General features: G+C 65.0%; 93 protein-coding genes and 5 pseudogenes. 68 read left to right on the top strand and 30 right to left on the bottom strand.

Annotated features, from left to right (window positions below; all coding sequences use genetic code 11):
• Together DNJ95_RS10820 and DNJ95_RS10815 are read left to right on the top strand one after the other, a co-directional pair.
• Nucleotides 1-266 (top strand): hypothetical protein (locus DNJ95_RS10820; protein ID WP_131184736.1); only part of this gene is annotated, 266 nt, incomplete at its 5' end.
• A 4-nt stretch (nt 267-270) separates the two neighbouring features.
• The gene (locus tag DNJ95_RS10815) at nt 271-795 is read left to right on the top strand and encodes a helix-turn-helix transcriptional regulator (RefSeq protein ID WP_131184735.1); all 525 of its coding nucleotides are present in this window, start codon (nt 271-273) and stop codon (nt 793-795) included.
• 16 nt (nt 796-811) lie between these two features.
• Here DNJ95_RS10815 and DNJ95_RS10810 read toward each other — a convergent pair whose 3' ends face one another.
• The 7 genes from DNJ95_RS10810 to DNJ95_RS10780 form a co-directional block, all read right to left on the bottom strand.
• Nucleotides 812-1,183: a helix-turn-helix transcriptional regulator gene (locus DNJ95_RS10810; protein WP_242671902.1), complete on the bottom strand. Its 372-nt coding sequence runs from the start codon at nt 1,181-1,183 to the stop codon at nt 812-814.
• 131 nt (nt 1,184-1,314) lie between these two features.
• Nucleotides 1,315-2,055, bottom strand: a complete 741-nt coding sequence (locus tag DNJ95_RS10805; RefSeq protein WP_131184733.1) for a DUF6602 domain-containing protein — start codon at nt 2,053-2,055, stop codon at nt 1,315-1,317.
• A gap of 35 nt (nt 2,056-2,090) precedes the next feature.
• Entirely contained in the window at nt 2,091-2,993 is a 903-nt protein-coding gene (locus DNJ95_RS10800; protein WP_131184732.1) for a CBASS oligonucleotide cyclase, read from the bottom strand.
• A complete protein-coding gene (locus DNJ95_RS10795) occupies nt 2,993-3,493 on the bottom strand; it encodes an HORMA domain containing protein (protein WP_131184731.1) in 501 nt (166 codons plus the stop codon). Before DNJ95_RS10795 ends, DNJ95_RS10800 begins: the two co-directional genes overlap by 1 nt.
• Complete coding sequence (locus tag DNJ95_RS10790) at nt 3,490-3,963, bottom strand: hypothetical protein (protein ID WP_131184730.1); 474 nt, start codon at nt 3,961-3,963, stop codon at nt 3,490-3,492. Before DNJ95_RS10790 ends, DNJ95_RS10795 begins: the two co-directional genes overlap by 4 nt.
• Nucleotides 3,960-4,877, bottom strand: coding sequence for an AAA family ATPase (locus DNJ95_RS10785; RefSeq protein ID WP_131184729.1), 918 nt, complete (start codon nt 4,875-4,877; stop codon nt 3,960-3,962). Before DNJ95_RS10785 ends, DNJ95_RS10790 begins: the two co-directional genes overlap by 4 nt.
• Before the next feature lie 102 nt (nt 4,878-4,979).
• Nucleotides 4,980-5,204, bottom strand: a complete 225-nt coding sequence (locus DNJ95_RS10780) for a DUF2188 domain-containing protein (RefSeq protein ID WP_131184728.1) — start codon at nt 5,202-5,204, stop codon at nt 4,980-4,982.
• A 170-nt stretch (nt 5,205-5,374) separates the two neighbouring features.
• Between DNJ95_RS10780 and DNJ95_RS10775 the strand changes: the two genes are divergently transcribed.
• Nucleotides 5,375-6,205: a helix-turn-helix transcriptional regulator gene (locus tag DNJ95_RS10775; protein WP_242671901.1), complete on the top strand. Its 831-nt coding sequence runs from the start codon at nt 5,375-5,377 to the stop codon at nt 6,203-6,205.
• A gap of 135 nt (nt 6,206-6,340) precedes the next feature.
• Here the strand turns inward: DNJ95_RS10775 and DNJ95_RS10770 are convergent, their stop codons facing one another.
• Nucleotides 6,341-7,900 carry an LA2681 family HEPN domain-containing protein gene (locus tag DNJ95_RS10770; RefSeq protein ID WP_131184727.1) on the bottom strand — a complete coding sequence of 520 codons (1,560 nt, stop codon included), beginning with the start codon at nt 7,898-7,900 and terminating at the stop codon, nt 6,341-6,343.
• Nucleotides 7,901-8,536: 636 nt separating this feature from the next.
• Between DNJ95_RS10770 and DNJ95_RS10765 the strand changes: the two genes are divergently transcribed.
• The 3 genes from DNJ95_RS10765 to DNJ95_RS10750 all read left to right on the top strand — a co-directional run bounded on the left by DNJ95_RS10765 (nt 8,537) and on the right by DNJ95_RS10750 (nt 12,553).
• Nucleotides 8,537-9,364 carry a DUF932 domain-containing protein gene (locus DNJ95_RS10765; RefSeq protein ID WP_131184726.1) on the top strand — a complete coding sequence of 276 codons (828 nt, stop codon included), beginning with the start codon at nt 8,537-8,539 and terminating at the stop codon, nt 9,362-9,364.
• Between the two features lie 78 nt (nt 9,365-9,442).
• Complete coding sequence (locus DNJ95_RS10760) at nt 9,443-11,485, top strand: ParB/RepB/Spo0J family partition protein (protein ID WP_131184725.1); 2,043 nt, start codon at nt 9,443-9,445, stop codon at nt 11,483-11,485.
• 753 nt (nt 11,486-12,238) lie between these two features.
• Nucleotides 12,239-12,553 carry a DUF736 domain-containing protein gene (locus tag DNJ95_RS10750; RefSeq protein ID WP_131184723.1) on the top strand — a complete coding sequence of 105 codons (315 nt, stop codon included), beginning with the start codon at nt 12,239-12,241 and terminating at the stop codon, nt 12,551-12,553.
• Nucleotides 12,554-12,623: 70 nt separating this feature from the next.
• Here DNJ95_RS10750 and DNJ95_RS10745 read toward each other — a convergent pair whose 3' ends face one another.
• Nucleotides 12,624-12,860 (bottom strand): XRE family transcriptional regulator, encoded by a 237-nt coding sequence (locus DNJ95_RS10745; protein ID WP_476718334.1) that lies wholly within the window; start codon nt 12,858-12,860, stop codon nt 12,624-12,626.
• A 375-nt stretch (nt 12,861-13,235) separates the two neighbouring features.
• Here DNJ95_RS10745 and DNJ95_RS10735 point away from each other — a divergent pair, with 375 nt between their 5' ends.
• From DNJ95_RS10735 to DNJ95_RS10720, 4 genes are all read left to right on the top strand, one after another.
• Nucleotides 13,236-13,586: a DUF2958 domain-containing protein gene (locus DNJ95_RS10735; RefSeq protein WP_131184720.1), complete on the top strand. Its 351-nt coding sequence runs from the start codon at nt 13,236-13,238 to the stop codon at nt 13,584-13,586.
• Between the two features lie 336 nt (nt 13,587-13,922).
• Entirely contained in the window at nt 13,923-14,720 is a 798-nt protein-coding gene (locus tag DNJ95_RS10730) for a DUF2285 domain-containing protein (RefSeq protein ID WP_131184719.1), read from the top strand.
• 75 nt (nt 14,721-14,795) lie between these two features.
• The gene (locus DNJ95_RS10725; RefSeq protein WP_131184718.1) at nt 14,796-15,080 is read left to right on the top strand and encodes a helix-turn-helix transcriptional regulator; all 285 of its coding nucleotides are present in this window, start codon (nt 14,796-14,798) and stop codon (nt 15,078-15,080) included.
• 26 nt (nt 15,081-15,106) lie between these two features.
• The gene (locus tag DNJ95_RS10720; RefSeq protein ID WP_131184717.1) at nt 15,107-15,964 is read left to right on the top strand and encodes a replication initiator protein A; all 858 of its coding nucleotides are present in this window, start codon (nt 15,107-15,109) and stop codon (nt 15,962-15,964) included.
• Nucleotides 15,965-16,105: 141 nt separating this feature from the next.
• Here DNJ95_RS10720 and DNJ95_RS19210 read toward each other — a convergent pair whose 3' ends face one another.
• The gene (locus DNJ95_RS19210; RefSeq protein WP_165491570.1) at nt 16,106-16,267 is read right to left on the bottom strand and encodes a hypothetical protein; all 162 of its coding nucleotides are present in this window, start codon (nt 16,265-16,267) and stop codon (nt 16,106-16,108) included.
• On the opposite strand from DNJ95_RS19210, the gene parA reads away from it, so the two are divergent.
• The 5 genes from parA to DNJ95_RS10685 all read left to right on the top strand — a co-directional run bounded on the left by parA (nt 16,266) and on the right by DNJ95_RS10685 (nt 20,760).
• Complete coding sequence (parA, locus tag DNJ95_RS10710; RefSeq protein WP_131184716.1) at nt 16,266-16,904, top strand: ParA family partition ATPase; 639 nt, start codon at nt 16,266-16,268, stop codon at nt 16,902-16,904. The two genes, DNJ95_RS19210 and parA, sit on opposite strands and share 2 nt — an antisense overlap.
• The gene (locus DNJ95_RS10705; protein WP_131184715.1) at nt 16,901-17,164 is read left to right on the top strand and encodes a chromosome partitioning protein ParB; all 264 of its coding nucleotides are present in this window, start codon (nt 16,901-16,903) and stop codon (nt 17,162-17,164) included. The genes parA and DNJ95_RS10705 overlap by 4 nt, the downstream gene beginning before the upstream one ends.
• Nucleotides 17,161-17,718 carry a DUF2840 domain-containing protein gene (locus DNJ95_RS10700; RefSeq protein WP_131184714.1) on the top strand — a complete coding sequence of 186 codons (558 nt, stop codon included), beginning with the start codon at nt 17,161-17,163 and terminating at the stop codon, nt 17,716-17,718. The genes DNJ95_RS10705 and DNJ95_RS10700 overlap by 4 nt, the downstream gene beginning before the upstream one ends.
• A complete protein-coding gene (locus tag DNJ95_RS10695; RefSeq protein WP_131184713.1) occupies nt 17,715-18,302 on the top strand; it encodes a S26 family signal peptidase in 588 nt (195 codons plus the stop codon). Before DNJ95_RS10700 ends, DNJ95_RS10695 begins: the two co-directional genes overlap by 4 nt.
• 460 nt (nt 18,303-18,762) lie before the next feature.
• Nucleotides 18,763-20,760: a relaxase/mobilization nuclease domain-containing protein gene (locus tag DNJ95_RS10685; protein WP_131184711.1), complete on the top strand. Its 1,998-nt coding sequence runs from the start codon at nt 18,763-18,765 to the stop codon at nt 20,758-20,760.
• A gap of 30 nt (nt 20,761-20,790) precedes the next feature.
• Here DNJ95_RS10685 and DNJ95_RS10680 read toward each other — a convergent pair whose 3' ends face one another.
• Nucleotides 20,791-21,759 (bottom strand): AraC family transcriptional regulator, encoded by a 969-nt coding sequence (locus DNJ95_RS10680; RefSeq protein WP_131184710.1) that lies wholly within the window; start codon nt 21,757-21,759, stop codon nt 20,791-20,793.
• A 97-nt stretch (nt 21,760-21,856) separates the two neighbouring features.
• On the opposite strand from DNJ95_RS10680, the gene DNJ95_RS10675 reads away from it, so the two are divergent.
• The 32 genes and pseudogenes from DNJ95_RS10675 to DNJ95_RS10520 form a co-directional block, all read left to right on the top strand.
• Nucleotides 21,857-22,858 (top strand): SDR family NAD(P)-dependent oxidoreductase, encoded by a 1,002-nt coding sequence (locus DNJ95_RS10675; RefSeq protein ID WP_131184709.1) that lies wholly within the window; start codon nt 21,857-21,859, stop codon nt 22,856-22,858.
• A 31-nt stretch (nt 22,859-22,889) separates the two neighbouring features.
• Nucleotides 22,890-23,558: an NAD-dependent epimerase/dehydratase family protein gene (locus DNJ95_RS10670; protein WP_131184708.1), complete on the top strand. Its 669-nt coding sequence runs from the start codon at nt 22,890-22,892 to the stop codon at nt 23,556-23,558.
• Nucleotides 23,559-23,570: 12 nt separating this feature from the next.
• A complete protein-coding gene (locus tag DNJ95_RS10665; protein WP_131184707.1) occupies nt 23,571-24,662 on the top strand; it encodes an aldo/keto reductase in 1,092 nt (363 codons plus the stop codon).
• Entirely contained in the window at nt 24,659-25,366 is a 708-nt protein-coding gene (locus DNJ95_RS10660; protein ID WP_131184706.1) for a DUF998 domain-containing protein, read from the top strand. The genes DNJ95_RS10665 and DNJ95_RS10660 overlap by 4 nt, the downstream gene beginning before the upstream one ends.
• The gene (locus DNJ95_RS10655) at nt 25,363-26,712 is read left to right on the top strand and encodes an MFS transporter (RefSeq protein WP_131184705.1); all 1,350 of its coding nucleotides are present in this window, start codon (nt 25,363-25,365) and stop codon (nt 26,710-26,712) included. The genes DNJ95_RS10660 and DNJ95_RS10655 overlap by 4 nt, the downstream gene beginning before the upstream one ends.
• On the top strand, nt 26,709-28,133 hold the full coding sequence (locus DNJ95_RS10650; RefSeq protein WP_131184704.1) for an aldehyde dehydrogenase family protein: 1,425 nt from the start codon (nt 26,709-26,711) through the stop codon (nt 28,131-28,133). Before DNJ95_RS10655 ends, DNJ95_RS10650 begins: the two co-directional genes overlap by 4 nt.
• Nucleotides 28,130-29,422, top strand: a complete 1,293-nt coding sequence (locus DNJ95_RS10645; RefSeq protein ID WP_131184703.1) for an MBL fold metallo-hydrolase — start codon at nt 28,130-28,132, stop codon at nt 29,420-29,422. Before DNJ95_RS10650 ends, DNJ95_RS10645 begins: the two co-directional genes overlap by 4 nt.
• Nucleotides 29,423-29,453: 31 nt before the next feature.
• Entirely contained in the window at nt 29,454-30,341 is an 888-nt protein-coding gene (locus DNJ95_RS10640; protein WP_131184702.1) for an NmrA/HSCARG family protein, read from the top strand.
• 90 nt (nt 30,342-30,431) lie between these two features.
• Complete coding sequence (locus DNJ95_RS10635; protein ID WP_131184701.1) at nt 30,432-31,376, top strand: LysR family transcriptional regulator; 945 nt, start codon at nt 30,432-30,434, stop codon at nt 31,374-31,376.
• Nucleotides 31,373-31,636, top strand: coding sequence for an EexN family lipoprotein (locus DNJ95_RS10630; protein ID WP_131184700.1), 264 nt, complete (start codon nt 31,373-31,375; stop codon nt 31,634-31,636). The genes DNJ95_RS10635 and DNJ95_RS10630 overlap by 4 nt, the downstream gene beginning before the upstream one ends.
• Before the next feature lie 235 nt (nt 31,637-31,871).
• Nucleotides 31,872-33,869 (top strand): conjugal transfer protein TraG, encoded by a 1,998-nt coding sequence (locus DNJ95_RS10625; protein ID WP_131184699.1) that lies wholly within the window; start codon nt 31,872-31,874, stop codon nt 33,867-33,869.
• The gene (locus DNJ95_RS10620; protein ID WP_131184698.1) at nt 33,866-34,330 is read left to right on the top strand and encodes a ribbon-helix-helix protein, CopG family; all 465 of its coding nucleotides are present in this window, start codon (nt 33,866-33,868) and stop codon (nt 34,328-34,330) included. Before DNJ95_RS10625 ends, DNJ95_RS10620 begins: the two co-directional genes overlap by 4 nt.
• Nucleotides 34,327-35,373 (top strand): P-type conjugative transfer ATPase TrbB, encoded by a 1,047-nt coding sequence (gene trbB, locus DNJ95_RS10615; protein ID WP_131184697.1) that lies wholly within the window; start codon nt 34,327-34,329, stop codon nt 35,371-35,373. The genes DNJ95_RS10620 and trbB overlap by 4 nt, the downstream gene beginning before the upstream one ends.
• Nucleotides 35,370-35,753: a TrbC/VirB2 family type IV secretion system protein gene (locus DNJ95_RS10610; protein ID WP_131184696.1), complete on the top strand. Its 384-nt coding sequence runs from the start codon at nt 35,370-35,372 to the stop codon at nt 35,751-35,753. Before trbB ends, DNJ95_RS10610 begins: the two co-directional genes overlap by 4 nt.
• Nucleotides 35,750-36,022, top strand: a complete 273-nt coding sequence (locus DNJ95_RS10605; RefSeq protein WP_031692077.1) for a VirB3 family type IV secretion system protein — start codon at nt 35,750-35,752, stop codon at nt 36,020-36,022. Before DNJ95_RS10610 ends, DNJ95_RS10605 begins: the two co-directional genes overlap by 4 nt.
• Before the next feature lie 12 nt (nt 36,023-36,034).
• The gene (gene trbE, locus DNJ95_RS10600) at nt 36,035-38,485 is read left to right on the top strand and encodes a conjugal transfer protein TrbE (RefSeq protein WP_131184695.1); all 2,451 of its coding nucleotides are present in this window, start codon (nt 36,035-36,037) and stop codon (nt 38,483-38,485) included.
• Complete coding sequence (gene trbJ, locus DNJ95_RS10595) at nt 38,482-39,222, top strand: P-type conjugative transfer protein TrbJ (protein WP_131184694.1); 741 nt, start codon at nt 38,482-38,484, stop codon at nt 39,220-39,222. Before trbE ends, trbJ begins: the two co-directional genes overlap by 4 nt.
• Nucleotides 39,223-39,233: 11 nt before the next feature.
• Nucleotides 39,234-39,560 carry a hypothetical protein gene (locus tag DNJ95_RS10590; RefSeq protein WP_131184693.1) on the top strand — a complete coding sequence of 109 codons (327 nt, stop codon included), beginning with the start codon at nt 39,234-39,236 and terminating at the stop codon, nt 39,558-39,560.
• On the top strand, nt 39,557-40,942 hold the full coding sequence (gene trbL / locus DNJ95_RS10585) for a P-type conjugative transfer protein TrbL (RefSeq protein WP_131184692.1): 1,386 nt from the start codon (nt 39,557-39,559) through the stop codon (nt 40,940-40,942). The genes DNJ95_RS10590 and trbL overlap by 4 nt, the downstream gene beginning before the upstream one ends.
• Before the next feature lie 12 nt (nt 40,943-40,954).
• A complete protein-coding gene (trbF, locus tag DNJ95_RS10580; protein WP_131184691.1) occupies nt 40,955-41,659 on the top strand; it encodes a conjugal transfer protein TrbF in 705 nt (234 codons plus the stop codon).
• A complete protein-coding gene (trbG, locus tag DNJ95_RS10575; protein ID WP_131184690.1) occupies nt 41,656-42,651 on the top strand; it encodes a P-type conjugative transfer protein TrbG in 996 nt (331 codons plus the stop codon). Before trbF ends, trbG begins: the two co-directional genes overlap by 4 nt.
• Before the next feature lie 2 nt (nt 42,652-42,653).
• Nucleotides 42,654-43,946: a TraB/TrbI/VirB10 family type IV secretion system protein gene (locus DNJ95_RS10570; RefSeq protein ID WP_131184689.1), complete on the top strand. Its 1,293-nt coding sequence runs from the start codon at nt 42,654-42,656 to the stop codon at nt 43,944-43,946.
• Nucleotides 43,943-44,158, top strand: a complete 216-nt coding sequence (locus DNJ95_RS10565) for a DUF2274 domain-containing protein (RefSeq protein WP_131184688.1) — start codon at nt 43,943-43,945, stop codon at nt 44,156-44,158. The genes DNJ95_RS10570 and DNJ95_RS10565 overlap by 4 nt, the downstream gene beginning before the upstream one ends.
• Before the next feature lie 578 nt (nt 44,159-44,736).
• Complete coding sequence (locus DNJ95_RS10560) at nt 44,737-45,033, top strand: helix-turn-helix domain-containing protein (RefSeq protein WP_131184687.1); 297 nt, start codon at nt 44,737-44,739, stop codon at nt 45,031-45,033.
• Nucleotides 45,030-45,956 (top strand): reverse transcriptase family protein, encoded by a 927-nt coding sequence (locus tag DNJ95_RS10555; protein WP_131184686.1) that lies wholly within the window; start codon nt 45,030-45,032, stop codon nt 45,954-45,956. The genes DNJ95_RS10560 and DNJ95_RS10555 overlap by 4 nt, the downstream gene beginning before the upstream one ends.
• Before the next feature lie 331 nt (nt 45,957-46,287).
• Nucleotides 46,288-47,025 carry a type IV toxin-antitoxin system AbiEi family antitoxin gene (locus tag DNJ95_RS10550; protein ID WP_131184685.1) on the top strand — a complete coding sequence of 246 codons (738 nt, stop codon included), beginning with the start codon at nt 46,288-46,290 and terminating at the stop codon, nt 47,023-47,025.
• Nucleotides 47,022-47,942: a nucleotidyl transferase AbiEii/AbiGii toxin family protein gene (locus DNJ95_RS10545; RefSeq protein ID WP_131184684.1), complete on the top strand. Its 921-nt coding sequence runs from the start codon at nt 47,022-47,024 to the stop codon at nt 47,940-47,942. The genes DNJ95_RS10550 and DNJ95_RS10545 overlap by 4 nt, the downstream gene beginning before the upstream one ends.
• Before the next feature lie 458 nt (nt 47,943-48,400).
• Nucleotides 48,401-49,661: pseudogene (locus DNJ95_RS10540) on the top strand (tyrosine-type recombinase/integrase).
• Nucleotides 49,662-49,923: 262 nt separating this feature from the next.
• The gene (fic, locus tag DNJ95_RS10535; protein WP_131184683.1) at nt 49,924-51,051 is read left to right on the top strand and encodes a protein adenylyltransferase Fic; all 1,128 of its coding nucleotides are present in this window, start codon (nt 49,924-49,926) and stop codon (nt 51,049-51,051) included.
• A gap of 142 nt (nt 51,052-51,193) precedes the next feature.
• Nucleotides 51,194-52,015 (top strand): type IV toxin-antitoxin system AbiEi family antitoxin domain-containing protein, encoded by an 822-nt coding sequence (locus DNJ95_RS10530; protein WP_131184682.1) that lies wholly within the window; start codon nt 51,194-51,196, stop codon nt 52,013-52,015.
• A 22-nt stretch (nt 52,016-52,037) separates the two neighbouring features.
• Nucleotides 52,038-52,292, top strand: a pseudogene (tnpA, locus tag DNJ95_RS10525) (IS200/IS605 family transposase); the annotation flags it as partial.
• 93 nt (nt 52,293-52,385) lie between these two features.
• Nucleotides 52,386-52,508: pseudogene (locus DNJ95_RS10520) on the top strand (DUF3363 domain-containing protein); the annotation flags it as partial.
• Nucleotides 52,509-52,525: 17 nt separating this feature from the next.
• Here DNJ95_RS10520 and soxR read toward each other — a convergent pair.
• Nucleotides 52,526-52,987 carry a redox-sensitive transcriptional activator SoxR gene (gene soxR, locus DNJ95_RS10515; protein WP_131184681.1) on the bottom strand — a complete coding sequence of 154 codons (462 nt, stop codon included), beginning with the start codon at nt 52,985-52,987 and terminating at the stop codon, nt 52,526-52,528.
• Nucleotides 52,988-53,121: 134 nt separating this feature from the next.
• Here soxR and DNJ95_RS10510 point away from each other — a divergent pair, with 134 nt between their 5' ends.
• The 4 genes from DNJ95_RS10510 to DNJ95_RS10495 are packed head-to-tail and all read left to right on the top strand — an operon-like array spanning nt 53,122 to nt 59,124.
• Nucleotides 53,122-53,541: a DoxX family protein gene (locus DNJ95_RS10510; protein ID WP_131184680.1), complete on the top strand. Its 420-nt coding sequence runs from the start codon at nt 53,122-53,124 to the stop codon at nt 53,539-53,541.
• The gene (locus tag DNJ95_RS10505) at nt 53,538-54,647 is read left to right on the top strand and encodes an efflux RND transporter periplasmic adaptor subunit (RefSeq protein WP_131184679.1); all 1,110 of its coding nucleotides are present in this window, start codon (nt 53,538-53,540) and stop codon (nt 54,645-54,647) included. Before DNJ95_RS10510 ends, DNJ95_RS10505 begins: the two co-directional genes overlap by 4 nt.
• Nucleotides 54,644-57,727, top strand: coding sequence for a MexW/MexI family multidrug efflux RND transporter permease subunit (locus DNJ95_RS10500; protein WP_131184678.1), 3,084 nt, complete (start codon nt 54,644-54,646; stop codon nt 57,725-57,727). Before DNJ95_RS10505 ends, DNJ95_RS10500 begins: the two co-directional genes overlap by 4 nt.
• On the top strand, nt 57,724-59,124 hold the full coding sequence (locus DNJ95_RS10495; protein ID WP_131184677.1) for an efflux transporter outer membrane subunit: 1,401 nt from the start codon (nt 57,724-57,726) through the stop codon (nt 59,122-59,124). Before DNJ95_RS10500 ends, DNJ95_RS10495 begins: the two co-directional genes overlap by 4 nt.
• 132 nt (nt 59,125-59,256) lie before the next feature.
• On the opposite strand, the gene DNJ95_RS10490 is transcribed toward DNJ95_RS10495, so the two are convergent.
• Nucleotides 59,257-59,802: a carboxymuconolactone decarboxylase family protein gene (locus DNJ95_RS10490; RefSeq protein ID WP_131184676.1), complete on the bottom strand. Its 546-nt coding sequence runs from the start codon at nt 59,800-59,802 to the stop codon at nt 59,257-59,259.
• A gap of 117 nt (nt 59,803-59,919) precedes the next feature.
• Here DNJ95_RS10490 and DNJ95_RS10485 point away from each other — a divergent pair, with 117 nt between their 5' ends.
• Nucleotides 59,920-60,807 (top strand): AraC family transcriptional regulator, encoded by an 888-nt coding sequence (locus DNJ95_RS10485; RefSeq protein ID WP_131184675.1) that lies wholly within the window; start codon nt 59,920-59,922, stop codon nt 60,805-60,807.
• 133 nt (nt 60,808-60,940) lie between these two features.
• Nucleotides 60,941-61,345 (top strand): VOC family protein, encoded by a 405-nt coding sequence (locus DNJ95_RS10480; protein WP_131184674.1) that lies wholly within the window; start codon nt 60,941-60,943, stop codon nt 61,343-61,345.
• Between the two features lie 26 nt (nt 61,346-61,371).
• On the opposite strand, the gene DNJ95_RS10475 is transcribed toward DNJ95_RS10480, so the two are convergent.
• Together DNJ95_RS10475 and pdxR are read right to left on the bottom strand one after the other, a co-directional pair.
• Complete coding sequence (locus tag DNJ95_RS10475) at nt 61,372-62,301, bottom strand: pyridoxal-phosphate dependent enzyme (RefSeq protein WP_131184673.1); 930 nt, start codon at nt 62,299-62,301, stop codon at nt 61,372-61,374.
• A 92-nt stretch (nt 62,302-62,393) separates the two neighbouring features.
• Complete coding sequence (gene pdxR / locus DNJ95_RS10470) at nt 62,394-63,893, bottom strand: MocR-like pyridoxine biosynthesis transcription factor PdxR (RefSeq protein WP_131184737.1); 1,500 nt, start codon at nt 63,891-63,893, stop codon at nt 62,394-62,396.
• Between the two features lie 108 nt (nt 63,894-64,001).
• Between pdxR and DNJ95_RS10465 the strand changes: the two genes are divergently transcribed.
• From DNJ95_RS10465 to DNJ95_RS19675, 8 genes and pseudogenes are all read left to right on the top strand, one after another.
• Complete coding sequence (locus tag DNJ95_RS10465) at nt 64,002-64,811, top strand: YggS family pyridoxal phosphate-dependent enzyme (RefSeq protein ID WP_131184672.1); 810 nt, start codon at nt 64,002-64,004, stop codon at nt 64,809-64,811.
• Nucleotides 64,808-65,527 (top strand): glutamine amidotransferase, encoded by a 720-nt coding sequence (locus DNJ95_RS10460; RefSeq protein WP_131184671.1) that lies wholly within the window; start codon nt 64,808-64,810, stop codon nt 65,525-65,527. The genes DNJ95_RS10465 and DNJ95_RS10460 overlap by 4 nt, the downstream gene beginning before the upstream one ends.
• Entirely contained in the window at nt 65,524-66,456 is a 933-nt protein-coding gene (pdxK, locus tag DNJ95_RS10455; RefSeq protein ID WP_131184670.1) for a pyridoxine/pyridoxal/pyridoxamine kinase, read from the top strand. The genes DNJ95_RS10460 and pdxK overlap by 4 nt, the downstream gene beginning before the upstream one ends.
• Complete coding sequence (locus DNJ95_RS10450) at nt 66,432-67,664, top strand: aspartate aminotransferase family protein (protein ID WP_131184669.1); 1,233 nt, start codon at nt 66,432-66,434, stop codon at nt 67,662-67,664. Before pdxK ends, DNJ95_RS10450 begins: the two co-directional genes overlap by 25 nt.
• A 64-nt stretch (nt 67,665-67,728) precedes the next feature.
• Nucleotides 67,729-67,863: a hypothetical protein gene (locus tag DNJ95_RS19680; RefSeq protein WP_276330883.1), complete on the top strand. Its 135-nt coding sequence runs from the start codon at nt 67,729-67,731 to the stop codon at nt 67,861-67,863.
• On the top strand, nt 67,845-68,015 hold the full coding sequence (locus DNJ95_RS19205; protein WP_165491569.1) for a hypothetical protein: 171 nt from the start codon (nt 67,845-67,847) through the stop codon (nt 68,013-68,015). Before DNJ95_RS19680 ends, DNJ95_RS19205 begins: the two co-directional genes overlap by 19 nt.
• Nucleotides 68,016-68,024: 9 nt before the next feature.
• Nucleotides 68,025-69,296: a serine hydroxymethyltransferase gene (glyA, locus tag DNJ95_RS10440; protein ID WP_131184668.1), complete on the top strand. Its 1,272-nt coding sequence runs from the start codon at nt 68,025-68,027 to the stop codon at nt 69,294-69,296.
• Between the two features lie 14 nt (nt 69,297-69,310).
• Nucleotides 69,311-69,741 (top strand): annotated as a pseudogene (locus DNJ95_RS19675) (LysR family transcriptional regulator); the annotation flags it as partial.
• Between the two features lie 225 nt (nt 69,742-69,966).
• Here the strand turns inward: DNJ95_RS19675 and DNJ95_RS10430 are convergent.
• The 3 genes from DNJ95_RS10430 to DNJ95_RS10420 all read right to left on the bottom strand — a co-directional run bounded on the left by DNJ95_RS10430 (nt 69,967) and on the right by DNJ95_RS10420 (nt 73,582).
• Complete coding sequence (locus DNJ95_RS10430; RefSeq protein WP_165491568.1) at nt 69,967-71,433, bottom strand: tyrosinase family protein; 1,467 nt, start codon at nt 71,431-71,433, stop codon at nt 69,967-69,969.
• A 200-nt stretch (nt 71,434-71,633) separates the two neighbouring features.
• Nucleotides 71,634-72,491: an alpha/beta hydrolase family protein gene (locus DNJ95_RS10425; protein WP_131184666.1), complete on the bottom strand. Its 858-nt coding sequence runs from the start codon at nt 72,489-72,491 to the stop codon at nt 71,634-71,636.
• 56 nt (nt 72,492-72,547) lie between these two features.
• Nucleotides 72,548-73,582 (bottom strand): DUF2157 domain-containing protein, encoded by a 1,035-nt coding sequence (locus DNJ95_RS10420; protein WP_131184665.1) that lies wholly within the window; start codon nt 73,580-73,582, stop codon nt 72,548-72,550.
• A 150-nt stretch (nt 73,583-73,732) separates the two neighbouring features.
• Here DNJ95_RS10420 and DNJ95_RS10415 point away from each other — a divergent pair, with 150 nt between their 5' ends.
• The 3 genes from DNJ95_RS10415 to DNJ95_RS10405 are packed head-to-tail and all read left to right on the top strand — an operon-like array spanning nt 73,733 to nt 78,247.
• Nucleotides 73,733-74,917, top strand: a complete 1,185-nt coding sequence (locus DNJ95_RS10415) for an efflux RND transporter periplasmic adaptor subunit (protein WP_131184664.1) — start codon at nt 73,733-73,735, stop codon at nt 74,915-74,917.
• A 1-nt stretch (nt 74,918) separates the two neighbouring features.
• Entirely contained in the window at nt 74,919-76,880 is a 1,962-nt protein-coding gene (locus DNJ95_RS10410) for a MacB family efflux pump subunit (RefSeq protein ID WP_131184663.1), read from the top strand.
• 5 nt (nt 76,881-76,885) lie between these two features.
• On the top strand, nt 76,886-78,247 hold the full coding sequence (locus DNJ95_RS10405; protein WP_242671898.1) for an efflux transporter outer membrane subunit: 1,362 nt from the start codon (nt 76,886-76,888) through the stop codon (nt 78,245-78,247).
• Between the two features lie 60 nt (nt 78,248-78,307).
• Here DNJ95_RS10405 and DNJ95_RS10400 read toward each other — a convergent pair whose 3' ends face one another.
• The 3 genes from DNJ95_RS10400 to glnT are packed head-to-tail and all read right to left on the bottom strand — an operon-like array spanning nt 78,308 to nt 81,423.
• A complete protein-coding gene (locus DNJ95_RS10400; RefSeq protein WP_131184661.1) occupies nt 78,308-78,922 on the bottom strand; it encodes a TetR family transcriptional regulator in 615 nt (204 codons plus the stop codon).
• Between the two features lie 54 nt (nt 78,923-78,976).
• The gene (locus tag DNJ95_RS10395) at nt 78,977-80,044 is read right to left on the bottom strand and encodes a putative urea ABC transporter substrate-binding protein (protein WP_165491567.1); all 1,068 of its coding nucleotides are present in this window, start codon (nt 80,042-80,044) and stop codon (nt 78,977-78,979) included.
• A gap of 20 nt (nt 80,045-80,064) precedes the next feature.
• Nucleotides 80,065-81,423 (bottom strand): type III glutamate--ammonia ligase, encoded by a 1,359-nt coding sequence (gene glnT, locus DNJ95_RS10390; RefSeq protein WP_131184659.1) that lies wholly within the window; start codon nt 81,421-81,423, stop codon nt 80,065-80,067.
• A gap of 151 nt (nt 81,424-81,574) precedes the next feature.
• Between glnT and DNJ95_RS10385 the strand changes: the two genes are divergently transcribed.
• A complete protein-coding gene (locus DNJ95_RS10385; RefSeq protein ID WP_131184658.1) occupies nt 81,575-82,579 on the top strand; it encodes an alpha/beta fold hydrolase in 1,005 nt (334 codons plus the stop codon).
• 179 nt (nt 82,580-82,758) lie between these two features.
• On the opposite strand, the gene DNJ95_RS10380 is transcribed toward DNJ95_RS10385, so the two are convergent.
• The 6 genes from DNJ95_RS10380 to cysP all read right to left on the bottom strand — a co-directional run bounded on the left by DNJ95_RS10380 (nt 82,759) and on the right by cysP (nt 89,539).
• On the bottom strand, nt 82,759-83,985 hold the full coding sequence (locus DNJ95_RS10380; RefSeq protein ID WP_131184657.1) for a c-type cytochrome: 1,227 nt from the start codon (nt 83,983-83,985) through the stop codon (nt 82,759-82,761).
• Nucleotides 83,982-85,745, bottom strand: coding sequence for a GMC family oxidoreductase (locus DNJ95_RS10375; RefSeq protein ID WP_131184656.1), 1,764 nt, complete (start codon nt 85,743-85,745; stop codon nt 83,982-83,984). Before DNJ95_RS10375 ends, DNJ95_RS10380 begins: the two co-directional genes overlap by 4 nt.
• 6 nt (nt 85,746-85,751) lie before the next feature.
• On the bottom strand, nt 85,752-86,501 hold the full coding sequence (locus DNJ95_RS10370) for a gluconate 2-dehydrogenase subunit 3 family protein (protein WP_131184655.1): 750 nt from the start codon (nt 86,499-86,501) through the stop codon (nt 85,752-85,754).
• A 286-nt stretch (nt 86,502-86,787) separates the two neighbouring features.
• Nucleotides 86,788-87,618: a sulfate ABC transporter permease subunit CysW gene (gene cysW, locus DNJ95_RS10365; RefSeq protein WP_131184654.1), complete on the bottom strand. Its 831-nt coding sequence runs from the start codon at nt 87,616-87,618 to the stop codon at nt 86,788-86,790.
• Nucleotides 87,615-88,463 carry a sulfate ABC transporter permease subunit CysT gene (cysT, locus tag DNJ95_RS10360; protein ID WP_131184653.1) on the bottom strand — a complete coding sequence of 283 codons (849 nt, stop codon included), beginning with the start codon at nt 88,461-88,463 and terminating at the stop codon, nt 87,615-87,617. The genes cysW and cysT overlap by 4 nt, the downstream gene beginning before the upstream one ends.
• Nucleotides 88,464-88,525: 62 nt before the next feature.
• On the bottom strand, nt 88,526-89,539 hold the full coding sequence (gene cysP, locus DNJ95_RS10355) for a thiosulfate ABC transporter substrate-binding protein CysP (RefSeq protein ID WP_131184652.1): 1,014 nt from the start codon (nt 89,537-89,539) through the stop codon (nt 88,526-88,528).
• A gap of 214 nt (nt 89,540-89,753) precedes the next feature.
• On the opposite strand from cysP, the gene DNJ95_RS10350 reads away from it, so the two are divergent.
• A complete protein-coding gene (locus DNJ95_RS10350; protein WP_131184651.1) occupies nt 89,754-90,161 on the top strand; it encodes a DUF6491 family protein in 408 nt (135 codons plus the stop codon).
• 4 nt (nt 90,162-90,165) lie between these two features.
• Here the strand turns inward: DNJ95_RS10350 and DNJ95_RS10345 are convergent, their stop codons facing one another.
• Together DNJ95_RS10345 and DNJ95_RS10340 are read right to left on the bottom strand one after the other, a co-directional pair.
• Nucleotides 90,166-90,660 carry a SprT family zinc-dependent metalloprotease gene (locus DNJ95_RS10345; RefSeq protein WP_131184650.1) on the bottom strand — a complete coding sequence of 165 codons (495 nt, stop codon included), beginning with the start codon at nt 90,658-90,660 and terminating at the stop codon, nt 90,166-90,168.
• Between the two features lie 615 nt (nt 90,661-91,275).
• Nucleotides 91,276-91,875: a Yip1 family protein gene (locus tag DNJ95_RS10340; protein ID WP_131184649.1), complete on the bottom strand. Its 600-nt coding sequence runs from the start codon at nt 91,873-91,875 to the stop codon at nt 91,276-91,278.
• Nucleotides 91,876-92,253: 378 nt separating this feature from the next.
• Here DNJ95_RS10340 and ttcA point away from each other — a divergent pair, with 378 nt between their 5' ends.
• Both ttcA and DNJ95_RS10330 read left to right on the top strand, forming a co-directional pair.
• A complete protein-coding gene (gene ttcA / locus DNJ95_RS10335) occupies nt 92,254-93,078 on the top strand; it encodes a tRNA 2-thiocytidine(32) synthetase TtcA (protein WP_131184648.1) in 825 nt (274 codons plus the stop codon).
• A gap of 56 nt (nt 93,079-93,134) precedes the next feature.
• Nucleotides 93,135-93,806 (top strand): DNA-3-methyladenine glycosylase I, encoded by a 672-nt coding sequence (locus DNJ95_RS10330; protein ID WP_131184647.1) that lies wholly within the window; start codon nt 93,135-93,137, stop codon nt 93,804-93,806.
• A gap of 114 nt (nt 93,807-93,920) precedes the next feature.
• Here the strand turns inward: DNJ95_RS10330 and DNJ95_RS10325 are convergent.
• Nucleotides 93,921-94,631, bottom strand: a pseudogene (locus tag DNJ95_RS10325) (metal ABC transporter solute-binding protein, Zn/Mn family); the annotation flags it as partial.
• Nucleotides 94,632-94,640 lie beyond the last annotated feature (9 nt).

Genomic DNA, 94,640 nt, shown 5'->3' with positions numbered 1-94,640 from the left:
GTCCCTTCAACCCGAAGAAAGAGGTCGAGGAAGCTGTCAGGCACGCCGAAGGGCATGGCTGGCGTGTCGAAGTCGGCGGCAGTCACGCATGGGGGCGGATTTACTGCCCATACAACGACGAGGAATGCCGCTGCGGCGAGTTCTGCATCACCAGCGTCTGGAGCACGCCGAGGAGCCCCGGCAACCACGCCCGCGCCTTGCGGCGCGTCGTGGACAACTGCACCACGCATCGGAAGCAGCAAGAGGCTGACGATGCCAAGGAATAGCGCGATGGAATACACCTTCACCTTGAAGTACCAGCTCGCCGACGATGAGGGCGACCCGGATGCGCTGATCGAACGCCTGGGCGAAGCCGGCTGCGACGATGCCCTGGTGGGCATCGGCCAGCCGGGGCGCTTGGCGCTGGAGTTCACCCGCGAGGCGGCAGATGCCGGCATCGCCGTGCGCAGTGCGTTGGCGGACGTGCGCAATGCCGTGCCGTCGGCCAAGCTGATCGAAGTCGCGCCGGATCTGGTCGGTCTGACCGACGTGGCCGACATCGTGGGCGTGTCGCGGCAGAACATGCGCAAGCTGATGCTGGCACATCCGGGCAGCTTCCCAGCACCGGTACATGAGGGGAGTGCGTCGATCTGGCACTTGGCGGACGTGCTGGCGTGGTTGCAGGCCAGGGGCAGCTATTCGCTGGCCAAGGGCGTGCTGGACGTTGCGCGGGTGGCCTTGCAAGTCAACGTGGCGAAGGAGGGGAGGCGGTTACCGCATTCTGCATCCAAGGAGCTCGAAGCCTTGGTTGGATGAGAGCGGTTGCCTGGCGTCATGCTTTGCTCGAACCCGCCCGAACAGGGCGGGTTTTTCGTAGGTGAACATCTGGCTTCGAGACGCCGCCGCGAGACGCTTGTTTGCGCTGCTCGATCCACGCTTCCACTTCGGCCAAGTCCCACACGACGCAGCGCGGTGTCAGGCTGAAGCGGCGTGGGAACTCGCCGCGGCGCTCCATTTCGTAGATCGTTGTTTCGGCCAGGGGGACGATCTGCCGCAATTCCTGGCGGCGAATGGTGCGCCGGAAGGGAAGGGGGCTGCCCTTCGGAAACTGCGGCAGCGCTTCATAGGCTTCCGTCCCCGGCAACGGGAAGGATTGCTTGGCGACGATGCCGGTCGCGCTGGATGTTTGCGATAGCTGTTCCACCTGAGACTCCATGAGTAAGCTGCATGGAGACATGGTGAACCTCGGTAGCTATCGGGACAACTTGCTGGGGCGTAGCATAGCGAACTGGGAATAGAGTATCGACAGCTCTCTATCCCATCTCTCAACGAGCGCTATCGATTTATCGTCGCAGCGTACGCGGCCCAATCAATGGCGGGTACTGTACCAAGCGATTGCAACTTGGATAAGAGCCTAAAAAGGAAGTAAATCAAAGCACCTTCCGGTGGAACGATCTTAAGTTGACCATCGAAAGTATCGAAGGCGCCATGTTCTAGCGCGCATCCGCAATCCAATTTCTCGTGATCATCGGACGGCAGATTCTTTTGGAATGAATCGCCCAATCCATCAGCCCAACTCGACTTCGGCGCGACGATGCCTGCAATGATTGGGAAGAGTTCCTTGGGCTTGAATGTTCCACCAGCATGTGAAATCGACACCGACGTCCTAAGCAGTTTTCGCACTGATGCTGCCTTTTTTCCTGCATATTCAAGGTAACTCTTATCGAAATGTGGCTTCGACTCGAATACGCCGTACACAGCTTCCGCAGGAATGTATCGATGCTTCTGCTGGTCAAGCAGCGTCGGTGTGAAGTGACGGTCGAAGATCACCACGTCAATTTGCTCACTCCGATTTCCGAGGCTGTCAATGACGAACCCTGTCGCCACCTCGTAGCGATTGGGCAGGTAGGAGCGGAACACTTCAATCCAGTGGTCTTCATTAACTGCGCCGTGCGTCCCAGCATGTTCAATTGACTGTGCAGCACGCTTGAGCTTCAAAGCCAATTCGGATTGGACATCAATGAACGCCTCCTTCATCCATGCCGTATCAGCGGCCTTGTCTTTCTTGGTGGCCATTCATTTCTCCCTGTTCGCGATAAGCGAATAATGGTTCAGGATAAAGGGAATTTTGGACCAAAAAGTTCTCGCCAGGCACGCAGTGCTTCTCCATTGCGGCCACGTCGGACGTGGTCAATGGCGACGGATGCCTCGCGACTGGCGGCTAGCAGAAGCCGCTGGGCTCGATCTTTCCTTGCCGCATCCATATCGTTGCTGATGGCGGGACCAAGGCCGGCAGGGTCGGCCCATTCGTCATGGATGCGATCTGCCAATGTTGAGAAGAAGGCCTGAATCTCTCGATCAAAGGAGCCACCCCAGCCACCGTGCAGGCACTCAAGTGCCATGACCTCAATCAAAAACGATGGCTTGATTGGCTTGTCACTGCCATGCTTGGGGTTGTTGTTCCAATACTTCACCATGCGAACGAGGCCCTTCCATTCGCTTGAATAAGCTTGATGTGCCTCGGTTGCTTTCTTTTTATGAATCTCAGGGTCAGTCTTGATCCATTTGCCCGTGGCCAAGTCGGGGATCTCATATTCGGTCACCGTATCGAAGGCCGGGACGGCATCGACGCTCACGATGCGGTAATCGGTGTTGTCCTCTGCATCGATATGAATGCCAAAATCCACATTAATGGAGCGGGACTGTTTGCGCACTGAATCCTTGCCATACTTGTCCACCAGTGCCGTGTGAAAATCATCTAGTACGACAGAAGCCGCTTTCGAGTGATAGTGTTTCTCCGACTCCTTGAGGACGAAAAAGATGTCGATATCTTTCAGTGGTTTGGTTTTGGTGTGGCGCGCGTAGGAACCTGTCAGAAAACTGCGCGCGATACCGAACTTGGTTTCCAAATATTCGCGCACTTCGGTCTGGCGCTGAGAGGCATTCTTCTGTTCGCGTTCGTTCAATTCCAGTCGTGATTTGAACTTGCGAAAGGCTTCATCGGTTGTCAGCATCAGCGTTGTCTCCAATATCCGGCCTGTGCGCCCAAGCCACTGTGTTCGACGGTTGACCCTAAGCTTTGCTTTACCATGCCGTCCGTAGACCGATAGCTGCCTTTAGACCAACCTGGAACGTCCGGCCGCCCGGGTTTTGTTTTCAGCAGCAACGTGTACTTGGCTTGGCTGGGGAGTACACCTGCTTTAAGGATGGCGTACTTCAATTGCTCGGTGTCGGTCCAGAAGCTTCCATCACCCGAACTCCAGCTATAGATAACGTCAATGTCCCAACGAGTGATTAGGTTATTGGAGCTGGGGTTGTAGATTTCGAGGATGACCTTCTCCAAATCCTCTGAGTCGAGCCATGTCTTGACCGCAAGCAGATTGGTCGCCCAGTCGTTGACAAATCCTGATGGATCTAGACCGCTAAGCCGAATGATGTCTTTTAGGCTTTTCAGGATGTTGTCTGCCACATAGGTGACTGAGTGGGTATATGAGTAGGTTGCAACTGAACTCATGATTTCAGGAACCCCGCTACATCTAGCGTCATCGATTGGGCCGTCGCGGTATTCGATGCGTCGGTGGCGAGGCCCGTATCGAGATCGCGTGCTGTGATCCGGCTACTGTGCTTCTTGAGAGCGGCTTGAACCCAGTCCAGTTCATCCTTGGGGCAGGGAAGGGATAGCGTCCAATCGCCTTTCAAGGGATCGAAACCCAGGCCGTCTTCGCTTGCATCACTGCCGTCGACGGCGTCTTCGTCATACGTGCAATAGATGCGCGTGCGAGGCCCCTCGCAGGTAGCAACGATGGGCGCATCCTTAGGCGCTTGGTCAGCAATCAGGCTCGATGCAACGCCGGCGACGGCTCGCAATTCGCGGCGGGCCTCACTGTCTTTGCCTTGAGTCAGCAGTTCTACGATTGCCTCCCAGGTCTCGGATGCATCGCGATGCGGCGAACTGCGCAGGGTGCGGCTGGCAACGGTGTTCATTTAGAGTTTCCTCCGCGGACTCGGTTTTCCTTTGCATATTTAGCTGCTGCGATGAGGTCCCCAATGGTCACCTCATTGGGATTCATTGCTGTCTTGGGGGTCGCCGCCAAAGCGTTTGCGACCATCTTTCGGATCGCGCGACCATCAAGACCGACGCACTCGCTCGCACATTGGTCGAAGCGCGATGAGGATGCGAGTTTTGCGATTGCGGGGAAGGTCTTTCCCAAGCCTGTCAGGCAGTCCTGAAGGATCAGCTTGCAGGCATCGCGCCCAGGCAGCGGGACTTCCATAATGAGGTCACAGCGCGACATGAAAGCGGTATCGACCGCTTCTGGAAAATTGCTTGTCGCCACGAATAGCAGATTGGGATGCTGTTCGGCCAACAAGTCGAGTTGAACCAGTACGGCGTCGGTGGCGCGATGGATGTCGATTGGATTGGCTTCCAAGCTGAGCTTGGATCGATCAACGGCCAGTGTTTCCACCTCATCGAGCAAAACAATCGTGGGACCGGCACTTGCAGACTCCGCGATGGACTGGGCGAACAAGTCGGATACCGCACGCTGTGTCTTTCCCATGGCCGAACTAGATAGCGAATGTGGTTCGACCTCTAGAAGCCTGATCGTTGATCCCTTGAAGGACTCAGCTACACGGTTGGCCAAGCCGCGAGCGAGCGAGGTTTTCCCCGTTCCAGGGGGACCTACCAAGAGAATGACTCCATGCAAAGGGAGCACACTACGGTCCACTTTTGGCCGCACCGTGAAGTTGACTACAGCCTGTGAGAGCAACTGTGTTTTACGTGCTTCATCAAGGATTATGGAGTTCCACAGCGCTCCGAGCGTGGGATCAGGCAGATGCCAACTCCGATGAATTCCCTTCGGGAGGTTAGCGGCTGTATTGGATTGGGATTTCGTCATCGTGGCTGAACCTGATTCCTTGTGTGCATTTCTGCGAAAATACCCAGTCAATAGCCTGAACAGAGCACTGATAGCAGGCTCGCGATAGATAGGACCCCTTGTCTAGCCTTTCGGGGGGAAGGGGTCGTTGCCGTAGCTGTCTTTGGCGCGGATCTGCCCATTTCGGCCATGGATGACGACCTCCGCCTGATGGTGCTTGGCAATGGTTCTTGCTGCATCAATCGCCTTCTGTTGGGTCGGTTGAACAGTGGTTGCACGGCTATTGCCGGCACCCTTGACGGCCCAGCCGTTCTGGTGGGGCACGACGTGCTGGGATTTGCTTGTCATTGCGTTCTCCTGAGTGTTCGCGTAGTCTTACTATACGCATAAAAAATATGCGCGTCTAGTTTTTGTACGCATGAGAGAGTGGTGGTATGACCAGTGACCGTGACATGGGGGGTAGCCTTCCCCTGACTACTACCCCAAGGCCCGGGACCCGCTGGGGGCAGGAACGCCGGTTGGAGTTCATTGACTACCGGCTTCGATGGGACGGACACATCAACCGGAGTGATCTGACGGCTTTCTTTGGCATCTCTATACCGCAGGCATCGCTGGACTTGTCTGAGTACACGAAGCGCGCGCCTGGCAATTTGGAGTACGACACCAGCACCAAGGTCTACCGAGCATCGCTATCCTTCGAGGCCGCGTTCGCAACTAGCGCCTTGGAGCGCTACCTAGATGATCTGCTGAGAGTCGCAATCAATCCTGAGATCCCCTATGGAAGCTTTCTTGGCTGGCATCCATCTGTGGCTACGGTTCCTCGTCCTTGGCGAAGATTGGATGCGGAGACGGTGATTGAAGTCGTGCGTGCAATCAGGGATGGCCGTGCCTTGAATGTGCGCTATCAGTCATTTTCCGGACCAGAGCCTTCTGCTAGAGCGTTGACGCCGCATGCGCTTGTCAGTGATGGCTACCGGTGGCATATGCGGGCTTACTGTCATAAACGAGAAGAGTTTCGAGATTTTTTGCTTTCCCGAATTCTTGAAATTGAAGGAAGCGAAGCTGATCAGGATCGGAGTAGGGATGATGTTGAATGGCACAACATGGTACGACTGGTCCTGGCACCCCACCCGAAATTGGAGGGCACCCATCGAGCGGTGATTGAATTGGATTACGGTATGAATGACGGCGAATGTGCTCTCGAATGCCGCCAGGCGCTCCTATTCTATGTTTTACAACAACTAGGTTTGTCCGATGAAGACTCCAGCAAGTCGGCCCAGGCGCAGCAAATTACGTTGAAAAACCGGGGGGAGCTGGCTGAGTTTCTTCCCAAAACCAAACACCGGTAAATGACGTTACCGCGTTCACACGTTCTGCCGCCAGTTACACTGCCGTTCCCCTGGGCGGTCGTGAATGGGTGCTATCCGTGCAGGCCCCGCTGGCGATGATTGATCGGCCCATTCTGAAATTTGAGGAGTGGCGGTTTAGGTCCCCTCGTCTCGTCCACGAATCCAGTCATGATCGGGGACTACCAACGATCCGACGAGGCCCGTTGTCCGCTGTCCTGAGAGCTTTTCGTGCTGCGCAATAGAAAGTGTAAGCATTTGGATGGCCGACCTGGCGACGCGCAAGGCACGCAATACCTCTTGAGTAAATTGCTCCCGCCGATGATGTTCGATTTCAGGTGCTTTTCTGCAGTGAGCTGGGTTCCCCAGGTCATGCAGCACGACAAATCGGTGCGTGCCTGCATTGCGGAGATCTTTCTGAGGACGCAAGATTCCCGCACTGCTGTCATAGTCCTCGGCAAGCTCTACGAGGCCATAAAGTGCACTGGCACCCGCACGAATCGCTTTCTCAACCTTTTCGCTAAGCGGGCGCACGCCAGTTGCTTTGTCAGGGACTCCTCGCCATAACTTGCCAAAGTAAACCTTATCTGGTGGTTCCCCAAGTTCGAAGTAATGGTTCGCTGTCACGGCGATCTTGTCGAGCAGATCGAGAGCCGTCCGGTGTGCCAAGATTAGCGCAGACGCATCTGGGCCATATGTAGCGTAATCGAGAGTGTCAGCAAATCGCCCCGTCGCCGGCCACACTTCTTCGTCGGTAGAACGCCATAACAGGTCACGTGCGAGGATGAAGTCGCTTTTCAGTACGTTAAACATCGCAAACACCGGCGGTGGCGCTCCGCCTGCACCCGATTCCCGCTCCAGAATTCCGGGAAGCATGAGCCAGTCCAGCTTTCCTAAGGTGGGATCGACAAGCTCCACAACTGGCGCAAGCGTCAGGCGTTCACGCTCGACCCAACTGATGAATGGATCTTTGTGTGGCGATCGCGGTGGCGGATCTCCCAGCTCACTGGCGAACGCAGAGATATGTCTCGCGGCCTGCGCACCAGCGTATTGGATAACTCGGTCTCGATGCCGATGCGCGATCTTGGCCAACATGATCGCTTCGATACGCGTAAGGTCGGAACACCCTCCTTGCTCGTAAAGCCATAGCAAGTTATGAGCCGCGGAACTAGCAGCAACTCCGTTTTCGGGGTCGACTTCTAGCGCGGCAAGCCAGGCATCATGAGCTTCACCTAGCCGATAACCGTTGCTGAATTGGTTGGCAAGGTTTGTCCAGGCTTGAGTTCTCAAGGATGAGCTGGCGTCCGAGTCCTGGGCTACTTTCCAGAAGCATCTTCTTGCTTCAGCACGCCGTTCCCTACTGCGCTCTTGGTGGTCCAACCAGTTGGAGTCACGCGGTGGGGTGCCGGTTGTAGCAACCAACCCGTTCGCCAGATTGTAGGTGATGTCGGCAGTTGGGAATAGATCATGAAGTTCACGAAATAGTGCGAGCCCTTCTTCAATCGCGTCCTGCTGTTGAGTCAATGTGCCGCCATCTACCAGAGTCGCCGCGCGCAGGATCATCAGATTGAAGCGCTCGGATGTATCGAGATCAAAATCAATCTCCCGGGCCTGTTTCACGGCCTCAGCAGGGTCGTTGTCCAACAATGCACTCAGATGCCCAGATTGTTCGTAGAACTTTTCCAGCTTTTTGGACATAAATGGTCTCCTTAGTCGCATGTCTTCATTGATTGCCGAAAGTTTAGGCGCTGCACGGCATATTGAACCAAGATAGATTTTTAGGGACTCGAGCGATCATTGCCGCGCCGGCTCTCAGGTAATCGCGGGCCACGCTGTGAGCGTCCCGGCCAAGAAGCATGGCCGGTCGCGCTGTCGTGCTCCGCATCGAGCCCCCTGCAGGGTCTCGTCCCTGACGGGCTTCCATCGTTCCCTCGCTGCGCTCGGCTGACGCCTACGGCCCGGCTTCTAGCTTCGGGCCTGCGCGCTTCGCTTGCGTGCGGTCTGCGCATCAAGGCGGCCGTTGCCTTGTCCAGCCGTCTCCCCTGACTTCATCACCTTACCCGCGACCGTAGCCCGCTCCCGTGTGCCGTCAAGGCGCGCAGGGCCGTGTCCTCGGCTGCGCCTGCGGGCCGCACCAACCCTGCGCTTGTCTCCTTGACGGCCCCCGTCCGCGCGCTCCTTTGGCCGCGGGCGATGAACTCAGGAAAGACGGTGGCAACAGGGCCAACCGGGTTCCTCGTGCCGACCGCACCGAACAGCCGAAAGGCTGGGCTCCGAATCTAGGAATCCGGTGTGCGGTTTGAACAGCAAACCTTTTTCGTCAGGAGAAATGCCATGCAACTCGCATCCCGATTCGCTTCCCGTTCCCCGTCGCTGCGCAGCGATTACCCGCTGTCCGACGATCAAATCCGCAAGGTCGCGCCGTCAATCTTCGCGGACGCCCCGCACGAAAGCCGTTCCGAGCGGTACGCCTATATCCCCACCGCCGCCGTGTTGGCGGAACTGCGCAAGGAAGGGTTTGAACCCTTCATGGCAGCACAGACCCGCGTGCGCCACGACGACCGCCGCGACTACACCAAACACATGCTGCGCCTGCGCCACGCCAGCCAGATCAACGGTGCGGAAGCCAATGAAATCGTCCTGCTGAACTCGCACGACGGCACGAGCAGCTATCAGATGCTGGCCGGGATGTTCCGGTTCGTCTGCAGCAATGGCCTTGTCTGCGGCGACACGGTGGCGGACGTGCGCGTGCCGCACAAAGGCGACGTGGCCGGTTCCGTCATCGAAGGCGCTTACGAAGTGTTGAGCGGCTTCGACCGGGTGAAGGAATCCCGCGATGCCATGCGCGTCATCACCTTGAACGATGGCGAATCCGAAGTGTTCGCCCGCGCCGCGCTGGCCCTCAAGTACGACGACCCCGACAAGCCCGCGCCCATCACCGAATCGCAAATCCTGATGCCGCGCCGCTTCGACGACCGCCGCCCGGACTTGTGGAGCGTGTTCAACCGCACGCAAGAGAACCTGACCCAAGGCGGCCTGCGCGGGCGCAGCGCCAACGGACGCCGCCAGCAAACCCGCCCGGTGCAGGGCATCGACCAAAGCATCCGCCTCAACCGTGCGCTTTGGCTGCTGGCCGATGGCATGCGCCAGTTGAAAGCCTGACCCCCCACGCGGCAGGGGCAGGCAGTAGCCCTTGCCGCTTCTCTCGCTGCTGCATCCCAACCGCTAGGAGTTATCACCATGAACGCCGTTACCCAAACCGAAGCCCGCGCCATCGAAACCGCCGCGCCGCTGGAAGTGGCCGACCCGAGCAAGAACCTGATTTTGGTTCCGCTCTCGCAGTTGCTGCCGCGCCGCTCCAAGCGCAACGCGCGGACGACCTCGCGCATGTCCATCCCCGAACTGGCCGCGAGCATTGCCCGCGTCGGTCCGCTGCAAAACCTCGTCGTCATCCTTGCCGTTGATGGCGAGCATTACGAAGTGGTGGCGGGCGACCGCCGCCTCACCGCCCTGAAGCTGCTGGCGAAGAAGAAGCGCATCGCCGCCGACTTTGAGGTGCCTTGCTTGCTGGTGCCCGACGCTTCGGCCCGTACCGTCAGCCTCGCGGAAAACCTGCTGCGCGAGCAGATGCACCCAGCCGACCAGTTCGAGGCGTTCGCTGCGCTGGTCAAGGAAGGCCGTCCCATCGAAGACATTGCCGCCGACTTCGGCGTGTCCCCGCTGGTGGTGCAGCGCCGCTTGAAGCTGGCGAACGTCTCGCCGCGCCTGCTGGCCGACTACCGGGCCGGAGCCGTCACGCTGGAACAGTTGATGGCCCTGACCATCACCGACGACCACGCCGCGCAGGAAGCCGCGTTCTACGGAGCGCCCGAATGGCAGCGCGGCGCATCCGCGCTACGCGAACGCCTGACCGAGCGTGAAATCGACGCCACGCATCCGCTGGTGCACTTCGCCGGGCTGGATGCCTACACGGCGGCGGGCGGCGGCATCCGCCGTGACCTGTTCGCGGAAGGCGATGCCGGAACCTACCTGACCGACGCCGCGCTGCTGGAAACGCTGGTGCGCGGCAAGCTGGATGCGCTGGCCGGGGATGTGCGCGCCGAGGGGTGGGCGTGGGTGGAAGCCGTGCCGCACATGAGCTACGCCGAGTGGCAGGCGTTCCAGAACGCGCCGCGCCAGCGCCGCGAACCGAGCGCCCGCGAAGCCCGCCGCATCGCATCGCTGCAAACCCGCCTCGACAAGATCGACGCCGAACTGGAAGAAGCCTACGACGCCGAGGACGAGGACAAGACCGAAGCGCTGGAGCCGCGCCGCGAACAGGTTGTCGGGGAACTGCAAGCCGTGGAGGAAGCCTTGCAGGGATACACCCCGGACGTGCGCGCCGTGGCCGGTGCCATCGTCACCCTCGACCGCAGCGGCGAAGCCGTGATTCATCGCGGGCTGCTGCGCGAAGCCGAAGCCAAGGCGCTGCGCACGCTGGAACGCTTGCGGCAGGGGTTCGGCAGCGCGGAAAGCGAAGCCGGGAACGATGACGAAGGCGAGGACGCCGAGCAGCCTAAGGCCGCGAGCCTGTCCGACCGGCTGGCGCAGCGCCTGAGCGCGCACCGTACCGCCGCGCTGCAAATCGAAGTCGCCCGGCATCCGCAAGTCGCGCTGGCCGGGCTGGTGCATGGCATGGTGCAGACCGTCTTGCAGGACAGCCACTACGGCCACGACCTGCCGCTAGGTGTGAGCCTGAAAGTGCAAGACCGCCTGGAAGGCATGGCCCCCGACTGGCCCGAGTCACCCGCCGCCGTGGCCCTGCGCGAATCGCAGCAGGTTTCGGGCGAAGCGCTGCCGCAGGACAGCGCCGAACTGTTCGCCGCGCTGCTGGCGACGGAGCAAGGCGAACTGGTGCGGCTGCTGGCGGTATGCGTGGCGGCGACCGTGGACGTGGTGACGCCCCGCGCCACGGCACACCAGCCGGGCGCGGAACTGGCGCAGGCCGTGGGACTGGAAATGGCGGCATGGTGGCAGCCCACCGCCGAAGGCTACTTCAAGCACGTTTCCAAGGCGGTGATTCTGGAAGCCGTGGGCGAGTTTGCGCCGTCGCACGCTACCCGGTTGGCGAAGTTGAAGAAGGCCGACATTGCCAGCGAGGCGGAACGGCTGGCGGACGGCACGGGCTGGATGCCCGCAGTGTTCAAGAGCGGACACGACACGGAGCCGCAGGAAGATGCGCAGGACGTGGATGCGTCGGAAGATGCCGCCGACGAAGTGGAGGCCCACGCACTCGCCGCGTGAGGGTGCAGCATGGCCCCGGCGTGATGCGCCGGGGCCTCAACCAAAACCGGGCGCGGCAGGTCTGCCGCGCCCGGTTTCAACGTTCACAGCAAAATCGCGCCGTCGCCGCCTTCGGCCAGGCGGCGACGGCGCTCGCGCAAGTGTATTGCACGCGGTACGGCGATCGGTGCCCGCTGACGCGGGTAAGGTTTCGATGGCGCCCCAGCCAATGGGCGGGGCTTGTGGGGCTACCCCCTGGCTTGCTGCGGCAGGTTGTGGCAAAGCGTGCCGTCCTCGACGCTGGCGGTTCGCGCTTGTACGTCACGAGGAGCGGTTCACCGACACGCCACTCGGCCTCGCTATGGAGCATCCACGCCACGCCTCAAGCCCGTCGCCGCAATCTGGGGCAAGGAGCGTTCTCGCTTGTCGTTGGGGTGTTGGCCTTGCCAGTGTCAGGGCGCAAGCCGGTGAAGCCGTCACGCGGGGATGCCGAGTCGGCCACGTCTCCATTCGGCAGCGGGCGGCCCGTGCGTCCTTGGCTTGTCGTGAATCCTGGCGAGGGAACGGCTGCGCCTTGGGCTTCATGGCCGCAACCTTCCAGCGAAAACAATTTCCCCTGCGCTGCGCGCATTCCTCGCGGGACAAATTCTTTTCGCTTCCAGGTTCTCCACGTTGTTGCGACCGCTGCGCGGTGCGGCCAGCCCATCCCCCGCCGGCCGGATCACAACAAGGACGCACTGGCGCGACCTTGTTCAACCCGAAAGGAGAAACATCATGGCTAACATCGGCACCTTCACCGCAGAGAAAGACGGCTTCACCGGCCAGCTCCGCACCCTGACCCTGAACGTCAAGGTCAAGCTGATTCCCAACGACAAGGGCGACACCGAGAACGCCCCCGACTTCCGCCTTCAGGCGGCCGGCCACGACATTGGCGCGGCGTGGAAGAAGACCAGCGAAGCCGGGCGGCCCTACGTGTCCGTATCCCTCGACGATCCTTCGTTCCCGGCGACGGTCTATGCCCGCCTGATCGAAGGCGAGGACGGCACGCACGACCTGATCTGGTCGCGCAACAAGCCCAAGGCGGCCTGACGGCCACCCGCCGCGCCCCGCCCATTGCGGCGGGGCGCGGTGCTGCTGGCGCGGCACGTCACGCATGCGCCTACGGCGTGTCGCGTTCCTTCAACACCGCCTCAAGCTCCTGGCGCACCTGCGCCAGGAGCTGATCGGTCCTGCGCGTGCTGTCGCCGGCATAGGCCAGCGTCAGCAACGTGAGCGGATGCACGTCCATGACCTCGCACAGCTCGGTCAGCTTGTGCATGGTCGGGCTTTTCAGGTCGCGCTCCAGCAAACTCAGATAGGTACGGCTGGACACGTCGGAGAACGCTTCCTGGCTCAAGCCGCGCGCTTTCCTGACCGTCCGTATTGCCGTCGCCAATGAGTTTTTCGCCGCCACCTATGGTTTTCCTTAGAAAACCAAGATGACAGCCGATTGCGCACTATAGGGCTACAAACTATAGTGCGCATTTTGTGTCGTTGATTTCCGTATTCGTGCCTTTACGGCAATCCGCATGGGCGGATTCCGACAGAATCGGGGAACCGCATCCGTGTCTTTCCTGGCCTGCGCAATTCCGCTTCGTCGTTTCCGTGCATGTGCGGATTCGATGGCTTGTGCCTTCGTGCTTTCCCGCCAAAGCAGGCATCCGCTTCAGCGGTTCCGCGCTTCGGTGGAAAAGCGTATCCGTGCATCCTCGGATGCGGGGGGATTCGGGCCATGACCCAGCCGCTTGTGACCGCTGAACAGCGGGCGCAACTGCTCGCCGTCGGCGCGGCACGCGCCGCTGGCCGAAGCATCGACCCGATGCCGGTGGTGCGGCTGTTCACCCCTGACGCGCACGCCGCCTGGCTGCTGGCCGCGCTCGATCCGGCCGATGGCGATACGGCCTGGGGGCTGATCGACCTCGGAATAGGCATGCCCGGCCTGGGCCATGTGAAGCTGTCCGATCTGGCGTCCATCGTCGGGCCGCGCAAGCAGCCTGTGATGCGCGATCGCTATTTCCAGCCGGTGTGGCTGCTGTCGGAGTACCTTCGACTGGCAGAGGAAAACGGCTCGATCACCGACTAAGTAGCACCAGCCAACGACGGCGCATTCTGACTATTTCAGTCATAACCAAGACTTGGGCGGTCTGAATCCGCACTCTTGCACCGAAGCGTTGCGCTTCTGATGCAAACAGTCATGATCTTTGGTGCGGGCTGCGGCACGGTGCTCCATGCTGCGCTCCATTTTGCGGCGGCGCAGTCGTCGCATTGAGATGATTTCCGCAATGCCTCGGAGCGAATCAGTCTTGACTACAGCAGTTGCAGGTTACCCCGATTTTGATGACGACTTGATGGCGATTCGATAGCTCCCGCGCACTGGAATCCGTGGCGACGTTCCTGCTGATCGACAGGAGATCGCGTCATGGCTGACCCGAGTGCCGAACACTGGTATCCGACCGCTGCGTATCTCTACGCGCTGCATCTCGACGGCCCCGCGCTGGCGTGGGAATACTTGCGCCGCCACCCCGACTACCGCCGCGACTGGCTGCGCCGACGCCGTCGGCCGGAGGCGGCGCACGCCTGGGGGCTTCGCCTGCTGGAAGATCCCGCCCTGGATGCGCGCGACGCACACCCGGCCTGGTTCCCTGACCACGATGCTGTCGTGCAGCTCTACCCGGACGCCGACCCGCCGCCAGACGCGATGGCCTTCGCGCTCTGGCGCATTCCCGGCCAGAAGCATCTGATCCACGATGGCAAGCGCCTGGTGCTGCTGACACGCTGGCCGGGCTGCTGCCTGCGCTTCGCGCTGGCACCCGACCTGAGCGATGGCGTGGCCTACGCCTATGCCATCCGCGCCTGCGCTACACCTTGCGTCCGCTATCAGGCACTGGCGACCGAGCTGGACAAGCTGGCCACCGCTGGCGACGCCTTACCCGCGGGAATGGCACGGCCAAGACCGACACTCGCCACATTGCTGGAGTTGAACACGCTCCAGGCGCTCGACGGCACCCTGGCGGGCGCGTCCTTGCGCGAAGTGGCCGAAGGGCTGTTCGGCGTCGATGCTGTCGCCGCCGACTGGCACGCGGACAGCGCCTTGCGCGCCCGCGTTCGCCGGCTGGTGCGCCGGGGCGATGCGCTGATGCGTGGCGGCTATCGCCGCCTGGCACAGCTTCCGCCCGTTGCACAGGGACGCGCTGCATCCCTTGCAAAACGTCCCTGAGCAGGAAGCCTTGCTTTCTTGAAAGTGCCTCTATCCGGCTGCGTGGTGTGGCCGGGCTTGATGGAGGTACATCCCATGCGACCCGCTCCCTTGCGGCCTGCCGCCGCTCCCGTTGCCACGCCCGCGCAGCCCCAGCGCTACCTGACCAACGACGAAGCCGCCGATTACCTGCGGCTGTCGCCGCGTACGCTGGAGAAACAGCGCGTGATCGGCGGCGGGCCGAAGTTCCGCAAGTTCGGCCGCCGCGTCATGTATGCGGTAGCCGACCTGGATGCCTGGGCCGATGCGCGCAGTTTCGATGCCACGTCCGACCCGGAGTACGCCGAGCGCCATGCGGGTGACTACCGTGATCGCCGCTGATCGTCGGTTCACGGGTGGTTGCCGTCATGTCCAGTCCCGCGCTGCCGTCCCGGCAGCGGCCGGTGCAGGAGCGCGAACAGCTCGACCTGTTCCGCGCCTTGCCCGGCGACATGGCGCCGCGCGACAGCCAGGACTTGATGGCCTATCCGTTCTTCTCGCTGGCGAAGTCGCGGCGCACGGCACCGATCGACTTCCGAGCGGGCAACGTGACGATTCGCGTGGAAGGCACGCAGGAACACGGCATCGCCACCATCTGGGATGCCGACATCCTGATCTGGGCGGCCTCGCAGATCGTGGAGGCGAAGGACGCGGGCCTGCGGCCCTCGCGGCTGATGCAGGCTACACCCTACGAGATCCTGCGCTTCATCGGGCGCGGCAAGTCGCTGCGCGACTACCAGCGCCTCAAGGCCGCGCTCGACCGGCTGCAATCGACCACGGTGGCCACGTCCATCCGCGAGACGACCGGGCGGCGCCTGCATCGCTTCTCATGGATCAACGAATGGAAGGAACTGGCCGATGCCAGCGGCACGCCGCTGGGCATCGAACTGATCCTGCCGGACTGGTTCTATGCCGGCGTGCTCGACGCCGCCCTGGTGCTGACCATCGACCCGGCGTACTTCCGGCTCACCGGCGGTATCGAGCGCTGGCTGTACCGCTTGGTGCGCAAGCACGGCGGCAGGCAGGCGCACGGCTGGCAGTTCGACTTCCGCTACCTGCACCAGAAATCCGGCAGCACCACCAAGCCCTACGACTTCGCCTGCGACCTGCGCGCACTGGTGGCGCGGCAGTCGCTGCCCGGCTACGTCCTGGGCATCGAGCGGATGCCGGACAACGGCATGGAGCTGCTGACCTTCCGGCCCGTGCCGCCCACGGCACGGGGATAACTCCGGGAAAGCCTGTGAATGGTGTCGTGCTATCAGGCGTGCCGGGTATCGTGCTATCAGGCGTGGGACTATCGTGCTATCAGGCGTGCCGATCGCCCGCAAACCCGCGCCAGCATTGGGTTTTCTCGCCCTCTAACATTCCTAACTTAAATTCTCTAACTTTTGGTAAAGCAGCGCCGTTTCGGTGGACAACTGCCGAAAGGCAAAAAGCGCCGCAGTACCGAAGGCAAAAACAACCCCAAAACCAACCCCGTTCGGCAAGGCAAAACCACGCTGGTTTTCCAGCTTGGAGGCCCGCGCCATGATCGTCGCCTTGCTCAACCAGAAAGGCGGCGTCGGCAAGACCACGCTCGCCACGCACATCGCCGGCGAACTGGCGCTGCGCGGCCAGCACGTCGTCCTGCTGGATGCCGACCCGCAGGGCTCGTCGCTGGACTGGACACAGCGCAGAAGCCAGCAGGGCTTGCCCCGCCTGTTCAGCGCCGTGGGCCTTGCCCGCGAGACGCTGCATCAGGAAGCGCCGGAGCTGGCCCGCCGCGCCGATCACATCATCATCGACGGCCCGCCGCGCATCGCCGCCTTGGCGCGTTCCGCGCTGCTGGCGGCCGAGCGCGTGCTGATTCCCGTGCAGCCCAGCCCGTATGACCTTTGGGCCAGCGCCGAGATGGTGGCGCTGATCCGCGAGGCACAGGTGTTCCGGCCTGCGCTGCGCGCGGCCTTCGTCATCAACCAGCGCGTCAGTACCACCATCATCGGCCGTGAGGCGCGGCAGTCGCTGGCCGAACAGCCGCTGCCGGCGCTGCGCAGCGAAGTGCGCCAGCGCATCGTTTTCGCCGACAGCGTGGCCGCTGGCCGGCTCGCCCGCGAGACGGCGCCCGACAGCGCCGCCGCACGCGAGATCGCCGCGCTCACCGATGAACTTCTGCGGTGGCCGACATGAGCGGCCCGCGCAGCAAGCGCGTCGGCATCGGCGCACGTCCACCCGCGAATCCGCACGCCGAGGCGTGGATTCGCCAGGGCGATGCCGATGCGCTGAACAAGGGCGACCTCTACACCGCACGCCTGACCCTCGACGTGACGCCTGCGCTACGCGCACGCATCAAGATCGCAGCCTTCGGCCAGGGCGTGACCGTGGCCGACCTGCTGCGCGGCCTGCTGGAACGGGAGTTTCCCGAAAAACGCACGGAGAACCTGCCATGAACGCATCCATCGCGCCGGCCGTGAACGTGGCCACGGCTGCTGCATCGACCACGCCAACGCCTTTGCTTTCGACACTCGCCAGCCAGGCTGGCAACGTGCCGCTGACCCGCGTGTCGCTCGCCTACATCGAGCCGCGCTTCAATCTCTACCTGCGTTTCGGCGAACCGGCGCGCACGCTGCGGCTCGACCGCTGGCGGCGCGTTGCGGTGTTCCTGCCCCGTGCAATGTTCTGCCGCGTGCGCTGGGAAGCAAGCGACTACGGCACGATCCGCTGGCAGCTCATGGTGATGCAAGCCGCCACTCCGCTGGATGACGTGCAGCGCATTCCCGGCGTGCGGCCCGGTGCGCGCCTGCTGCTGCACGCCGAAGGCGAGAACGCGGTGCGTGCCGTGCTGGAACGCATCGACGGCATCGACGCGCAGGGCATCGCCGCCATCGACGTGTCGCCTGCGTACTGGCGCACGCTGGGCAACCGTCTGGCGGCCCGCCTGACGCTGCCCGAATACACCGCCGAACGGCACGCCGCCTGGCTGGCCGGAAGGACATTCCCATGACCAGCATTTCTACGACTGGCCCCTCGCCGCGTCCTCGCTCGCGCCTGCGCGCTCGCATCGTGCTCGCGGGCCTGACCGCCTGCGGCCTCGCTGCGCTGGCCTGGGCGGCTTTCGTGTCGCCGCTTCCGCGCCTGACGTACAACCCATCCGACAGCGTGGCGGTCGGCTGGTATCGCATCGAACCGTTCGACCCGCGCACCGCCTCGCTGCCACGTCCGTTGTCCGTGGACAGCATCGTGCTGGTGCCGCTGCCAGCCGAGGCTGCCGCACTGGCTGCGCAGCGCGGCTACCTGCCGACGCGCATTCCGTTGCTCAAACGTGTGGGCGCAGTCGCGCCGCAACACGTCTGCATCATCGCCGGTCAGGTACGCATCGACGACGTGCCTACGGCCGCCGTGCTGCGGGCTGACCGGCTGGGCCGGCCGCTGCCATCCTTGCAGCTTTGCCGCCGCCTCGAACCGGGCGAGCTGTTCCTGTTGAGCGTGACGAATCCGGCGTCGTTCGACAGCCGTTATTTCGGGCCGGTCAGCGCATCCGCCGTGATCGGCGCCGCGCATCCGCTCTGGCTGGAGGCACGCCCATGATGGCCGCCGAATCGCTGCACGTTGCCGTGCATCTCATCGTGCCATCGGGCGTGTCGTTCCGGCTGCTGTTGCGGTGTCGTCGCGCGCGCAGTGCGAGCGCATCCGCGCCGCACTTCGCGCAACATCCGGCGCAGTCGTCCAACGTGCAGGCGTCTTGCCTCGAACGCACCCGGCCTACGGCCTTCATCGTGCTTGTTTGCGTGTTAGCCGGCGGGCGGGCTGCCAGCAGCGCAGCGCCGCCGGGCCGCCGACGCCCGGAGCGACAGCGAAGGGCAAAGGCGGAAGGCAAGACAAAAGGACGCGGCACCGGGCCGCGTCGAAAGCCTGTCTGCACATGGGGGTGGCGCGGCACGCAGCGGCTTCGCCGCCGTGCCGCGTGGGGCACGAGGCCCGCGCCAATGCAGGCATGTCCGCGTGCTTCGCACGACCGGACACGCCGGAGCTTGCAGGGAGTGCAGCCATGAGCGACCGCCGCGACGACGATTTCCGGGTGCATCCCAGCGCCCCGAAGAACCGGGGCAAGGGCCAGGGCCAGAGCTTCGTTTCCAAGGTACTCAAGCAGGCTGGCAAGGCCAGCGGCGGCAAGTCCTCGATGCGCCATTCCGCCGCGTCCGGCGGCCAGGGCCAGCGCGCAGGCCAGCGGCCCGGCTCGCGCCTGGGGCGCGGCCATACGGCGGCGCGCTTCGCCGGGGCGAAGCTGACGCCGATGTCGCGGCGCGTGACCATCAAGACCCTGCTGGTAAATCAGCAACGGGCCAGCCCGCAGTCGCTCGCCAAGCACCTGCGCTACATCGAGCGCGACGGCGCCGGCCGCGATGGCGAACCGGGCCGGGCCTACGGGCCGCGGACCGACGAAGCCGACCTGGATGCCTTCAAGGAGCGGGCCGCCGACGACCGGCACCATTTCCGCTTCATCGTCTCGCCCGAGGACGGCGCCGAGCTGGACGACCTGCGCACCTACACCCGGCATCTGGTGAACCGGATGGAAGCCGACCTGGGGACACGGCTGGATTGGGTGGCGGTCGATCACTGGAACACCGACAACCCACACACGCATTTGATTGTGCGCGGACGCGACGACACCGGCAAAGACCTCATCATCGCGGGCGACTACATCGCCCACGGTTTCCGCCATCGCGCCGCCGAGCTGGCGACGGAATGGTTGGGGCCGCGCACCGAACTGGAGATCCAGCAGACCTTGCAGCGCGAGGTGGAGCAAGAGCGGTGGACGAGCTTGGATCGCACTCTGCAACGCGAGGCCGGCGAGGATGGCCGGGTGCAGATCGAACGCTTCAACGAACCCCGGCTGCAACGCCAGCGCCTGCTGCTGATCGGCCGCCTGCAACGCTTGCAGCGCCTGGGCCTGGCCGACGAGGTGCAGCCCGGCACCTGGGCCGTCCATGCGGACGCGGAGAAGACCTTGCGCGCCCTGGGCGAGCGTGGCGACATCATCCGCACCATGCAGCGGGCCATGAGCGGCCAGCCGCGCGAGCTGGCGGTGTTCGAGCCGGGCGAGGATGGCCGAACCATCCTCGGCCGTGTGGCCGCGAAGGGGCTGGCCGACGAGCTGCGCGACCGGGGCTATCTGGTCATCGACGGCGTGGACGGCAAAGCCCACTACGTCGCGTTGAACGCCCGTGACGAGCTGGCGAACTATCCCACCGGAGCCGTGGTGGAGGTACGCGGTTCCGCCGAGGTGCGGGCGGCCGACAAGAACATCGCCGCGCTGGCGAGCGACGGCCTGTACCGCACCGATCATCACCTGGTGATCGAGCAAAGCCGGGCCAAGGCCGACCGCGACCCGCAGGAGGTCGTCGCAGCCCACGTCCGCCGGCTGGAAGCCCTGCGCCGGGCCGGCATCGTGGAGCGTGTGGCCGATGGACTATGGAAGGTGCCGGACGACCTGGCCGAGCGTGGCCGCCAGTACGACGCGCAGCGCCTCGGTGGCGTAGCCGTGGAGCTGAAATCGCACCTGCCCATCGAGCGGCAGGCCCGCGTGATCGGCGCCACCTGGCTGGATCAGCAGTTGATCGGCGGCGGCAAGGGGCTGGGCGACCTGGGCTTTGGCAGCGAGACCAAGCAGGCGATGCAGCAGCGCGCCGATTTCCTCGAAGATCAGGGACTGGCCCAGCGGCGCGGCCAGCGCGTGATCCTCGCCCGGAACCTGCTGGGCACGCTGCGTAATCGGGAATTGGCGCAGGCCGCGCAGGACATTGCCGCCGAAACCGGTCTGGAGCATCGACCTGTGGCCGATGGGCAGCGCGTGGCGGGCATCTACCGGCGCAGCGTGATGCTGGCCAGCGGGCGCTACGCGATGCTCGACGATGGCATGGGGTTCAGCCTGGTGCCGTGGCGGCCGGTGATCGAACAGCGGCTGGGACAGCAGCTCGCCGCGACGGTGCGCGGTGGCGGGGTGTCGTGGGAGATTGGAAGGCAGCGCGGCCCTTCCGTCGGTTGATCGGGAACCCGGCACCGCCGCCCGGCAGGCTCAATGCGCAAGCGCCGCTTCGGGCGCCGTCGGTTTCGGCGTCTCACCAAGTGAGGTTCTCGATTGCCCCCGGTAGCGGGCCGGCGAAACCCCGGTCACGCGCTTGAAGGCATTGCTGAAGGCGCTCTCGGAGCCGTAGCCCAGGTGGTCGGCCAACTGCGACAGTGTCGTGCCCTCGGTGCGCAGCGCACGCTGCGCCAGCAGCATGCGCCACTGCGTCAGGTACGCCAGCGGCGCGACGCCAGCGACCGACTTGAAATGCACTGCGAAACTCGTGCGCGACATCGCCGCGGCCTTGGCCAGTTCACCAAGTTGCCAGGAGCGTCCGGGATCGTCATGCATCAGGGCCATCGCCGGGCCCAGCCGCTTGTCGCTGGCGGCTCGCAGCCAGCCGCAGGGCTGGGTCTCGCAGGTCTCAAGATAGACCCGCAGGATCTGGACGAAGAGCAGCTGCGCGAGCTGGCCCGACACCAGCGTCGCCCCGGGCTGGCCGTCCACGCGTTCGCGGACCAGTTGGTCGAGCAGCCACTTCATCACCGTTGCCTGTTTCGAAGCCGCCTGGACATGGATCAAGGGCGGCAGCATGCCGGCCAGGAGTTCGCCGTTGGCCGGGTCCAGGCGGACATGGCCGCCGATCTGGATGCAGTCCTCTCCTTCGCCCAGGGTGGCGGTCTTGTTGAGCTTGCCGGCGAACAGGCGCGTGGCGTCCAGCGGAACGGCCTCCAGGTCTCCCGCCAGCACGAACGGCCGTTGTATCGAGAGCAGGAAGACGTCGCCTTCTTCCACCCGAACAGGTGTTTCCTCGTCCTCGATGCACAGCCAGCATTGGCCCTTTACCAGTGCGAAGAACTTGAGGTACTCGGGCCGGGGAAAGCGGATGGCCCAGGAACCGCCAGCGGTGAAGCCGCCGGAGATGGTGGGTTGTGCATCGGCCAGCCGGAGGAAGTCGGAGAACGGGTCGCCTTCCATATTTGAATTCCTGCGCATGTTTTTCGAATCATAGCGCATTAGAAGTTCGATGATGCACGCCTAGACTGGGTACGCCCCCCAACTCTTGGTAGCCGTCATGCCCAGCCCGCAACACCCCATCGACTCCGGCTTCAATGCCGCCTCCACGACCCAGGACGTCATTGCCGGCATCGACCTGCGCGGCAAGACCGCCATCGTCACCGGGGGCTACGCCGGCCTGGGGCTGGAGACCACGCGAACGCTCGCGGCCGCCGGCGCCGCGGTCGTCGTGCCGGCGCGCGACCGGCTAAAGGCCGAGCAGGCCTTGAGAGGCATCGATGGCGTCGGGATCGAGGCGATGGACCTGATCGACCCGGTATCCATCGATGCCTTCGCCGATCGCTTCCTGGCCGCTGGCCGCCCGTTGCACATCCTGGTCAACAGTGCCGGGATCATGGCGCTGCCCACGCTGACGCTCGACGTGCGGGGTTTCGAATACCACTTCGCGACCAATCACCTTGGGCACTTCCAATTGACGACACGCCTGCTGCCGGCGCTGCGCCAGGCGGAGGGCGCGCGGGTCGTTTCGGTATCGGCCTGGGCGCATCGGCAGTCGGACGTGGTGTTCGACGATCCCTTCTTCCAGCACCGCGAGTACCAGCCCATGCTGGGCTACGGGCAGTCGAAGACGGCCAACATCCTGTTCGCGGTCGGGCTGGACGCACGCGAGGCCGGCCATGGGGTGCGCGCCTTCTCGCTGCATCCGGGCAGCATCGTCAGCACCGATCTCGGTCGCAACTTTTCCAGGGAGCAGTTGCTCGCCTTCGGCGTCATCGACGCGGCAGGCAACCCCATCCTCGATCCCCAGCGCCAGCTCAAGACCGTCGAGCAGGGCGCGGCCACCCAGGTCTGGTGCGCGACGCATCCCAGGCTCGCCGGTATCGGCGGCGTGTATTGCGAGAACGTCGAGGTGGCCCGCTTGGTGCCGCCCGAAGACAGTCGCGAATGGGGCAGCGACGATTCGACCCGGAAGCTTGGTGTGATGCCCTATGCCGTCGATCCAGCAGCGGCCGACCGCCTGTGGGCGTTGAGCGAAAATCTGCTGGGTGACGGCCGATGAACGCAATGCCGGGCAACGGCACGGGCGCGGCATGCGGATCATCCTGACCGGCGCGACCGGACTCGTCGGCGGCGAGGTGTTGCGCCAGGCGCTGGCAGATCCACGGGTCGGGCAAGTCACCGTATTGACCCGGCGGACGCTGGGCATCCGCGACCCCAGGCTGCGCGAGCTGATCCTCGCGGACTTCCTCGATTACGCGCCGGTCGGGGATGCGCTGGACGCCGATGCCTGCATCTGGTGCCTAGGAGTTTCGCAGACCGCGGTCGGTCCGCAGGACTACCTGCGTATCACGCTCGACTACCCCGTGGCCGCGGCACAGGCCCTGTTCGCGCGCAACCCCGGCATGCGCTTCTGCTTCGTCAGCGGCGCCGGTGCCGATCCGCAGGAGCGAACCGCAGTGCTGTATCGGCGGATCAAGGGCCGCGCCGAAAATCGCTTGCGCGCGATCAGCCCGAACGCCTTCAGCTTCCGGCCCGCCTTCATCCGCCCACCCGCCGGCCGCAGGCGGCCCCTGGTGGTGAAGCTGTACACGCCGCTGGCCGACGTGATGGATCGGTTCACCGACGGCTTCAGCGTCGAGTGCGCGCAGCTCGCCCGCTGCCTGCTGGATGTCGCGGGCCACGGCACCGACCAGCCGATGCTGGACAACCGGACGATCAAGAACTGGGCCACCCCGGCCTTTCGATCACCCCATTTCTAGAAGGAGCGCCGCATGCGCTACATCAAACTCGGCAAGACCGGTCTCGACGTGTCTCCCATCGCCATCGGCGCAATGACCTATGGCGAGCCGGAACGGGGGCATCCCGTCTGGTCGCTCGGCGAGGCGGAGAGCCGCCCGCTCATCAAGCACGCGCTGGAGGCCGGCATCAACTTCTTCGATACCGCGAACATGTACTCGCAGGGATCGAGCGAGGAAATCCTGGGCCGCGCGCTGAAGGACTTCGCCAACCGCGACGACATCGTGATCGCCACCAAGGTGCGCCACCCGATGCGTCCGGGGCCAAACGGCAAGGGCTTGTCGCGCAAGGCGATCCTGACCGAGATCGACCACAGCCTGCGGCGCCTGGGCACCGACTATGTCGATCTGTACCAGATCCACCGCCTGGACAACAGCACGCCGCTGGAAGAAACGCTCGAAGCGCTGCACGACGTGGTCAAGGCCGGCAAGGCGCGCTACATCGGCGCCTCGTCGATGCACGCCTGGGAGTTCAGCAAGGCGCTGCACCTGCAAAAAGCCAATGGCTGGACACGCTTCGTCTCCATGCAGGACCACTACAACCTGCTGGCGCGCGAGGAGGAGCGCGAGATGCTGCCGCTGTGCGCTGACGAAGGCGTCGGCACGGTCGTCTGGAGTCCGCTGGCCCGCGGCCGCCTCGCGCGTCCGTGGCAGGACGCCAAGGCCACCGCGCGCTCGGGCAACGATGGCTTCGCCGACATGCTCTACACCGGGCTGACGGCCGGAAGCGACCGCGCGATCGTCGATGCCGTGGGAACGATCGCGCAAGCCCGTGGCGTTTCGCGTGCGCAGATCGCGCTGGCCTGGCTGCGCCGCAATCCGGTGGTGGCCGCGCCGCTGGTCGGGGCCAGCACGGCCTCGCAGATCGACGACGCCGTGGCGTCGCTGGAGATTGCGCTGACCGATGAGGAAGTCCACGCGCTGGAAGCGCCGTACACGCCGCGCCACGACTTCCAGGGCATTTCCGACGATAAGGAACTGAACCGCATCATGGCCCGGCTGCCTGGCTTCCAGCCCGCGGCCGCGGAAGCCGCGCCACAGTCAGTCGCGCGAGCGCCGGCAGCATGATCCGCAACCATCCCGCTGCCCGCATCGGCGCCGTCGCGCTCCTGCTCGTCCCCTTCGTCTACCTGCTCCTGGAAGCGGTCGCCGCGTCCGCGTGGATCGAGCCGCGTTACGACTACCTCTACAACTGGGTCAGCCATCTCGGCGTGCCCGGCGGGCCGCAGCATGCGTTCGGCCAGGACCTGAACTCGCCGCTGGCCTGGGTGATGAACACCGGCTTCGTGCTCTATGGCGTCGTCGTGATCGCGGCCAGCGCGCTGATCTTCCGCTTCTCGGCCGGCGCACGTCCCATCGTGCTGGGCCTGTTGTCGCTCGCCTTCGGCGTGGGCGTCATTCTGGTCGGTTCGTTTCCCGGATCGCTGCAGGCCATCGAAGACCGTACCATCGTCTACCACTTGATCGGCGCCCAGGCCGCGATGGTGGGCGGCAACCTGTTCGCGATCTGCACCGGGCTGTTCCGGCGGCAGCTCGGCATGCCGCGCGGCGCGGCCGTTCTCAACGTCGTCGCCGGCGCCATCGGACTGGCCAGCTTCGTCGCGTTCATGGTCCTGTTCCGCACCGGCGCCGACGCCCAATTCGGGCTGCTCGAACGCCTGGCGCAGTACCCGATCGCGGTCGCGCACGTGGTGTTCGCCATCTGCTTGCTGCGGGGTTGGGCGCCTGCACGCGCGCCGGCACCCGGACCAAGCCGCGAGGCGGCCGCATGAGCCGCCTCGCAAGCGCTGCCGGCGGGATCGGCGCGACGCGGGTCACCTGGCGGGCGTGGATGGTCGTCTTCATCCTGCTGCTGCTCGTCACCCTGGCGTTCATCGACCGGATGTCGATCTCGCTGATGGTCGATCCGATCAAGGCGAGCTTCGGCATCGACGACTTCAGGATGGGCATCCTGCAAGGGCCGGCCTTCGCGGTGTTCTTCCTGATCGGCAGCCTGCCGATGGGCTGGATCGTCGACCGCTACCCGGCGCGCTGGACGATCTATTTTGGGGTGACGGCATGGTCGCTGGCCACCATCGCCTGCGGCCTAGCCGGCTCCTTCACCGAGTTGCTGATCGCGCGTTGCCTGGTCGGGCTGGGCGAAGCCGTCTTGCAGCCGGCGAGCTGGAGCCTGGTCGCCCGGCTGTTTCCACCACAGCGGCTGGCGCTGGCGATCAGTGTGCTGTCCTCGGGTGCGCAGGTCGGTGCGGCGGCATCCTATGTCATGGGCGGCGTGCTGATCGCCCAGGCCACGGCCATCGCCGCCGATCCGCTGCCAGTCTTTGGCCAGGTCGAATCCTGGCAGGTGGTGTTCCTTGCCTGCGGCGTGCTGGGCGTGGCGATGGCCTTCCTGATCTTCACCGCGCCGCGCGAGCGCAAGGCGGGCGCGTCTTCCGACGGCACGGGGAATGCCGGGCTGGGCCGGTTCATCCGCGATAACCGGGTGTTTCTCGTCTGCCACTTCCTGGGATTCTCCCTGTTGTGCGCCATGACCTATGGCGCGGCCGCCTGGCTGCCGACGCTGCTGATGCGCTCGCACGGGCTGGACGTGAGGACGGTCGGTACGCTCCTGGCCGCCGTTGCCGTCACGGCGGGTATCGGCGGTTTCGTCTTCAACGGCTGGTGGGTCGATCGCGCGTTCGCACGCGGACGCAAGGATGCGCATCTGCGCCATTTCGCCCTGGTCGGCGCCGCCGTCGCCATCATCGGTGGGTTCGGCTTCAGCCTGGGCGCGACCGCGGTCGCGCTGGTTCTCTGCTTCGCCGTCATCCAGTTCCTCCAGCCGTTCTCGGGGGTGGCCGGCGCCGTCCTGCAGATCGCCACGCCGCCCGAATACCGGGGACGCATCTCCGCCGCCTTCATCCTGCTCTACAACAGCGCGGGCATCGCGCTGGGGCCGAGCCTCGTGGTCTTCCTCAGCGACCGCGTGTTCGCGTCGAGCGATCTCGGCCCTGCCATCGCCGCCAGCTACGCCTTGCTCGGAAGCACCGCCGCCGCGCTGCTCTGGGCGGGCCGCCGGCATGCCGCCGCAGCCGCGCAGCGCGGAACGGACCCCGCCACCCACCAGGACTCCCCATGAAATCCATCGATCAGCACTACATCGACGGGCGCTTCGTCGCCTCCCATGGCAGCGAGGTCATCGACCTCGTCAGCCCCACCGACCGCTCGGTGATCGGCAGCGTCACGCTGGGCGACGAGGAGGACGCCCGCGCGGCCGTCCGCGCCGCCAGGCGGGCCTTCAAGACCTATTCGATCTCCTCGCTGGAAGAGCGCGCCGATTACCTGCAGCGGCTGCACGACGCGATCATGGCGCGCGCGCCTGAGCACATCGCGATCAGGACACTGGAGTACGGCGGCGTGGCGCGGCACAACGCCTTCTCCATCCAGGGCTCGGCCAAGGTCTTTCTCAACATGAGAAAGACGCTGGAGGAAATGCCTTTCAGGAAACGGGTCGGCGCCGCCGAGGTATTGCTCAGGCCGGTCGGTGTCGCCGCACTGATCACGCCCTGGAACTCCGCCATCTTCATGGTCTGCAACAAGCTCGCGCCGGCGCTGGCGGCCGGCTGCACCGTGGTCGTCAAGCCGAGCGAGTCGAGCGCGCTGCAGATCCGGCTGCTGGTCGAGTGCATCGACGCGGCTGGACTGCCACCGGGTGTGGTCAACGTGGTCAACGGTCGCGGCGATGTCGTCGGCGACGAACTGACGCGCCACCCGGAGGTCGCCAAGGTTTCCTTCACGGGATCGACCACCGTGGGCAAGGCGGTCATGCGCAACGCCGCCGAGACGGTCAAGCGCGTGACCCTGGAGCTAGGCGGCAAGTCCGCCCATATCGTGCTCGACGACGCGGATGCCGATGCGGCCGCCGCCTTCGCGCTCTCGGCCGCGTTCATGAACAACGGACAGGCATGCATCGCCGGCACGCGCCTGCTGGTCCCCGAGCATCGCTTGGCGGAAATGAAGGCGGCGCTGCTGAAAGCCAGCTCGCAATGGAAGGTGGGCGATCCCGCGGATGACGGCTCGGCCCTGGGGCCGCTGGCCAACGCGCGGCAGTTCGATCGCGTGCAAGGCTATATCCGCCGAGGCATCGAGGAAGGCGCCACGCTGCTGCTCGGTGGGGAAGGCCATCCGCCAGGGCTGGAGGCCGGCTATTTCGCCAGGCCGACGATCTTCGTCGATGTCCGCAACGACATGACGATCGCCCGCGAGGAAATCTTCGGTCCGGTGCTTTCCGTCATCGCCTACCGGACCGAGGACGAGGCGGTCGAGATCGCCAACGATTCGATCTACGGATTGCAGGGATGGATCAGCACCGGCGATCCGATGCGAGGCAAGGCCATCGCCGAACGAATCGAGGCCGGCGCGGTGATGGTCAACCGGATCTTCGATCTGTTCGACGAAGCCGGGGTGCCGGCCGGCGGTTTCAAGCAGTCGGGCATCGGCCGCGAATTCGGCGTCTATGGCCTGAGCGAGTATCTGGGCACCCGGGCGGTGTTCGCATGAAAGGAGCCGGACCGAAGGACGACTTGCGCCCGGTTCGGCGGCGAATAGCACGCTGGAAGGTGCTGTTGCTGATCGGGGTGGCCGTGCTGCTGGCGCTGGTCGCCTTTGGTGCGTATCAGTTGAAGATGAATCCGGCGTTCGGCGGTGCTCCCTCGGGAGAACGCCTGGCACGCATGCAGCAGTCGCCGCAGTGGCGCGATGGCCGTTTCGAGAACCCCCAGCCGCAGTGGGCGGACCTGCGCAGCGCCTGGATGCGTTTCCTGTTCGGCAGGGCGAGTCCCCATGCCGAGCCGGATGTCCCGATCCCGGTGGTCCGCACCGATGCCCGCAGCCTGGAGATCCCACCGGCATCCGGCCTGCGCGCCACCTGGCTCGGCCATTCGTCGGCCCTGATCGAGATCGACGGCGGCACGGTGCTGATCGATCCGGTCTGGAGCGAACGGCCGTCGCCGCTCTCCTGGGCCGGCCCGAAGCGCTGGTATGCGCCGCCGGTGGGGCTGGACGCCTTGCGCGACAAGGTCGATGCGGTGGTGATTTCCCATGACCACTACGACCACCTGGACTACGCCACCATCCGCACCATGGCGACATGGCGCACGCTGTTCGTCGTTCCGCTCGGCGTGGGGGCGCACCTGCTGCGCTGGGGCATCCCGGAAGCCCGCATCCGCGAACTGGACTGGTGGGAATCCGCCCGGGTCGGCGGGCTGGAACTGGTCGCCACACCGGCCCGGCATTCGTCGGGGCGTTTCTCGTTCGGGCCTCGGCCCTTGTGGGCGGGCTTCGCCGTGATCGGCGCGCGGCATCGTGTCTGGTACTCGGGCGACAGCGGATTCCATGCCACCCTCACTGACATCGGCGAGCGGCTGGGACCGTTCGACCTGACCCTCATCGATGTTGGACAGTACGACGCGGACTGGCCGGACGCGCACCTGGGACCGGAACTGGCCGTGCAAGCGCATCGGCGTGTACGCGGCGAGGCCATGCTTCCGGTCCATTGGGCACTGATCAAACAGGCGAATCATGCCTGGACCGAGCCCGGCGAACGTGTGCTCGCCGCGGCCCGGTGCCACGCGGTCACAGTGCTGACGCCACGGCCCGGGGAAGGCATCGAACCGACGCGGGCCACGCCGGGCCGGCCCTGGTGGCCCGCACTTCCCTGGAACAACGCGGACGAAGCGCCGATACGCGCGACCGAGGCCGGTTCGCCGTCGCATCGCGTCCATGGCGACACGTGCAGCGGTCCACCCGCTGCGCAGACGATAGCGCCACATGCCGGGGACCGGCCATGAACGAACACGATTCCCATCGAGGAGCGGCGACATGACGGTACCCAATCCGGAGCGCGACGCCGGCATCATCGTGGTCATCGGCGCGACCGGCCAGCAGGGAGGCGCGGTTGCCCGCGCGCTCGCGGCGGACGGACGCTGGCAGGTACGCGCGGTGGTCCGCAACCCGGCTTCGCCGGCCGCCACACGCCTGAGCGGCCACGGCATCGAAGTGGTCCCCGGCGATCTGGATCGACCCGAATCCCTGTCCGCCGCCTTCGCGGGGGCCAACGGCGTCTACGCCATGCAACCGGCCAACGGCGGTCCGGAAACGGAATTGAGGCAGGGCGCCGCCGTCGTCGATGCGGCAAGCGCCGCTGGCGTCGGGCATTTCATCTACGCCTCGGTTGGCGGTGCGGAGCGGCAATCGGGTGTGCCCCATTTCGAAAGCAAATGGGCGGTCGAGCAGTACCTGGCACGCAGTGGATTGCCGGCCACCGTGGTCCGCCCCTCGTTCTTCATGGACAACTTCGCCAGGCTGCCCATGCGCATCGTGCTGATGGCATTGCTACGGCGCTACGTACCACGGGACAAGCCATTGCAGATGATCGCCACCGAGGACATCGGCGCCTGGGTCGTGCGTGCATTCGCCGAGCCCGCGGCGTTCATCGGCAGGGCGCAAGAGATCGCCGGCGACGAACTCACCCATGGGCAGGTCGTCGCGGCCTTCAAAGCCTGCGGATGGTTCCCCGGCCTTCCTTTTGCGCTGCCGCACGTGTTGCTTCGGCGCGTGCCCGGCGACGTCCTGAAGATGATCGAGTGGTTCGCAACCGATGGCTACCGCGCGGACATCCCCAGGCTCAGGGCGGATCAACCCGGCCTTCTGACGCTTGAGCAGTGGCTGCGCCGTCAACAGAGCGAACGAAACCATGACGACCAATAACCAGATTCAGCCGGATGTGCCTGTCCAACGGACGCATGCAGCAAGCGCCTTTCTGTATTCCGAAAATGGAGGCAGGCGAAAAGGATAGCTATGGATATACGCCATCTTCGTTGCTTCCTTGCCGTCGCAGAAGAACTGCACTTCGCCCGCGCGGCCGAGCGGCTGCACATCGAGCAGTCGCCGCTGTCGCGCGCCATCAAGGAACTCGAAGAAGAACTGGGCGTAGTGCTGTTCGCCCGCACCACGCGCAGCACACGGCTGACTCGCGCGGGCGCGCTTTTCCTGGAGCACGTTCCGCGCGTATTCGCCGCCTTGCAGCAGGCTCGCGACAGCGTGAAAGCAGCCGCCAACGGCTTTCACCGCCAGTTGCGCGTTGCATTGTCTGACGGAATCACGCCATCGCGCCTGCCGGCCTTGCTGGCGCTGTGTCGGCAGGAGGAGCCGGAAGTCGAGATCCGGTTATTCGAGGTGCCGCTGTCGCAGCAGATCAAGGGGCTGCACGACGACCTTTACGACGTGGGCTTCGCCCAGTCTGATGAGGTCGGCGATGGCATCGTGGCAGAAGCGGTTTGGAGCGATCCATTGATGGTGGCGGTGCCAGCACGGCATGACTTGCTCAAGTACAAGCGGATTCCTCTGGAGGAAGTGCTGCGCTTTCCGCTGGTACTGTGCGACCCGCAGGTGTGCGAGGGCCATGCACGGCAAATCGAGCGCGTGTTGCGCCAAGTGGACATGGAGCCACTGGTGGCCGAGCGGGTGGCCTCATGCGACCTGATGATGGCGCTGGTATCAGCAGGTTTCGCTCTCGGTTTCACTGGCGCGCCCCACATCGCCGCCAGCCGGGAGTCAGGCGTGGTGGCCCGGCCTCTGGCGGGACGTTCGCCGTTGCTCACCACCTATTTGCTGCGTCCGATAGGCGAGCCGTCGGAGACGCTGGCGCACTTCATCGAACGGGTGCAGGCCATCGAATCTCCCGAAGCCAACAGGCCGGCATCGGGCGGTCATCCCGATAGTGCAGAGGAACCCAAGCCATGAAGAAGACCATCCCGTTTCTGCTGGCGGTAGCGCTGACGGCCTGCGGCCAGTCCGAAACACCTCGACAGGCAAACCTGCCGACCGTCGAAGAACTGGCATCCAACCCCGAGCGGCTTAAAGAGCTGCGCCAACAATGTAGAGTCGAACGCGCGAAGCTGGGCGACGAGCTATGCAACCGAGTCGCCGAGGCCACACGCAAGCGGTTCTATGGCGACGGCACGGTGCCCTATACGCCGCCGGAGAATCCGCCCAAGTTCTGATCGTAGGCGCTTCGCCACGAAACTTCCGATTTCTTGCTCGACACGCCGCAACGCGCCATCGCTTGCGGCGTTTTCTCTGCCTGCGCTCCCGCGCGAAATCTTGCTTTTTACTCGACCTTTCTTCCGATAACGGTCTTTGACCGGCACCGACCCGGCACTGATCCTCGCGCTATGCGGCACGTCCTTGTGCCGCGTGTGAGCGAGGAATCAGCGCAGGGAAAATCGGAGGCCAGTCATGCAAGGTCAGGGCGTGCTGTTCGGGCAGATCGTCGCTGTTTTCAGCATCGTGATCGCCGGCGTATGGAGTGCAACGCAATGGACAGCGGCCGCCCTCGGACATCAAGTACGCCTTGGCTCGCCCTGGTTCGACTTCCATGGCACGCCGGTCTATCACCCCTGGCGGCTGTTTGAATGGTGGTTCTTCTTCGATGCCTACGCGCCGCACGTCTTCGACATAGGCGGCGCGATTGCGGGCGGCAGCGGCCTTCTGGCCGTAGTGGTCGCCATCGCCATGTCGGTATGGCGCTCGCGACAGTCGCGCCTCGTCACAACCTACGGTTCGGCGCGCTGGGCTGATACCGCCGACATCCGCAAGGCTGGGCTGACCCAGCCGGCCGGAGTCTTCCTCGGCCTGCATCGCGACCAGTACCTGCGCCACGAAGGCCCGGAACACGTCTTGACCTTTGCGCCGACCCGCAGCGGCAAAGGCGTCGGCCTGGTCGTGCCGACCTTATTGAGCTGGCCTGCATCCGTCGTCGTCCACGACATCAAAGGAGAAAACTGGACACTCACCGCAGGCTGGCGCTCGCGGTTCAGCCATTGCCTGCTGTTCAACCCCACCGATGCGAAGTCGGCAGCCTACAACCCGCTGCTGGAAGTTCGGCGCGGCGCGCATGAAGTGCGCGACGTGCAGAACGTGGCGGACATTCTGGTCGATCCCGATGGTGCGCTCGAACGCAGGAACCATTGGGAAAAGACCAGTCACGCGATGCTGGTCGGCGCCATCCTGCATGTGCTCTATGCCGGCACCGACAAAACCCTGCGCGGGGTGGCGAATTTCCTGTCCGATCCGGCGTGCCCGTTCGAGCTGACGCTGCACCGGATGATGACGACGAAGCACCTGGGCGATGCGCCGCATCCCGTCGTCGCATCCGCTGCGCGTGAAGTGCTCAACAAGTCGGACAACGAACGCTCCGGCGTGTTGAGCACCGCCATGTCGTTCCTCGGCCTGTACCGCGATCCCACGGTGGCCGAAGTGACCTCGCGCTGCGACTGGCGCATCGCCGACCTGATTTCCGCCGAGCATCCGGTGTCGCTGTATCTCGTGGTGCCGCCCTCGGACATCAGCCGTACCAAGCCGCTGATCCGGCTGATCCTCAACCAGCTCGGGCGGCGACTCACGGAATCACTCGACGGCAGCGACGGCATCCAGCGCCGCCACAAGCTGCTGCTGATGCTCGACGAGTTCCCCGCGCTCGGCCGCCTCGACTTTTTCGAGACGGCGCTGGCGTTCATGGCCGGCTACGGCATCCGCAGCTTCCTCATCGCGCAGTCGCTCAATCAGATCGACAAGGCGTATGGGCAGAACCATTCCATCCTCGACAACTGCCACGTCCGGGTGACGTTCGCCACCAACGACGAACGTACCGCGAAACGCATTTCCGAAACGCTCGGCACCGCCACCGAACTGCGCGCACAACGCAACTACGCCGGTCATCGGCTTGCGCCGTGGCTCGGGCATCTCATGGTGTCGCGGCAGGAGACGGCCCGACCGCTGTTGACCCCCGGCGAGGTGATGCAGCTTCCGCCCGACGAATCGGTGGTGATGGTGTCCAGCCTGCCGCCGATCAAGGCGAAGAAGCTGCGCTACTACGCCGACGCCAACTTCAAGCAGCGCGTGTTGTCGCCGCCCAACCTCGCAGCCGGGCGCTATGCCGATGCGCCGCCGACCCGACCCGACGACTGGAGCGGCCTGGCGATTCCCGCCGTACCCGCCGCGCCAGCCACGGCATTCGTCGATGACCTTGGCGGCGCCGACGACGGCGGCCCGCGCCGTCAGCCCGAACTCTCCGAAACCGTCGCCTACGACCCCGAACCGGACGCGCACGCGACCGACCTTGCGCTGCTCGATGACGACGACCTGCCGCTGCCGCTTCCCGGCCAGCTCGACCCCGCGATGCAGCGCACGGCCCGGCTGGCATCGCTGAACCCCAACGACGGAATCGACCTATGAGCCAATACCGCCTCAATCTGTTCATCCAGCCCGAGCACGCCAAACGCCTGGACGAATTGGCCGCCAAGAAAGGCGTGTCGAAATCCAGCATCGTCGCGGCGGCGCTGGCGTCATGGTTGTCGCCGGACGCGGGCGACCAGCGCGAGGCGGCCATCGCCAAGCGGCTGGATCGGCTGTCGCGCCAGACCGAGCGCCTGGAGCGCGACCAGAACATCCAGATCGAAACGCTGGCGCTGTTCGTCCGCTACTTCCTGACCGTCAGTACACCCGTGCCCGAGGCACATCAGGAAGCCGCCCGTGCCCAGGGCAAGGCACGCTTCGAGCAGTTCGTCGAACAACTCGGCCGCCACCTGCTGCGCGGCCGCAGCCTTGTGCGCGACGTGGTGGAAGAACTGCATCCCGATCCGATGCGAATGGATGACGCGGCGGCCCAGGTCGAAGCGCAGGAGCGTGCCTCATGAGCGCCGTTCCGCAGATCCCGCCCGAGCCGCGTTCGTCGGCCGCGACTTCGCTGGATCGCCGCATCCAGATGCTGCGAACAGCAATGGGGCCGTTGATCGCCGCCGCGCTGGAAGACCCGGACGTGGTGGAAATCATGCTCAACCCCGACCGCACCCTATGGGTCGATCGGCTGTCGTCGGGCCGCGCACCGCTGGGCGTCGAACTGCCCGAAGCCGATGGCGAACGCATCATCCGCCTGGTCGCGGCCCACGTCGGCGCGGAAGTGCATCGCGGCCAGCCGCTGCTGACCGCCGAGCTGCCCGAAACGGGCGAACGCTTCGAGGGCATCTTGCCGCCGGCTGCACCGGGGCCGGCGTTCGCGCTGCGCAAGCGGGCCGTGAGCATCATCGGCCTGGATCGCTATGTGGCCGACGGCATCCTGACTGCCGGCCAGGCGGACTTCCTGCGCCGCGCCGTGCGCGAGCGGCAGAACATCCTGATCGCCGGCGGCACCAGTACCGGCAAGACCACGCTCGCCAATGCACTGCTGGCCGAGATCGCAGCCACCGGCGATCGCGTGCTGGTGCTCGAAGACACCATCGAGCTGCAATGCGCGGCCCGCGACCATGTGCCGCTGCGCACACGCGCGGGCGTGGTGTCGATGCAGGAACTGGTGCGCGCCACGATACGCCTGCGCCCCGACCGCGTGATCGTCGGCGAGGTGCGCGGCGGCGAGGCGCTGGATCTCATCAAGGTGTGGGGCACCGGCCACCCCGGTGGCATCGCCACGATTCACGCCGGTTCCGCCTTGGGCGCGCTGCTGCGCCTGGAACAACTGATTCTTGAAGTGGCGGTGAATCCGCCGCGCGCGTTGATCGCCGAGGCCATCAACGTCGTCATCCACATCGCCGGGCGTGGCCGCAAGCGCCACGTCGAAAGCATCGCCCGCGTCGTCGGCTTCGACGGCGTGGGCTATCGCATGGCGGATGCGCTGGAAACGCCGTTTCCCGAGCTGCCGCCAGTTCCTTCCCCGTCCCCTGAACCCTCTGGAGAACTGCCATGACGCAGATGCACATTCATGCTTTCCGCATTTCCGTAAATCCGGCTTCGGCCTTCGCGCGCCTGCGGCGCCTGGCCGCGCCGGCGCAGCACGGCCTGCTGCTGGCCGCCATCATGCTGATGATGGCCGGCACCGCGCAGGCCTCCGGTTCCTCGATGCCCTGGGAAGGCCCGCTGACCTCGATCCTCGAATCCATCCAGGGGCCGGTGGCGCGCATCGTCGCGGTCATCATCATCATTTCCACCGGCCTGGCCCTGGCCTTCGGCGATACCAGCGGCGGCTTCCGCAAGCTGATCCAGATCGTGTTCGGCCTGTCCATCGCGTTCGCCGCGTCCTCGTTCTTCCTGTCGTTCTTCTCGTTCTCCGGCGGGGCGGTCGTATGAGTGCCCCGGATGCCTTCACGGCGGGCTTCGAGGTGCCGCTGCATCGCTCGCTGACCGAGCCGATCCTGATGGGCGGTGCGCCGCGCACCGTGGCGATCGCCAACGGCACGCTGGCCGCCGCCGTCGGGCTGGGCCTGCAACTGTGGATTCCCGGTGCGGTGCTCTGGATCGTCGGCCATTCGCTGGCGGTCTGGGGCGCGCGCGTCGATCCGCAGTTCATGCAGGTCTTCGCCCGGCACATCAAGCACAAACCGCTGCTGGACGTGTAGGGGGACGCCGCCATGCTGAACCTTGCTGAATACCGGCAGCGCCCGGCCTTGCTCGCCGACTGGCTTCCGTGGGCTGGGCTGATCGCGCCAGGCGTCGTCTTGAACAAGGACGGCAGTTTCCAGCGCACGGCGCGCTTTCGTGGGCCCGACCTGGACAGTGCCACACACGGCGAGTTGATCGCCACATCGGCGCGGCTCAACAACGCGCTGCGCCGGCTGGGTTCGGGCTGGGCCTTGTTCATTGAAGCCGAGCGCCGGCCGGCGGCGGATTACCCACACTCCGACTTTCCCGAACCGCTGTCCTGGCTCGTGGACGAGGAACGCCGCGCGGCCTTCGAGGAATCGGGGCATCACTTCGAGAGCGGCTATCACCTGACGCTCGCGTACCTGCCGCCCGAAGAATCGCGCGCCCGCGCGGCCAAGCTGCTCTACGAGAACTCGCCGGGCGACGGCGTGGACTGGCGCGGCCGGCTCGATGCCTTCGTGGCGGAAACCGATCGTGTCTTCGACTTGCTCGATGGCGTGATGCCGGAAATCGCCTGGCTCGATGACGCCGAGACACTGACCTACCTGCACGCCACGGTGTCCACGCAGCGCTATCCGGTGGCCGTGCCGGAGGTGCCGTTCCACATCGACGCGCTGCTGGCCGACTCCGCGCTGGTCGGTGGCCTGGCACCGATGCTGGGTGACCAGCACCTGCGCGTGGTGTCGGTGCGCGGCTTTCCGACTTCGACCTGGCCGGGGATTCTGGACGACCTCAACCGCCTGGGCTTTGCCTACCGCTGGAGCACGCGCTTCCTGTGCCTGGACAAATCCGAGGCGGAGAAGGAGCTGGGCCGCCTGCGCCGCCAGTGGTTCGCCAAGCGCAAGAACGTCGTCGCGCTGCTGCGCGAAACCATCTTCCAGCAGGAGTCGCCTCTGGTCGATACCGACGCCAGCAACAAGGCGGCCGACGCCGACGCTGCCTTGCAGGAACTGGGCAGCGATCAGGTCGCCTTCGGCTACCTGACGGCGACCGTCACCGTGATGGACACGGATGCCGGCGCGGCTGACGAGAAGCTGCGCATGGTGGAGCGCGTCATCCAGGGGCGCGGGTTCGTCACCATCCCCGAAACGCTGAACGCCGTCGATGCGTGGCTGTCCTCGATCCCCGGCAACGCTTACGCGAACGTGCGCCAGCCCATCGTCTCGACGCTGAACCTGGCGCACATGATGCCGCTGTCAGCGGTGTGGGCCGGGCCGGAGAAGAACGACCACCTCGACGGCCCGCCGATGATCGTCACCCGCACCGATGGCGCGACGCCGTTCCGGCTGTCGCTGCACATCGGCGACGTGGGGCACACGCTGGTCGCTGGCCCGACCGGCATGGGCAAGTCCGTCCTGCTCGCCAAGCTGGTCTTGCAGTTCCGCCGCTACTTCGGCTCGCGGGTCTTTGCCTTCGACATGGGTCGCTCGATGCGCGCCACCATCCTGGGCCTGGGCGGCGAACACTACGACCTGGGCGCCGATGGCGGCATTGCCTTCCAGCCGCTCGCGCGCATCGACCATGAGGGCTACCGCACCTGGGCGGCCGAATGGGTGGAAGGCCGCTTACTGCATGAAGGCGTGACCGTCGGCCCGGACGAGAAAGCGGCGATCTGGTCGGCGCTGGGCAGCCTGGCCGGCGCGCCGGTGGAGCAGCGCACGATGACCGGGCTTTCCGTGCTGCTGCAATCCAACGCGCTGCGACAGACGCTCGCCCCGTATGTGCTCGGCGGCGCGCACGGCAAGCTATTGGACGCGGACGCCGACCGTCTTGGCCTCGGCGCCGTGCAGGGCTTCGAGATGGAAGAATTGATGCACAGCCCGGCTGCGGTGCAAGCGGTGCTGCGCTACCTGTTCGCCCGCTTCGATGAGCGTTTCGACGGCGCACCCACGCTGCTGATTCTCGATGAGGCGTGGCTGTTCCTCGATGAGCCGTCTTTCGCCGCGCGCATCCGCCAATGGCTGAAGACGCTGCGCAAGAAAAACGTGTCGGTGATCTTCGCCACGCAGTCGCTCGCCGATATCAAGGATTCGACCATCGCACCCGCGATCATCGAAAGCTGCGCCAGCCGCATCTTTCTCCCCAATCCCCAGGCCACAGAGCCGCAGATTCGCACGATCTACGAGGGCTTCGGCCTCAACAGCCGGCAAATCGAGATCGTCGCCACCGCGCAGCCCAAAAGGGACTACTACTACCAATCCCGTCTCGGCAATCGCCTGTTCGACCTTGATCTGGGGCCGACCGCGCTCGCGTTCGCGGGCGCATCTACACCGCAAGACCAGCGCGACATTGACCGCGTGCTGACGCAGACCGGCGCTCCGGGCTTCGCGGGCGCGTGGCTGCGCCATCGCGGCCTCGACTGGGCCGCCGACCTGCTGCCGTCCGCACCGGCGGCGGCTTCCTTCCTTTCCCAACCACGACAGGAGAACCTGCCATGAAGATCCGTGCGCTTTCCGTTTCGCTGGCCGCCGCGCTGGCTGGCTCGCTGATGCTCGCCCAGCCGGCGGCGGCCATCACCGTATTCGACCCGTCCAACTTCGTGCAGAACACGCTCACCGCCGTTCGCACGCTGGAGCAGATCAACAACCAGATCAATCAACTGCAAAACGAGGCGCAGATGCTGATGAACCAAGCTCGCAATCTGGCGAGCCTGGACTTCAACATCGTCAACCGCCTGCGTTCGACGCTCGCCACCACTGAACGCCTGATCGCCGAGGCGCAGGGACTGGCCTACGACGTGACGAACATGGATCGGGAGTTCGCGCGCCTTTATCCCGAGCAGTACGCCGCCACCGTCAGCGGCGACCGCATGGCGCAGGACGCCCGCGAGCGTTGGCAGAACACCTTGGACGGCCTGCACACCGCCATGCGGATGCAAGCCCAGGTGTCGCAGAACCTGACCCAAGACGAAAGCGCGCTGGCCGACCTCGTGAGCCAGAGCCAATCGGCCACCGGCGCGCTGCAAGCCATGCAGGCGACCAACCAGCTTCTCGCGCTCCAGGCCAAGCAGTCGATCCAGGCGCAGCAGCTCCAGATCACGCAAGACCGGGCCGCTTCGCTGGAACTCGCGCGGCAGGCGGCGGTCACCGAGCGCGCCCGCGAAGTGCGCAGGCGCTTCCTTGGCACCGGCACGCCGTACACGCCGCAGTCCGTCAATTTCTACCCCAACAACTGACGGAGGCGGCCATGCGATGCGCTTGTGTCCTGCTGGCCGTGCTGCTGACCGCTTGCGGCCAGCAGCCGGCCGAGAACCTGGCCGACGCCCTGGCCGCCGATCCCGTGCGGCTCAAGGCGCTGCGCGGGCAATGCGCGGCTGACCGGCAGGCCGTGGGCGAGGACGCCTGCCGCGCCGCCGCCGAAGCCTTCCGGCAGCGCTTCTTCGCAGGCCATACCGGGCCGGACGAGTACGACTCGCTGGCCGAACTGCCGCCAATCCCGCCGAGCTTCGATACACCCGCCGACGACATGCAAGAAGGCGACACGCCGCTCGCCCCACCGGAGGACACGCCATGAACGACGTGACCATCATCGACCGCTTCCTCGATACCTTCTCGCGCTACATCGACTCGGGTTTCGGCCTGCTGCAAGGCGAAGTGGCGTTTCTCACCGCCACGCTCATCGTCATCGACATGACCATCGCCGGCCTGTATTGGGCCATGAGCCACGCCACCGGCCAGGGCGAGGACGTGATCGCCAAGCTGCTGCGCAAGGTGCTCTACGTCGGTGCGTTCGCCTACATCATCGGCAACTTCAACTGGCTGGCCGGCATCGTGTTCCGCTCGTTCGCCGGCCTGGGCCTGACGGCCACCGGCTCGGCCATCACGATGGAGAACTTCCTGCAACCGGGGCGGCTGGCGAAGACCGGCATCGACGCGGGTGCGCCGATTCTGGAGCAGATCGGCGACATGGCTGGCTTCCCCGAAGTGTTCACGAACATCGACCCGATCGTGGTGATGTTCCTCGCGTGGCTAGTGGTGATCCTCTGCTTCTTCGTGCTGGCCGTGCAGCTTTTCATCACCCTCATCGAGTTCAAGCTGACCACGCTCGCCGGGTTCGTGCTGGTGCCGTTCGCGCTTTGGAACAAGACCGCATTCCTGGCCGAGAAGGTTCTAGGCAATGTGGTGTCGGCTGGCATCAAGGTCTTGGTTTTGGCTGTGATCGTCGGTATCGGTTCGGGCCTGTTCGCCGAGTTCCAGACCGTGCCGGATGAGCCGTCCATCGACCATGCCCTGGTCGTGATGCTGGCTTCGCTCTCACTGCTGGCCTTGGGCATCTTCGGGCCGGGCATCGCCACCGGCCTGGTGTCCGGTGCGCCACAGCTTGGCGCGGGCGCGATGGCCGGTGCCGCTGTCGGCGCTGTTGGCACGGGCGTTGCCATTGGCGCCGCAGCGACCGGCGTGGGCGGTGCCGTAGCAGCCGGGGCGCGCATGGCGCCGGCCGCTGCCAAGCTGGCCGGCAGCGGCGCCCGCGCTGCGACATCGGCGGCCAGCGGTGCCCGCTCGGCGTTCCAGGCCGGCTCCGCCGCTGCCGGCGGCGGGGCCAAGGGCGCGGCGGCTGGTCTTGGCAACATCGCCAAGACCGGCGCGCAGGCCGCCGGCCAGAAGGCCGCCGCCGGGGCGCGCTCGCTCAAAGACCGCACAACAGCCGCTTTCCGCGCCGATGGCGCGGCCCCGGCTTCTGGCGGCGGTGCGGCAGCGGCCAGTAGCGCTGCCCAAGGGAATGCAGCCGAAGGCGATGCCCCGGCCGCCGCTGGGCAGAAGCAACCGGCCTGGGCCAAGCGCCTGCACCGCCGCCAGCAGATGACCCACGCCGCGACCACCACCGCTCACACGCTGCGCGGCGGCGATGGCGGCGGCTCAGGGCAAGGCCCGAGCCTGCGCGATTCCGATTCATAAGGAGAGACGACCATGCGATTCAAGCGACCGCAGGTGCGCTATGCCGATACGCCGCAGCCTGCCACCCCATACCAATCCGCCGCGCAGGTGTGGGACGAGCGTATCGGCTCGGCCCGCGTGCAGGCCAAGAACTGGCGGCTGATGGCCTTCGGCTGCCTGGTGCTGGCCTTGCTGATGGCCGGCGGCCTGGTCTGGCGTTCGGCGCAGTCCTTCGTGACGCCCTATGTGGTCGAAGTGGACAACGCCGGCCAGGTACGCGCAGTGGGTGAAGCGGCCACGCCGTACCGGCCCAACGACGCGCAGACGGCGCACCACATCGCGCGCTTCATCACGCTGGTTCGATCGCTGTCCATCGACCCCATCGTGGTGCGGCAGAACTGGCTGGATGCCTACGACTACGCGACCGACAGGGGCGCGGCCGTGCTCAACGACCACGCCCGCACCAACGACCCGTTCGCACGCATCGGCCGCGAGTCGGTGACGGTGCAGATCACCAGTGTCGTGCGCGCCAGCGACACGTCTTTCAACGTGCGCTGGACGGAACGCCGCTACGTCAATGGCGCGGCCGCCGGGCTGGAGCGGTGGACGGCCGTGGTGTCCATCGTGCTGCAAACCCCGCGCACCGAGGAACGTCTGCGCCACAACCCGCTGGGCATCTACGTCAACGGCCTGTCGTGGAGCCGCGAGCTGGATTCTTCCGAAGGAGCCAAGCCATGAACCTGCCTTTCCGCTTTTACGCTTTGCCGTTGATGCTTCTTGTCCTGGCGGGCTGCGCCACTCAGGGCAAGCCGCCGCCGACCATTTTGCTCGATGAGCCGGTCCGGGCGCAGCCGCTGCCCGAACCGCCCCAGCCGGTGGAGGTCGTTGCCATTCCCGAGCCGCTAGCGCTGCCGGCACAGTTGAAGCCGCTGCCGGAGGTGGACGAAGCGCCGCCCGCGCCGGAGCCGGAGCCGGCCGACGAAACCGTGCGCGTATCGAAGGCCAACGCCGAGGCGCGCATCGCGCCGTCGCGCGAGGGCTACGTCAATGCGATTCAAGTCTGGCCCTTCACCGACGGCGCGCTGTATCAGGTCTATGCCGCGCCGGGGCGCGTGACCGTGATTTCGCTCCAGCCAGGCGAGGAACTGGTTACGGTCGCCGCCGGCGATACCGTGCGCTGGATCGTCGGCGACACGTCCAGCGGCAGCGGCGACGAGCTGCGCATCAATGTGCTGGTCAAGCCGATCCGTTCCGGGTTGAAGACGAACCTCGTCATCACGACCAGCCGCAGAACGTACCTGCTGGAGCTGACCTCGACCGAGAAGGCGTGGATGGCGTCGGTGTCCTGGGACTATCCGAGAGACAGGATGTTGGCCTTGCAGCGCCAGGCGCAGGCCGCGCAGACGGCTGCGCCGGTCGATACCGGCCTGTCGCTGGAGCGCATCCGTTTCCGCTACGCGATCAGCGGCAGCAATCCGCCGTGGAAGCCGCTGCGCGCCTTCGATGACGGCGAGAAGGTCTATATCCAGTTCCCGCCGGGCATCGCCCAAGGCGAGTTGCCGCCGTTGTTCGTCATCGGCGCGCAGGGCGACGGGCAACTGGTGAACTACCGCTTCCGCCCGCCGTACTACATCGTCGATCGGCTGTTCGGTGCGGCTGAACTTCGCTTGGGCGGGGACGGGGGCGACGTGGTGCGCATCGAGCGCACGGATGGCACGCGGAGGAACTGACCATGCGCCAGGATGACACTCCTGACGTTGCCGCGCCGCAGGCGGGCAAGGTCGAACCCGAGGCGGTGGCATTGCGCGCTCAGCCTCGGCCGGTCACACGGTTGAACCGGCGCACACTGGCCATCCTCGCCGGCGGCCTGTCGGTCGCCGTGCTCGGTGCGCTGATGTGGTCGCTGCAACCGCAGCGGCACGGGGCCAGCGAGCAGGCCGAGCTTTACAACGTGGATCGCGTCTCGCGCTCCGAAGGACTCGACCAGCTTCCGGCCGACTACTCGAAGTTGCCACCGACGTTGCCGCCAGAGGTTCCGGAACTGGGGCCACCGCTGCCGGGCGACCTTGGGCCGGCCATCGTGAATTCGCAGCAGCCGGCCGTGGCCGCCTACGCCACACCCGGTCACGACCCGGCCGAGGCGGAACGCCTGACCCGGTTGAAGGAGGCCGAGGAAGCGGCGGCATCATCTGTGTTCTTCCGCACCGGCACTCAGCAGGCCGCGCCGGTGGCGCAGTCGCAGGTGGCCGCCGCGCCGGGCTTCGCCGCCAATGCGGCCTTCGACCCGATGGCGGCCGGGCCGGCCTCGACGGCGGCCCAGCCTGCCGACCCAACCGCCGTGCAGAACCGGCAAGACCAGAAGGAGGCGTTCCAGCAAGCCGGAACCACGGAAACCCGTAATTCCGGCAACCTGCAAATGCCGGCATCGCCGTATCAAGTCATGGCCGGCACGGTGATCGCCGGGGCGCTGGTGACGGGTATCAAGTCCGATCTACCGGGCGACGTGATTGCCACGGTCACGGAGCCGATCTATGACACGGCTACGGGCAAGTTTCTGCTGATCCCGCAGGGTTCGCGCATCCTCGGCCGCTACAACAGCCAGGTCAGCTACGGGCAGAGCCGCGTTCAAGTCGTCTGGAACCGGATCATCCTGCCCGACACGTCCTCGCTCACGCTCGACAACCTGGCCGGCACTGACCCGGCCGGCTACGCCGGGCTGGAGGATGGCGTCGATTGGCATTGGGATCGCATCTTCGCCGGTGCGGTGCTGACCACGCTGCTGGGCGTCGGCGCCGAACTGGCCGCGCCGGAGAACCGCCAGAACGGGGATCGCGTCATCATCGCCGGGCGCGACAGCGCGCAGGACAGCATCAATCAGGTCGGCCAAGAGATGACCCGGCGCAACCTCAACATCCAACCGACGCTGACGGAGCGACCGGGCCTGCCGGTGCGCATCATCGTCAACCGGGATCTGGTGCTGCGGCCCTACCAGCCGCTGTTCTTCAATCGGGGGACTTCACGATGAACACGACCAAGAAGCTGCGGCTCGGGCCGCTGCCCAAGACCGAGAGCATCAAGCTGACCTTCGCCTGCCCAGCCAGTTTGAAAGCCGACCTCGACCGCTACGCCGCGCTGCATGCGCAGACCTATGGCGAAGCAGTTGATGCCGTGACACTGATCCCGCACATGCTCGAAGCCTTCATCGCGGGGGATCGGGGGTTCCGGAAAAGGCAATAGGTCGAAGGTGAAGCCGCACAGGCCAGGTCTCCAAGAGGTGAGCGCTTCGTAAGCCGACTCAAATTTGCACGGACACCGCGTTCGCTACCAGCGAACTTTGATTGCCATTTGCGACCTTCTTTGTTATGCTTTGTTCGCTTGGGCTAAAGAGAGCACTCGTCAAGCGAGGGGCGCGTAAGCGCTCGTGGCGGCCGAAAGGCTGCTGATGTTCACCGCGGGCATGGCACTGGTCGGGTTGGTCCGGTCGGGTCGATCCTGCGGCGAAGCCGGTCCCGGACGAGTTCCGGGACCGGTTGAGAGCCCAGGGGTAAAAGTGCCGACGTTCTCTCCGTCTTCTCTGTGACTGACGAGAGGCCCCGCATGGTGCGGGGTCGTTACTGAGAAGGAGTCAGAAATGACTGAACAAAAGCGTGAGCGTCCAAGCCGTTGGTATGCATTTTTGAGCAGCATCCGGAAATGGCTTCGCCATCCCGGCGTACTGAAAGTGATCATTTGGGCCGCGAGGCTGATCTGGTACTTGTACAAGCTGTTCAGGGATGACCCCTGGACTTTTTATGTGAAACACATAGGAGAGTTTCATGCAACACGAAGCACTGCGTTTGGTGCGCGTGTTCCACGATCTGAATCAGTCGGAGCTAGCGCAACGCCTGGATATTTCAAAGTCCTATCTGTCAGAGCTTGAGAACGGGAAAAAGGCGCCGACTTTGGAGCTTCTGCAACGATATGCAGACACGTTTGGTATGCCGTTGTCGTCATTCCTGTTCTTCTCTGAGAATTTAGAGAATCCATCTCGTTCGGAGCGAGCGCGTGCGGCAATTGCCGGCAAGGCACTGAAGATGTTGCAATGGATTGCTGACAAGGACGAGGTTACGTGAAAGTCCGAAAGACGTATCCGCTGCATCAATCTCCTCTTTACCGCATGCAGAGTAGGAAAAGGCTTGCGGCGGAGATCTTTAACGCCGATATTGATCTTCTTGAAAGGATCGCTGGGCATGGCGACAACTTTCGAGTGTTTCATATAATCCAGGGCGAGAAGCGGCGGCAGGTCGAAACACCGAAGCCCATCTTGGAACGATTGCATCGCCGCCTGTTTGTGCTCTTTGAGCGCATTGAGAAGCCAGCATACCTGCAGTCTGGAGTTAAGGGGCGATCGTACATAACGAATGCACAAGAGCATGTAGGTGCGGTGCCACTCGTAAAACTCGATATCAAGAAATTTTACCCATCGGTTGACGCTGCGCGGGTATATCGATTCTTTCATGAGGTCATGCGATGCAGCCCAGACGTCTCTGGCTTGCTGACTAAACTTTGTATCTACGATAGTCATGTCCCGACAGGAAGCTGCGTTAGCCAGCTGCTTGCATATTTTGCTACACGCCCAATGTTCGACGAGTTGTCCGCATTGGCGGAGAGCCGCGGCGTGAAGTTCACGCTTTACGTCGACGACATGACGTTTTCAGGAAGAAGCGCGACGCCGGCGTTTCTCTGGGATGTAAAGAAAGTCGTGCATTCGCATGGGCTGCAGTACCACAAAGATCGGATCTACGCAGCGGATAGTCAGAAAGTGGTGACGGGCGTTCTGGTGAGTGCCCAAGGTATAGCAGTATTGCCATCGAAGGAGTTCGGCATCTGGTTGCAATCTCGGAATCTGGGCAGTGGTGACCTAGCGGAGCGTCGTGCTGCCATCGAAAGCCTCTTGGGAAGCGTCATCGCTGCGGGTCAGATCGAAAAGCGCCTCTTGAGTCGGGTGCGCGGTCTCCGGATATTGCATGCTGATGCGCTCCGCAGTGCAGGTTGAACGGAGCTTGTTGTACGCCCTGGCTTTCTATCGCGACGCTCTCACGTGGCTCTTACCCCACAAAGCAACAGTCTGTCGAAGCGGCCTGAAGTAGAGATAACCCCATGTCTTGTAAAGATTTTTATCCCCTGGCGGCTTTCGCTAGGGGCTTGACACTGGTACGGGGATCGGGGATTCGGCGGGGCAGGGGAGGCGACAACCGACCGTCTTCCCGTGCGGCTACGCCGAAGGAGATGAGATTTTGGAAAAGTTACCATTGTCGTATCAAGGCTACGACTGGTGACAACATATCAAATTGACTTGTGCTTGGAAAAGTTATAAAAATCGTAGTATGGCTCCGACGAATACAAGCAAGCTAAATGCGCTCTACACCCGGCTGGCACCGGGGACGCCACTGACCTCGGAGGATTTGGCGGCGCTGGGCATCTCCGCCGACTTGGCCGTCCACTACGTCCGGGCAGGATGGCTCACGCGCCTGGCGCGCGGCGTCTATGGCCGTCCGAACGACACCCTGGCTCTGCATCCCAGCCTGCTGCTGTTGCAGCGCAGGTTCGCGGGGTTGCACGTTGGCGGCAAGTCGGCCCTGGACTGGTACGGCGTGCGCCAGTACGTGTCGCAGCAGCCCGCGCTGCACCTGTATGGCTGGACGGCAGCGCGTCTGCCGGAATGGTTCACCGAACGTTTCCCGGCCGAGTACCACCGCAAGCGTCTGTTCGACGAGCAGCCGGACGTCTTGCTACACGTCGGCCCGTTCGAGAAGCGCAGCGGGGCGCCGCAGGTGTCCGCGCCGGAGCGCGCATTGCTGGAACTGTTGAGCGAAGTCGGCGTGCGTCAACCATTGCAGGAAGCCCGCGAACTCGTCGAGAGCGCCTACAGCCTGCGCGCCGACGTGCTGCGCGAACTCTTGCAACGCTGCACGAGCGTCAAGACCGTGCGGCTATGCCTGCAACTCGGCCGCGAGGGTTCGTTGCCTTGGGCAGCCAAGCTCGACCCGGCCACGCTGCCAACGGGCAGCGACAGGCCCTGGGTGTCCCGATCGGCTGATGGTCTGCTGGTGCTCAAGCCATGAACCAGATCTATCTCGATACCGCGCGCCTGCTGACGCAGGTGGCGCCGCTGATGTTCGTGGACGACACCTTCGCATTGAAGGGCGGCACGGCGATCAATCTGTTCGTCCGCGACATGCCGCGCTTGTCGGTGGACCTCGATCTGGTCTTTCCCGATCACACGCTGCCGCGTGACGCGGCGCTGACGCGAATCAACGAGGCAGTCCGGCAGGCCGCCGAGCGGTTGAAGACGCGAGGGTTCCAGACACACGCACCGGTGGCAGCAGCAGGGGAGACGAAGTTGCTGGTGCGCCGCGGCTCGATCGAGGTCAAGATCGAAGTCAACTTCGTCATGCGCGGCACGGTGCAGCCGGTGCGCCGCGCTTCGCTCACACCGACCGCGCGCGACGTGCTGATGGCCGATCTGGACATCCCGGTGGTGTCGCTGGAGGACGTGTACGGCGGGAAGCTGGTGGCGGCACTGGATCGGCAACACCCGCGCGACTTGTTCGATGTGATGCAGCTTTTCGTGCACGAGGGCATCACGCCCGGCATCCGACGCGCTTTCGTGGTCTATCTATCCAGCAGCAACCGGCCTATCCATGAAGTGCTGTTCCCGCCGCTGCGGGACATCCGGCACGACTACGCGCACAACTTCCGAGGCATGACGACCGAGCCGGTGCCACTCGATGCATTGCTCGCCGCGCGAGAACGCATGGCGCGCGAAATCCAGGAGGGCTTGGACGACAACGAGCGGCGCTTCTTGCTGTCGTTGGTTGCTGGTACGCCGGAGTGGTCGCTGCTGGGCATCGCGCACCTCGAACAACTGCCAGGCATCCGCTGGAAGCTGCACAATCTGGCACAGTTGCAGAAGACCGATGCGAAGAAATTTTCTGAGCAGACCGACTTGCTCGCGACGCGGATGTCTGCGTTATCCTAGGCGCTGATTGATGATAGGCCGATGCCCCGTAAACCCGCGCCAGAAAAGGATGTGCGTTTCTGACGGTAAGAGCGACGGTAGAGGCCCATGTCGATCACTGAAAATCCCTTAAGCCACGCGGGTCTGCGTGGCTTGTTGATGATCGAGTGGGAATGACGGAGCGTCTTTCGAGGGCTATCGCCAGGTATCGGTAGAAGTGACTTAACTTGTTGATTTTAATAGTATAAGTCGCGATTTCTATCGGTGGCTATCGCCGGCCAGCAGAACGGGTCGGCGACAGAACTGACGGTAAGCCCCCGGAGGTCGGATCCAGACCTTCCTGTTTACTATTGAGACCGAACCGGTCTTTGACGGTAAAAAACTCTTCAGGAAAGCTTGTTTCATGCGGCTTTCCGAGCATCAACGGGTCTCCAGGTCCCTGACGGTAAAAGCCGTCACGAACAGGAGGAACACCCTCAATGCTCACCGACACTGCACAGCGCAATCTCAAGCCTAATTCCCAGATTTATAAGGTTTTTGACCGCGATGGCATGTACGTGGCGGTATCGCCCGTCAGTACCATCACCTTCCGCTACGACTACCGTCTTAACGGGCGCCGCGAGACGCTGACGCTCGGACGGTATGGGCCGGCCGGCATGTCGCTGGCCATGGCGCGAGAGCGACTGCTCGATGCCAAGCGCTCGGTCGATCAGGGCCTTTCCCCGGCGCTGGAGAAGCAGCGGGCCAAGCGGCGGCTGACGGCCGCCAAGACCTTCGGCGAGATGACGGAACGCTGGCTGGCCGATGCCCGCATGGCCGACAGCACCCGGGCGATGCGCAAGCACATCATCGACTGCGACATCCTGCCGATCTTCCAGAATCGCAAGCTGAGGGAAGTCACCCCCGACGACCTGCGGGCGTTGTGCAACAAAGTGAAGGCGCGCGGCGCACTGGCCACGGCCATCCACGTCCGCGACATCGTGAAGCAGGTCTATGCCTTCGCCATCCTGCATGGCGAGCGGCTCGCCAACCCGGCCGACGATGTGAAGGCGGCTTCGATCGCGACCTTCGTTCCCAAGGACCGGGCGCTCTCGCCAGCCGAGATCCGACTGGCCTTCCACCAATTGGAGACAATCGCGTCCTATCCGACCATCCGGCTGGCCTTGCGCCTGATTTTGCTGACGATGGTGCGCAAGAGCGAACTGGTCGAGGCGACCTGGAACGAGGTGGATTTCGAGAACGCCACCTGGACGATCCCGAAGGCGCGGATGAAGGGGCGCAAGCCGCACGTGGTCTACCTGTCGCGGCAGGCAATGGACATTTTCGTGGCCTTGCACACCTGCGCGGCGGGCTCGCGGTTCGTGCTGCCGTCGCGCTATGACCCCGATCGGTGCATGTCGCATGCAACGCTCAACCGGGTGACCCAGCTCATTGGTTCACGCGCGAAGGAAGCCGGGTTGCCGCTGGAGCCTTTCACGGTGCATGACGCTGCGGCGTACCGCGTCTACGCTGCTCAACGAGGTCGGCTTCAACGGGGACTGGATCGAGAAGTGTCTGGCGCACGAAGAAGGCAGCCGGACTTCGCGCTCGGTCTACAACAAGGCCGAGTACGCCGGGCCGCGGCGGCACATGCTCCAGGAGTGGGCCGACATGGTGGCGGCGTGGATCGATGGGCGCACGCATGTGCCGAAGCTGGTGCCGGAGGACGTGACAGTTCCGGCCCTGAGTCCTGCGGTCTGAGACAGATGCATGCCCGTCGTTCCAAAGGATTCGTTCGAAAAGGCTCTAGTCGGAATCCTTGTCGTGCTTAAACGGTTCTACGGGAGTGCTTATCATGTTCTTGAACACTTGATTTGGCGACATGCTTAGGCGCTCATGTCGTCAAGAACGACATGAGTTGCATACGTGTCGCTATTTCATTGAAATAAGAACATGAGCCGTTGGCGCGTCGCTGGCAGCGACGTAAGCTGATGACGCGTCGTTAAAATGGTATTTTTGCATCATGAACGATATTGAACTTGCCTGGCATCCAGAGCAGCCCCACAACCAGCTGCCAGCGCTGCCAGCGCTGCCACCGGCACAGGAGTTGGAGACCCGGCCCGTGCTCAAGGCCTGCATCGAGGCCCGTGCCGCGTTGGCCGAACTCAAGCAGGCGGCCGAGTTGATTCCCAACCAGGCGATGCTGATCAACACCATTCCGTTGCTGGAGGCCAAAGACAGCTCGGAAATCGAGAACATCGTCACCACAACCGACCGACTGTTCCAGTATGCGCAGGGCCACGACAACGCCGATCCTGCCACCAAAGAGGCGCTGCGTTACCGCACCGCGCTGCACCAAGGATTTCAGTCGCTCAAGACGCGGCCGTTGTGTACCGCCACCGCCGTGGATGTCTGTCGCACCCTCAAGGGGGTGGACATGGACATCCGCCGCACCCCGGGCACTCAGCTCGCCAACGACCGCACGGGCGAGGTGGTCTACACGCCGCCCGAAGGCGAGGCCCGCTTGCGTGACATGCTGGCCAACTGGGAGCGCTTTCTGCACAACCAGACTGACCTGGACCCGTTGATCCGCATGGCCGTAGGCCACTATCAGTTCGAGGCCATCCACCCATTCACCGACGGCAACGGCCGCACCGGTCGCGTGCTCAACATCCTCTACCTCATCCAGGAAGAGCTGTTGAACCTGCCGATTCTGTACCTCAGTCGCCATGTGATCGCCAACAAGGCCGACTACTACCGTCTGCTGCTCAGCGTCACGCGAGATGGCGCCTGGGAACCCTGGCTGCTTTTCATGCTGCAGGCCGTAGCCGACACATCCAAATGGACCACGGGGAAGATCGCGGCCATTCGCGGGCTGGCCGAACACACCACCGAGTACGTGCGCACACGCCTGCCCAAGATATACACCCGCGAATTGGTGGATGTCATCTTCGAGCAGCCCTACTGCCGTATCGGAAACCTGGTGGACAAAGGTATTGCCCAACGCCAAGCCGCATCGCGCTATCTGCACGACTTGGCGGGCGTGGGGGTGCTGCGCGAAATGCCGTTCGGCAAGGAAAAGCTCTTCATCCATCCCAAGCTGATGCAACTGATCAGCCGGGACAACAACCACTTCCAGCCTTACGCCTGAAAGCGCCGGAACGGAAATCGCTTTTGGTGCGCAGCCGAAGGTTTGAATTTATCCATAAAAGATCACTAAGGGTGATATTTTCCTAACTTTGTCAAACTCGTCATCCTTGGTGGCGGTTTATAAATATGATATTTTGAGCACTATGGATGCTCAAAATTCAGGAAAATTGAACCGCTTGCTGGCTGAACTGGGCGATACGCGCCTGGTGTCCAGCCGCTGGCTGCGCGCGCATGACTACTCCAACAGCCTGGTCGCGCGCTATGTGGGCAGCGGCTGGCTGGTGTCGCCGGCGCGTGGCGTCTACATGCGCAGGGGCGGGCGGCTGCAATGGGAGGGCGTGGTCCGCAGCCTGCAGGTCGGGGAGGGCATGCCACTGCATGTCGGGGGACGCTTCGCGCTGGCCTTGCAAGGGCACGAGCACTACTTGCGTCTGGGCGATGCCGGGACGATCACGCTTTACGGGCCGGTGCCGCCGCCGGGCTGGGTCGGCAAGCTGTCCATGGAGCAGCGCTTCGAGTACCAGGGCAAGGGGCCGTTCGATCTGCCGGCTGTGTCCTTCACTGCGGAAGTCTCCGAGAAGGCGCTATCCGAGGCGGGCTTGGCTTGGCATTCCGTTGCGCCTGGTGTCGATGCCCTGGTGTGCTCGACGCCTGAGCGGGCCATGCTGGAACTGTGCGATGACGTATCGGATGCGGCGGGGGTCTACGAGGCCGACGCGCTGATACAGGCCATGACCACCCTGCGGCCGCAGCGTGTCGGCCTGCTGCTGCGGCGTTGCCGCAGCATCAAGGCCAAGCGGCTGTTCCTGGCCCTGGCCGAGCGCCATCGGCATGCGTGGCTGTCGCACGTGCCCCTGGAGGGCGTTGATCTGGGCCGTGGCAAGCGCGCGTTGGTGCCCGGCGGACGCCTTCATCCGACCTACCAGATCACCTTGCCGGGAGACCTCGATGAGCACCTGGCTTGACCACTGGGACCGGCGCTACACGGACCGCGTGCGGCTGATGGTCGAGATCCTGCCGAAATATGCAGTGTCGCAGGTTGTGGGGTACATCAAGGGCAAAAGCGCGATTCATCTGGCCCGAGTCTATGGAGAGCGTAAAAGGAATTTTGTTGGGCAGAGCTTTTGGGCTCGGGGGTATTTCGTCTCGACGGTTGGTCGTGACGAGGCTGTGATTCGGGCCTATATCCAGAACCAAGAAGCGGAGGATAGGCGTCTGGATCAGTTGCAATTGCTGAGGTAATTGCCACCTTCAGGTGGCCAAGACAAGGGACGCGCGCAGCGCACCCGCCAGCCGCTTTGAGCGGCTCACATAATTAAAGCCCCCGGCTTTGCCGGGGGATACTTACTGCCGTGGCGTCCGGTGATCGAACAGCGGCTGGGCCAGCAACTTGCCGCGACGGTACGCGGCGGCGGGGTGTCATGGGAGATCGGAAGACAACAAGGCATTTCTCGCTAATCCGTGTACGGCCGCTATTAAGGCCGCTCCAGAATCCGCGGCCCGGGACCCTCTTCGCCCAGCACGTCCAGCGGGTTGCGCAGCGGGCACTCCTCCAGTGAAAGGCAGCCGCAGCCGATGCAACTGTCCAGTTCGTCGCGCAGCCGCGTGAGTTTCCTGATCCGTTCATCGAGGCTTTCGCGCCAGCGCGAGGAAAGCTCGCGCCATTGCACGGCGCTGAGCTTGCTGCCCGGCGGATAACGGCCCAGCGCTTCCTTGATCTCTTCCAGCGGGATGCCGGTGCGCTGGGCGACCTTGATGATGGCGATGGAGCGCAGCACCACCGAGGCAAAGCGGCGCTGGTTGCCAGCGTTGCGGGTACTGGCGATCAATCCCTTCGATTCGTAGAAGTGGATGGTGGAGACCGGCACGCCCGCGCGGTGGGCCACTTCCCCCACCGTCAGCAGGCGCGAGAAATCAATCGGTTTCTTCGCATTCATTGCTTGACCTCAACTTAACTTGAGGTTTTATAGTCCCTGGCGTCTTGTTTGGCAACTGCGGTTGCCGATCGCCCTGCAACCCCCGCGGTCGTGGTGCCTTGTGCACGCGGCTGCCTCATCAGGAGTGGACGCATATGCGCCCTTGTATCGACAACGCCCTCGACAGCCGCTGGCTGTGGATCACCGCCCGCATCCTGCTGGCGGTGGTGTTTCTTTCCTCTGGGCTGGCCAAGCTGATCGACTTCCAGGGCGGGCTGGCCGAGATGCGCGCGGCCGGGCTGGAGCCGGACTGGCTGTTCAACATCGCCACCATCGTGGTGCTGCTTGGTGGTTCGGTGCTGCTGTTGCTCGATCGCGCGCTGTGGCTGGGTGCCGGTGCGTTGGCGTTGTTCCTGCTGCTGACCATTGTCGTCGTGCATCGGTTCTGGGCGTTGCCGGAGCCGCAGGCTAAGGAGGCGATGTTCTGGGCGCTGGAACACACCACTGTGGTCGGCGGGCTGATCGCGGCGGCGATTGCCAGCCGCCTGCGTCGTCGGCTGGAGGGGCGGACATGAGCGCGCGCATCGTTTCACGCAGTCTGGTGCTGGCCTGCGCCGTGTGGCTGGCCGCCTGCAGCTCGGGCGCGGACGAAGGCGGCGGCTGGCCGGCCACCAAGGTGGCGCTGGCCACGGCCGAGCGTGCCGAGGCGCCGCGCGCCTTCCATGGTGTCGGTGAACTGGAAGCGGCCAGGCAAGTCGAGCTGGCCTCGGAAACCGCCGGGCGTATCACCCGCATCGCCTTCGCGTCCGGGCAGGCGGTCAAGCAGGGTGACCTGCTGGTGCAGATCAACGATGCGCCCGAGCAGGCAGAACGCCTGCGGTTGCGTGCGCAGCTGCGCAATGCCGAGCGCGTGCTGGCGCGTACCCGCCAGTTGAAGGCCGACCAGGTGGCCACGCAGGAGCAGCTCGACAATGCCCAGGCCGCGCACGACATGGCGCTGGGCCAGTTGCGTCAGATCGAGGCGGTGATCGCGCAGAAGGCGATCCGCGCGCCATTCGCGGGCGTGATCGGCATCCGCCGCGTGCACGAGGGGCAGTACCTCAGCGCCGGCGATGCGATCGCCAGCCTGGTCGATGCCGGCACGCTCAACGTCAATTTCGCGCTGGACGAGCAGGCGATCCCGCAGTTGCAGCCGGGCCAGCCGGTCGAGGTCCGGGTCGATGCCTGGCCGCAGCGCCGCTTCGCCGCACAGGTCGCGGCGATCGACCCACTGGTCGGCAAGTCGCGCACGGTGCAGGTGCAGGCCAGCGTGCCAAATGACGATGGCGTGCTGCAGGCCGGCATGTTCGCCAACGTGCGGGTGCTGCGCCAGCAGCCGACGCCGGTGCTGGCGGTGCCGGAAACCGCAGTGACCTACACCGCCTACGGGCAGACGGTGTTCGTGGCCGTGCCCAACGAGCACCAGGGCCTGAGCGTACGCCGGGTGGCGGTGAAGACGGGCGAGCGCTGGGGCGGTCGGGTGGAGATCGCCGAGGGTCTGGAAGATGGCGACCAAGTGGTGGTATCCGGCCAGCTCAAGCTCAGCGATGGCATGCCGGTCGAACCGGTGGCGCACGATGCGCTGCGTGGCGATGGCACTGAGACGCCCGCTCCCGCAGCGGCGCAGGAGCAGGCGTCATGACATTCACCGACGTGTTCGTGCGCCGGCCGGTGCTGGCGCTGGTGGTCAGCAGCCTGATCGTGCTGCTGGGCCTGTTCGCGTTGGGCAAGCTGCCGGTGCGCCAGTACCCGACGCTGGAAACCTCGACGATCACGGTCGCCACCGAGTATCCCGGCGCCTCGGCCGAATTGATGCAGGGCTTCGTGACCCAGCCGATCGCACAGGCGGTGTCCTCGGTCGAGGGCATCGACTACCTCTCCTCGTCGTCGCAGCAGGGCCGCAGCCTGGTCACGCTGCGCATGGAGCTGAACCGCGATGCGACCCAGGCGCTGACCGAGACCATGGCCAAGGTCAACCAGGTGCGCTACCGCCTGCCCGAACAGGCCTTCGACCCGGTCATCGAGCTGTCGGCGGGCGATTCGACAGCGGTGGCCTATGTGGGCTTCTCGGCCGGCAGCCTGTCGATCCCGGAACTGACCGACTACCTCTCGCGCGTGGTCGAGCCGCGCCTTTCCGGCATCGACGGCGTCGCCAAGGTGCAGGTCGAGGGCGGCCAGCGTCTGGCGATGCGGCTGTGGCTGGATGCCGAGCGCCTGGCCGGGCGCGGTCTGACCGCCTCCGACGTGGCCGCCGCGATCCGCCGCAACAACTACCAGGCCGCGCCAGGCCAGGTGCGCGGGCAATACGTGATCGCCAACGTGCGGGTCGATTCCGACCTGACCAGCGTCGAGGAATTCGCCGACCTGGTGATCCGCAACGACGGCAACGGCCTGGTGCGGCTGCGCGACGTGGGCACCGTCGAACTGGGTGCGGCCTCCACCCAGACCAGCGGCCGGATGGATGGCGAGCCGGCGGTCTACCTGTCGCTGTATCCCACGCCCGCGGGCAACCCGCTGGTGATCGTCGAGGGCATCCGTTCACTGCTGCCCGAGATCGAACAGACCCTGCCGCCGGGCGTGACGGTGGACCTGGTCTACGAGCGCGCCCGCTTCATCGACGCCTCGATCAAGGAAGTGGTCAAGACACTGCTGGAAGCCGTGCTGATCGTGGTGCTGGTGATCTGGCTGTGCCTGGGCTCGCTGCGCAGCGTGGTGATTCCGGTGGTGGCGATCCCGCTGTCGATGCTCGGTGCCGCTGCACTGATGCTGGCGTTCGGCTTCAGCATCAACCTGCTGACCTTGCTGGCGATGGTGCTGGCCATCGGCCTGGTGGTGGACGATGCCATCGTGGTGGTCGAAAACGTGCACCGCCACATCGAGGAAGGTAAATCGCCGGTGGCCGCAGCGCTGGTCGGCGCACGCGAGATCGCCGGGCCAGTGATCGCGATGACGCTGACCCTGGCCGCCGTCTATGCGCCGATCGGTCTGATGGGCGGACTGACCGGCGCGCTGTTCCGCGAGTTCGCGCTGACCTTGGCCGGAGCGGTGATCGTCTCCGGCGTGGTGGCGCTAACGCTGTCGCCGGTGATGAGTTCGCTGCTGCTCAAGTCCGGTGAGCAGGGCCGCATGGTGCGGCTGGCCGAGCGTGTGTTCGGCGGGCTGGCCGAGCGCTACGGGCGGGTGCTTGGATTCTCGCTGCGGCATCGCTGGCTCAGTGGCGGCCTGGCGCTGCTGGTCTGCCTGAGCCTGCCCGTCCTGTACCAGTTGCCGCAGCGCGAACTGGCGCCGGCCGAGGACCAGGCCGCGGTGCTGGCGGCGGTCAAGTCGCCCCAGCACGCCAGCCTGGACTACGCCGAGCGCTTCGCCGACGAACTGCACCAGGTCATGTCCGGCATTCCCGAGGGCATCGGCACCTGGATCATCAACGGCACCAACGGGCCGGCGGCCAGCTTCGGCGGCATCAACCTGTCCGATTGGGGCGAGCGCACGCGCAAGGAACCGGAGATCGTCGCTGAACTGCAGGGCGCGGTCGGCGACATCGCCGGCAGCAGCATCTTCGCGTTCCAGGTCGCGCCACTGCCGGGCGGCAGCGGCGGCCTGCCGGTGCAACTGGTGCTGCGCAGCGCGCAGGACTACCCGGTGCTGTACGAGGCGATGGAAGGGCTGAAGCAGGACGCCCGCGAAAGCGGCCTGTTCGTCGTGGTCGACAGCGACCTGGAGTACGACAGCCCGGTCGTGCAGGTGCGCATCGACCGTGCCAAGGCTGCCAGCCTCGGCATCGGCCTGCAGGACATCGGCGATTCGCTGGGTGTGCTGGTCGGCGAGAACTACGTCAACCGCTTCGCGCTGTTCGGCCGCTCCTACGACGTAATTCCGCAAAGTGTGGGCGAGCAGCGGCTCACGCCCGAGGCCCTGGCCCGGCAGTACCTGCGCACGGGCGATGGCGCACTGGTGCCGCTGTCCACCGTGGTGCGGCTGGAGATGCAGGTCGAGCCCAATCGCCTGAACCAGTTCGACCAGCAGAACGCGGCCACCCTGCAGGCCATCCCTGCGCCGGGCGTGTCGCTGGGCCAAGCCGTGGCCTTCCTGGAACAGGCGGTAGCCCGGCTGCCGCCGGGTTTCAGCCACGACTGGCAGTCCGAGTCGCGCCAGTACGTGCAGGAAGGCAATGCGCTGGTGTTCGCTTTCCTCGCCGCGCTGGTGGTGATCTACCTGGTACTGGCCGCGCAGTACGAGAGCCTGGTCGATCCGCTGATCATCCTGATCACCGTGCCGCTGTCGATCTGCGGCGCGCTGCTGCCGCTGGCGCTGGGCTGGGCCACGCTGAACATCTACACCCAGATCGGGCTGGTGACGCTGATCGGGCTGATCAGCAAGCACGGCATCTTGATGGTCGAGTTCGCCAACGAACTGCAGGTGCGCGAGCGGCTGGACCGCGGCGCCGCGATCATCCGCGCCGCGCAGATCCGCCTGCGCCCGGTGCTGATGACCACCGGCGCGATGGCCTTCGGCGTGCTGCCGCTGCTGTTCGCCAGCGGCGCCGGCGCCAACAGCCGCTTCGGCCTGGGCGCGGTGATCGTCTGCGGCATGTTGGTGGGCACGCTGTTCACCCTGTTCGTGCTGCCGACCATCTACACCTGGCTGGCGCGCGACCACCGCGTGCAGAGCGCGCGCAGCCGGCAACTGGCCGAGATCGAGCAGGCCGAAGGAGCGACCGCATGAGGACGAGCAAACCAAACGTGCGCACTTTGGCGGCTGCGGCGATGGCCCTGGCCGGCTGCGCGGTCGGGCCGAAGTACGTGCAGCCCGAAGCACCAACCATTGTGCTGGCCAGCCCGCAGGCGGCGGAATTCGCCACGGCCCAGGCCAATGCAATGCTCACCGACTGGTGGCGCATCTTCGAGGACGAGGGCCTGAGCCGTTGGATCGACGCGGCGCTGGCGCACAACCACGACATCCGCCAGGCCCAGGCCAACCTGCTGGCCGTGCGCGCCATTTTCGACGAGCGCCGGCTTGACCGCCTGCCGGGCGTGACCAGCAGCGCTGGCTACACGCGAGGCATCCAGCAGCAGGCCAACAACGGCGGCCAGCGCACCTTGTCCGAATCCTGGCAGGCCGGCTTCGACGTGCAGTGGGAGATCGACTTGTTCGGCCGCTTGGACCGCCTGCAACAAGCGGCGAAGGCACGGGCCGAGGCCAGCCAGACCGAACTGGACATGACCCGCCTGAGCATCGCCGCCGAGGTCGCCCGGACCTGGTTCGAGGCGCAGGCCCATCGGCGGCACCGGGACGTCGCCCGGCAGGAGGCCAACAACTGGCGCGAGACCGTGCGCCTGGCCGAAGCCAGCCTGCGCGCCGGTGCCGGCCTGCCGGAAGAGTTGGAGAACGCCCGCGCCAACCTGTTGCGCAGCGAGGCGGCGATTGCGCCGTTGACCGCATCCCTGCAACAGGCGCGCTACCGGCTCGACGTGCTGGCAGGCCAACGGCCCGGCCAGGGTGTCTTGCCCGATCCGGGCGCTGCGGCGACCGCGCCGCTGGTGGCGCAACTGCCGCTGGGCAACATCAACCATTCGATCGTTTCGCGGCCAGACGTGGTGCAGGCCGAGCGCCTGCTGGCCGCCAGCGTCGAGGACGTGGGCGCGGCGACCGCCGCGCTGTATCCGCGCATCGACCTGGGCGGCTTCCTCGGCTTCTTCGCCCTGCGCGACGGCGATCTCGGCAGCGCCGCCTCGCGCGCCTTCCAGATCGCCCCCACGCTGTCCTGGCCCGCGCTGCGCCTGGGCAACGCCCGCGCCCGCCTGCGCGGCGCCGAGGCGCTGTCGGACGGCGCCCTGGCGCGTTACGAGCAGGCGCTGCTGACCGCGCAGGAGGAAGTGGAGAACACCGTTACCCAGCTGGCCGAACAGCAACGCCAGATCGCCGCCCTGCTGCAATCGGCGCAGCACGCCCAAGCCGCCTTCGATATCGCCGACAGGCGCTACCGGGCAGGATCCGGCAGCTACCAGGCGGTGCTGGAGAACCAGCGCACGCTGTTCCAGCTACGCGCGCAGATCGTGCAGGCGGAAGCGGCTTCCTGCATCCAGGCCGTCGCCTTGTACAAGGCATTGGGCGTTGCCTGAATGGTGTTGCTGGTGCCCGACTCCCACGTGTCCGGCCCAAGCATTGAACCCCTGAACGTTTGGGGCTGCGCGCGATACAGTACGCAGCCCCGGGCATGGGGAGATGACGCGATCTCCGTTTCGGATATCGGCTTACGCCGCGCCGCGCAGCTTCACCGCGGGAAAGTCCACCGGCACCGCGAAGGCGATGTTGATGTAGTTGGTGAACAGGTTCAGCGCGACATGGGCGAGGATCTCGACGATCTCCTCCTCGCTGAAGCCGGCCTCGCGCACGGCCTGCACGTCGGCATCGCCGACCTGGCCGCGCGCCTCGACCAGCTTGAGCGCGAAGCGCAGCGCGGCGGCGGTCTTCGGGTCGGACGATTCGCCGGCCTGCGCGGCCGCCAGTTCCTCCGGCGTCGCGCCGGCCTTGCGGCCCAGCACGGTGTGGGCGGCCAGGCAGTATTCGCAGGCATTGCGGTCGGCCACGGCCACGGCGATCAGCTCGCCGAGCCTGGCGCCGATGACGCCGCCGCCCAGCGCGCCGAAGCTGCCCCACAGGCTCTTGAGCGCGGCGGTGGAATTGGCGGCGGCCTTGAACATCGCGGGCGTGGCGCCGAAGGCGTCGTGGATCTGGGTCAGCAGCGCCTGGCGCTCGCCGCTGGCGGTGCCGGGGTCGATCAGGGGGACTCGGGACATGGGAAACTCCTTGAAAATCGGTGGATGGCGCACGCAAAAGCTGCGTACGAAGCAGATGATAGGTAGAATCCCTGGACGATAAATGCCTGAAAGTCCTAGTAAGTTGTTTTAACGTCCATGACTTCCGCCGCGCCTTCCGCCCCTGCGCTGGATCGCCTCTCCACCGTGCTGGAGCGCTTCCGCGTGCAGGCCGCGCTGTTCCACAGCGGGGCGCTGTGCGGCACGCACCACTTCGAGGCGCTGCCCGGGCGCGCCTTCCTGCACGTGCTGCGGCGTGGCGAGATGGAGGTGCGGCACCGGCCCGGCGACACCGATGCGACGCGCCTGCACCTGGACGCGCCGACCCTGCTGTTCTATCCCAGGCCGCTGCAGCACGTCTTCGTGAACGCGCCGCGCGACGGTTCGGACTTCACCTGCGCGACGCTGGACTTCGACGGCGGCGCACGCAACCCGATCGTGCAGTCCCTGCCGGCGCTGGTGCGCGTGCCGCTGGACGCTGTCGATGGATTGCAGCCCGCGCTGGACCTGCTGTTCGCCGAAGCCGATCACGTGCGCTGCGGATCGCGGCTACTCGCCAACCGGCTGTTCGAGGTCGTGCTGATCCAGCTGCTGCGCTGGATCGTCGACCATCCGGCCGAGGCCGGCGTGAGCAGCGGCCTGCTCATGGGCCTGTCGGACCCGCGGCTGGCGCGATCGCTGGTGGCCCTGCACCGCGCGCCGCACGAGGACTGGCCGCTGCAGCGCATGGCCGCCGAGGCGGGCATGTCGCGCAGCGCGTTCGCCGCGGCCTTCAAGGCCGCGACGGGCAGCACGCCGGCCGCCTACCTGACGGATTGGCGGCTGACCCTGGCCACGTCGCTGCTGCGCAACGGGCAGCCGGTCAAGCGGATCGCCGTGGATCTGGGTTTCGCCGACAGCGCCTCGTTCTCCAGGGCATTCCGTCAGCACATGGGGATGTCGCCACGCGGGTGGTTGGCGGCATCGGGCTTGGGTCATGCTTCATGAGGCCGATGTCATGAATGCCAGGTTGAAGATGAAGACATGCATCGTGCCGATACCGGCGATGACGGCCTGCACCAACGCAAGCCGCACGCACGGTCAGCCGTTTTTTTCATTGGAATGGAAAGGATGAACGCCCATGTTCAGTCACATCACCGTCGGCGTCAGCGACCTGGCGCGTGCCGCCGCGTTCTACGATGCGGTGCTCGCCCCGCTGGGCCTGCGCCAGCGTCCGGTGACGCCGGATGGCGGGCCGACCTCCCTGTGCTGGATCATGCCCGGCCAGGCGTTGCCGCGCTTCTATGCCTATCGTCCGTTCGATGGCGAACCTGCAAGCGCCGGCAACGGCAGCATGGTGGCCTTCCTCGCCCCCGATGAGGCGGCGGTCGCGGCGGCCCATGCCGCCGGACTGGCCGCGGGCGGTTCGGACGAAGGCCCACCGGGACCGCGCCCACGTTACGGCGCCGGCTACTACGGCGCCTACCTGCGCGATCCCGATGGCAACAAGCTCCATATCGTCCATCGAGGAGACATTCCGCGTTGAAGGCCATGCGCAACGCCCCTGCGTATTCAGGCCTCTTCGCTCAGCTCCTGGCGCCATTGCCGTAGCTGGTCCACCGTCGCGGTGACGCCGCCGCAGACGATGATCAACACGTTCTCTGCATCACCAAGCGCATCGGCATGGCCATAGCCCAGCGCCAGGCTGGCGCCGCAGGCGGGTTCGACCAGCATGCGGTGGTCGTCGAGGAAGCGTCCGCAGGCCGAGACGGCGGCGAGGTCGCTGACCGTGGCGCTGCGCGTGGCGTGCTGCTGCGCCAGCGCGAATGCTTGCGCGCAGACCTGTTTCGCGGCCAGTGAGGTGGCAATGCTGGTGATCGCCGCCAGTTCGACGCGGTAGCCCTGCGCCAACGATTGCGCGAAGGCATCGGCGCCGAGGGTTTCCACCGCAATCACCGGCACGTCATTCCAGCCATTGCGACGCAAGCCTTCGACCACCCCTGCGTACAGGCCGCCACCGCCGACCGACAGCACCACCACGTCGGGCCGGATGCCGGCCTGCGCGACTTCATCGACCAGGCTGGCATGGCCCTGCCACAGCAATGGGTCATCAAAGGGATGCAGGAAGGCATCGTTTTCGCCCAGCAGCGACTGGGCCAGGGCGTTGGCCTCGTGCCAGGCCTTGCCGTGCACGATGAGTTCGGCCTGCTCGGCGCGGATCAGCGCGCGGGCGCGCTCGGTGGTGGTCTCGGGCACCACCACGGTCACCGGGATGCCCAGGCGGCGCCCGGCGTAGGCCACGGCAATGCCGGCATTGCCGCCGGACGAGGAGACGAAACGCCGCTTGCCGCGCCGGGCATGTTCCTCACAAGCGGCGCCGATGCCGCGGATCTTGAACGAGCCCGGCGGCTGCAGGTTCTCCAGCTTGAGCCAGACCCGGCGGCCGCTGGCCTGGCCGAGGGCGTGGGATTCGATGCAGGGGGTAGGGATGTGCAGGGTCATGGTGTCCTTGGCGATGAACGGCGCCTTGGCGCGGATATTGTTTCTGGACTGTGGTTGATGCTGGTCATTTGTTGCATTTGATTGCTGCCCGGTCACCGGCTCAAGGCGCGCAGCACATTGGCCAGCTTCTTGACGGCGAGTTGCATTTCATGCGGCGCATGCGCGGCGAACCCCATCAGGAAGCCGGCCTCATGTCGGCCCGATGCGTGCAGCGCGGTCAAGCCGAGGAGATCAATGCCCGCCCGGCGCGCGGATTCCACCGCCTCGCGCTCTGGAATGTCGCGGACGAACACGCAAGGCATCTGCATGCCGCCGGCAGGCACCCGAGGTTCGACGAAGTCGGCCAGGTGCTGGCGCACCAGCCGCGCCAGCACGTCGCGCCGTTCGGCATAGACCGCGCGCATGGTGCGGACGTGGGCGCCGAAGTGGCCGCCTTCGATGAAGCGCGCCAGCGTGAGCTGGGGAATCGGCGCGCTGTGTCCGTCCAGCAGGGTGCGGGCCACGGTCATCGGCTCCACCAGTGCCGGCGGCAGCACCATGTAGCCGATGCGCAGGCCGGGAAACAGCGATTTGGTGAAGGTGCCGATGTAGATCGTCCGCTCATGCGGATCGAGCCCCTGCACGCAGGCGGTGGGTTTGCCGGCGTAGTGGAACTCGCTGTCGTAGTCGTCCTCGATGATCCAGGCTTGGTGCTTCCTGGCCCATTCGATGATGGCCAGGCGCCGGTCCAGCGCCAGCGTCGCTCCGGTGGGGAACTGGTGTGATGGCGTCAGGAACACGGCCTTGGCCGGTTCACCGGGCGCTTGTGTTGCCTCAAGCAGGTGCTCGACCCGCAGGCCGTCCGCATCCAGCGGTACGGGCACGCAGTCCAGTCCGGCGGCATCGAACGCCTTGCGCGCACCGTGGTACACGGGATCTTCGATGAAGATCCGCTCGCCCGCATCGAGCAGCACGGTGGCGCACAGGGTCATGGCCTGCTGGGAACTGGTCAGCACCAGCACACGATCGGGCGAGGCGCGCGCGCCGCGTTCGAGATTCACGTAGTCGGCGATGGCACGCCGCAGCGGCTCCATGCCCTGCGCAGGGCTGTGCAGCAGCGCCAGGGTGCCGTATTCCTTCAGCACCTGCCGTTCCAGCCGCTCCCAGGTTTGCAGCGGAAAGCTGCGCGTTTCCGGCACGCCGGGCGCGAACGGGCGTGGCGCCAGGAAGTCACGCACACCGCCGCTCTGGAACATGGCGCTGCCGCGCTGGCTCAGGCGCACCGTTGCCTTGCCGTCCACGCGCGTTCGCCGAGGCTTGCCTCGCCCCGGCAAGCGCTGTGCTCGCTCCGACACGAAGCTGCCGCTGCCTACGCGCCGCTCGATGAAACCTTCCGCATGCAACTGGCTGTAGGCCGACTCGACCGTATCGCGCGAAACCCCCAGCGACTTCGCCAGGGCGCGTGACGCGGGCAAGGGTCTGCCCACGTCAAGCGCGCCGTCAAGGATCAACTGGCGAATCGCGCGCTGCACCCGCGCGTGCAGGGGCAAGGCAGCGTGTGCCGGGTCGCCGATCCAGGCTTTGACGGATTCAAGTTGGGCGTGCTTGAACAATTGGCCGGTATCTCTCGTTAAAAGTGGCTGGGAACATACGACCATTTTAAATCTATAAAGACGTTTCACAAGCCATTCATCCGATTTGCCAGGAGTCACCGCCAGACCATGCTTTCCAACACCCAGACCCGCCACGACCAGCATGGCCGCTATCCCGAGGCCGCCACAGCCCTGGACTTCCAGCGCAACCTGGCGGCGGTGCGGGCGCGCATCGCCGCCGCCTGCCACCGCGTCGGCCGCGATCCGGCCGCCGTGCGGCTGTTGCCGGTGAGCAAGACCAAGCCCGAGGCCAGCCTGCGGCTGGCCCATGTGGCCGGCTGCACGATGCTGGGCGAGAACAAGCCGCAGGAGGCCTACCGCAAATGGGAGGCGATGCAGGACTTGGCCGATCTGCAGTGGTCGGTGATCGGCCACCTGCAGACCAACAAGGCCAAGCTGGTGGCGCGCTTCGCCGCCGAGTTCCAGGCGCTGGACAGCCTGCGCGTGGCCGAGGCGCTGGAGCGCCGCCTGCAACTGGAAGGCCGGGCGCTGGACGTGTTCGTGCAGGTCAACACCTCGGGTGAAGCCAGCAAGTACGGGCTCGCGCCCGAAGACGTACCGGCGTTCCTGCAAGCGTTGCCGGCATTCACGGCGCTGCGCGTGCGCGGGCTGATGACACTGGCGCTGTTTTCCAGCGAAGCCGAGCGGGTACGCCAGTGCTTCGTGCGGCTGCGCGACCTGCGCGAGCGGCTGCGCCAGGACGCGCCCGCAGGCATCGCCCTTCATGAGCTGTCGATGGGCATGTCCGGCGACTTCGAGATCGCCATCGAGGAAGGCGCCACCGTGGTGCGCGTCGGCCAGGCCATCTTCGGCGCCCGTCCCATGCCGGACAGCCACTACTGGCCCGGCGAACCCAGCACAGAGGAGTCATCACCATGAAAACCGCCCTTGCCATCCGCCATCTGGATTTCGAGGACCTCGGCACGCTGGAGCAACTGTTGGCGGAGCGCGGCTATGCCGTGCGCTATCAGGATGCCCCTACCGACGACCTGCGCACCGTGGATACGGCGCAAGCCGATCTGCTGGTGGTGCTGGGCGGCCCGATCGGCGCCTTCGATGAGGCCCTTTATCCCTTCATCGAGGACGAGCTGGCGCTGATCCGGCAACGCCTGGACAGCCGGCGACCTCTGCTGGGCATCTGCCTGGGCGCGCAACTGATCGCCCGCGCACTGGGTGCGGATGTCGCCAGCATGGGGGTGAAGGAAATCGGCTTCGCGCCATTGACGCTGACCCCGGAGGGTGAGGCCTCGCCGCTGGCGGCACTGGGCCAGGTGCCGGTGCTGCACTGGCATGGCGACCGCTTCGACATTCCCGCCGGCGCCACACGGCTGGCGGGAACGGCCATCTGCGCCAACCAGGCGTTCAGCATCGACGGCCATGTACTGGCGCTGCAATGCCATCTGGAGGCGGACCCGCGCCGCATCGAGCGCTGGCTGGTCGGCCATGCCTGCGAACTGGCGCAGGCCGGCATCGACCCGCGCGCATTGCGCGCCGAGGCACACGCCCTGCAATCCGATTTGCCGCTGGCGGCACGGGCGGCGTTCGCTGCCTGGCTGGACGGGATCGAGACCGCCCCGCGAAGGGCAGCATCATGATCGACGGTTCATCCTTTGCGACACCTCGACCACTTCCGCTGGATGTGGTTTCGGTGCAGTCACAGGTGGTCTATGGCCGGGTGGGCAACAACGTCGCGGTGCCGACCCTGGAAGCGCTGGGGTTGTCGGTGGCCGCGGTTCCCACCGTGGTGCTCAGCAATACGCCGCATTACCCGACGATGCACGGCGGCGCGCTGCCCATCGAATGGTTCGAGGGCTATTTGCAGGACTTGTCGGCACGCGGTGCGCTCCATGCGTTGCGCGCCATCCTGGTCGGCTATCTGGGCAATCCACGGCAGGCCGATGCCCTCGCGCGTTGGGCGCGGGCGCGGCGGGAAGAGCGTGCCGCGCTGCGCATCGTGATCGACCCGGTGATCGGCGATCACGACCACGGCATCTATGTCGATCCCGGCCTGGTCGATGCCTACCGCCGGGACTTGTTGCCATTGGCCGACGGCTTGACGCCGAACGGCTTTGAACTGGCGCACCTGACCGGGCGGGCGGTGAACGATGTCGAAAGCGTGGTCGCCGCGGCCCGCAGCTTGCTGACGGGACGCACGCAATGGGTCGCCGTGACCAGTGCCGCACCCGATACCTGGGCCAGGGACGAGATGCAGGTGGTGCTCGTCACCCGCACGCAAGCCGAAGTCATCGTGCATCCACGCGTCGCCGCCACCCCCAAGGGCACGGGCGACCTGTTCTGCGCCACCTTGACCGGACGTTGGCTGGGCGGCGAGGGCCTGGCGGAAGCCACCGCTCAGGCATGCCGCCAAGTCGTGCAAGCGTTGCGCCACACCGAACAGGCGCAATGCGCCGAGCTGCTGCTGCCGATGGCGGACAGCCACAACGACCGCAGAGCGACGGCACGTGAGTGCGTCAGCCAATTCACCTACAGGATTTTCCCATGCAAGCAGCCATTTCCCACCTGATGGACGCCTACGCCCGGCAACCCGTTTCGTTCGTGCGCGGCAGCGGTGCGCGCCTCTGGGACGAACAGGGCGTGGAGTACCTGGATGCCATCGCCGGCGTCGCGGTCACCAGCCTGGGCCACGCCCATCCGGATATCGCGGTCGTCATCGCCGAGCAGGCGGGGATGCTGCTGCACACCTCCAACGTCTTTCGCATCGACTGGCAGGAACGGCTGGGCGAACGCCTGTGCGCGCTGACCGGCATGCAGAACGCCTTCTTCTGCAATTCCGGCGCGGAGGCCAACGAAACCGCATTCAAACTGGCGAGGCTGCATGGGCATCGCAAGCAGGTCGCGCGGCCGAAGATCCTGGTCATGGGCAACGCCTTCCATGGCCGGACCCTGGCCACGCTGGCGGCCACCGACAACCCGGCCAACCAGCACGGCTTTGGGCCGTTGCCGGAGGGCTTCCTGCGCGTGCCCTACGACGACATCGGCGCGGTGCGCCAGGCGGCCGAACAGTCGCCCGACATCGTGGCGGTGCTGATCGAGCCGGTGCAGGGCGAAGGCGGCATCCGGGTGGCCAGCGCCGACTACCTGCGCGAATTGCGGGCGTTGTGCGACCAGCATGGTTGGCTGCTGATGCTTGATGAAATCCAGACCGGCCTGGGCCGTACCGGCAACTGGTTCGGATATCAGCATGCAGGCATTGCGCCGGACGTGATGACCCTGGCAAAGGCGCTGGGCAACGGCTTTCCCATCGGCGCCTGCCTGGCGCGGGGTACAGCGGCCGACCTGTTCTCGCCCGGCCAGCACGGCTCGACTTTCGGCGGCAATCCGCTGGCCTGCCGGGTGGCCTGCACCGTGCTGGACATCATGGCGCGCGACAAGCTGCCGGAGCGCGCTGCCGTACTGGGCGCGCGCTTGCTCGCGGGATTGCGCAAGGCGCTGAGCGATCACCCGAACGTCACCGCCATTCGCGGCCAGGGCCTGATGGTGGGGATTGAACTGGACCAACCCTGCAAGGAACTGGTGGGGCAGGCACTGGAGGAACAGCGCCTGCTCATCACCGTGACCCGCGACACCGTCATCCGGCTGCTGCCGCCGCTGGTCTGCGATGAACTGCAGATCGACGACATCGTGGTGCGTGTGGCTCGCCTGCTATCGGCGAGCGCGACGAATGGCGCGGCAACGGATGAAGCGGCTGCGCACATGGAAGCGGCGACGTGACGTGCAAGCCGTCTACCGCACACCCGGCCTTCGCCATGGCGGGCGTGTCCCAAGGCGTCCGCCCATGAACCGGATCGACGCGACCTTCCACGCGCTTGCACAGCAGGGCCGCAAGGCGCTGATTCCCTACGTCATCGCCGGGTATCCAGGCGTGGACATCACGCCAGCGCAGTCGCCCGGATGGCCGATGCCGTGGTGATCGGTTGCTGGCTCATCGAACGCCTGGCCGGCAAACCGGCGGCCAAGGCGCTGGCGGCGGCCAGCGACCTGATCCGCGACGTGCGCCACCAACTGGACCTGGATACGCCCGAGCCGGATCACGCCTTCAAACCCGAACACTCCAAGCCATAGGACACCTCCATGTATGACGCATCCCTGACCCTGGCCGACTTCGACCCCGAACTGGCCCAGGCCGTCCAGCACGAAGAACGCCGCCAGGAAGACCACGTCGAACTGATCGCCTCCGAGAACTACGCTAGCCCGCTGGTGATGGCCATCCAGAACTCGGTGTTCACCAACAAGTACGCCGAGGGCTATCCCGGCAAGCGCTACTACAGCGGCTGCGAGAACGTGGACGTGGCCGAGCGCCTGGCCATCGAGCGGCTCAAGGCGCTGTTCGACTGCGACTGGGTCAACGTCCAGCCCCATGCCGGCGCCCAGGCCAACGCGGCGGTGTTCCTGGCGCTGGCCAGGCCCGGCGACACCGTGATGGGCATGAACCTGGCCCAGGGCGGCCACCTGACCCACGGCAACCCATCCAACTTCTCCGGCCGGCACTACAAGATCGTGCCCTACGGCCTGAACCCCGACACCGGCCTGATCGACTACGACGAGATGGAGCGCATCGCACTGCAAACCCGCCCAAGGATGCTGATCGGCGGCTTCTCCGCCTACTCGCGGCACAAGGACTGGGCGCGCATGCGCGCCATCGCCGACAAGGTGGGCGCCATCTTCTGGGTGGACATGGCCCACGTCGCCGGCCTGGTGGCGGCGGGCGAATACCCGAACCCGCTGCCCCACGCCCATGTGGTCACCAGCACCACCCACAAGACCCTGCGCGGCCCACGCGGCGGCATCATCCTCGCCAAGGGGCAGGACGAAGATTTCTACAGGAAGCTCGATTCCGCCGTGTTCCCCGGCGTCCAAGGCGGCCCGCTGATGCACGTTATCGCCGCCAAGGCGGTGGCCTTCAAGGAAGCGCTGCGGCCCGAGTTCAAGACCTACCAGCGCCAGGTGGTGACCAACGCCCGCGCCATGGCGGCGGTGCTCCAGCAGCGCGGCTATCGTGTCGTTTCCGGCGGCACCGACAACCACCTGATGCTGATCGACCTGTCCGCCAAGCCGTACACCGGCAAGGATGCGGACGCGGCACTGGCCGACGCCTGGATCACGACGAACAAGAACTCGGTGCCCAACGACCCGCGCTCGCCGTTCGTGACTTCAGGCATTCGCATCGGCACGCCAGCCGTCACCACGCGCGGCTTCGGCGTGGCCGAATGCGAACAACTGGCGCACTGGCTGTGCGACGTGCTGGATGCGCTGGAAATCGGTAGCGACGAGCGGACGACGGTGCGTGATCGGGTGAGGGAGCAGGTGGCGAATCTGTGCCGTCGCCATCCTGTCTACAAATAGAGAGAGGCCGTCGGATGGAGTTGCGGCATCTGCGTTGCTTCCTGGCCGTGGCCGAAGAACTTCACTTCGCTCGTGCTGCCGAGAAGTTGCACATCGAGCAATCGCCGCTGTCGCGCGCCATCAAGGAGCTTGAGGAAGAACTGGGTGTGGTGCTGTTCGCCCGCACCACGCGCAGCACGCGGCTGACCCGCGCGGGCAAGCTGTTCCTCGACCATGTGCCGCGCGTCTTCGCCGCCTTGCAGCAGGCGCGCGACAGCGTGAAGGCGGCGGCGAATGGCTTCCATGGCCAGTTGCGCATAGCGCTCTCCGACGGCATCACGCCTTCGCGTTTGCCTGCGTTGCTCGCCCTTGTCGCCAGGAAGAACCCGAGGTCGAAATCCGCTTCTTCGAGGTGCCGCTGTCGCGGCAGATCCAGGGACTGCATGATGATCTGTACGACGTGGGAGTGATTGGGCGTCTGGCATAGACCGGCACCCGATAACGGTAAATACAGGAAAGCCCGTGTAACTACGGGCTTTCCTGCGTCTGGTAGCTACTGGCAAGTGCCATGGTGCGGATGGATTGATCGTGTCCTGTGGCCTGTATGCCGGGGCGAGGCGATGAGCACGACTGACGGTCCGCTACCCCGCCTGCCGGGTCCTCGGCTGGGCGGGGCATTCGCTCATCGGTTTCAATAACTCAGCAGGCTGACTTCCCTGACGGTTATCTCGTCCACCGGTTCGCGCTGTTTCTTGATCAGGATGCGGTAGTCGCTCTCGGGCTGCAGTTCGTCGGACACGTCGAGGAGGAAGGTTTTCCGCCCTTCATGGGCGTGATCATGGCCGGAGTCGAAGCCGGCATGGTGGCCCGCGCCGAAGAAGGTCAGCAGGCCGGCCAGCTTTTGCGTACCGCTGGCATCGACGATATACACCGCGTAGGTGTCCTCGGGTTCCTTGACGAAGGAGACGGTCAGTTGCAGGACGAGCGGCGATAAAGCGGCCTGGGCCGACAGGACGGAGGCACGGGCCTTGGCGGCCTGCGCCGGCGCCAGTTCGAGCTGCCCGCCTTTGACGGGCTCGTCGGGTTGCTCGCTCCACAGCACGCGCTTGTTGTCGTTGCGTTGCTGGTTGAGTTGCAGCAGACGGGTATGTTTCTGGCTGTCGAGGGCGGCGATGCCACTACGCAACTGGTCGTAGACGTAATTCGGGTTGAAGGCTGTCTTGTAGGCCTCGGGAATGGTGTATTCGTGGCGTTTGCCGGTGCCATCGTGGAACTGGTACGGCCAGGGCACCGCTTGCAGTTCGGCCAGGGTCGGGCGCACGCCGTTCGCCGAGTTTTCCCACGTCTGCCACAGGTAGTCGATGTTCGCGTGGTGGAGCCAGAACACCGGGTCGAAGCCGGCGGAGGGCACCAGCGCCATCAGGCCATTGGTTTCCTTGCGGTAGATCGGGTTCCACATGGTCAGCTTGTCGGTCTGGCCACCGATGTAAAGGTGCATGGCGCCATGTGGGGCGGCATCTATCTGGCTGTTGAAGACGGCAAAGACCTGGTTCTGGAACAGGGTGGTGGTATCCAGGGCCTCGTCCATCTCCGGGCTGATGTTCTTGCCGTCGTTGAGGCTGGGCAAGCGTGCCTCGGCATACAGGCTGGAGGCGCTGTCGCGCAGGGCTGCGGGTAGGACCCGGTTGGCCGGATTGGTGTAGTCCCAGTAGGGCAACGCGAAGTCTGCCTTGCCAGAGAGCGTGCGCACGATCGATTCGAAGTGCTGGATATACAGCCGGTGCCAGACCAGGAAATGGATCTCGGAGCCGTCCAGGTGGGTGCAGGTATTCCAGCCCCACTTCAACTGGCTGATCTGTGTGTAGGAGGGGCAGAGCGGGTTGTCGCCATTCGGGATCGTTGCCGGAATGGCATGGGTGGCGCCCTGGTAATACCAACTGCGCGGATCGGCACAGCCCAGGGCACGCATTTTCTTCAATGCCTGGTCCAGTGCCTGCAGGTCGGCCTCGGCTTCCGGGCTGTGGGCGTTCTTGCGGATATAGAGCAGGCCTGTCGCGCCGCCCGCAGAGGCCGATGGAGTGGCGGGCTGTTGCGCCTGGGCGTAGGCGGAGAGGATCGTTGCCGAGGCGACGATGCCGATGGATAGGGCTTTCTTCATTGGACTGTTCCTTGTCTGGTGCCGTGTCGAGTGATCACGGGCGGGTGCCATGCTCCGCATGCTTTGCCATCAATCCAGTGCATGGCGTGTCTACGATAGACGGCGGATGGCGAACAGGCCAGTCAATGTTTTGCGACTTTGGTCGGTACGGCGTATGGGGGCGCCGTACGCATCTGGAGGACGAAAGCGGTGCGCATGGCCTACGGCAGCGCTGGCCGTGGCGGCAGGCTCGCGAACCACTTCAGCACTTCCTGCCAGAGCGGTTCGGCCGCTGCCCGGAAATAGCCCATATGGCCTATCTGGCCGCCCCATTGTGCGGGGTCGAGGTCCAGGCGAGTGATGGGGGCGCTGCTGTAGCCTTCGAGGAAGGCATCCCGCGAGCGGGGCATGGCCCACAGGTCGTCCAGGGCGTTGGCGGCGAGGATCGGTGTGCGTACGGCGGCGAATTGTTCTTCGATGCCGTGCATGGCCGGGTCGTCGAAGAAATAGCGCGGGAAGCCGCACCAGTGGCGCCACTGGCGGTAGACATCGAGGGGCAGGTCTTCGCCCAGGCCGAGTATTTTCCACGGGCAGTAGCCTTTCCAGTAGGTCAGCGGCGGCAGCACCAGGCGCCACATCGCCAGCACTTTCAAGCGTTCGGCCAGTGGCATGTGCCCGTGCCAGCCTGCGCCGACACCGAAGCCGTAGAAGCCGGAAACCGCCTGGTGATTGGGCAGCAGGCCGAAGCCATGGCCACCGTACGAGTGGCCGACGATATACAGTGGCAGGTCATCGCCGCCCATGGCCTCCACCGCCGCGGCCAGGTCGAGCCGTCCCCAGTCCAGCAGGTTCATGCGGAAGCCTTTCAGCGATGCCGGGCGTGACAGGCCGATGCCGCGATAATCCAGCGTCAGCGTCTCGAACCCCTGTGCACTCGTGTACAGCGCGAAGCGCCGGTAGAAGCCCTGGGGGACGGCGGTCGCGCCGGCGACGATCAGGCGCCCGCGCAGTGTTCCGCTGGCGGGGTAGCGGGTGACTCCGAGGGTATAGCCGTCTGCGGCGGTGAGTGTCGAAGGCATGGGTTTCATCGACTCGGTTTCGTGGAGGGCGCCATCGCCATGCTGTGGCGCCGCAGTCAACGGCGCAGGGCCGGCAGGAGCTCCAGCCAGCGCTGCGGCAGTCGCCGGCGCAGGCTGGCGGTCAGGCTCTCGCGGTGCTTCTGGTAGAGCATGCCGAGGGCGATCAGGACGATACCGATCAGGCTGACGAAGAGCGGGAACAGCAGCGAATCGGCGAATACCTCGCGTGCCAGGTAGGACAGGTAGCCGGCCAGGCCAAGGCCGCCGAAGACCATGAACAGTGGGCGGCGCAGCAGCACGGCAAAGACCAGCAGCAGCAGGTTGACCAGGCAGTAGAACAGTTTGCCGATTTCGCTGTTGCTTTCCATCATCGTCAGGCCGCCCCAGAACGCCAGCAGCCCGGCCAGGTAGCCCCAGAAGGCGAAATCGCCCTGGCGGCGGCCATCCAGCCACAGGCTGGGCAGCAGCACTGCCAGGCCGAACAGCAGGGAAACCAGGCAACGGTCGTTCCAGCCGAAGCTGTCGGGGAAGAGCAGCCGGCCCAGGTCCATCGACATGAACCAGAGCGCCAGGGCAATCGGCATCACGATGAAGGGAAAGGGCACCAGCCGCAGCATCAGGAGACCGGCCAGTATGGTGGCGACTTCGAGAATCAGCCATTGGCTGTCGATATAGCGATAGTAGTCATCGAAGTCGTACTGGCCCTGTGGCCACAGATCGAGCAGGCGCAGCGCCGCGAAGCTGACCAGTGGCACCAGGCTGACGGCCACCGAAGCCAGCAGGCCGCCGGGAATGAAGCGCTGCCGGCGCCATAGTGCGATGCCTGCCGCCGCCGTCAGTAGCAGGTAGCTGCCGCCAAGGGCCAGCAGGGCGCTGTCGCCCAGGCTCGTCCAGGCTTCGTTGAGCAGCCAGCCCAGTGCGCCCATGATCAGCAGGGCACCGAGGTAATAGGCCACATGGGCCAGTTGGAAACTGCCGCGCCGTTGCGGCCTGCCGCTGAGGAACTCCAGCAGCGCCTGGTCCTGGCCGGGTTGCAGAATGCCGGCCTGGACCGCCTGGCGCAGGTCTTTCGCGTCGATCCCGAGTGACATCGTGCCTCCTGTAAAAGGGTGGATGCGATCTTTACCAAACCCTGACACCACTCTTACCCACCCATGTATTTGCCATCGCTTATAGTGGCGACCGCTAGCGTGCGGCGGTGTCCGCACATTCCTGCAAGTGTTGTCGGCGAGTCTATCCCAATGAGTCTATTGCGACCGCGTTATCTGCTTCCGGTTCTGGCTGTCCTGGTGCTTGGCGCCTGGCTGGCCTGGAGCCGTCTGTTTTCCGTACCCTCCACGCAGGGCCTGTTGACCGCCGAGGTGGTCGCCCAGGATATCCAGCGCACGGTGGTCGCCACCGGTACCCTGCAGGCTTTCAACCAGGTGAGCGTCGGTGCCCAGGTGTCGGGGCGGATCGAGTCGCTGAAGGTGGATTTCGGCGATGAAGTGAAGAAGGGCGACCTGATCGCCGAGATCGACTCGCTGACCCAGCAGAACGACCTGAAGAACGCCCGTGCCGCGCTGGCCAACGTCAAGGCCCAGCGTGCCGCCAAACAGGCTTCGCGCAAACAGGCGCAACTGGCGTTCGAGCGCCAGCGCAGCATGTCGGCGCAGAATGCCAGTTCCAGGGAAGACTACGAGACCGCCGAGGCCAGCCTGGCGATGGTCAAGGCCGAGATCGAGGCCCTGGATGCGCAGATCGAGCAGGCGCAGTTGCAGGTTTCCAGTGCCGAGCTGAACCTTGGTTATACCAAGATCACCGCACCCATCGACGGCACTGTGGTCGGTGTGGTGGTCAAGGAAGGCCAGACGGTGAACTCGGCGCAATCGGCACCGACCCTGGTCAAGCTGGCGCAACTGGACAAGATGACGGTCAAGGCGGAAATCTCCGAGGCCGATGTGGTGCATGTGCAGGCCGGCCTGCCGGTCTATTTCACCACCCTGGGCGAACCGGGCAAATACCATGAGGCGACGCTGCGCGCGATCGAGCCGGCGCCCGACTCGATCAACAGCGAGAGCGACAGCAGTTCGACCACCTCCACCGACACGGCTATCTATTACAACGGCGTGTTCGATGTGCCCAACGAGGATGGCCGCCTGCGCATTTCCATGACCGCCGAAGTGAATATCGTGCTGGACCAGGCCAAGGGCGCGCCGAGTATCCCGGTGGCGGCGCTGGGCAGCGCCAACCGTGATGGCAGCTATACGGTGCAGGTCTTGCGCGGCGACGGGCGGAGCGAGCCGCGCAAGATCCGCACCGGCATCGAGGACAGCCTGTATGTCCAGGTGCTGGATGGCCTGCAACTGGGCGAGAAGATCGTGCTGGGGGATGCCGCCCAGGGCTCCTCCACGCAAATGCGCCGTGGCCCCGGGATGAGGTTCTAGGATGAGCCGGGTATTGCTTGAAATCCAGGGGCTGAATCGCGAGTTCGCCGCTGGCGATCAGACCGTGCGGGTGCTGGAGAATATCGACCTGAGCATCGAGCAGGGCGAGATGGTCGCCATCGTCGGTGCCTCGGGTTCCGGCAAGTCGACGCTGATGAATATCCTCGGCTGCCTGGACCGACCGACCTCCGGGGTCTATCGCATCGCCGGGCGCGAAACCTCCAGCCTGGATGCCGACGAACTGGCGCACCTGCGCCGCGAGTATTTCGGTTTCATCTTCCAGCGCTATCACCTGTTGTCCGACCTGGATGCCCGCGACAACGTGGAAATCCCCGCCATCTATGCCGGCACCGAACCGAGCGAGCGCCGCGAGCGCAGCGTGGCGCTGTTGCAGCGCCTGGGGCTGGGCAATCGCCTGGAGCACCGCCCCGGCCAGCTTTCCGGCGGCCAGCAGCAGCGGGTCAGTGTCGCCCGTGCGCTGATGAACGGCGGCCAGGTCATCCTTGCCGACGAACCGACCGGCGCCCTGGACAGCAATAGCGGGCAGGAGATGCTCCAGCTGTTGCGTGAGCTGCATGCCCAGGGGCATACGGTGATCATCGTCACCCACGATATGAGCGTGGCACGGAGCGCCGATCGCCTGATCGAGATCAGCGATGGGCGCATCGTCGCCGACCGCCGCCTTGGCGAAGGTGCCGCCAAGCCCCTGGCGAATGTGAGCGAACTGGCGCCGGTGACGTTGCGCGAACATCCCTGGAGGGCCGTGCTGGGACAGTTCGGCGAAGCCTTCCGCATGGCCTTGCGCGCCATGCTGGCGCACAAGCTGCGCACCTTCCTGACCATGCTCGGGATCATCATCGGCATCGCTTCGGTGGTGTCAGTGGTGGCGCTGGGGCAGGGCTCGCAGCAGCAGATCATGGAGAACATTTCCTCCATCGGTACCAATACCGTGGATGTCTTTCCCGGGAATGGCTTCGGCGACCGGCGTTCGGCGCGTATCCAGACCCTGGTGCCTGCGGATGCCGATGCGCTGGCCAGGCAGCCCTTCGTCGACAGCGTGACGCCCTCGGTATCCAGTTCCAATACCCTGCGCTATCGCTCGGAGGCCCTGAGTGTGTCGATCAATGGCGTGGGCGAGCAGTTCTTCCGTGCCAAGGGTTTCAAGTTCGCCCAGGGGCAGGGCTTCGACGCGGCCGATGTGCGGGCCTCGGCGCAGAGCGTGGTGATCGATGACAACACCTGGAAGAAGCTGTTCTCCGGCAAGGGCAACGCCCTGGGCGAGGTGATACTGCTGGGCAATGTACCGAGCCGTATCGTCGGTGTGCTGGAGCCGGCGCAGAGCATGTTCGGTAACAGCGAGTCGTTGCGCGTCTACATGCCCTATACCTCGATCATGAATCGCATGCTCGGGCAGTCCTACCTGGAAAGCATCACCGTGCGCATCAAGGACGAGGTGTCCAGCGATGCCGCCGAGCAGGGCATCATCCGCCTGCTGACGCGCCGGCATGGCACCCAGGATTTCTTCGTCATCAACACCGATACCATCCGCCAGACCATCGAGAAGACCAGCCAGACCATGACGGTGCTGATCTCCACCATCGCGCTGATTTCGCTACTGGTAGGGGGCATCGGTGTGATGAATATCATGCTGGTGTCGGTGACCGAGCGTACCCGCGAGATCGGCGTGCGCATGGCGGTCGGCGCGCGGCAGAGCGACATCCTGCGGCAGTTCCTGATCGAGGCGGTACTGGTGTGCCTGATCGGCGGGGCGCTCGGGGTCGCTTCGGCATTGGCCTTCGGCGCTATTTTCAGTCGTCTTTCCAGTGAGTTTCCCCTGGTATTTTCCAGCGCCTCCATCGTGGCGGCGTTCCTCTGTTCCAGCCTGATCGGGGTGGTTTTCGGCTACCTGCCGGCGCGCAACGCCGCACGCCTGGACCCGGTCGATGCCCTGTCGCGAGAGTGATGTCGATGAGCAAGTTACCCGTTATTGCCCTGTTGGCCCTGGCCGTGAGTGGCTGTTCGATCCTGCGCAGTGACTATCAGCGGCCCGAGTTGACGATCCCGTCCACCTGGAACGAAGGCAGTGGATTGTCACGGCTGGAGGGCGACCAGGCCTGGTGGCAGGCTTTTCAGGAGCAGCGCCTGGACAGCCTGGTGGAGCAGGCGCTGCTGCGCAACAACACGCTGGGCAGCTCCCTGCTCAAGGTCAGGCGCGCCCAGTTGCAGGCGGGCCTGGCGCGTGACGCGTTGTTCCCGCAGCTTGGCAGTGGCTTCGATGCCAGCAGGAGCCGCAACCTGCGCGGGGATTCCAGCACTACCCACAGCTATAGCCTGAATACCAGTGTGAGCTGGGAGGTGGACCTCTGGCAGCGCCTGGCCAGTGCCGAGGATGCCGCGCAACTGGAGGCCCTTGCCAGCGAAGGCGACTATGAGGCGGCGCGCCTGAGCCTGGTCGGCACCCTGGGTAGCCTGTACTGGCAGATCGCCTACCTCAACGAGCGCATCGCCTTCAGCCAGCAGAGTGTCGAGGACGGCGAGCGCACCCTGGCGCTGGTGCAGGTGCAGTACGACAGCGGCAAGGCCTCCACGTTGGAGCTGGCCGAGGCACGCCAGAGCCTGGAAACCCTGCGCGCCAGCCACCAGTCGCTGCTGCAGCAGCGGGTGGAGCAGCGCAATGCCCTGGCGGTGTTGTTCGACGGTGCGATCCCGGCCGAGCTGGATGCCATCGAAGGGCTGCAGCAGGCCGTGCTGCCGGGGGTCGCCGCCGGCCTGCCGGCCTCGCTGCTGGGGCGTCGCCCCGACCTGCGCGCCGCCGAGCTGCGCCTGCGCGCCAGCCTGGCCACGGTGGACTCGACCCGCGCCAGCTACTACCCGGGCCTCAGCCTGACCGGTTCCCTGGGCTTCGCCAGCAGTGCGCTGGGCAATGTCCTGCAGAACCCGGTGGCGGCCCTGGGCAGCGGCCTGACCCTGCCGTTCCTGCAGTGGAACCAGATGCAACTGAATGTGGATATCGCCCGGGTCGATTACCAGACCGCCGTCGTCGACTTCCGCCAGACCCTCTACGAAGCACTGGCCGAGGTGGAGAACAACCTGGCCGGTCGTCGTCATTACGCCGAGCAGCAGGCCATGCGCGAGCGGGCGCTGCAAGCGGCCAGCGAGGCCGAGCGCATCTACCGGGTCCGTTACGAGGCCGGCGCGATCGACCTGCAATCCTGGCTCAATGCCCAGGAAACCCGGCGCAATGCGCAGATCACCCTGCTGGAGAACCGGCGCGATCAGTTGCTCAACCATATCGCGCTGTGCCAGGCGCTGGGCGGGCAGGCGCAATAGTCTGGTCCCGCCAGTCGGCAGCACTGCCGGTACTGGTGGCAGCGCTGTGCGGCGCTGGCTTCAGCCGGTGTGCGGCAGGAGTCGCAGCAGGCTGGCGCTGAAGAAGTCGGCCTGTTTCTTCAGGCTGAACAGTTTCGGGTCCGCCAGCCAGGTCTGGGTGATGCCCATCAGCGCACTGTAGAGCAGCACCGCGATATCTTCCGCGGGCTGCCCCTCGGCCAACTGCCCACGCTGGCGTGCCGCCTCGACAAGGCTGGCCAGGCATTGCACGATCAGCCGGGTCAGCTTGCGCTCGCGGCGCATGGTGCCGGCCACCTGCGAGGTCAGTTCCGTCTTGTTCAGCAGGATCTCGAAGGATTGCCGGTGCCAGCGGTTTTCGATCAGCAGCCTGAACCAGTGGACGATCAGGTAGCGGATCGCTTCCAGGGGGGCGTCGGTGAGTTCCAGGCTGCGCGCCACCAGTTGTTCCAGCGGCTCCTGGGAGTAGTGCAGGACGGCCTCGTAGAGTTCGTCCTTGTTCTTGAAGTGCCAGTAGATGGGGCCGCGGCTGAAGCCCGCGGCATCGGCGATCATCGCCAGGGTGGTGCGTGAGTAACCGGTCTTGCTGAATTGTTCGAGTGCGGCTTCGATGACCTTCAGGCGGGTTTTCTCGGCGTCTTCTTTGGTACGGCGCATGGCATTTTCATAAGTGCTGGGCGGCCCCGGCAGGGGGCCGCCATGGTTCATGCGTCAGAGTTTGCCATCTGCAGCCATTTGCATATAGGTGGTATCGAAGCGCAGCTTGATGTTTTTCCCGTCGCCCAGCAGTTTGCCGTTGGGCATGGCGATGCCGATGAAGTCGGCATTCGCCGCTCCCTCGCCGAGCAGGCCGTGTACGAAGGAGAACTGGCGCACGCTGTCCATCGCCGCCAGCGCCTCGGTGCTTTCGATGAACGCCAGCGAGTCGGCGGGTTTCCAGAACATCTTCATGCCCCCGAGTTGTGCCTCGTAGCCTGCCTGGTCGGTACCCGAGGCCTGGCCGAGCGCGGCGCGGGCCTGCGCGCCCTCGCGGCTGTCGCTGGCGAGGATGCCCATGACTTCGTACCAGGCGCCGACCACCGCCTTGCCGAAGGCCGGATTGTCGGCCAGGGTCTTGCTGTTGGCCAGGGTCAGGTCCTTGATATGCCCGGGGATGCTGCTGGAGTCGAACACGCGGTGTGCCCCTGGCGTTTTCGCGACCTCGTCGAGCAGCGGGTTCCAGGTCACCACATTGCGCACATCCGCGGTGGCGAAGGCGGCGACGATATCGGCATCGGAGGTGTTCACCACCTGCACGTCACGTTCGCTCAGGCCCACGCTGGCCAGGGCATGCGCCAGCAGGTAGTGGGAAACGGAAAGCTCGACCAGGTTGACCCGCTGTCCCTTGAGCGTCTTCAGGTCGGCACTGTCCTTCATCACCATGCCGTCGTTGCCGTTGGAGTAGTCGCCGACGATCAGCGCGGTGCTGTCCACGCCACTGGCGGCGGGAATCGACAGCGCATCCATGCTGGTCAGCACCACGGCATCGAACTGCCCGGTGGTGAACTGGTTGATGGATTCGACATAGTCGTTGATCTGGGTGATTTTCACCTCGATGCCGTACTTGTCGGCCCACTTTTTCATGATTCCCGAGTCGTCCGCGTATTTCCACGGCATCCAGCCGGCGTAAATGGTCCATGCCAGGTTGAATTGCTGTTTCTGTTCGGCTTGCGCCGCGGCGGGAAGCAGGCTGGCCAGGGCCAGGCTGGCGGCGCAGAACAGGGTTTTCAGTGAGTACATGGCATCGCTCCTCATGGCATTCAGAAGAATTTCAGGTAGCGCTGGATTTCCCAGTCTGAAACGTGGGTGTGGTAGGCGGTCCATTCGTCACGCTTGAAGTCGACGAAGGCCTGGAAAAGGCTGTCGCCGAAGACTTCATGGCTCAGCGGGTCCTGCTCGAAGGCATCCATGGCCTCGCTCAGGTTGCGTGGCAGGCACTCGATGTTCATCTCGGCGACCTGCTTCTCGTTGTAGTTGTACATGTTTTCCCGGTGCGGCAGCCCCGGTTCCAGTTGTTCGCGCACGCCTTCCAGACCGGCGGCGAGGATCATCGCGGCGCCCAGGTAGGGGTTGCAGGAGATATCCGCGGCGCGGCATTCGACGCGGCCGCCCTGGGACGGGATGCGCAGCATGTTGGTGCGGTTGTTGTTGCCGTAGCAGACGAACACCGGCGCCCAGGTCGAGCCGGACATGCTGCCCTTGCGCACCAGGCGCTTGTAGCTGTTGACGGTCGGCGCGATCACCGCGCAGATGGCCTGGGCATGCTTGAGCACGCCGGCGATGAAATGGTAGCCGAGCTTGCTCACGCCACACTGGTACAGGTCGTCGCCGTCGGCTTCGAACAGGTTGCGGCCGGTCTCGCGGTCGGCCAGCGACATGTTGTAGTGCGCGCCGCTGCCGGTGCGCCTGGCCGAGGGCTTGGGCATGAAGCTGGCGAAGGCGCCGTGCTTGCGGGCGATCTCGTTGGCGAGCATGCGGAAGAATACGAAACGGTCCGCCATGGTCAGGGCGTCGGCATATTTGAAGTCGGTCTCGAACTGGCCGTTGGCATCTTCGTGATCGAAGGAGTAGACATCCATGCCGATCGCGTTCAGCGCTTCCACCAGTTCGCCGATGATGTGCATGTTATCCATCAGCCCGCGCGGGTCGTAGCAGGGCTTGGCCAGGTCGTCGCGCACGCTGATCGGCTCGAAGCCGCCATCGGCGCTGTCCTTGTAGATGAAGAATTCGGTTTCGATGCCCAGGTTGAAGGTGTAGCCCATGGCCGCGGCGGCATCGGTCTGGCGCTTCAGCGCGCCGCGCGAACAGGCGTCGAACGGTTTGCCGTCGAGGTAGAGGTCGCTGGCGAACCAGGCGAGATCCTTGTTCCAGGCGCACTGGATGGCGCTGGCCGGATCGGGCATCGCCGCCACTTCATTGTCGCTGATGTCCTGCGGCACGCCATCCAGCGCGGCGCCGGTATATAGCTCGGAGCCGGCGAGCATCTGCCCGAGGTGCGCAAGGGGCACGAACTTGCCCTTGATCACACCGTGGATATCCACATAGCTGGCCATGGCGTATTTCACGCCTTTGTCCTGCAGGCTGTTTTTCAGGGTTTCCACTTCGGGGTAGTGGCTCATGGTGTGACTCTCCGGCAGATAAGGGATCAGCGCAGCGCGCTATGGCACGAATCCTTCATTCAACATACATGCCATTGTGTATATATATTGATGGCGCGGAGGCTCGCGACAAGGCCCGGCGATACCTCATACACCCGGAGAGATGCAGCAAATGATTGAAATCGGTAAGGAAAAACAATTCATGCAACTGGGCGAGCTGCCGCTCGAAAGTGGCCAGACGCTTTCCTCGTGCCAGCTCTGCTACCAGGTGGTCGGCCAGCCGAACAGCGCCCGCGACAATATCGTGCTGATTCCCGGCTATTACGGTGGAACACATTGGGGCAGCCTGCCCCTGATTGGCGCAGGCAGCCCTTTGCTGGGCGGCGACTATTGTGTGGTGCTGACCAACCTGCTTGGCGCGGGCTGGTCGAGTTCGCCGAGTAATACGCCAGCTCCGCAGCAGGGCGCCGGTTTTCCGCGTATCGGCCTGGCCGACAATGTCGAGGCGCAGCACCGGCTGCTCGACCGGCTGTTCGGTGAATGGCGGCTGGCCCTGGTCTGCGGCTGGTCCATGGGCGGCATGCAGGCGTTCGCCTGGGCCATGCGCTACCCGCAAAAGGTCGCGAGGATATTGCCGTTCTGCGCCACCGCGCGTTGCTGGCCGCATAACCGGGTGTTCCTCGAAGGGGTACGGGCCGCACTCTGCGTCGATGCCGCCTGGCAGTACGGCCACTATCGGCAGCCGCCACAGCGCGGTTTGCGCGCCTTTGCCCGGGTCTATGCCGGATGGGCCTACTCGCAGGCCTTCTACCGGGAGGCGCTGTATCGCGAGCTGGGCTTCGCCAGCATCGAGGAACTGCTGCTGTTCTGGGAGCAGGATCACCTGCAGCAGGATGCCAATGACCTGCTGTGCGTACTGGACACCTGGCAGGGCAGCGCACCGAGCGAGCGGGACCTGCGGGGCATCCGCGCCAGGGCGCTGATCATGCCGTGCAGCAGCGACCTGTATTTCACCGTTGCCGATGCCCGCCATGAGGCGAGCCTGATTGCCGGTGCCGAGTTGCGCGTACTGCAATCCGACTGGGGGCATTGCGCCGGCGGCCCTGGCCGCGAACCGCAAGCCATGCGGCAGGTATTCGAGGCCATGGCGCAATTGTTGGCGCAACCTGAACGCTAACGGGGTGTCGCTTTCGCGCTGCCTCAGGGATGTATTCACGCGTGCCCCGTCCCGCCATCAGGCATTCACACAGGGACGCTGAGCCCAAGGTCACGCCGCATGCTCTATAGCCAGACACACTATTGCCAATCCGCTCGCCATACATCCCACCCTTGCGCCGGGCTGGAGCCCTGCGCCCTTCATTCGGCAAGGCTCTGCCGCAGCTTCGCCACCTCGCCGGGGGACACGGCCGCGGCGGCGTTGCCCCAACTGTTGCGGATATAGCTGACCACGTCGGCGACCTGCCGGTCGTCGAGGTTCCAGGCGAACGAAGGCATGGCCGGGGCGGTGGGGGCTGCATCGGTGGCGCCGGCGCGGCTGCCGGCCAGTACCACGCGGATCAGCGAGGTGGGGTCGCTGGCGTTGACCAGCGGCGCACCGGCGAGTTTCGGGAACAGTTGCTCGATGCCTTCGCCGGAACCGATATGGCAGGCGGCGCAGCGGTCGCTGTAGATCGCCGCACCGGTGCGCATGGCCGGCGCGTCCGCGGGCAGGGCGGTGGGTTTGTCGCTGCGTTCGCCACCGAGGCTGCGCAAGTAGACCGCCACTGCGCGCAGGTCGGCGTCGCGCCAGTGTTGCAGCGAATGCTCGACGGCTTCGGCCATCGGCCCGGAGGCGATGTCGTAGCGGTTGGCGCCGGTTTTCAGGTACTGGATCAGTTCTTCGTCGCTCCACTTGCCGATGCCCTGGTGGGCGTTGGCGGTGATGTCCGGGGCGACCCAGCCCTGCAGGTTGGCGCCGCGCAGGTACTGGCCGGCCTGATCGCCGCCGAGCAGGTTCTTCGGCGTGTGGCAGGTGCCGCAATGACCGAGACCCTGCACCAGGTAGGCGCCGCGGTTCCACTGCTCGCTGCGTTGCGGGTCGGGTTGGTACTCGCCCTGTTCGAAGTTGAGCCAATTCCAGGCGAGCAGGCTGAGACGGATATTGAAGGGGAAGGGCAACTGGTTGGTCTGCACCGGGTTTTCCACCGGGTCGAGGGTACGCAGGTAGGCCCAGAGTGCGCGATTGTCCGCCTCGCTGACCTTGGTGTAGGCGGTGAACGGCATGGCGCCGTACAGGCGCTTGCCGCCACGGGCATGGCCGCGGGACATGGTGGCCTGGAAGTCCTCGAAGCGCCATTTGCCGATACCGGTGTTGCGGTCCGGGGTGATATTGGCGCCGAGCAGGATGCCGAAGGGGGTTTCGACGGCGCCGCCGCCAGCCAGGAAGGGTTTGCCCGGCACCGTGTGGCAGGCGGTGCAATCGCCGAGCACGGCCAGGTAGCGGCCTTTCTCGACCAGTTCGTAGGCATCCGCGCCGTCGGCGGCATGCAGCGACGCGATGCCCAGGGAGAACAGCGCGACGCCAAGCAGGGCTGCGGTCTTCATAGGCTGATCATCTCCCCGGGGCGCTTCAGGTAGCGTGTGCGGATCGCGTCCGCCGCCTTGAACGCCAGCGCCCCGACGGTGCCGGTGGGGTTGTAGCCGGGGTTCTGCGGAAAAGCCGAGGCGCCGACCACGAACAGGTTGGGCACCCCCCACACCTGCAGGTATTTGTTCACCGAACTGGTGGCCGGGTCGGCGCCCATGACGAAACCGCCGACCACGTGGGAGGACTGGTAGCTGGCATTGCTCCAGGGGCCCTTGCGCGGGTTCGCTTCGATGATCGCCGGGTTCATGCTGCGGGCGATCTCCGCCACCCTGGCGGTGCAATATTCGGCCATGCGCAGGTCGTTCTGCGGGAAGTCGAAGGTGATGCGCAACAAGGGCCGGCCATGCGCGTCCTTGTAGTTGGGATCGAGCGACAGGTAGTTGTTACGCGTACTGTAGCTGCTGGCTTCGCAGCCGATGGACATGCTGCTCAGGTAGTGGCGCACCGTCGCGCGTTTCCACTCCGAGCCCCAGGCCGGAGTGCCCCTGGGCACCGGGCGCGAGTCGATCGGCGCGGCGCCTATGGGGGTGACGCGGGTACTGCCGCCGCCGACGAAGCCAAGGCCGGCGTGGTCGAAGTTATCGTTGTTGAACTCGTCGATGCCCATGCCGATGGCGCCACCGCCGATGAAGGGGTTGAAGTTCTTGTCATCGAAGAACAGGCGCACGCTGTTGGCGGTCTGGTAGGTATAGTTGCGCCCGGTGGTGCCGCTGTTGGCGAGCGGATCGTAGGCCTGGCCGACGCCGGACAGCAGCATCAGGCGCACGTTCTCCAGGGTGAAGGCGGCGACGATCACCAGCTCCGCCGGTTGTTCCCACTCCTGCCCGGACGAATCGACATAGATGATGCCGGTGGCCTTGCCGCCGTTCTTGTCGAGGGTCACGCGCAGCACCTCGCAGTTGGTGCGGGCGCTGAAGTTGGCCTTGCGCGCCAGCACTGGCAGCACCGAGATGATCGGGCTGGCCTTGGAGTAGTTGGCGCAGCCGTAGTTGGTGCAGAAGCCGCAGAAGGTGCAGGGGCCCATGCGCACGCCAAGGGAGTTGGTGTAGGCCTGGGACAGCAGCGCCGAGGGCACCGGGAAGGGTTTGTAGCCGAGATTGCGCGCCGCCTCGGCGAACAATGTCGGGGCATAGGGCTGCGCGGTCGGCGGGTTGGGGTATTCCTCGCCGCGAGGCCCTTCGAACGGGTTGCCGCCTTCGACGAGGCGTCCGCCGAGGTTGCCGGCCTTGCCGGAAAGACCCGCCAGCTTGTCGAAGGCGGTATAGAAGGGTTCCATCTCGTCCCAGTCGGTACCCCAGTCCTGCAGGGTCAGTTCGGCGGGCACTTCCTTGCCGTAGCGCTCGCGCAGGTGGCTGGCCAGGCGGAATTCCTCGGGCTGGAAGCGGAAGCTGATGCCGGCCCAGTGGTTGCCGGCGCCGCCAGTGCCGTTGCCGGGATGAAAGGAGCCCCAGTCGCGCATCGGCAGGGCCGTCTGGCTGGGGTCGTTGCGCAGGGTGCAGGTGTTCTGGCGCGGGCGCAGCATCAGTTCCTGGCGGCGGTTGTAGCGCAATTCGTCGGCGGCGGAGGCGACATTGAAGTCCCTGGCGGTGTCGCGCCAGGGACCACGCTCGAAACCGATGACTTGCAGGCCTTCTTCGGCCAGTTGGTTGGCGATGATGGAGCCGGCCCAGCCGAGGCCGACCACCACCACATCGGTGCTGGGGAGTTTTCTAGCCATGTCGGGTTATCCCTTGCGGTTCCAGGCCGAGCTGCCGATGATCGACAACGGTTCCAGGTCGAGCTTCTGGTTATGCCGGGCGATATGCTCGCGGTAGTCGTAGCGGGCGCCGGGGAAGCCGAGCATGCGCCAGGACAGCATGTCGCGGTTGCCGCCGTAGATCGGGTCGGCGAAGAAACCTTCGAGGGTGTTGCCCAGTATCTGCGCGAAGAACAGGCTGGCATCGATGCCCAGCAGTTCGATTTCGCTGCGCTCCAGGCCAGCGAGGATGGCATCGCGCCGCTCGTCGTCCAGTGCGCTGAAGGAGGCGCCGAACCGTGCCTGGCAGTAATGCTCCAGCGCGGCCAGGCCGAGGCGGTAGCGTTCGCGTGGCACCAGTGGCGACTGATCGCCCTGGGCCGCTGTGCCCGGCTGGAACGGGCCTTCCATGTACTGGCGCTCGAAGCCGCCGTACGCGCCGGCCAACTGACGGTCGATGAACACCGCGCAGCCAGCGTCCTTGCCGCTGGCGCTGAGTTCGTCGGCGGGGATCAGGCGTTCGACGATGGCCTCCACTTCGCGCGCCTGCGCGGCGCTGAAGAACTGCCAGCCGGGCTTGTCGATATACAGCGGGGCGTTATGGTCGAAGGGGTTCCAGGCCGGAATGCCGGCAATGGTGGCGGCCTGGGCAGAGGCTACGGCGCCGAGGGCGGCGCCTCCGGCGGAGGACAGTAGCAACTGGCGCCGGGTCAGGCCGGCGTTACGCTTCTCGCTCATGGAGGACTCCCGGCGAGGGCGGATACGACACTCTCGCTTTCGTTCACGGTAAGGAGGCGTCGCCAACGCAATGTCGGCGAGCCATGCGCGCCTTGTCCGTCGGCTGCGTCGAACCTGGAGATGCCACCCAGGCTGCGCAGCCGATCCGTCAGGGTCTGGCGCTTATCTGCTTAGTGGGTGTCGGGCGGGAAAAGTGCTTTTTTTATTCAGGGTATGTGGAAAAAGCCCAACGACGAGCGGCAACGCCCTCGCGAATGGAAGGGCTACGGCTTTCCAGGCCCAGGGATCAGGCCGCTTCGGCGCGGCGCATGGCGCTACGCTGGCGCCACTCCATCCAGGTCTTGAGCAGCAGAGTGAACAGCGCCATGCAGGCCAGCAGCGCGGCGGCGGTGAAGGCGGCGGCGGGCTTGTAGTCGTTATTCAACTGGTCCACCAGCAGCGGCAGGGTCAGCGTCTGGTTGAGGATGGTGCCGGACACCACCGAGACCGCGCCGAACTCGCCGACCGCCCGCGCGTTGCTGACCACCACGCCATACAGCAGCGCCCACTTGATGTTGGGCAGGGTGACGTGGCGGAAGATCTGCCAGCCGTTGGCGCCCAGGCACAGCGCCGAGACTTCCTCGGCATTGCCCTGGGACTGCATGACCGGGATCAGGATGCGCGCCACATAGGGCGCGGTGACGAACACGGTGACCATGACGATGCCCGGCCAGGCGAACATCAGTTGCATGCCGTGATCGTAGAACCAGCGGCCGATGGCGCTTTCCAGCCCGTACACGACCAGGTAGCAGAGGCCGGCGACCACCGGGGACACGGCGTAGGGAATGTCCACCAGGGTGGTCAGCAGCTTGCGCCCGCGAAAGTCGTAGTGGGTCACGCACCAGGCCAGCAGGATGCCGAACACCAGGTTGAGCGGTACGGTCAGGGCGGCCACCAGCAGGGTCAGGCCGATGGCGTGCAGCATATAGTCCTGTGAAAGATTGTCCGCCAGCAGCGCCCAGCCACCGCTCAGCGCCTTGCTGAAGATCAGCGCCAGCGGGACCACCAGCAACAGCCCCACCAGCGCCAGGCCGAGGACGATCAGTAGCCACTGGTGCCAGGAATCGGGTCTTTTCATCTGCCTTGCCGCTGCCATTTGAAGATACGCCCCTGCAATACCTGCAGGCCGAAGAGCATGGACAGCGACGCCAGCAGGATCACCGAGGCGATGGCCGCCGCCGCTGGATAGTTGAATTCCTGCAGGCGGACGAAAATCATCAGGGACGAGACTTCGGTCTTGAACGGGATATTGCCGGCGATCATGATCACCGCGCCGAACTCGCCCAGGCTGCGGATGAAGGACTGCGAGGCGCCGGTGATCAGCGCCGGCGCCAGGCTCGGCAGCACCACGTGGAAGAAGCTCTGCAGCTTGTTGGCACCGAGGATGCTGGCCGCCTCTTCGTATTCGCTGCCCAGGCTTTCCAGCACCGGCTGTACGGTGCGCACCACGAACGGCAGGCTGGTGAAGACCATCGCCACCAGGATGCCGGGGTAGGCATAGGCGATCTTGATGCCCAGTGCGTCGAACCACTGGCCGAGCCAACCGCCGGGCACCAGCAGGGTCGCCAGGGTCAGGCCGGCGACCGAGGTCGGCAGGGCGAACGGCAGGTCCACCAGCGCATCCACCAGGCGGCGGCCGGGGAAGTCGTAGCGGCTGATGATCCAGGCGATCAGCAGGCCGATCAGCACGGCGGCGATGGTGGAGTAGAAGGCGCCGCTGAGCGTCACCTTGTAGCTTTGCACCACCCGTGGATCGCTGATGGCCTGCCAGTACTGCGCCCAGCTCATGTCGCTGACGTAGAGCAGCAGCGCCGACAGCGGGAGCAGGATCACCAGTGACAGGTAGAAGACGCTGAAGCCGAAGCTCAGGCCGAAACCCGGCAGCAACGGATACTGCAGGAAGAAAGTGGGGGTTCTGCTCACACGCCAGTCCTTGAAAACGCAGACCGCCGCGCGAGGCGGCGGTCTTGGGGTTTTCTGCCGGATCAGCGTCCGCTGGCCAGCAACTGGTCAAGGATACCATTGCCGTCGAAGTGCTTGGCAGTGATATCGTCCCAGCTTCCCAGCACCTCGGTCGGGTTGACCAGGCGGATCGTCGGGAACTGCGCCTTGGTCGCCGCGACCACTTCCGGGTGATGCACACGGTAGTTGTAGTGGGTCAGCAGTTGCTGGATGTCCTTGCTGTACTGGAACTTCAGGTATTCGGTAGCCACCTCGCGGGTGCCTTTCTCATCGACCACCTTGTCCACCACCGCGACCGGGAACTCGGCCAGTACGCTGACCGGCGGCACCACGATCTCGAACTCGCCGGACTTGAACTCCTCGCCGTTGGCGATGTTGACCACTTCCGATTCGAAGGTCAGCAGCACGTCGCCCTGGCCGTTCTGGGCGAAGGCCACGGTGGCGCCACGGCCGCCGGTGGGGAAGTTCTCGACGTTGTGCAATACCTTGCCGACGAACTCCTTGATCTTGCCTTCGTCGCCCTTGAAGGCTTCGTTGGCGTAGAGCCAGGCGCCCAGGTAGCTGTAGCGGGCGTTGCCGGAAGTCTTCGGGTTGGGGAAGACCAGTTTCACGTCCGGGCGGGCCAGGTCGTCCCAGTTCTTGATGTTCTTCGGGTTGCCCTTGCGTACCAGGAAGGCGGTGGTGCTGTAGTAGGGCGAGCTGTTGTTGTCGAACTGCTTGGCCCAGTCGGCGCGTACCAGGCCGCGTTTGGCGAGGATGTCCACGTCGGTGACCTGGTTGAAGGTCACGGTATCGACCTTCTTGCCCTGGATGATGTCCTGGGCCTGGCGCGAGGTGCCGGCGAACGACTGGTCGATCTTCAATTCCTTGCCGGTCTGCTCCTTCCAGTGGGCGACGAATTTCGGATTGATCTCGGCGAAAAGCTCGCGGGCGATGTCATAGGAAGCATTCAGGATCGGCTTTTCCGCTGCAAGTGTGGCAGCGCTGCTGAACAAGGTAGTGGCAACGGCGGATGCCAGCAGGAGTTTCTTGAGCATGGTATTGGCTTTCCTTGATGATTGAGCGGATCAGACCCTATCCGATATGCGGAGCGAATATAAACCCTTGAAGGTGTATCGACGTGCCCAGTCTGCTTAAGCTTCTTATTCTTTAAAAGAATCGTTTTTTTATATTTTTATTCTTTTTTTTGTGCGCTCGTCCATGATGGGTGCCTTCCTGATAACGGCGATCCGTTCGCCCTGGAGGTGAAACATGCGTAGCTTCGGATCGGTACTGGTTCTGGGATTGTCCGCGCTGCTGGGCGCTTGTGGCACATCGGCGATCAGGGATGAGTCGCTGCCATTGGCGGAGCGACTGGCGATGCTGGATTATCGCCAGGCCGAAGAGGTGCGCTCGATACAGCGCTACGACATCGATGGCTGGCAATACCTGGACAAGTTGCACCTGATACTGGATGGCGGGCCGCGCCGGGCCTACCTGATCGAGTTTTCCTCGCCTTGCCGCAACCTGGCGTTCAGCAACCGCATCGGCTACAGCACTACTGTAGGCTCCCTGAGCCGGCTGGATAGAATCATTTCCACCGATGGCAGCGGTTTTCCCGAGCATTGCCTGATCGGCAACATCTATCGCCTGGAGCATATCGAGAAGAACGAGGAGTGACGCTTCACTCCAGGCGCTGCTGGCCGCTGAAAAGCAGTTGCGCCTTGCAGGCACGGCACAGGTAGCGTCGCCCCTTCGCCACCAGGGCGTGGCGTTGTGCGGTGAAGGCGAAGTCCTGCGAAGGGCAGTTGCAGTTGTAGATATAGCGGATGGCGGGTGTGCGCTTGACGGCATAGGAGTGGCATCGGTCTGGCTGCAACCCATAGACGCCAAGCATGATTCGCTGCCATTCCTCGCCGTGGGGCTTGATGCCCGGGCCGAACAACTGGTGGGCGATCAGGTGGGCGACCTCGTGGGGCACGGTCTGCCGGAGAAAATGTTCGCTGTTTTCCAGGTACAACTGCCGGTTGAAGCGCAGCAGGTTGTCATGCAGGTGAGCGACGCCCGCTTTCTGCCCGCGCAGCTTGAGGCTGACTTGCGGGCGTTTGAAGCCTCTTCCGAAGAAGTCTTCCGCCAGTGTGTAGCAGTTCTCGACACGGGCTTGGATCTGTTCAGGCATGCTTCCCTCCGACTGGAGGGCGATTATGCCAGCCATGGCCTGGTGATGGAGGAAAAGCCGAAGCCAGGCCATGGCGATCGCATGAAGTCCCGGTCCAGGGCCGTGGAAGCTGGCTAATCGTGTGCTGACTCGTTGCGAGCGGCTTGGCAATAGTGTGTCTGGCTGGCTTCTGGATCGTAGCGCGTGATCTCGGGCTCATCGTCCCTGGCATCCGCACAGCCACCTCCTGTAGCGCCTGCGGGAAAGATCCGGCGAAACCGAAAGACCTACCAATGATCCAGCAGTGCGCTGACGGCTTCTTCCATCGTCGCCGCGGTATTTGCCGCGAGCCCGGACCGCCTCGCCACGAAACCTTCGTCGGCAGGGCCTCCGAGAAGAGCGCTCCCTTATTCATATGGGCGACGGGTTCATGCGTGTTTCGTGGCGGGGCTGGTCGGGTTCGCGACACCACGGGCGCCAGGACACCGCCAGCCGCCCACGATGAAATGCACACTTGATTGCCAATCCGCTCGCCCTGTCTCCCCCCTCAGGCAGGGCATATGCCTGCCCGGGAACGGAGGTGAGCCGTGCATGCGATTGCCCTGGAAACCAGGCTCCCCGGGCTTTGGCGGAGGCTCAGCTGGTGTATACCGGGCCTATGCCCAGGCTCCAGATGATTACCGATGCAGCGATGATGGTGACCAGTACCACCAGCCCCGCCGCCAGCACCGAGCTGGAGAACATGAAGCCTTCGGCCTTGGGGATGGCCATGAAGGTCGGGAGCCCCACGTACAACAGGTAGGCCGTGTAGCTGACCGCCGCGGTACCGGCCAGCATGGCCAGCCACAACTGAGGATAGAGGGCGGCCAGGCCGCCGATGAACAGTGGGGTAGCGGTATAGCCGGCGAAGACGATGCACTGGCTCAATGACGGATTGGCGTTGTAGGTGCGGGCCATCCAGTGGATGAAACTGCCCATTACGGCCACCCCGGCCAGCATGGTCAGGTAGGACAGTATGGCCAGTGGCAGGGCGCTGGCCTGGGTCAGCCGAACCGTGTCGCCGCCGGCGATGCTCCAGCCGAGCTGGGTGGTGCCTATGTAGGCCGAGATGGCGGGGATGGCCGCGAGCAGCAGGATATGGCCGAAATACAGGCGGCTGACCGTCGGCCTTTCATTGCTGATTTCACGCCACTCCTGGCCCGGGTGGGCGAATAGACCCCATACGTGATTGATCATGTCAGTCTCTCCTCTGCGATTGAAGCACTGTGGCTCGATACTTCGGTTCAACTTCTGTACGACCTTGGTTCAGAGTGCGTATGGGGTGGGGAGTTCGCCAGGCATGAGGTTGGCTGGCGGCGAAGCTATTGCCCGATATTGCGCCGGAGGCAGGCCGGGGCGATCCAGGCGAGCTGCGAAGAGCCGGAAAAAGCGCTGGAAAGCGGGAGGCTGGGCGCAAGAGCGTGGCCGCCGGTGTTTGTCGTCCAGCCTCCAACTGCTTGAGCCAGTACCTTGCCCGTGAATGACGGCATAGCGTGAGCGCCCTGTTTCCTGCTGCCCGCAAAGGTGCTTTGCGCGTAAAATGCGCGGCTTTGGCAATTATCCGGATTCCTCGACATGGGCAGCCTCTCGGTCAACCAGAACAAACTGCAAAAACGCCTGCGCCGCCTCGCGGGAGAGGCTGTCACCGATTTCAACATGATCGAGGAAGGCGACAAGGTCATGGTCTGCCTGTCCGGCGGCAAGGACAGCTACAGCATGCTCGATGTGCTGCTGTACCTGCAGAAGGTCGCGCCGATCCACTTCGACGTGGTGGCGGTCAACATGGACCAGAAGCAGCCGGGCTTCCCCGAGCATGTCTTGCCTGAATACCTCAAGGGCCTGGGCATCGAGTACCACATCATCGAGAAGGACACCTACTCGGTGGTCAAGGAGAAGATTCCCGAAGGCAAGACTACCTGTTCGCTGTGTTCGCGCCTGCGCCGTGGCACGCTCTATACCTTCGCCGACGAGATCGGCGCGACCAAGATGGCCCTGGGGCACCACCGCGACGACATCCTGGAGACTTTCTTCCTCAATATGTTCTACGGCGGCACCCTCAAGGCGATGCCGCCCAAGCTGCTGTCGGACGATGGCCGCAACGTGGTGATCCGCCCGCTGGCCTATTGCAGCGAGGCCGATATCGAGGCCTATGCGCGTATTCGGGAGTTCCCGATCATCCCCTGCAACCTCTGTGGTTCGCAGGAGAACCTGCAGCGCCAGGTGGTCAAGGAGATGTTGCAGGAGTGGGAACGCAAGTCGCCGGGGCGCACCGAGATCATGTTCCGGGCCTTGCAGAATGTCGTGCCGTCGCAACTGGCCGACCGCAACCTGTTCGATTTCCGCAGCCTGCGCATCGACGACAATGCCACTCCGCGCTTCGTCGATGTGATGAGTTTGTAGGACAGAGCAGCCCCAAGCCCCAAGCGAAGGCTCGATGGCGCCGCCCGGAGGAAGCAATGCACGATTACCAATGGCTTCACGAATACTGCCTGAACCGCTTCGGCTCCAGTGCCGAGCTGGAGTCGCGGCTGCCTGTGCCGCTGAGTGCCGAGCGCTTGCGAGCGTTGCCGGATGATCGCTATCTGTCACTGATCTCGCTAAGGGTGTTCCGGGCTGGGCTGAAACACAGCGTGGTGGATGCCAAGTGGCCTGCCTTCGAGGAGGTCTTCTTCGGTTTCGATCCGCAGAAGGTGGTGCTGATGGGGGCCGAGCATCTGGAGCGGCTGATGCAGGATACACGCCTTGTCCGGCATCTGAGCAAGCTCGCCAGTGTGCCGCGCAATGCCCAGATGGTGCTGGATGTCGCCAGGGACAAGGGCGGTTTCGGCAATCTGCTGGCGGACTGGCCGGGCGAGGATATCGTCGGCCTCTGGCGTTACCTGGCGCGCCATGGCAACCAGTTGGGCGGGTTGTCGGCACCGCGCCTCCTGCGCATGGCCGGCAAGGATACCTTCGTGCCCACGGACGATGTGGTCTCCGCACTCAAGGCCCAGGGCGTGATCGACAAGGCCCCGACCAGCCAGCGCGACCAGGCCGCCATGCAGGCGGCCTTCAATCGCCTGCACGAGCAGAGCGGCCGCCCGCTCTGCCAGCTATCGGCGATGCTGGCGTTTACCGTCAATCATTGATACGGGCGCCGTCAGGAACCGGCGGTAGGGCCGCCGTAGTGTACGCCGCGCGCACCGGCAGTGGCCGCGCTCCCCCGGTGCGCACGGCGCACACTACGGTATCCCTGCTGCCTGCTATTGCAGCGCCTCGATGATCTGCTGGACATCCTGCTCCAGGGCGGCGACCGGGTCCTGCTGCTCCTGGAGCACCAGCAGGCGGCTGCCGCCAGCCGCGATGGCCTCGGCGACTTCCTTCGGTGGCTGGCTATGATGCAGCACCAGGGCTACGTCGTTCTCTTCGAGTGTCGCGCTCAGCGCCTCCAGGGCTTCGACGGGCCATTGGCGTGTCTCGGGTATTTCCAGCGGCAGCAGGTCGAGATTGAGGCCGCTGAGCAGGTAGTTCAGGCGCTCGGACAGGCTGCCCACGGTGACATTGTCGACCTTGGCCAGGGCCTGCTCGCTGCCGGCGTTGAGTTTCAGCAGCCGCTGTTTGAGAGCGGCCAGGTTGCTCTCGATACGCGGTGCCGCGGCTGGCGCGAGGCGCACCAGGTCGGCGGCGATCACATCGGCCATGCGCCCCATGTTGCCGATCGACAGCCAGGGTTGGCTGCCCAACGCATCCTCCGCACTGTCCTGCTGGGTGGCGATGCCCGGCAGGGCGCCGTCGACCGGGCGGGCGGCGTCGATTTCCACGATGCGTATATTGCTGCGGCGGGCCATCGGGTACAGCGGGTCTTCTTCCCAGAGCGAACGCAGGGCGATCACCGCGTCGGCTTCCTGGGCGAGCTTGTCCAGGCTGGCGGCGCCGCGGCCGTTGAAGTAGGCGATCTGGCGGGGGCCGGGGACTGTCTCTTA

The sequence above is a fragment of the Stutzerimonas kirkiae genome (genome assembly GCF_004327335.1).
Classification (GTDB): Bacteria; Pseudomonadota; Gammaproteobacteria; order Pseudomonadales; family Pseudomonadaceae; genus Stutzerimonas; species Stutzerimonas kirkiae.
This window is presented reverse-complemented; position numbering and strand designations above follow the sequence as displayed.

Coding starts and splice junctions, on each gene's coding strand:
- DNJ95_RS10815 (WP_131184735.1), top strand. CDS start 271: ATGGAATACACCTTCACCTTGAAGTACCAGCTCGCCGACGATGAGGGC.
- DNJ95_RS10805 (WP_131184733.1), bottom strand. CDS start 2,055: ATGGCCACCAAGAAAGACAAGGCCGCTGATACGGCATGGATGAAGGAG.
- DNJ95_RS10800 (WP_131184732.1), bottom strand. CDS start 2,993: ATGCTGACAACCGATGAAGCCTTTCGCAAGTTCAAATCACGACTGGAA.
- DNJ95_RS10795 (WP_131184731.1), bottom strand. CDS start 3,493: ATGAGTTCAGTTGCAACCTACTCATATACCCACTCAGTCACCTATGTG.
- DNJ95_RS10790 (WP_131184730.1), bottom strand. CDS start 3,963: ATGAACACCGTTGCCAGCCGCACCCTGCGCAGTTCGCCGCATCGCGAT.
- DNJ95_RS10785 (WP_131184729.1), bottom strand. CDS start 4,877: ATGACGAAATCCCAATCCAATACAGCCGCTAACCTCCCGAAGGGAATT.
- DNJ95_RS10780 (WP_131184728.1), bottom strand. CDS start 5,204: ATGACAAGCAAATCCCAGCACGTCGTGCCCCACCAGAACGGCTGGGCC.
- DNJ95_RS10770 (WP_131184727.1), bottom strand. CDS start 7,900: ATGTCCAAAAAGCTGGAAAAGTTCTACGAACAATCTGGGCATCTGAGT.
- DNJ95_RS10765 (WP_131184726.1), top strand. CDS start 8,537: ATGCAACTCGCATCCCGATTCGCTTCCCGTTCCCCGTCGCTGCGCAGC.
- DNJ95_RS10760 (WP_131184725.1), top strand. CDS start 9,443: ATGAACGCCGTTACCCAAACCGAAGCCCGCGCCATCGAAACCGCCGCG.
- DNJ95_RS10750 (WP_131184723.1), top strand. CDS start 12,239: ATGGCTAACATCGGCACCTTCACCGCAGAGAAAGACGGCTTCACCGGC.
- DNJ95_RS10735 (WP_131184720.1), top strand. CDS start 13,236: ATGACCCAGCCGCTTGTGACCGCTGAACAGCGGGCGCAACTGCTCGCC.
- DNJ95_RS10730 (WP_131184719.1), top strand. CDS start 13,923: ATGGCTGACCCGAGTGCCGAACACTGGTATCCGACCGCTGCGTATCTC.
- DNJ95_RS10725 (WP_131184718.1), top strand. CDS start 14,796: ATGCGACCCGCTCCCTTGCGGCCTGCCGCCGCTCCCGTTGCCACGCCC.
- DNJ95_RS10720 (WP_131184717.1), top strand. CDS start 15,107: ATGTCCAGTCCCGCGCTGCCGTCCCGGCAGCGGCCGGTGCAGGAGCGC.
- parA (WP_131184716.1), top strand. CDS start 16,266: ATGATCGTCGCCTTGCTCAACCAGAAAGGCGGCGTCGGCAAGACCACG.
- DNJ95_RS19210 (WP_165491570.1), bottom strand. CDS start 16,267: ATGGCGCGGGCCTCCAAGCTGGAAAACCAGCGTGGTTTTGCCTTGCCG.
- DNJ95_RS10705 (WP_131184715.1), top strand. CDS start 16,901: ATGAGCGGCCCGCGCAGCAAGCGCGTCGGCATCGGCGCACGTCCACCC.
- DNJ95_RS10700 (WP_131184714.1), top strand. CDS start 17,161: ATGAACGCATCCATCGCGCCGGCCGTGAACGTGGCCACGGCTGCTGCA.
- DNJ95_RS10695 (WP_131184713.1), top strand. CDS start 17,715: ATGACCAGCATTTCTACGACTGGCCCCTCGCCGCGTCCTCGCTCGCGC.
- DNJ95_RS10685 (WP_131184711.1), top strand. CDS start 18,763: ATGAGCGACCGCCGCGACGACGATTTCCGGGTGCATCCCAGCGCCCCG.
- DNJ95_RS10680 (WP_131184710.1), bottom strand. CDS start 21,759: ATGGAAGGCGACCCGTTCTCCGACTTCCTCCGGCTGGCCGATGCACAA.
- DNJ95_RS10675 (WP_131184709.1), top strand. CDS start 21,857: ATGCCCAGCCCGCAACACCCCATCGACTCCGGCTTCAATGCCGCCTCC.
- DNJ95_RS10670 (WP_131184708.1), top strand. CDS start 22,890: ATGCGGATCATCCTGACCGGCGCGACCGGACTCGTCGGCGGCGAGGTG.
- DNJ95_RS10665 (WP_131184707.1), top strand. CDS start 23,571: ATGCGCTACATCAAACTCGGCAAGACCGGTCTCGACGTGTCTCCCATC.
- DNJ95_RS10660 (WP_131184706.1), top strand. CDS start 24,659: ATGATCCGCAACCATCCCGCTGCCCGCATCGGCGCCGTCGCGCTCCTG.
- DNJ95_RS10655 (WP_131184705.1), top strand. CDS start 25,363: ATGAGCCGCCTCGCAAGCGCTGCCGGCGGGATCGGCGCGACGCGGGTC.
- DNJ95_RS10650 (WP_131184704.1), top strand. CDS start 26,709: ATGAAATCCATCGATCAGCACTACATCGACGGGCGCTTCGTCGCCTCC.
- DNJ95_RS10645 (WP_131184703.1), top strand. CDS start 28,130: ATGAAAGGAGCCGGACCGAAGGACGACTTGCGCCCGGTTCGGCGGCGA.
- DNJ95_RS10640 (WP_131184702.1), top strand. CDS start 29,454: ATGACGGTACCCAATCCGGAGCGCGACGCCGGCATCATCGTGGTCATC.
- DNJ95_RS10635 (WP_131184701.1), top strand. CDS start 30,432: ATGGATATACGCCATCTTCGTTGCTTCCTTGCCGTCGCAGAAGAACTG.
- DNJ95_RS10630 (WP_131184700.1), top strand. CDS start 31,373: ATGAAGAAGACCATCCCGTTTCTGCTGGCGGTAGCGCTGACGGCCTGC.
- DNJ95_RS10625 (WP_131184699.1), top strand. CDS start 31,872: ATGCAAGGTCAGGGCGTGCTGTTCGGGCAGATCGTCGCTGTTTTCAGC.
- DNJ95_RS10620 (WP_131184698.1), top strand. CDS start 33,866: ATGAGCCAATACCGCCTCAATCTGTTCATCCAGCCCGAGCACGCCAAA.
- trbB (WP_131184697.1), top strand. CDS start 34,327: ATGAGCGCCGTTCCGCAGATCCCGCCCGAGCCGCGTTCGTCGGCCGCG.
- DNJ95_RS10610 (WP_131184696.1), top strand. CDS start 35,370: ATGACGCAGATGCACATTCATGCTTTCCGCATTTCCGTAAATCCGGCT.
- DNJ95_RS10605 (WP_031692077.1), top strand. CDS start 35,750: ATGAGTGCCCCGGATGCCTTCACGGCGGGCTTCGAGGTGCCGCTGCAT.
- trbE (WP_131184695.1), top strand. CDS start 36,035: ATGCTGAACCTTGCTGAATACCGGCAGCGCCCGGCCTTGCTCGCCGAC.
- trbJ (WP_131184694.1), top strand. CDS start 38,482: ATGAAGATCCGTGCGCTTTCCGTTTCGCTGGCCGCCGCGCTGGCTGGC.
- DNJ95_RS10590 (WP_131184693.1), top strand. CDS start 39,234: ATGCGATGCGCTTGTGTCCTGCTGGCCGTGCTGCTGACCGCTTGCGGC.
- trbL (WP_131184692.1), top strand. CDS start 39,557: ATGAACGACGTGACCATCATCGACCGCTTCCTCGATACCTTCTCGCGC.
- trbF (WP_131184691.1), top strand. CDS start 40,955: ATGCGATTCAAGCGACCGCAGGTGCGCTATGCCGATACGCCGCAGCCT.
- trbG (WP_131184690.1), top strand. CDS start 41,656: ATGAACCTGCCTTTCCGCTTTTACGCTTTGCCGTTGATGCTTCTTGTC.
- DNJ95_RS10570 (WP_131184689.1), top strand. CDS start 42,654: ATGCGCCAGGATGACACTCCTGACGTTGCCGCGCCGCAGGCGGGCAAG.
- DNJ95_RS10565 (WP_131184688.1), top strand. CDS start 43,943: ATGAACACGACCAAGAAGCTGCGGCTCGGGCCGCTGCCCAAGACCGAG.
- DNJ95_RS10560 (WP_131184687.1), top strand. CDS start 44,737: ATGCAACACGAAGCACTGCGTTTGGTGCGCGTGTTCCACGATCTGAAT.
- DNJ95_RS10550 (WP_131184685.1), top strand. CDS start 46,288: ATGGCTCCGACGAATACAAGCAAGCTAAATGCGCTCTACACCCGGCTG.
- DNJ95_RS10545 (WP_131184684.1), top strand. CDS start 47,022: ATGAACCAGATCTATCTCGATACCGCGCGCCTGCTGACGCAGGTGGCG.
- fic (WP_131184683.1), top strand. CDS start 49,924: ATGAACGATATTGAACTTGCCTGGCATCCAGAGCAGCCCCACAACCAG.
- DNJ95_RS10530 (WP_131184682.1), top strand. CDS start 51,194: ATGGATGCTCAAAATTCAGGAAAATTGAACCGCTTGCTGGCTGAACTG.
- soxR (WP_131184681.1), bottom strand. CDS start 52,987: ATGAATGCGAAGAAACCGATTGATTTCTCGCGCCTGCTGACGGTGGGG.
- DNJ95_RS10510 (WP_131184680.1), top strand. CDS start 53,122: ATGCGCCCTTGTATCGACAACGCCCTCGACAGCCGCTGGCTGTGGATC.
- DNJ95_RS10505 (WP_131184679.1), top strand. CDS start 53,538: ATGAGCGCGCGCATCGTTTCACGCAGTCTGGTGCTGGCCTGCGCCGTG.
- DNJ95_RS10500 (WP_131184678.1), top strand. CDS start 54,644: ATGACATTCACCGACGTGTTCGTGCGCCGGCCGGTGCTGGCGCTGGTG.
- DNJ95_RS10495 (WP_131184677.1), top strand. CDS start 57,724: ATGAGGACGAGCAAACCAAACGTGCGCACTTTGGCGGCTGCGGCGATG.
- DNJ95_RS10490 (WP_131184676.1), bottom strand. CDS start 59,802: ATGTCCCGAGTCCCCCTGATCGACCCCGGCACCGCCAGCGGCGAGCGC.
- DNJ95_RS10485 (WP_131184675.1), top strand. CDS start 59,920: ATGACTTCCGCCGCGCCTTCCGCCCCTGCGCTGGATCGCCTCTCCACC.
- DNJ95_RS10480 (WP_131184674.1), top strand. CDS start 60,941: ATGTTCAGTCACATCACCGTCGGCGTCAGCGACCTGGCGCGTGCCGCC.
- DNJ95_RS10475 (WP_131184673.1), bottom strand. CDS start 62,301: ATGACCCTGCACATCCCTACCCCCTGCATCGAATCCCACGCCCTCGGC.
- DNJ95_RS10465 (WP_131184672.1), top strand. CDS start 64,002: ATGCTTTCCAACACCCAGACCCGCCACGACCAGCATGGCCGCTATCCC.
- DNJ95_RS10460 (WP_131184671.1), top strand. CDS start 64,808: ATGAAAACCGCCCTTGCCATCCGCCATCTGGATTTCGAGGACCTCGGC.
- pdxK (WP_131184670.1), top strand. CDS start 65,524: ATGATCGACGGTTCATCCTTTGCGACACCTCGACCACTTCCGCTGGAT.
- DNJ95_RS10450 (WP_131184669.1), top strand. CDS start 66,432: ATGCAAGCAGCCATTTCCCACCTGATGGACGCCTACGCCCGGCAACCC.
- DNJ95_RS19680 (WP_276330883.1), top strand. CDS start 67,729: ATGAACCGGATCGACGCGACCTTCCACGCGCTTGCACAGCAGGGCCGC.
- DNJ95_RS19205 (WP_165491569.1), top strand. CDS start 67,845: ATGGCCGATGCCGTGGTGATCGGTTGCTGGCTCATCGAACGCCTGGCC.
- glyA (WP_131184668.1), top strand. CDS start 68,025: ATGTATGACGCATCCCTGACCCTGGCCGACTTCGACCCCGAACTGGCC.
- DNJ95_RS10430 (WP_165491568.1), bottom strand. CDS start 71,433: ATGAAGAAAGCCCTATCCATCGGCATCGTCGCCTCGGCAACGATCCTC.
- DNJ95_RS10425 (WP_131184666.1), bottom strand. CDS start 72,491: ATGCCTTCGACACTCACCGCCGCAGACGGCTATACCCTCGGAGTCACC.
- DNJ95_RS10420 (WP_131184665.1), bottom strand. CDS start 73,582: ATGTCACTCGGGATCGACGCGAAAGACCTGCGCCAGGCGGTCCAGGCC.
- DNJ95_RS10415 (WP_131184664.1), top strand. CDS start 73,733: ATGAGTCTATTGCGACCGCGTTATCTGCTTCCGGTTCTGGCTGTCCTG.
- DNJ95_RS10410 (WP_131184663.1), top strand. CDS start 74,919: ATGAGCCGGGTATTGCTTGAAATCCAGGGGCTGAATCGCGAGTTCGCC.
- DNJ95_RS10405 (WP_242671898.1), top strand. CDS start 76,886: ATGAGCAAGTTACCCGTTATTGCCCTGTTGGCCCTGGCCGTGAGTGGC.
- DNJ95_RS10400 (WP_131184661.1), bottom strand. CDS start 78,922: ATGCGCCGTACCAAAGAAGACGCCGAGAAAACCCGCCTGAAGGTCATC.
- DNJ95_RS10395 (WP_165491567.1), bottom strand. CDS start 80,044: ATGTACTCACTGAAAACCCTGTTCTGCGCCGCCAGCCTGGCCCTGGCC.
- glnT (WP_131184659.1), bottom strand. CDS start 81,423: ATGAGCCACTACCCCGAAGTGGAAACCCTGAAAAACAGCCTGCAGGAC.
- DNJ95_RS10385 (WP_131184658.1), top strand. CDS start 81,575: ATGATTGAAATCGGTAAGGAAAAACAATTCATGCAACTGGGCGAGCTG.
- DNJ95_RS10380 (WP_131184657.1), bottom strand. CDS start 83,985: ATGAAGACCGCAGCCCTGCTTGGCGTCGCGCTGTTCTCCCTGGGCATC.
- DNJ95_RS10375 (WP_131184656.1), bottom strand. CDS start 85,745: ATGGCTAGAAAACTCCCCAGCACCGATGTGGTGGTGGTCGGCCTCGGC.
- DNJ95_RS10370 (WP_131184655.1), bottom strand. CDS start 86,501: ATGAGCGAGAAGCGTAACGCCGGCCTGACCCGGCGCCAGTTGCTACTG.
- cysW (WP_131184654.1), bottom strand. CDS start 87,618: ATGAAAAGACCCGATTCCTGGCACCAGTGGCTACTGATCGTCCTCGGC.
- cysP (WP_131184652.1), bottom strand. CDS start 89,539: ATGCTCAAGAAACTCCTGCTGGCATCCGCCGTTGCCACTACCTTGTTC.
- DNJ95_RS10350 (WP_131184651.1), top strand. CDS start 89,754: ATGCGTAGCTTCGGATCGGTACTGGTTCTGGGATTGTCCGCGCTGCTG.
- DNJ95_RS10345 (WP_131184650.1), bottom strand. CDS start 90,660: ATGCCTGAACAGATCCAAGCCCGTGTCGAGAACTGCTACACACTGGCG.
- DNJ95_RS10340 (WP_131184649.1), bottom strand. CDS start 91,875: ATGATCAATCACGTATGGGGTCTATTCGCCCACCCGGGCCAGGAGTGG.
- ttcA (WP_131184648.1), top strand. CDS start 92,254: ATGGGCAGCCTCTCGGTCAACCAGAACAAACTGCAAAAACGCCTGCGC.
- DNJ95_RS10330 (WP_131184647.1), top strand. CDS start 93,135: ATGCACGATTACCAATGGCTTCACGAATACTGCCTGAACCGCTTCGGC.